115 protein-coding genes and 3 riboswitches (2 of these 118 cut by a window edge) are annotated in these 115,343 nt (G+C 43.7%); of the genes, 92 read left to right on the top strand and 23 right to left on the bottom strand.

Annotated features, from left to right (window positions below):
• From NXZ84_RS10600 to NXZ84_RS10515, 18 genes are all read left to right on the top strand, one after another.
• On the top strand, positions 1–15 hold the 3' portion of the coding sequence (locus NXZ84_RS10600; RefSeq protein ID WP_258840225.1) for a dicarboxylate/amino acid:cation symporter. The gene continues 1,230 nt to the left of window position 1, outside the view; 15 of the gene's 1,245 nt are visible here — the last part of the coding sequence; the start codon falls outside the window, past its left edge; its stop codon occupies positions 13–15.
• A gap of 196 nt (positions 16–211) precedes the next feature.
• Positions 212–313, top strand: a riboswitch (purine riboswitch).
• Between the two features lie 88 nt (positions 314–401).
• Entirely contained in the window at positions 402–893 is a 492-nt protein-coding gene (gene purE, locus NXZ84_RS10595; protein WP_258840224.1) for a 5-(carboxyamino)imidazole ribonucleotide mutase, read from the top strand.
• Positions 890–2,065, top strand: a complete 1,176-nt coding sequence (gene purK, locus NXZ84_RS10590; protein ID WP_258840223.1) for a 5-(carboxyamino)imidazole ribonucleotide synthase — start codon at positions 890–892, stop codon at positions 2,063–2,065. Before purE ends, purK begins: the two co-directional genes overlap by 4 nt.
• Before the next feature lie 53 nt (positions 2,066–2,118).
• Positions 2,119–3,414 carry an adenylosuccinate lyase gene (gene purB, locus NXZ84_RS10585; RefSeq protein ID WP_258840222.1) on the top strand — a complete coding sequence of 432 codons (1,296 nt, stop codon included), beginning with the start codon at positions 2,119–2,121 and terminating at the stop codon, positions 3,412–3,414.
• Positions 3,415–3,451: 37 nt separating this feature from the next.
• The gene (gene purC, locus NXZ84_RS10580; RefSeq protein WP_258840221.1) at positions 3,452–4,162 is read left to right on the top strand and encodes a phosphoribosylaminoimidazolesuccinocarboxamide synthase; all 711 of its coding nucleotides are present in this window, start codon (positions 3,452–3,454) and stop codon (positions 4,160–4,162) included.
• A complete protein-coding gene (gene purS, locus NXZ84_RS10575; protein WP_258840220.1) occupies positions 4,162–4,428 on the top strand; it encodes a phosphoribosylformylglycinamidine synthase subunit PurS in 267 nt (88 codons plus the stop codon). The genes purC and purS overlap by 1 nt, the downstream gene beginning before the upstream one ends.
• Positions 4,413–5,096, top strand: coding sequence for a phosphoribosylformylglycinamidine synthase subunit PurQ (gene purQ / locus NXZ84_RS10570; protein ID WP_258840219.1), 684 nt, complete (start codon positions 4,413–4,415; stop codon positions 5,094–5,096). Before purS ends, purQ begins: the two co-directional genes overlap by 16 nt.
• A gap of 13 nt (positions 5,097–5,109) precedes the next feature.
• A complete protein-coding gene (purL, locus tag NXZ84_RS10565) occupies positions 5,110–7,353 on the top strand; it encodes a phosphoribosylformylglycinamidine synthase subunit PurL (protein WP_258840396.1) in 2,244 nt (747 codons plus the stop codon).
• The gene (gene purF, locus NXZ84_RS10560; protein ID WP_258840218.1) at positions 7,323–8,738 is read left to right on the top strand and encodes an amidophosphoribosyltransferase; all 1,416 of its coding nucleotides are present in this window, start codon (positions 7,323–7,325) and stop codon (positions 8,736–8,738) included. The genes purL and purF overlap by 31 nt, the downstream gene beginning before the upstream one ends.
• On the top strand, positions 8,735–9,760 hold the full coding sequence (gene purM, locus NXZ84_RS10555) for a phosphoribosylformylglycinamidine cyclo-ligase (RefSeq protein ID WP_258840217.1): 1,026 nt from the start codon (positions 8,735–8,737) through the stop codon (positions 9,758–9,760). The genes purF and purM overlap by 4 nt, the downstream gene beginning before the upstream one ends.
• Positions 9,760–10,353 carry a phosphoribosylglycinamide formyltransferase gene (purN, locus tag NXZ84_RS10550; protein WP_258840216.1) on the top strand — a complete coding sequence of 198 codons (594 nt, stop codon included), beginning with the start codon at positions 9,760–9,762 and terminating at the stop codon, positions 10,351–10,353. Before purM ends, purN begins: the two co-directional genes overlap by 1 nt.
• A 76-nt stretch (positions 10,354–10,429) precedes the next feature.
• Complete coding sequence (gene purH / locus NXZ84_RS10545; RefSeq protein ID WP_258840215.1) at positions 10,430–11,989, top strand: bifunctional phosphoribosylaminoimidazolecarboxamide formyltransferase/IMP cyclohydrolase; 1,560 nt, start codon at positions 10,430–10,432, stop codon at positions 11,987–11,989.
• Positions 11,990–12,163: 174 nt separating this feature from the next.
• Positions 12,164–12,382, top strand: coding sequence for a hypothetical protein (locus tag NXZ84_RS10540; protein ID WP_258840214.1), 219 nt, complete (start codon positions 12,164–12,166; stop codon positions 12,380–12,382).
• A gap of 74 nt (positions 12,383–12,456) precedes the next feature.
• Positions 12,457–13,743 carry a phosphoribosylamine--glycine ligase gene (gene purD / locus NXZ84_RS10535; RefSeq protein WP_258840213.1) on the top strand — a complete coding sequence of 429 codons (1,287 nt, stop codon included), beginning with the start codon at positions 12,457–12,459 and terminating at the stop codon, positions 13,741–13,743.
• Between the two features lie 301 nt (positions 13,744–14,044).
• Entirely contained in the window at positions 14,045–15,097 is a 1,053-nt protein-coding gene (locus NXZ84_RS10530) for a glycosyltransferase (RefSeq protein WP_258840212.1), read from the top strand.
• The gene (locus NXZ84_RS10525; protein ID WP_258840211.1) at positions 15,094–15,873 is read left to right on the top strand and encodes a CDP-alcohol phosphatidyltransferase family protein; all 780 of its coding nucleotides are present in this window, start codon (positions 15,094–15,096) and stop codon (positions 15,871–15,873) included. The genes NXZ84_RS10530 and NXZ84_RS10525 overlap by 4 nt, the downstream gene beginning before the upstream one ends.
• 395 nt (positions 15,874–16,268) lie before the next feature.
• A complete protein-coding gene (locus NXZ84_RS10520) occupies positions 16,269–17,105 on the top strand; it encodes an ABC transporter permease (protein WP_258840210.1) in 837 nt (278 codons plus the stop codon).
• A gap of 3 nt (positions 17,106–17,108) precedes the next feature.
• The gene (locus tag NXZ84_RS10515) at positions 17,109–17,858 is read left to right on the top strand and encodes an ABC transporter ATP-binding protein (RefSeq protein ID WP_258840209.1); all 750 of its coding nucleotides are present in this window, start codon (positions 17,109–17,111) and stop codon (positions 17,856–17,858) included.
• A gap of 103 nt (positions 17,859–17,961) precedes the next feature.
• Here the strand turns inward: NXZ84_RS10515 and NXZ84_RS10510 are convergent, their stop codons facing one another.
• The 5 genes from NXZ84_RS10510 to NXZ84_RS10490 form a co-directional block, all read right to left on the bottom strand.
• Positions 17,962–18,171, bottom strand: coding sequence for a hypothetical protein (locus NXZ84_RS10510; protein WP_258840208.1), 210 nt, complete (start codon positions 18,169–18,171; stop codon positions 17,962–17,964).
• 173 nt (positions 18,172–18,344) lie between these two features.
• On the bottom strand, positions 18,345–18,977 hold the full coding sequence (locus NXZ84_RS10505; protein WP_258840207.1) for a CBS domain-containing protein: 633 nt from the start codon (positions 18,975–18,977) through the stop codon (positions 18,345–18,347).
• Positions 18,978–19,145: 168 nt separating this feature from the next.
• Complete coding sequence (locus tag NXZ84_RS10500; RefSeq protein WP_258840206.1) at positions 19,146–19,787, bottom strand: CBS domain-containing protein; 642 nt, start codon at positions 19,785–19,787, stop codon at positions 19,146–19,148.
• A gap of 66 nt (positions 19,788–19,853) precedes the next feature.
• On the bottom strand, positions 19,854–20,012 hold the full coding sequence (locus tag NXZ84_RS10495) for an EYxxD motif small membrane protein (protein WP_258840205.1): 159 nt from the start codon (positions 20,010–20,012) through the stop codon (positions 19,854–19,856).
• Positions 20,009–20,272, bottom strand: coding sequence for a YgaP family membrane protein (locus NXZ84_RS10490; protein WP_258840204.1), 264 nt, complete (start codon positions 20,270–20,272; stop codon positions 20,009–20,011). Before NXZ84_RS10490 ends, NXZ84_RS10495 begins: the two co-directional genes overlap by 4 nt.
• Before the next feature lie 215 nt (positions 20,273–20,487).
• Between NXZ84_RS10490 and NXZ84_RS10485 the strand changes: the two genes are divergently transcribed.
• From NXZ84_RS10485 to ligA, 8 genes are all read left to right on the top strand, one after another.
• Positions 20,488–20,793, top strand: a complete 306-nt coding sequence (locus NXZ84_RS10485) for a YerC/YecD family TrpR-related protein (protein ID WP_258840203.1) — start codon at positions 20,488–20,490, stop codon at positions 20,791–20,793.
• 279 nt (positions 20,794–21,072) lie between these two features.
• The gene (locus NXZ84_RS10480; RefSeq protein ID WP_258840202.1) at positions 21,073–22,134 is read left to right on the top strand and encodes a multicopper oxidase domain-containing protein; all 1,062 of its coding nucleotides are present in this window, start codon (positions 21,073–21,075) and stop codon (positions 22,132–22,134) included.
• A gap of 15 nt (positions 22,135–22,149) precedes the next feature.
• Positions 22,150–23,331, top strand: coding sequence for a ZIP family metal transporter (locus tag NXZ84_RS10475; protein WP_258840201.1), 1,182 nt, complete (start codon positions 22,150–22,152; stop codon positions 23,329–23,331).
• Between the two features lie 21 nt (positions 23,332–23,352).
• Complete coding sequence (locus NXZ84_RS10470) at positions 23,353–23,526, top strand: twin-arginine translocase TatA/TatE family subunit (protein ID WP_258840200.1); 174 nt, start codon at positions 23,353–23,355, stop codon at positions 23,524–23,526.
• On the top strand, positions 23,495–23,671 hold the full coding sequence (locus NXZ84_RS10465) for a hypothetical protein (protein WP_258840199.1): 177 nt from the start codon (positions 23,495–23,497) through the stop codon (positions 23,669–23,671). Before NXZ84_RS10470 ends, NXZ84_RS10465 begins: the two co-directional genes overlap by 32 nt.
• A gap of 91 nt (positions 23,672–23,762) precedes the next feature.
• Positions 23,763–24,524, top strand: coding sequence for a heptaprenylglyceryl phosphate synthase (gene pcrB / locus NXZ84_RS10460; protein WP_258840198.1), 762 nt, complete (start codon positions 23,763–23,765; stop codon positions 24,522–24,524).
• 19 nt (positions 24,525–24,543) lie between these two features.
• Positions 24,544–26,733: a DNA helicase PcrA gene (gene pcrA, locus NXZ84_RS10455; RefSeq protein ID WP_258840197.1), complete on the top strand. Its 2,190-nt coding sequence runs from the start codon at positions 24,544–24,546 to the stop codon at positions 26,731–26,733.
• An 18-nt stretch (positions 26,734–26,751) separates the two neighbouring features.
• On the top strand, positions 26,752–28,764 hold the full coding sequence (ligA, locus tag NXZ84_RS10450) for an NAD-dependent DNA ligase LigA (RefSeq protein ID WP_258840196.1): 2,013 nt from the start codon (positions 26,752–26,754) through the stop codon (positions 28,762–28,764).
• A gap of 69 nt (positions 28,765–28,833) precedes the next feature.
• Here ligA and NXZ84_RS10445 read toward each other — a convergent pair whose 3' ends face one another.
• Positions 28,834–30,168 carry a tetratricopeptide repeat protein gene (locus tag NXZ84_RS10445; RefSeq protein WP_258840395.1) on the bottom strand — a complete coding sequence of 445 codons (1,335 nt, stop codon included), beginning with the start codon at positions 30,166–30,168 and terminating at the stop codon, positions 28,834–28,836.
• 435 nt (positions 30,169–30,603) lie between these two features.
• Here NXZ84_RS10445 and NXZ84_RS10440 point away from each other — a divergent pair, with 435 nt between their 5' ends.
• The 5 genes from NXZ84_RS10440 to NXZ84_RS10420 all read left to right on the top strand — a co-directional run bounded on the left by NXZ84_RS10440 (position 30,604) and on the right by NXZ84_RS10420 (position 35,588).
• Positions 30,604–32,340, top strand: coding sequence for a transglutaminase-like domain-containing protein (locus tag NXZ84_RS10440; protein WP_258840195.1), 1,737 nt, complete (start codon positions 30,604–30,606; stop codon positions 32,338–32,340).
• A 17-nt stretch (positions 32,341–32,357) separates the two neighbouring features.
• A complete protein-coding gene (locus NXZ84_RS10435) occupies positions 32,358–33,260 on the top strand; it encodes an RluA family pseudouridine synthase (RefSeq protein ID WP_258840194.1) in 903 nt (300 codons plus the stop codon).
• Between the two features lie 64 nt (positions 33,261–33,324).
• Positions 33,325–34,278, top strand: coding sequence for an ATP-grasp domain-containing protein (locus NXZ84_RS10430; RefSeq protein ID WP_258840193.1), 954 nt, complete (start codon positions 33,325–33,327; stop codon positions 34,276–34,278).
• A gap of 133 nt (positions 34,279–34,411) precedes the next feature.
• A complete protein-coding gene (locus NXZ84_RS10425; RefSeq protein ID WP_258840192.1) occupies positions 34,412–34,684 on the top strand; it encodes a hypothetical protein in 273 nt (90 codons plus the stop codon).
• Positions 34,685–34,814: 130 nt separating this feature from the next.
• Entirely contained in the window at positions 34,815–35,588 is a 774-nt protein-coding gene (locus NXZ84_RS10420) for an SDR family oxidoreductase (RefSeq protein WP_258840191.1), read from the top strand.
• A gap of 71 nt (positions 35,589–35,659) precedes the next feature.
• Here NXZ84_RS10420 and NXZ84_RS10415 read toward each other — a convergent pair whose 3' ends face one another.
• Entirely contained in the window at positions 35,660–35,827 is a 168-nt protein-coding gene (locus NXZ84_RS10415) for a hypothetical protein (protein ID WP_258840190.1), read from the bottom strand.
• Positions 35,828–35,988: 161 nt separating this feature from the next.
• Here NXZ84_RS10415 and NXZ84_RS10410 point away from each other — a divergent pair, with 161 nt between their 5' ends.
• From NXZ84_RS10410 to NXZ84_RS10370, 9 genes are all read left to right on the top strand, one after another.
• Positions 35,989–38,703, top strand: a complete 2,715-nt coding sequence (locus tag NXZ84_RS10410) for a transglycosylase domain-containing protein (RefSeq protein WP_258840189.1) — start codon at positions 35,989–35,991, stop codon at positions 38,701–38,703.
• Between the two features lie 166 nt (positions 38,704–38,869).
• A complete protein-coding gene (locus tag NXZ84_RS10405) occupies positions 38,870–39,910 on the top strand; it encodes a YkvI family membrane protein (protein WP_258840188.1) in 1,041 nt (346 codons plus the stop codon).
• Positions 39,911–39,928: 18 nt separating this feature from the next.
• On the top strand, positions 39,929–40,492 hold the full coding sequence (locus NXZ84_RS10400; protein WP_258840187.1) for a glycerol-3-phosphate acyltransferase: 564 nt from the start codon (positions 39,929–39,931) through the stop codon (positions 40,490–40,492).
• A gap of 242 nt (positions 40,493–40,734) precedes the next feature.
• A complete protein-coding gene (gene hemE / locus NXZ84_RS10395; protein WP_258840186.1) occupies positions 40,735–41,769 on the top strand; it encodes a uroporphyrinogen decarboxylase in 1,035 nt (344 codons plus the stop codon).
• A gap of 64 nt (positions 41,770–41,833) precedes the next feature.
• Positions 41,834–42,787 (top strand): ferrochelatase, encoded by a 954-nt coding sequence (gene hemH / locus NXZ84_RS10390; protein ID WP_258840185.1) that lies wholly within the window; start codon positions 41,834–41,836, stop codon positions 42,785–42,787.
• Positions 42,784–44,208, top strand: coding sequence for a protoporphyrinogen oxidase (gene hemY / locus NXZ84_RS10385; protein ID WP_258840184.1), 1,425 nt, complete (start codon positions 42,784–42,786; stop codon positions 44,206–44,208). The genes hemH and hemY overlap by 4 nt, the downstream gene beginning before the upstream one ends.
• 400 nt (positions 44,209–44,608) lie before the next feature.
• Positions 44,609–45,310: a winged helix-turn-helix domain-containing protein gene (locus NXZ84_RS10380; RefSeq protein ID WP_258840183.1), complete on the top strand. Its 702-nt coding sequence runs from the start codon at positions 44,609–44,611 to the stop codon at positions 45,308–45,310.
• Between the two features lie 137 nt (positions 45,311–45,447).
• On the top strand, positions 45,448–46,242 hold the full coding sequence (locus NXZ84_RS10375; RefSeq protein WP_258840182.1) for a DUF2797 domain-containing protein: 795 nt from the start codon (positions 45,448–45,450) through the stop codon (positions 46,240–46,242).
• A 4-nt stretch (positions 46,243–46,246) separates the two neighbouring features.
• The gene (locus NXZ84_RS10370) at positions 46,247–46,852 is read left to right on the top strand and encodes a pentapeptide repeat-containing protein (protein ID WP_258840181.1); all 606 of its coding nucleotides are present in this window, start codon (positions 46,247–46,249) and stop codon (positions 46,850–46,852) included.
• 241 nt (positions 46,853–47,093) lie between these two features.
• On the opposite strand, the gene NXZ84_RS10365 is transcribed toward NXZ84_RS10370, so the two are convergent.
• Positions 47,094–47,936, bottom strand: coding sequence for an alpha/beta hydrolase family protein (locus NXZ84_RS10365; RefSeq protein WP_258840179.1), 843 nt, complete (start codon positions 47,934–47,936; stop codon positions 47,094–47,096).
• A gap of 166 nt (positions 47,937–48,102) precedes the next feature.
• Positions 48,103–48,296: riboswitch (cobalamin riboswitch) on the top strand.
• 187 nt (positions 48,297–48,483) lie between these two features.
• Between NXZ84_RS10365 and NXZ84_RS10360 the strand changes: the two genes are divergently transcribed.
• From NXZ84_RS10360 to NXZ84_RS10335, 6 genes are all read left to right on the top strand, one after another.
• Positions 48,484–49,443, top strand: coding sequence for an ABC transporter substrate-binding protein (locus NXZ84_RS10360; RefSeq protein WP_258840178.1), 960 nt, complete (start codon positions 48,484–48,486; stop codon positions 49,441–49,443).
• Between the two features lie 6 nt (positions 49,444–49,449).
• Complete coding sequence (locus NXZ84_RS10355) at positions 49,450–50,496, top strand: FecCD family ABC transporter permease (protein WP_258840177.1); 1,047 nt, start codon at positions 49,450–49,452, stop codon at positions 50,494–50,496.
• 58 nt (positions 50,497–50,554) lie between these two features.
• Positions 50,555–51,376 carry a heme ABC transporter ATP-binding protein gene (locus NXZ84_RS10350; RefSeq protein WP_258840176.1) on the top strand — a complete coding sequence of 274 codons (822 nt, stop codon included), beginning with the start codon at positions 50,555–50,557 and terminating at the stop codon, positions 51,374–51,376.
• Positions 51,377–51,454: 78 nt separating this feature from the next.
• Entirely contained in the window at positions 51,455–52,018 is a 564-nt protein-coding gene (locus tag NXZ84_RS10345) for a cob(I)yrinic acid a,c-diamide adenosyltransferase (protein WP_258840175.1), read from the top strand.
• A 53-nt stretch (positions 52,019–52,071) separates the two neighbouring features.
• Positions 52,072–52,431 carry an arsenate reductase family protein gene (locus NXZ84_RS10340; RefSeq protein ID WP_258840174.1) on the top strand — a complete coding sequence of 120 codons (360 nt, stop codon included), beginning with the start codon at positions 52,072–52,074 and terminating at the stop codon, positions 52,429–52,431.
• 131 nt (positions 52,432–52,562) lie between these two features.
• Complete coding sequence (locus NXZ84_RS10335; protein WP_258840173.1) at positions 52,563–53,090, top strand: DUF6143 family protein; 528 nt, start codon at positions 52,563–52,565, stop codon at positions 53,088–53,090.
• 18 nt (positions 53,091–53,108) lie between these two features.
• On the opposite strand, the gene NXZ84_RS10330 is transcribed toward NXZ84_RS10335, so the two are convergent.
• Positions 53,109–54,182, bottom strand: a complete 1,074-nt coding sequence (locus NXZ84_RS10330; RefSeq protein ID WP_258840394.1) for a MerR family transcriptional regulator — start codon at positions 54,180–54,182, stop codon at positions 53,109–53,111.
• Positions 54,183–54,570: 388 nt separating this feature from the next.
• A complete protein-coding gene (gene ribB, locus NXZ84_RS10325) occupies positions 54,571–55,203 on the bottom strand; it encodes a 3,4-dihydroxy-2-butanone-4-phosphate synthase (protein ID WP_258840172.1) in 633 nt (210 codons plus the stop codon).
• 117 nt (positions 55,204–55,320) lie between these two features.
• A riboswitch (FMN riboswitch) is annotated at positions 55,321–55,464 on the bottom strand.
• A 174-nt stretch (positions 55,465–55,638) separates the two neighbouring features.
• On the opposite strand from ribB, the gene NXZ84_RS10320 reads away from it, so the two are divergent.
• The 4 genes from NXZ84_RS10320 (at position 55,639) to gcvH (ending at position 58,114) form a co-directional block, all read left to right on the top strand.
• Positions 55,639–56,340, top strand: a complete 702-nt coding sequence (locus tag NXZ84_RS10320) for an SOS response-associated peptidase (protein ID WP_258840171.1) — start codon at positions 55,639–55,641, stop codon at positions 56,338–56,340.
• A 268-nt stretch (positions 56,341–56,608) separates the two neighbouring features.
• A complete protein-coding gene (locus NXZ84_RS10315) occupies positions 56,609–57,157 on the top strand; it encodes a peroxiredoxin (protein ID WP_258840170.1) in 549 nt (182 codons plus the stop codon).
• 102 nt (positions 57,158–57,259) lie between these two features.
• Entirely contained in the window at positions 57,260–57,706 is a 447-nt protein-coding gene (locus tag NXZ84_RS10310; protein ID WP_258840393.1) for a redoxin domain-containing protein, read from the top strand.
• Positions 57,707–57,727: 21 nt separating this feature from the next.
• Positions 57,728–58,114 (top strand): glycine cleavage system protein GcvH, encoded by a 387-nt coding sequence (gcvH, locus tag NXZ84_RS10305; RefSeq protein ID WP_258840169.1) that lies wholly within the window; start codon positions 57,728–57,730, stop codon positions 58,112–58,114.
• 165 nt (positions 58,115–58,279) lie between these two features.
• Here gcvH and NXZ84_RS10300 read toward each other — a convergent pair whose 3' ends face one another.
• Positions 58,280–58,600 carry a hypothetical protein gene (locus tag NXZ84_RS10300; protein WP_258840168.1) on the bottom strand — a complete coding sequence of 107 codons (321 nt, stop codon included), beginning with the start codon at positions 58,598–58,600 and terminating at the stop codon, positions 58,280–58,282.
• A 367-nt stretch (positions 58,601–58,967) separates the two neighbouring features.
• On the opposite strand from NXZ84_RS10300, the gene NXZ84_RS10295 reads away from it, so the two are divergent.
• Positions 58,968–59,189 carry a DUF2553 family protein gene (locus NXZ84_RS10295; RefSeq protein WP_258840167.1) on the top strand — a complete coding sequence of 74 codons (222 nt, stop codon included), beginning with the start codon at positions 58,968–58,970 and terminating at the stop codon, positions 59,187–59,189.
• Positions 59,190–59,258: 69 nt separating this feature from the next.
• On the opposite strand, the gene udk is transcribed toward NXZ84_RS10295, so the two are convergent.
• The 3 genes from udk to NXZ84_RS10280 form a co-directional block, all read right to left on the bottom strand.
• Positions 59,259–59,891: a uridine kinase gene (gene udk / locus NXZ84_RS10290; RefSeq protein ID WP_258840392.1), complete on the bottom strand. Its 633-nt coding sequence runs from the start codon at positions 59,889–59,891 to the stop codon at positions 59,259–59,261.
• Positions 59,892–60,066: 175 nt separating this feature from the next.
• Complete coding sequence (gene pckA / locus NXZ84_RS10285; protein ID WP_258840166.1) at positions 60,067–61,662, bottom strand: phosphoenolpyruvate carboxykinase (ATP); 1,596 nt, start codon at positions 61,660–61,662, stop codon at positions 60,067–60,069.
• Positions 61,663–61,975: 313 nt separating this feature from the next.
• A complete protein-coding gene (locus NXZ84_RS10280; protein WP_258840165.1) occupies positions 61,976–62,272 on the bottom strand; it encodes a hypothetical protein in 297 nt (98 codons plus the stop codon).
• Between the two features lie 523 nt (positions 62,273–62,795).
• Between NXZ84_RS10280 and NXZ84_RS10275 the strand changes: the two genes are divergently transcribed.
• From NXZ84_RS10275 to NXZ84_RS10215, 13 genes are all read left to right on the top strand, one after another.
• Positions 62,796–64,229 (top strand): alanine/glycine:cation symporter family protein, encoded by a 1,434-nt coding sequence (locus NXZ84_RS10275; RefSeq protein ID WP_258840164.1) that lies wholly within the window; start codon positions 62,796–62,798, stop codon positions 64,227–64,229.
• Between the two features lie 268 nt (positions 64,230–64,497).
• Positions 64,498–65,949: an alanine/glycine:cation symporter family protein gene (locus tag NXZ84_RS10270; RefSeq protein WP_258840163.1), complete on the top strand. Its 1,452-nt coding sequence runs from the start codon at positions 64,498–64,500 to the stop codon at positions 65,947–65,949.
• Between the two features lie 505 nt (positions 65,950–66,454).
• Positions 66,455–67,495, top strand: a complete 1,041-nt coding sequence (locus NXZ84_RS10265; protein ID WP_258840161.1) for a hypothetical protein — start codon at positions 66,455–66,457, stop codon at positions 67,493–67,495.
• A 4-nt stretch (positions 67,496–67,499) separates the two neighbouring features.
• Entirely contained in the window at positions 67,500–68,723 is a 1,224-nt protein-coding gene (locus tag NXZ84_RS10260; RefSeq protein WP_258840159.1) for a hypothetical protein, read from the top strand.
• A gap of 2 nt (positions 68,724–68,725) precedes the next feature.
• A complete protein-coding gene (locus NXZ84_RS10255; RefSeq protein ID WP_258840158.1) occupies positions 68,726–69,370 on the top strand; it encodes an ABC transporter ATP-binding protein in 645 nt (214 codons plus the stop codon).
• Positions 69,371–69,507: 137 nt separating this feature from the next.
• Entirely contained in the window at positions 69,508–69,975 is a 468-nt protein-coding gene (locus NXZ84_RS10250) for a S1 RNA-binding domain-containing protein (protein ID WP_258840157.1), read from the top strand.
• Positions 69,976–70,077: 102 nt separating this feature from the next.
• Positions 70,078–70,509 (top strand): ferritin-like domain-containing protein, encoded by a 432-nt coding sequence (locus NXZ84_RS10245; RefSeq protein WP_258840391.1) that lies wholly within the window; start codon positions 70,078–70,080, stop codon positions 70,507–70,509.
• A gap of 286 nt (positions 70,510–70,795) precedes the next feature.
• Positions 70,796–71,668 carry a DUF6612 family protein gene (locus NXZ84_RS10240; protein ID WP_258840156.1) on the top strand — a complete coding sequence of 291 codons (873 nt, stop codon included), beginning with the start codon at positions 70,796–70,798 and terminating at the stop codon, positions 71,666–71,668.
• Positions 71,669–72,089: 421 nt separating this feature from the next.
• Positions 72,090–73,175, top strand: a complete 1,086-nt coding sequence (pdhA, locus tag NXZ84_RS10235) for a pyruvate dehydrogenase (acetyl-transferring) E1 component subunit alpha (RefSeq protein ID WP_258840155.1) — start codon at positions 72,090–72,092, stop codon at positions 73,173–73,175.
• Entirely contained in the window at positions 73,175–74,155 is a 981-nt protein-coding gene (locus tag NXZ84_RS10230; protein WP_258840154.1) for an alpha-ketoacid dehydrogenase subunit beta, read from the top strand. Before pdhA ends, NXZ84_RS10230 begins: the two co-directional genes overlap by 1 nt.
• 22 nt (positions 74,156–74,177) lie before the next feature.
• Positions 74,178–75,500 carry a dihydrolipoamide acetyltransferase family protein gene (locus NXZ84_RS10225; protein WP_258840153.1) on the top strand — a complete coding sequence of 441 codons (1,323 nt, stop codon included), beginning with the start codon at positions 74,178–74,180 and terminating at the stop codon, positions 75,498–75,500.
• Positions 75,501–76,919 (top strand): dihydrolipoyl dehydrogenase, encoded by a 1,419-nt coding sequence (gene lpdA, locus NXZ84_RS10220; protein WP_258840152.1) that lies wholly within the window; start codon positions 75,501–75,503, stop codon positions 76,917–76,919.
• Positions 76,920–77,053: 134 nt separating this feature from the next.
• Positions 77,054–77,446, top strand: a complete 393-nt coding sequence (locus tag NXZ84_RS10215; RefSeq protein ID WP_258840151.1) for an acyl-CoA thioesterase — start codon at positions 77,054–77,056, stop codon at positions 77,444–77,446.
• A gap of 37 nt (positions 77,447–77,483) precedes the next feature.
• Here the strand turns inward: NXZ84_RS10215 and NXZ84_RS10210 are convergent, their stop codons facing one another.
• Entirely contained in the window at positions 77,484–77,720 is a 237-nt protein-coding gene (locus NXZ84_RS10210; RefSeq protein WP_258840150.1) for a DUF1128 domain-containing protein, read from the bottom strand.
• 265 nt (positions 77,721–77,985) lie between these two features.
• Here NXZ84_RS10210 and NXZ84_RS10205 point away from each other — a divergent pair, with 265 nt between their 5' ends.
• Genes NXZ84_RS10205 through NXZ84_RS10190 form a run of 4 tightly spaced genes read left to right on the top strand, consistent with a single transcriptional unit; the run spans position 77,986 to position 80,904 of the window.
• On the top strand, positions 77,986–78,423 hold the full coding sequence (locus NXZ84_RS10205; RefSeq protein WP_258840149.1) for a DUF2203 domain-containing protein: 438 nt from the start codon (positions 77,986–77,988) through the stop codon (positions 78,421–78,423).
• Between the two features lie 29 nt (positions 78,424–78,452).
• Positions 78,453–79,847 (top strand): sensor histidine kinase, encoded by a 1,395-nt coding sequence (locus NXZ84_RS10200; RefSeq protein ID WP_258840148.1) that lies wholly within the window; start codon positions 78,453–78,455, stop codon positions 79,845–79,847.
• 18 nt (positions 79,848–79,865) lie between these two features.
• Positions 79,866–80,507, top strand: coding sequence for a response regulator transcription factor (locus NXZ84_RS10195; protein ID WP_258840147.1), 642 nt, complete (start codon positions 79,866–79,868; stop codon positions 80,505–80,507).
• Positions 80,494–80,904, top strand: coding sequence for a thiol-disulfide oxidoreductase DCC family protein (locus NXZ84_RS10190; RefSeq protein ID WP_258840146.1), 411 nt, complete (start codon positions 80,494–80,496; stop codon positions 80,902–80,904). The genes NXZ84_RS10195 and NXZ84_RS10190 overlap by 14 nt, the downstream gene beginning before the upstream one ends.
• A 133-nt stretch (positions 80,905–81,037) precedes the next feature.
• Here NXZ84_RS10190 and NXZ84_RS10185 read toward each other — a convergent pair whose 3' ends face one another.
• On the bottom strand, positions 81,038–82,441 hold the full coding sequence (locus NXZ84_RS10185; RefSeq protein ID WP_258840145.1) for a M28 family metallopeptidase: 1,404 nt from the start codon (positions 82,439–82,441) through the stop codon (positions 81,038–81,040).
• Between the two features lie 269 nt (positions 82,442–82,710).
• Between NXZ84_RS10185 and NXZ84_RS10180 the strand changes: the two genes are divergently transcribed.
• The 4 genes from NXZ84_RS10180 (at position 82,711) to NXZ84_RS10165 (ending at position 86,306) form a co-directional block, all read left to right on the top strand.
• Positions 82,711–83,703: an acrylyl-CoA reductase family protein gene (locus NXZ84_RS10180; protein WP_258840144.1), complete on the top strand. Its 993-nt coding sequence runs from the start codon at positions 82,711–82,713 to the stop codon at positions 83,701–83,703.
• 194 nt (positions 83,704–83,897) lie between these two features.
• On the top strand, positions 83,898–84,836 hold the full coding sequence (locus NXZ84_RS10175; RefSeq protein WP_258840143.1) for a helix-turn-helix transcriptional regulator: 939 nt from the start codon (positions 83,898–83,900) through the stop codon (positions 84,834–84,836).
• 105 nt (positions 84,837–84,941) lie between these two features.
• Positions 84,942–85,685, top strand: a complete 744-nt coding sequence (locus NXZ84_RS10170; RefSeq protein ID WP_258840142.1) for an MBL fold metallo-hydrolase — start codon at positions 84,942–84,944, stop codon at positions 85,683–85,685.
• A 267-nt stretch (positions 85,686–85,952) separates the two neighbouring features.
• Positions 85,953–86,306, top strand: a complete 354-nt coding sequence (locus NXZ84_RS10165; protein WP_258840141.1) for a hypothetical protein — start codon at positions 85,953–85,955, stop codon at positions 86,304–86,306.
• Between the two features lie 140 nt (positions 86,307–86,446).
• On the opposite strand, the gene NXZ84_RS10160 is transcribed toward NXZ84_RS10165, so the two are convergent.
• Positions 86,447–87,094: a hypothetical protein gene (locus tag NXZ84_RS10160; protein WP_258840140.1), complete on the bottom strand. Its 648-nt coding sequence runs from the start codon at positions 87,092–87,094 to the stop codon at positions 86,447–86,449.
• Positions 87,095–87,385: 291 nt separating this feature from the next.
• Here NXZ84_RS10160 and NXZ84_RS10155 point away from each other — a divergent pair, with 291 nt between their 5' ends.
• The 10 genes from NXZ84_RS10155 (at position 87,386) to NXZ84_RS10110 (ending at position 97,068) form a co-directional block, all read left to right on the top strand.
• Positions 87,386–88,213, top strand: coding sequence for a sulfotransferase family protein (locus NXZ84_RS10155; protein ID WP_258840139.1), 828 nt, complete (start codon positions 87,386–87,388; stop codon positions 88,211–88,213).
• 12 nt (positions 88,214–88,225) lie between these two features.
• Entirely contained in the window at positions 88,226–89,752 is a 1,527-nt protein-coding gene (locus tag NXZ84_RS10150; RefSeq protein ID WP_258840138.1) for a glycosyltransferase, read from the top strand.
• Between the two features lie 61 nt (positions 89,753–89,813).
• A complete protein-coding gene (locus tag NXZ84_RS10145; protein ID WP_258840136.1) occupies positions 89,814–89,966 on the top strand; it encodes a hypothetical protein in 153 nt (50 codons plus the stop codon).
• Positions 89,967–90,279: 313 nt separating this feature from the next.
• A complete protein-coding gene (locus NXZ84_RS10140; protein ID WP_258840135.1) occupies positions 90,280–90,426 on the top strand; it encodes a hypothetical protein in 147 nt (48 codons plus the stop codon).
• Between the two features lie 310 nt (positions 90,427–90,736).
• Positions 90,737–92,404: a urocanate hydratase gene (gene hutU / locus NXZ84_RS10135; protein ID WP_258840134.1), complete on the top strand. Its 1,668-nt coding sequence runs from the start codon at positions 90,737–90,739 to the stop codon at positions 92,402–92,404.
• A 24-nt stretch (positions 92,405–92,428) separates the two neighbouring features.
• Positions 92,429–93,727, top strand: coding sequence for an imidazolonepropionase (hutI, locus tag NXZ84_RS10130; protein WP_258840132.1), 1,299 nt, complete (start codon positions 92,429–92,431; stop codon positions 93,725–93,727).
• 123 nt (positions 93,728–93,850) lie between these two features.
• Entirely contained in the window at positions 93,851–94,084 is a 234-nt protein-coding gene (locus tag NXZ84_RS10125; RefSeq protein WP_258840131.1) for a hypothetical protein, read from the top strand.
• A gap of 44 nt (positions 94,085–94,128) precedes the next feature.
• Positions 94,129–95,124: an agmatinase family protein gene (locus NXZ84_RS10120; RefSeq protein WP_258840130.1), complete on the top strand. Its 996-nt coding sequence runs from the start codon at positions 94,129–94,131 to the stop codon at positions 95,122–95,124.
• Positions 95,125–95,294: 170 nt separating this feature from the next.
• On the top strand, positions 95,295–95,993 hold the full coding sequence (locus tag NXZ84_RS10115; RefSeq protein ID WP_258840129.1) for a Crp/Fnr family transcriptional regulator: 699 nt from the start codon (positions 95,295–95,297) through the stop codon (positions 95,991–95,993).
• A 145-nt stretch (positions 95,994–96,138) separates the two neighbouring features.
• The gene (locus tag NXZ84_RS10110) at positions 96,139–97,068 is read left to right on the top strand and encodes an ATP-binding cassette domain-containing protein (protein WP_258840128.1); all 930 of its coding nucleotides are present in this window, start codon (positions 96,139–96,141) and stop codon (positions 97,066–97,068) included.
• A 79-nt stretch (positions 97,069–97,147) separates the two neighbouring features.
• Here NXZ84_RS10110 and NXZ84_RS10105 read toward each other — a convergent pair whose 3' ends face one another.
• The gene (locus tag NXZ84_RS10105; RefSeq protein WP_258840127.1) at positions 97,148–97,513 is read right to left on the bottom strand and encodes a VOC family protein; all 366 of its coding nucleotides are present in this window, start codon (positions 97,511–97,513) and stop codon (positions 97,148–97,150) included.
• A complete protein-coding gene (gene acnA, locus NXZ84_RS10100; protein WP_258840126.1) occupies positions 97,514–100,228 on the bottom strand; it encodes an aconitate hydratase AcnA in 2,715 nt (904 codons plus the stop codon).
• A 277-nt stretch (positions 100,229–100,505) separates the two neighbouring features.
• On the opposite strand from acnA, the gene NXZ84_RS10095 reads away from it, so the two are divergent.
• A complete protein-coding gene (locus tag NXZ84_RS10095) occupies positions 100,506–101,252 on the top strand; it encodes an IclR family transcriptional regulator (RefSeq protein ID WP_258840125.1) in 747 nt (248 codons plus the stop codon).
• Between the two features lie 64 nt (positions 101,253–101,316).
• Positions 101,317–101,760 (top strand): BrxA/BrxB family bacilliredoxin, encoded by a 444-nt coding sequence (locus NXZ84_RS10090; protein ID WP_309495766.1) that lies wholly within the window; start codon positions 101,317–101,319, stop codon positions 101,758–101,760.
• Between the two features lie 1,626 nt (positions 101,761–103,386).
• Here the strand turns inward: NXZ84_RS10090 and NXZ84_RS10085 are convergent.
• On the bottom strand, positions 103,387–103,689 hold the full coding sequence (locus NXZ84_RS10085) for a DUF3817 domain-containing protein (protein WP_258840124.1): 303 nt from the start codon (positions 103,687–103,689) through the stop codon (positions 103,387–103,389).
• Positions 103,690–103,866: 177 nt separating this feature from the next.
• Between NXZ84_RS10085 and NXZ84_RS10080 the strand changes: the two genes are divergently transcribed.
• The 3 genes from NXZ84_RS10080 to NXZ84_RS10070 all read left to right on the top strand — a co-directional run bounded on the left by NXZ84_RS10080 (position 103,867) and on the right by NXZ84_RS10070 (position 106,978).
• Positions 103,867–104,883, top strand: a complete 1,017-nt coding sequence (locus NXZ84_RS10080) for a glycine-rich domain-containing protein (RefSeq protein ID WP_258840123.1) — start codon at positions 103,867–103,869, stop codon at positions 104,881–104,883.
• 126 nt (positions 104,884–105,009) lie between these two features.
• A complete protein-coding gene (gene hmpA, locus NXZ84_RS10075; RefSeq protein ID WP_258840389.1) occupies positions 105,010–106,251 on the top strand; it encodes an NO-inducible flavohemoprotein in 1,242 nt (413 codons plus the stop codon).
• A 64-nt stretch (positions 106,252–106,315) separates the two neighbouring features.
• Positions 106,316–106,978: an AIM24 family protein gene (locus NXZ84_RS10070; RefSeq protein ID WP_258840122.1), complete on the top strand. Its 663-nt coding sequence runs from the start codon at positions 106,316–106,318 to the stop codon at positions 106,976–106,978.
• A gap of 51 nt (positions 106,979–107,029) precedes the next feature.
• On the opposite strand, the gene NXZ84_RS10065 is transcribed toward NXZ84_RS10070, so the two are convergent.
• From NXZ84_RS10065 to NXZ84_RS10055, 3 genes are all read right to left on the bottom strand, one after another.
• The gene (locus NXZ84_RS10065; RefSeq protein ID WP_258840121.1) at positions 107,030–107,482 is read right to left on the bottom strand and encodes an SRPBCC family protein; all 453 of its coding nucleotides are present in this window, start codon (positions 107,480–107,482) and stop codon (positions 107,030–107,032) included.
• A 51-nt stretch (positions 107,483–107,533) separates the two neighbouring features.
• Positions 107,534–108,595 (bottom strand): serine hydrolase domain-containing protein, encoded by a 1,062-nt coding sequence (locus NXZ84_RS10060; protein ID WP_258840120.1) that lies wholly within the window; start codon positions 108,593–108,595, stop codon positions 107,534–107,536.
• Between the two features lie 190 nt (positions 108,596–108,785).
• Positions 108,786–109,511 (bottom strand): alpha/beta hydrolase, encoded by a 726-nt coding sequence (locus NXZ84_RS10055; protein ID WP_258840119.1) that lies wholly within the window; start codon positions 109,509–109,511, stop codon positions 108,786–108,788.
• A 201-nt stretch (positions 109,512–109,712) separates the two neighbouring features.
• Between NXZ84_RS10055 and NXZ84_RS10050 the strand changes: the two genes are divergently transcribed.
• The 5 genes from NXZ84_RS10050 to NXZ84_RS10030 all read left to right on the top strand — a co-directional run.
• Positions 109,713–111,665 (top strand): AMP-binding protein, encoded by a 1,953-nt coding sequence (locus tag NXZ84_RS10050; RefSeq protein ID WP_258840118.1) that lies wholly within the window; start codon positions 109,713–109,715, stop codon positions 111,663–111,665.
• A 599-nt stretch (positions 111,666–112,264) separates the two neighbouring features.
• Entirely contained in the window at positions 112,265–113,041 is a 777-nt protein-coding gene (sigI, locus tag NXZ84_RS10045) for an RNA polymerase sigma-I factor (protein ID WP_258840117.1), read from the top strand.
• Positions 113,023–114,204: an anti-sigma-I factor RsgI family protein gene (locus tag NXZ84_RS10040; protein ID WP_258840116.1), complete on the top strand. Its 1,182-nt coding sequence runs from the start codon at positions 113,023–113,025 to the stop codon at positions 114,202–114,204. Before sigI ends, NXZ84_RS10040 begins: the two co-directional genes overlap by 19 nt.
• Before the next feature lie 80 nt (positions 114,205–114,284).
• Complete coding sequence (locus NXZ84_RS10035; RefSeq protein ID WP_258840115.1) at positions 114,285–114,536, top strand: AbrB/MazE/SpoVT family DNA-binding domain-containing protein; 252 nt, start codon at positions 114,285–114,287, stop codon at positions 114,534–114,536.
• Positions 114,537–114,723: 187 nt separating this feature from the next.
• Positions 114,724–115,343, top strand: partial view of an enoyl-CoA hydratase-related protein gene (locus NXZ84_RS10030; protein ID WP_258840114.1) — the 5' portion only. 154 nt of this gene lie beyond the right edge of the window; only the first 620 of its 774 coding nucleotides appear in the window; its start codon is at positions 114,724–114,726; its stop codon lies off the right edge, out of view.

The following is a 115,343-nucleotide window of genomic DNA, read 5'->3' as shown; positions in this document are numbered from 1 at the left end:
CAAAAAAGCGCTTAGCGGGCTATTGTAAAGAGTAGAGAAAAGATGAGTTTGTAACGATAGGAGATCACTCCCGAATATGGGAGTGATCTCTTTTTACGAACGATTTTAGAATGGATAAATATAATCGTTCGTATTTTATTGACAGCATTAGGGGAGCACGGTACACTGAAGGAGAAGAAGACGGGATCATACAGTATCACCTACTTGAACGAAATATGTGTTTGGTTTTTCTCATATATGCTTAGGGATAGGGCCTAGGCGTTTCTACCAGGTAACCGTAAATTACCGGACTATGAGGAGAGCCTGCCCTTCGGTATGTCCGATTTGCAGGTTTCCTTTCCGGAAATCCTGTAGGTCGGACTTTTTATATAGAAATTATTTGCTGAAAGGTTGGGTGGATAATGACGGAACAGCCACTGGTGGCGGTTGTTATGGGGAGTAAGTCGGATTGGCCAACGATGCAACACGCGTGTGAAGTATTAACAGAACTAGAAATACCCCATCGAAGACAGGTGGTGTCAGCGCATCGCACGCCAGATGAAATGTTCTGCTTTGCAGAAGGAGCGATGGAACAGGGTTTAGAGGTAATTATTGCTGGAGCTGGAGGAGCGGCTCATTTGCCAGGGATGGTTGCTGCTAAGACAGTCTTGCCGGTCATTGGGGTTCCTATTCGTTCATCGCAGCTGAACGGCTTGGATTCACTTCTCTCGATCGTGCAAATGCCCGGAGGCGTCCCAGTTGCGACAACAGCGATCGGGGAAGCGGGAGCTACTAATGCGGGCTTATTAGCGGCGCAAATATTGGGTTTAAAGTTCCCAGAAATACGTCAACGTCTGCAACAAAGGCGAAATGAGATCCGTCAGCAAGTAATAGAAACGAGTGAGCAGGTATGATACTACATCATCAATCAGGTAGGGTTGTTCCGCCAGGGTCGACGGTAGGGATGATTGGCGGTGGACAGTTAGGACGTATGATGATATTAGAAGGGCGGAAAATGGGTTACCGCTTTATCGTGTGGGATCAGGTAGCAGATAGTCCAGCAGCGCAGGTGGCGGATAAGGAGATTGTAGCCGATTATAGTGATCGCAAGGCAGCATCTTCTTTAGCTAAAGCGTGTGATGTGGTAACGTACGAGTTTGAAAATGTGGATCCAGCGTGCTTAAGATTGTTAGAGCAAGAAGGTGTGATGCCTCAACCAACCCATTTATTAGAGTTGACACGCCATCGTGTTTCAGAGAAGAAGGCATTGAAAGCTGCGGGTATTCCAGTAGCCCCATTTCGCATCGTACATCAAAAGCATGAACTAGCAACGGCTCTTAGCGAATTGGGTACCCCTGCTGTACTGAAGACCGCGACGGGTGGCTATGATGGAAAGGGCCAATCTATCTTGCATACAGAAGAAGACGTGTCTGCGGCTTGGTCAGCTGTGGGTCAAGATGGAGAAGCGTTTGTTTTGGAGAAATTTATTCCATTTGCATGTGAGCTGTCAGTTATTATTGCACGGAGTACGAGCGGTGAGGTACGCACGTTTCCTTTAGCTGAAAATGTACACCGCAATCATGTGTTGCATCAAACGATTGTGCCGGCGAGAGTATCGGATGAAGTTGCTCGTGAAGCGGAGCGTGTTGCAAGATTAGTAGTGGAATCGCTACCGGTTATCGGATTAATTGCGGTCGAAATGTTTCTTACCGCCACAGGTGAAATCATCGTAAATGAGCTGGCCCCTCGTCCACATAATTCAGGTCATTTTACTTACGAAGCTTGTGTCACCTCGCAATTTGAGCAACATCTACGAGCGGTATGTGGGCTACCGCTAGGAAGTACGCGTTTGCTCAGTCCAGTGGTGATGGTAAACCTCTTAGGAGATGATTTGCACCTGTTAGAACGACAGCTACCCTACCTTCCCGACAGTGTGAAAGTGCATATCTATGGCAAACATGAGGTGAAAGCGGGACGAAAGATGGGGCACCTTTGTATTGTGGACGAGAGCATAACCCGTGCTCTTGCTCAGGCGGAACGGATTGGAATGTGGGAGCAAAAACAGGTGGAAGCCGCTCCATCGTAAGGTGAAAAAGTAGGGTTTGGTTTGTAACGAGATGCCATAAGGAGTTGGAGTTTATGATCAAGCGTTATACCCGCAAAGAGATGGAGCAAGTTTGGAATGAAGAGAGTCGATTTCAAAGCTGGCTAGAAGTAGAAATTGCAGCATGTGAAGCATGGGCGGAACTAGGTGTGATCCCTCCGGAAGATGTGGAAAAGATTCGTGCTCACGCCCGTTTTGATGTGCAGCGTATTTACGAGATTGAGGAAGAGACACGTCACGATGTGGTCGCTTTCACCCGCGCTGTCGCGGAAAGCTTAGGTGAAGAGTCAAAGTGGGTGCATTATGGTCTTACTTCGACGGATGTGGTGGACACAGCCCTCTCTTTCACCTTAAAGCAAGCGAATGAGATTTTAGCAGATGATATTGCTCATCTTCTGGATGTATTGAAGGAGAAGGCGTTGCTTCATAAAGAGACGGTGATGATGGGGCGTACGCACGGTGTTCATGCAGAGCCGACCACGTTTGGATTGAAGATGGCACTCTGGTATGAAGAGATGAAGAGGCATCAGGAGCGGTTTACACGGGCAGCTGAAACAGTCCGTTTTGGTAAGATTTCTGGTGCAGTAGGAACGTACGCTAACATCGATCCCGCAGTAGAGGTCGCGGTTTGTCGCCGTCTGGGGTTGGAACCGGCACCGATTTCTACACAAACGCTACAACGTGATCGCCACGCAGATTATATGAGTACGTTAGCTTTGATTGCCAGCTCCTTAGAGAAGTTTGCTGTTGAAATACGTGGTTTACAAAAAAGTGAGATGCGTGAGGTGGAAGAGTCATTTAAAAAAGGGCAGAAAGGATCATCGGCGATGCCACATAAGCGCAATCCCGTTGGCTCGGAAAATATAAGCGGGTTGGCGCGTGTGTTGCGAGGGCATATGCTTACGGCTTATGAAAATATCCCTTTATGGCATGAAAGAGATATTTCACACTCCTCGGCGGAGCGTATCATTTTACCCGATGCGACGACATTGCTTAACTATATGCTCCGCCGCTTTGCGGGTATCATTGAGGAGTTGACGGTGTTCCCAGAGAATATGAAGCGCAATATGGAGCGCACGTATGGGTTAATCTATTCTCAGCGGGTGCTCCTCACCTTGATCGACCAGGGAATGAAGCGTGAAGAAGCATATGATCGTGTACAGCGCTTGGCGATGCAGGCGTGGGAAGAGCAAATCCCTTTTCGCACACTTGTTGCAAACGATGAGTTCATTCAACAGAAGCTAACATTGACTCAGATCGAGGAATGTTTTGATTATCGCTATCATTTACAACATGTAGATACGATTTTTAATAAAATCGGATTACGATAAAGATATAGCAAGATTCTGGGGGAGAGGGGAATAACGAATGAAGCGACAGGCGCTCTTATATGAAGGAAAAGCGAAAAAAGTATATGAAACTGACCAGACTGACTTGGTGTGGATTACCTATAAAGATGAGGCCACAGCTTTTAACGGAGAGAAATATGCTCAGCTCCAAGGAAAAGGTGAGTTGACCAATCAGCTTAGCAGTTTTTTCTTTCATCATCTCGCTGAACATGGAATTCCGAACCACTGGGTAGAGATGTTATCACCTACAGAACAGTTGGTGCGTCGTGTAACGATTATCCCGCTTGAAGTGGTGGTGCGCAATCGCGTTGCCGGTTCACTAGCAAGGCGATTGGGAATTTCGGAAGGGACGGAACTTCCGCATCCGGTGGTAGAATTTTATTATAAGAGCGATGAGCTGGGCGATCCCCTGTTAACGGAAGATCATATTGCGGTTATGAGCTTAGCAACCCCACAGCAGGTGGTAGAGATGAGAGAGATGGCTTTGGAAGTGAACCGAGCATTGAGGCGTTTATTCCAGGCTAATCAGTTACAGTTAGTAGATATGAAATTAGAATTTGGAGTAAAAGAGGGTCGATTGTTGCTCGCCGATGAGATCTCACCGGATACTTGTCGATTATGGGATATGAACACAGGCAAGAAGTTAGATAAGGATCGTTTTCGTCAAGATTTAGGAGATGTTCTGGAAGCGTATCGTGAGGTATTTAAGCGTGTAGGGGGAGAGAGCTGATGATGAAAGTAACGATTCATATTCGCCTAAAAGAAAGTGTACTAGACCCACAAGGGAATGCGACCAAAGGAGCGCTGCATTCGCTTGGATTTACCGAAGTACAAGGGGTGCGCATGGGAAAAACGATTGAAGTGTGGCTTGATACCTCCCATCGTACTGAAGCTGAAGCGCAAGCACAATCGATGTGTGAGAAATTGCTTGCCAATCCAGTGATTGAGGAGTATTCATTCCATATTGAGGAGGAAGCTACATGCGTTTTGCCGTAATCGTCTTCCCAGGTTCTAATTGTGATATGGATTGTGTGCATGCGGTAAAAGATGTGACAGGGGATTTAGTAGAGTTGGTTTGGCATCAAGAATCGGATCTGTCGTCTTATGATGCAATCATCCTTCCTGGCGGCTTCTCATATGGAGATTATCTTCGTACAGGTGCGCTCGCACGCTTTTCTCCTGTGATGAAAGCGGTAAGTGAAGCGGCAGAAGCAGGGAAATGGGTTTTAGGAATCTGTAATGGTTTTCAAATATTATTGGAGGCGGGTCTGCTACCAGGGGCGATGCGACTTAATGATCATTTGCAGTTTCGCTGTGATGAAGTTGTGGTGCGGGTAGAAAATAACTCGACCCCGTTCACGCGACTGTATGCTCCATATGAACGTATTCATCTCCCCATCGCACACCGGGAAGGTAATTACTACTGTGATGATAAAGTTTTAGCCTCTTTACTCAAACATGATCAGATTGTTTTCCGCTATGATGAAGAAAATCCTAATGGATCAGTCGCTGATATTGCGGGGATTGTGAATGAACGTGGGAATGTATTAGGTATGATGCCTCATCCAGAGCGCGCGATGCATGAGTGGATGGGCTCTATTGCAGGTAGGAAACTCTTTCAATCTATTATCCAGGAATGGAAGGAGCGTGACGGGGTTGCCTAATACAGTAGACACGATGAATCAGATACCGAGCGCAGAAGAGATCCGTATCCATCGGTTGTATCGGGAATTGGGATTGACCGATGACGAATATCAGCTGGTGATTGGACATATGGACAGACTTCCTAATTGGACGGAAATAAGCGTGTATAGTGTTATGTGGTCAGAGCATTGTAGTTATAAAAACTCGAAGCCCCTTTTGCGACGCTTTCCCACTACAGGTCCACATATTCTGCAAGGCCCAGGTGAGGGTGCAGGTGTGATCGACATCGGTGATGGTGAGGCGGTGGTGTTTAAAATCGAAAGCCATAACCATCCTTCCGCAATTGAACCTTTTCAGGGAGCGGCAACTGGTGTAGGTGGAATTATTCGTGATGTGTTTTCGATGGGCGCGCGTCCCGTGGCTCTACTAAATGCGTTACGTTTTGGAACGATCGATCAGTCGCGAGTACGCTATCTTTTTGAAAATGTAGTTGCAGGGATTGCTCATTATGGCAATGTGATGGGGATTCCGACGGTGGGTGGCGAAACGGTTTTTGATGGTCGCTATGAGGAGAATCCATTGGTAAACGCAATGTGCGTAGGTGTGTTACAGCATGGTGATTTGCAAAAGGGGATAGCGGTGGGAGAAGGTAATCCAGTCATCTATGTGGGAGCGAGTACAGGTCGAGATGGGATTCATGGAGCAACTTTTGCATCAGAAGAATTAAGTGATGCTTCTCAAGAAAAACGTCCCGCTGTTCAAGTGGGTGATCCCTTTATGGAAAAATTACTACTGGAAGCGTGTTTAGAATTGGTAGAAGCAGGAGTCTTATTAGGTATTCAGGATATGGGTGCCGCGGGCTTAACCTGCTCTAGTGCGGAAATGGCGGCGAAGGGCGGAACGGGACTAGAGTTGAACCTGGATGCTGTTCCACAACGAGAGACAGGTATGTTGCCTTACGAGATTTTGCTGTCAGAGTCACAAGAACGGATGTTGTTGGTGGTTGAAAAGGGACAAGAGGAACAAGTAGAACAAGTTTTTTCTAAGTGGGGATTATCTTCAGCAGTAATTGGACGGGTAAGTGGTGATGGTCGCTATCGCATTTTTCATCAGGGCGAAGTGGTTGCGGATATTCCTGTTACGACACTGGTTGACGATGCTCCCGTATATGAGCGCGATGAAACGAAACTAGCTCCATATCCGGTACAAAAAGAAAATACTTGGGCATCGGAACTTTTTCTCACCCCTCCTGAAGTTGCACTTAAAAATTTACTCTCTTCTCCCAATATAGCGAGCAAGGGTTGGGTTTATCGTCAGTACGATCATACAGTGCGTGCTAGTACAGCAGTGAAGCCTGGTTCGGATGCGGCTGTCATTCATCTGCGCGGTAGCAATAAAGCATTAGCGATGAGTACAGATGGAAATGGACGTTATGTTTACCTGGATCCTGTGCAGGGAGGGGCGATTGCTGTAGCGGAAGCGGCACGCAATGTGGTATGCGCCGGTGCACGTCCACTGGGAGTAACTGATTGCCTCAATTTTGGAAATCCGGAAAAGGATATGATCTACCAACAATTATCTCTGGCGATCACAGGGATGAGTGATGCTTGTCGTGTTCTGCAAACACCTGTTATCGGTGGTAATGTAAGCTTATACAATGAAAGTAAGGGGCATGCGATTTACCCTACACCCATTGTGGGAATGGTGGGGCTTATAGAGAATGTGCAACATGTAACGACACTTGCGTTTAAAGAAGAGGGAGAGCTCGTGTTTCTACTGGGCGAAACGTTGGATGAGCTGGGTGGAAGTGAGTGGCAACAGTTGGTACAGGGAGAAGTGAGTGGCCGTCCTCCCCACATTGATTTAGATAACGAGAGACGCTTGCAAGAGACGGTGTACACTGCTATTACAGCAGGTTGGATAACGGCGGCTCATGATCTAGCGGAAGGGGGCTTGGCCGTCGCCTTGGCGGAATGCTGCATGGCAGGAGGATATGGGGTACATGTGAAGATAAAATCTCCCTTGCGCCCCAATAGCTTATTATTTAGTGAAAGTCAATCGAGAGTGTTGGTGAGCATCCCGCAGGAGTACAAAGAGAAGCTGGAGCAATTGGCACTTACACAAGGGGTGCCGCTCGCCTGTCTCGGAGAAGTTACACAGGATAATCTTCAGATTGAAGTAAATGAACAGGAAGTCATTCATGTGAAAGTGTCTGAGTTGACCCACATCTGGGAGGGGGCGATTCCATGCGCGATGAATTCATCTTCGACGAGTTAAATGAGGAGTGCGGCATATTTGGAGTATGGGGACATATAGATGCTGCTCACCTCAGTTATTATGGTTTGCATGCGTTGCAACACCGGGGGCAAGAAAGCGCAGGTATCGTTACAAGTGACCATGGTCAGTTTCGCGTCCATCGCGGTATGGGTTTGGTAACGGAAGTATTTGATGATACGGCCATGGAGGGATTGATCGGTTCGGTCGCGATTGGTCATGTTCGTTATTCAACGACAGGAGAAAGTTCGCTTGCCAATGTACAACCGCTTGTCTTTCGACGTGAAGATGGACCGATTGCCTTGGCGACGAACGGCAATTTGGTTAACGCGGATCGTTTGCGGCGTGAGTTGGAAGGGTCAGGCTCTATCTTTCAAACGACAACAGATACGGAAGTGATTGCTCACCTGATTGCCCGTTCGCGCGAGACGACTTTGGAAGGGCGGGTAAAAGATACACTTAATCGTCTGACGGGTGCTTACGCTATCATCATTATGGCAGGCGAGAAATTAATAGTGGCTCAAGACCCGCATGGATTGCGCCCGTTATCACTTGGATTACTGGGAGATGCCTATGTTTTTGCCTCTGAAACATGTGCGTTTGATACTGTTGGAGCAACGTATGTTCGAGAGGTAGGTCCAGGCGAGATGCTCATTGTGGATAGCACAGGAATTCGCAATGAACGGTTTGCGCCAGCGGCTCGGCGGGCTGTCTGTTCTTTTGAGTATATCTACTTTGCGCGTCCAGATAGCGATATAGAAGGGATTAATGTCCATCTGGCTCGCAAGCGTTTAGGTCGTCAACTAGCTTTGGAAGCAACAGTAGAAGCAGATGTGGTGACGGGGGTGCCTGATTCTAGCACTTCGGCAGCTATTGGCTATGCGGAAGCGACGGGGATTCCGTATGAAATGGGCCTTATCAAAAATCGATATGTTGGTCGCACATTCATACAACCAAGTCAGGAACTGCGAGAACAGGGAGTAAAGATGAAGCTAAGTGCTGTGCGTAAAGTAGTGGAGGGAAAAAGGGTGGTCATGGTAGATGACTCCTTGGTACGGGGAACGACTAGTCGTCGAATCGTAAAAATGTTAAAAGATGCTGGAGCTCGTGAAGTGCATGTACGGATTAGTTCTCCTCCTGTTCGCTATTCTTGTTTTTATGGGATTGACACTGCTGACCGCGAGCAACTTATTGCCGCTAGCCACTCGGTGGAAGAGATTCGTGAGCTGATTGGAGCAGATTCTCTCCAATTCTTAAGTGAAGAGAGTATGATTTCTGCTATTGGACGACAAAGTGAGGAGCCTCACTGTGGTCACTGCTTAGCATGTTTTAATGGTAAGTACCCGACTCAGATCGAATCGGTTTATGCGCTGGAGGGGAAACGATGAGCAAAGCCTACAAAGAAGCAGGGGTAGATATTGAAGCCGGTAATGAGACAGTACAGCGGATTCAAGCTCATGTTCAACGGACTAGACGGACTGAAGTAATGGGTTTGCTCGGTGGATTTGGGGGATTATTTGATCTGGGTGCGGGAGGTTGGCATCACCCCGTGCTGGTTTCTGCCACCGATGGGGTGGGCACAAAGTTAAAGATTGCGCTCACGCTAGATCGGCACGATACCATCGGAATTGATTGTGTGGCTATGTGTGTAAATGACATCGTAGTGCAAGGAGCTGAGCCACTCTTTTTCCTTGACTATATTTCTACTGGAAAGTTAAATCCTGAGCAAGCAGAGCAGATTGTAAAAGGAATCGCAGATGGATGCGAAGAAGCGGGTTGTGCTCTGATAGGGGGAGAAACAGCCGAGATGCCGGGAATGTATCCTTCTGGTGAGTATGATGTCGCTGGGTTTGCTGTTGGAGCGGTGGAAAAAACGAAGCTGGTGACAGGAGATTCGATTAAACCAGGTGATGTGTTGTTAGGATTAGCTTCGGAGGGCTTACACAGCAATGGGTACTCATTGGTGCGCAAAGTGTTGTTGGAACAGGATCCCTCTCGCTTAGAGCGTGATTCTCTACTCGCTGAGGAGCTGTTGCAACCGACACGTATCTATGTACGCTCATTGCTCGGTCTACAACAAGCAGGTTGGTTAAAAGGTGCTGCTCATATTACTGGGGGAGGATTAGTAGAGAATATTCCTCGTATGTTGCCAAATGGTTTGTGTGCAGAACTGGATGGGGTTACATGGAAACTACCCGATATTTTTGATAGAGTACAGCGTGAAGGAAAGATTGCACAGGCAGATATGATTCGCACTTTTAATATGGGAGTAGGTATGGTGATCTGCGTTGCGGCTAATTTAGCTGAAGAAGTGAGTGCCTATTTAGAAGAAAGAGGAGAGAGAGTATATCAGGTAGGTCGGGTGATAGAGGGGGATACGAGGTTTAGTTGGAAAGGAGAGCTGTTGTAATGAGCATTGCTGTATTTGCCTCAGGGAGTGGCTCTAACTTTGAAGCGATTGTACTTCATGCGCGCGCAGAAGGTTGGTTACATGAGGTTTCGCTACTGGTATGTGATCGTCCGCAGGCGGGAGCATTAAAGCGAGCAGAGCAACTAGGAATTAAAAGTTTTGTCTTTGTACCACGCTCATACGAGACAAAAGCGAAGTACGAGCAAGATGTATTAGCGCTACTACAGAAGCATAAGGTGGAATGGGTTGTGCTGGCAGGATATATGCGTCTACTCGGTCCTACGTTACTTCAGCCTTACTGGGGTAAAGTGATTAACATCCATCCCTCCCTTCTTCCTCATTTCCCAGGAAAGGATGCGATCGGGCAGGCGCTAGAAGCGGACGCATCTTTTACTGGAGTAACCGTTCATTTTGTTGATGAAGGGATGGACACGGGTCAAGTTATTCAACAAGAAAGAGTAGAAATAAGAGCAGGTGAGAGCCGCGCAGAGCTGACTGCTAAAATTCAAACAGTGGAGCATCGTCTCTATCCCCAGGTGGTGCGTGATGTGATTGAGGGTAGGGTGTCATTACACCAGAGAGTGAAGCAGTAATCAGGACAGCTTACGTATATTAATACGAGTGATCATAGTTAAACGATAGATTTGATGAGAGGGAGAGAGAATATAGATGGCAAAAGAACAAGCACGTGCCTTAATCAGTGTTTACGATAAAAGTGGAATAATCCAACTTGCTCAATCCTTATTACAACTTGACTATGAAATCGTATCGACAGGTGGCACAAAGAGAGCTTTAGAAGCAGCGGGAATTCCTGTAACTGCCGTCTCGTCTGTTACAGGGTTTCCTGAGGTGTTAGATGGCAGAGTAAAAACACTGCATCCTCACATTCATGCCGGTATTCTTGCGATCCGAGAGTGTGAGAGGCATCAACAGCATTTAGAAGAGCAGAAGATTATGCCAATCGATTTGGTTGTTACCAATCTGTATCCTTTTCAAGCAACGATCGCTCAAGCGGATACGACTTTTGTGGAGGCAATTGAACAAATTGATATTGGCGGCCCAGCTATGGTTCGAGCTGCGGCAAAGAATCATAATGATGTAACGGTGTTAGTTGATGCCACTGACTACGACGAAGTAATTTCGCAACTACAGGAGTTAGGTGAAGTTAAGAGTCGGACGCGGAAACGGTTGGCGGCAAAAGCATTTCAACACACTGCTCAGTATGATGCAATGATTGCTCGTTATCTAAGCGAGCGAGTAAACATTGAGGCAGAAGAAAACACCTCTCCCACTCACTTAACACTCCCGTTCGAGTTGGTCCACTCTTTGCGTTATGGCGAAAACCCTCATCAAGCATCAGCTTTTTATAAAGATCCCCTCGCCGAAAAAGGCTCGATTGCACTGGCAAAGCAGTTACATGGAAAGCGATTATCCTACAACAATATTCAGGATGCTGATGCAGCCCTGATGATTATACAAGAGTATAACCGCCCTACCGTCGTGGCTGTGAAGCATATGAATCCATGCGGAATTGGCCAAGGAGATACGTTGTTACAGGCGTATGAGCGCGCATATGAAGCAGACCCCCTTTCCATTTTTGGGGGAATTGTTGCGTGTAACGGTGAAGTTGATGGGGAGACCGCAAACAAAATGCGGGGTCTATTTTTAGAAATCGTGCTTGCCCCTTCTTTTACATCTGAGGCACTCGCCATCTTACAAGAGAAAAAGAATATTCGCCTCTTACAGGTAGATATGGAGAGGCGCACGGGTAGAAGATGGCATTACAAAAGCGTTAGTGGAGGATTACTTGTACAGGAAAGAGATCAGGAAAAGATTGAGAAAGATGATTGCCGCGTGGTGACAAAGCGGCAACCGTCGGATGTAGAGTGGGAACAGCTTCTATTTGCGTGGAAAGCGGTAAAGCATGTGAAATCTAATGCGATTGTATTGGTAAAGGGCGAGCAGACGATTGGAATTGGTGCAGGACAAATGAATCGCGTCGGAGCAGCCGAGATTGCTATCCGGCAGGCAGGTGAAAAAAGTGAAGGGTCCGTATTGGCCTCTGATGCGTTTTTCCCTATGGGCGATACAGTGGAGGCGACCGCGGCTGCTGGGGTATGTGCCATCATTCAACCAGGTGGTTCCATACGAGATGAGGAATCGATTATGGCAGCCAATCGACATGGAATTGCGATGGTGTTTACAGGCGTACGCCATTTTAAGCATTAAGTAAGGGGTTAGTTTCTTGACTCATGTTCACTTCCTCCTTTTCTCTGTCAGATGGTGTGACCAATCAGCAGGGGATGACGTATATATGAGTAGAAGTGTAACAGGGAGAGATAGACCATGCCCGTTATCCGTTGGACTGTGGGGCTTTTTGTCCTCACACTTTTCTCAAGCTGGATGATGGCAGTGTGGGTGATGGATAGTTCCGCGACGTTTTGGCTGGAGAGTTTACAAGTGATTGGCGCTACGTTTTTTTTCATGGCGCTCTTCCTAGGTGGTATCACTACCTCCCGTCGCCGTCGTCCCCGCCTGGTTGGTTCAAAGAGAATGGACCTGGCGCTCACCCTGCTGCTTGTCACTATCTTACTCTTTTTTATAAATTTTATAGCAACCTGAAGAGATCAGCGGTGAGCTGATTTCTTCAGGTTGGACAAGCCGGAAGCTGTTCATAGTTAGAGGAGGAGAAACGTATGCGCATCTTGGTTATTGGAAGCGGAGGACGAGAACATACACTTGTATGGAAATTAAAACAGAGCCGTGAGGTAGAAGCCTTGTTTTGTGCTCCTGGAAATGCTGGAATAGGGTCGCTGGCCACATGTGTTCCGATTGAATCGACTGATATTGCAGCACTTGTTCAATTTGCAGAAGCAGAAGCGATTGATCTTACAGTGGTTGGACCTGAAATACCTTTGCTTGCTGGGATCGTCGATCGCTTCCAAGAGAAAGGGTTATCTATCTTTGGTCCGACAGAAGCGGCGGCCAGATTGGAAGGAAGTAAGCGTTTTGCAAAAGAAATAATGCAAAAATATGGAATACCGACAGGTAAATTCCGCTCCTTTTCTGACTATAGAAAAGCCCTGCATTATGTTAATGAAGTGGGAGCCCCGATCGTAATTAAAGCGGATGGATTAGCTGCAGGTAAAGGTGTGACCGTAGCGCAGACATTGACGGAAGCAGAAGCGGCGTTAGAGATGATGATGAAAGAGAAAGCATTTGGCAAAGCAGGCCACGAAGTGGTGATTGAGGAGTATTTAGAAGGTGAAGAGGTGTCACTGATGGCGTTGGTAGACGGAACCCATGTCGTGCCACTGGAGCCAGCACAGGATCATAAACCCGCTTTTGATGGTGATCAGGGCCCTAATACTGGAGGAATGGGAGCGTACTCACCTGTTCCTCACCTTTCACATACGATTGTGGATCAGGCGATGACACAGATATTGCAGCCGATCGCACATGCATTGCAACAAGAAGGGATTCATTATCGAGGTATTTTATACGCAGGTTTAATGATTACGAGCACAGGTCCAAAAGTGATTGAGTTTAACGTTCGATTTGGTGATCCGGAAGCTCAGGTGGTTCTCCCTCGTCTCCAGACTGAGCTGGCACCTCTCTTACAGGCAGTTAGTGAGGGAAAGCTATCTGAACAAGCGCTTACGTGGAGAAAAGAGTCGGCTCTTTGTGTCGTCATGGCGGCAAAAGGATATCCCAGCTCTTACGCCAAGGGAATCCAGATTAAAGGAAATTTAGAAATGAGTAAACAGGAAATGGTGTTTCATGCAGGCACTAAAAAAAATGAAACGGGTTTGGTAAGTGACGGGGGGCGCGTCTTGGGTATCACAGCCTTCGGGAGAGATATTGCGCAAGCGAAGCGTAACGCGTATGCTCGTCTCGAACAAATTCAGTTCGCAGGTGCTCACTATCGTACAGATATTGGTGACAAAGCAACGATCGTGGTGGAGCGCGGAGTGGATCGATAAATGTAAAGGGGATCTCGTAAAAGGTGAGGGAACTAAAGATGCTCCACCTTTCATGAGATCCGCATATAATCGGTACTATTCATATTCTTAACAATACATACATATATAAAAAAACAACAACCCCAAATTTTAATTAGGAATATGTGTAAATGAAAATCGCTTACATCGCCATTCTAGCAAGCTCGATCTAGCCATAAATAGTGAAGATAGTTTCCTTTACACATTGTCGATTTCCTATGAACCTGTTATGATAAAGATACCTATTTTGTCACCGTGTGTGACAATGAAAGAGTGATCCAACATGAGTAAAATGCCTCATGATATGATGATTGGCGCGTATCCGATACAGGAACAGCTGATCTTTTCTTTTTTATTAGTCGTTCGTAATGAAGAAGCTCATATTAACTTTTTACTAGAATCTATTTTGAACCAAGATTTCCCAAATTCCAAATATGAGATTATTGTTGTTGATGGTGAGTCAACAGATGCAACACAAGAAATCATTCGTAAATATGTGAAGAAGTTTCCTAATCGTATTCAATACTTGATCAATCCTAAGCGCACACTAGCTACAGGCTGGAACCTAGGAATTCGTGCGGCGCAAGGAGAGTATGTCATCCGTGTGGATGGACACAGTCAGATTCCTCAGGATTTCCTCTCGAAAACATACCAAGTGGCCGAAAGAGTGCCAGAAGCTGCTTGTGTGGGAGGCATTATCGAATCAGTTGGTACGGGATTCTGGGGGAAAGTGAATGCATATGTGTATTCGCATCCTTTTGGTGTGGGAAACTCCAAGTTTCGCACAGCTAAGAGTGGATGGGAAGGGTATGTAGACACGGTTCCTTATGCTGCATATCGACGTGATATATTTACACAGGTAGGTTATTTTGATGAGGATTTACAGCGAAATGAAGATTTAGAGATGCATGCGCGTATTCGAAATACGGGTAAAGGCTTCTACCTGTCCACTGGAATTCGTTCTACCTATTATGTTCGTAACACCATTCGTTCATTCTTAAAAAAGTCATACGGTGACGGTAAATGGACTATGATCGCGAGAAAACGTGGAGCGGGTGTACTTCGTTTTCGCCATCTCGTCCCACTGCTGGCCCTGATCATCGGAGCTTTCTTGCTGGTCGCTTCTTTCTTCTCAACGGTAGCTACAGTTGCACTTACTACAATAATATTCCTTTATGCCGCTTTGCTTATGGGCTCGGCGGTGGGAGTTATCAAGCAAATAGGGGTAAAATATTTACTGCCTTGTATGTTATCGTTCTTTTTATTGCATACGAGTCGTGGAGTCGGCTCTCTTGTTGGGCTAATTAAATCGTTATCATGGAGTGAGTCGAAGTGAATCAGGAGAAAGAGTTGACCTCCGCTGGGGAGAAGATAGATCGCCCCACACTTCCGTTTGATTCGGATGAGATTATCGCATTGCGGAAAGAGTGTCAAAAACCACGGGCTTTAGAAGATATTTGGACATGGTATATATTACGAAGAGTATCGATTTACTGTGCAAAATGGCTGAGCAAGACGGCGATTACGCCGAATGCCATTAGTTGGATGAGTTTGTTTTTCTTTTTTATGACAGGGATGATGATGATTTTCGGTACAGGCGGGGCCTACTTGCTAGCTGCACTCTTTTATAATTTAGGCTATATGGCGGATTGTGTGGATGGAGAAGTAGCGCGTATAAAAGGTATCACGAGTCAGAAGGGTGCGTTTTTAGACACATTGATTCGGGCGATGAGTATTCCGATGTTAACATCGTTTGCTTTACCTTTGAGTAACCTTTTTGGACAGCCGATAACCCTTGAGATGGGAATGTTGATCTATCTTGCTGTGCTCGTTTCTACGATGGCTCTCTTGGTTCCACTCTCTTTTCACCTGGTACAAGCGAAAGCGGCAGAGAGTGATCCCGTTACAGATATGCGTAAAAATTCCTGGCGAAATGAGTGGATTGCTTTTCTTACTGGTTTACCGGGCTTTTTCGCTATGATAGTGTTGGTGGTGGCGGCAGAAGCGATGATTTCCATACCACTTACTTCTTATTTGATCGTGTTCTTCTTGCTGATTTTATTGGCAAAGACGATGGCACGTCTTTACTTTACCATCTCTGCATTAAAGTAAGATAAGGATATGTGAAGATCGTGTCAGGCTTCATTGAAGCTTTGATGTAGATGGGAAAAATTGAATGAGTACTTGTGGGGAAGGAAGCTTAGCTTTGCTTCCCCTCTCTATATTAGAGAGTCGCCAAAGAGACTCTTGCCTTGAAAATCGGTCAATAATCCTTTATGATAAATGAGGTGTTTTATTGGAAATCGTTTATTTTTGAATCCTTCTATATTGCGATTGGAGCTAGCTTCTGTTTTAATATATGATCATTCATTGTTTGCTTTTTAGATTTATCATACAATAATGGACAAGGATGAAAGTGTAGCGTGAAGCGACCCGCAGTAATTTTGATCTATCCTGTTATATGGTGTAGCTACTTTGTTCATTGAAATGAGATAAGGAGTCGCTATATGTTTCGAGAGCTGATAAAATATAAAGAACTGATTTATTTCCTTGTACACAAAGAAATTCGCATACGGTATCGCAATTCTTTTTTTGGTTTTTTCTGGACATTATTAGAACCATTGGGATTAATGATGATTTATGCCTTGGTTTTTTCGGTTATAGGTAGGGGATGGGCTGAACCTTTTGAAGGTAAGTATCCATTGTTTATCTTAGCTGGGATGATGCCTTGGATGTTTTTTAACAATACATTAAAAAGAGGCATGACTTCTCTTTCACGAAATGGTTCGTTATTAAAGAAAATATATTTTCCACGACAGATCTTCCCGCTGACAGATGTGTTAGCTAATATGGTTAATTTTGTTCCAGCGTTATTGTTGGTTATCGTAGCCGCGCTCATTTTTAACCCGAGTGAAATTCAATGGCTCCACTTTCTATACCTACCAGGATTGATTCTTTTACAATCTATCCTTGCTTTTAGCTTTGCCTTGCTCTTGGGAGCAATTAATGTATACTACCGTGATGTTGAATTTATTATTAATCTGGTGTTAAGAGGATGGATGTATCTTACACCTATTATTTATCCGGTGAAGTACTTGATGGATAAAGTGGATGAAGTAAATCTTCCGTTTGGTATGACGACAGAAGTATTTGTTTTCTTATATAATTTGAATCCGATGGTACCTATTATTAATTTGTACCAACAACTCTTTTTCTCAGGGGACGTAACAGGGGCTGTAGACAGGTATGGTATCATATATTGCATACTCTTTGTAACTGTTCTATTTGTAGTCGCTTGGGTAAGTTTTAAACGCTTGAACCGTCGTGTAGGGGAAGTGATCTAAACCATGGATGCGATCGTTGTTGAACATGTCTCAAAACATTTCCGAAAGCCATATGATAAAACGCTTAAGGGTCGCTTCATCACGTTGGCGAAGCGAGAAAAAAAGTATGAAGAGTTTGTGGCTCTAGAGGATGTCTCCTTTAATGTAAAGCAAGGGGAAGGATATGCGATAATCGGGAAGAATGGGGCAGGTAAGAGTACACTATTCAAAGTGTTAAGTGGTATAATTCACCAAGATAATGGGAAGGTAAAGATTAATGGAAAAGTAGCACCTTTAATCGAATTGGGAGCTGGTTTGAGTCGGGATCTTACTGGTGAAGAAAATATTCGTCTCAATTGTGCTATCTTTGGTTTGAGCCGAGAGCGCATGGAAGAAGTAACCCCGATGATTAAAGAGTTCTCCGAACTAGGGGACTTTATCAACACGCCTGTTAAGTTTTACTCTTCCGGGATGAAAGCGCGGTTGGGATTCTCCATTGCTATCCATATTGATGCAGACATTATTCTTGTGGACGAAGTTTTAGCGGTGGGCGATAAGGACTTCCGCAAGAAATGTAATGAAAAGATGCAGGAATTAAGGAGAGAAGGAAAGACGCTAGTAATTGTATCGCACAGCCTCGATCCATTGCGCAAGATTTGTGATCGTGCCTTGATATTAGAAAAAGGCAAGGTAAAAGATGTGGGTGATATTAACGAGATGATTGATAAGTATGAGAAGACGAAACCCAAGAAAAAAGCAAAGGCAAAGTCATAATGATTGAAGCAACACCCCGATTTGAGCGCTAAAGCAGGAAATAGCGCTCAAATCGGGGTGTTGCCATTGTAAATAAAAAACCTCGGTGCAGTAGTACCAAGGTTTAACCGATGGAGAGGGAATCATGCGTGCCCTCAATGCGAACGGCATGAACAGGAATCTCAAACCACCAAGCACCCTTCGCTTTTTTCACTGGCTGGTACCCGGCGCGTTTTAAGGAACGTGCCATATCCCAGCTGGCAGTATACACTTTTGCTTGTTGATTAGCTTCGTCAAATTGAATCACGGTCTCTTTTTCTGCTTGGCTTAACATGTGGAATAACCCCCTTACGATATCGATCATATGTTCTTATGCTATTATTTTATCATGAAGGTATCGATATGACACGTAATGATTTCTCCTACCACTTCTATGTTTACGACTGATCCCCTGCTGATAAGGGTAAAAAATCCACCCTCACAAAATCGTGAGCGTGGATTTTTTAGTTATTTCTCTTTGATGCTTAAGATGCGAAAGCCGCTTTGCTCTAGGTTCTCTTTGATTTTCTCCGTATCTTTTTCTGATTCTACTTTTAAGAGAATACGTCGTGCATTATCGCTTCCTGCATCAAATGTTGCGATGGAAATAATATTGGAGTCTGTGGGCTTAACAGCATCGAGAACATGTTCTAGTACATGAGGTACGTCGTTTAATACACCGAGCAGAAAGCGAGTGCCGGGTACATCATTTCCATAAGTGGAAACGAGTCCTCGCTCAATATCGCTTATTTTCACAATTCCCAAGAAACTGTACCCATCTTCGTCTACAATCGGTACAAATGGATAGCGTACGATGAGAGGGAGGGTATCTTCAAAATCATCGGTGATGAGTAGCGGATTCATTTTGTGAATGATAACTGGCTGATCAAAAGCAGTCTCATCTAGAGCGAGCGAACCCGTGCAGATTTCTTTAAAAATATAAGTATAACCTGTGATGCCGAGAAACGTTCCGTGCTCATCTACGACAGGTAGAGATTCTAATTCAAGTTCAGACAACGTAGTAATCGCTTGACGAATTGTAGTAGATGGTGTGATTGTCTCAATCGAATCTTGAGGCGATAAGCAATTTTTGATAAACATAGATTGAATCACTCCCTTGTATCATATGTTTAGTGTATAATAACTTGCTAGAGGAAGAAAGCTTTTTCAGATAGAGAAGTAGGGAGGGATTGCAATAATCCAGTCTTCTTACATAGAAAAGTTGCTCCCTTCTTCTGTGAAAAAAGGGAGCAACGATTAGTTGTTTGGCTATTGGTGCTTAATATTAAGCACCCGAAATCCTTTTCTCTCCAATGCATGTTCCATTTCTTGTATATGGGGAGTAGACTTCACTTTTAATAAGATACGCCGGATGTAACTTTCTCCAGCATCAAATGAGGCTATTGCGATAATATTGACATCGAAGGGTTTGATAGCATTCATCAGTTGCTCTAATTGATGAGGCATATCAATAAAGACTCCGAGGAGGAAGCGCACTCCCTCAACTTCATGTCCATAGGTGGAGGTGAGTGCCTTTTCAATGTCACCTATCTTCACAATTCCAGCAAAGGTTTCTCCATCTTCCTCCACTACCGGTACGAAAGGATACCGTGTGCAGTAGGGCAATGTGTCTTCAAAGTCGTCCAAAATATGAAGTGGTCGAATCGGATGAAGGGCCGCTGAGATCGGTTGATCCCACTTGTGGTGATCAATGTGAGCATCTTCTTGCTCCAAGAGGTACTTCATGATATATGAATAACCCGTAATTCCTGCGAAAGATTGTGCAGAATCCACTACGGGAATTGTGTCAAGACGCAAGGTGCGGAGATGAGAAATCGCCTTGCGAATACTGCTGTCTACTTCGATCGGTTTAATTTGGCTACAAGGTGTTAAACAATTTTTGATAAACAAAACATATTCCTCCCCCAATTTCATCCATACACAGAATATGCAAGGGGAGGGAGGTTAGAACCAACATTATTTTGCTTTTTGTTTAAGATTGTAAAAAGCAATGCCGACAACGATAAGGGATCCGATAACAGTAAGGATGATATAGCCGTAGTCGGTTAGGGTTTCACTAAACTCAAACCAGCTGTAGAAACCGAAAAGATCGTTCTTACCCAGCATCGTGTTCATGGTAGAGGAATATCCTTTGGTTTACACTCGCTTTGGGATTGCCCTTCATGCTCTGAGCCCAGTGTGCTTTTTCCCATCATAGAGAGCATAGGACAGACACGTACTATCCCTTCTGCAATCTTCATCCCTGAGAGCAGAGCGAGAAGTAATGGAGCAAAATGATGAGGACGAAGAACCATTCGCGAGGTACTCCAAGCAAGACCCGCTGCACCGACTGAAATACGAATAATTGCATCTAAATGACCAATGTTTTTTTGCATGAGATTCTCTCCTTTATCATACTGTCTGCTTGTAGTATTTGCGCACATCGCCCTTCATACACGTACAAAAAGGGAGGAAATGATTCCTTGGGAGTAGGAGATGGAAGAGATGGGAAGAGAGAGGTGAGTATAGAAAAAGTGCAGGGCTTTGACAGACCAATGTCAAATTGTATACAGTAAAGGGTGAAAGTATGGCGGAGGAGGGTAGCGGATATATGCAGTTAAACAAGTTAAATAAAAAAGAGATCGAGCAATTATTTCAAGCGGTACTAAGCTTAGAAAACATGGAAGAATGTTATCAGTTTTTTGATGACCTTTGTACGGTGGGAGAAATGAAATCGCTTTCGCAACGATTAGAAGTAGCCAGGATGTTGCGTGAAGGTTACACATATAATCAGATTGAAGCGGAGACGGGAGCTAGTACAGCTACGATTTCGCGTGTTAAACGGTGCCTTCATTATGGCACGGATGGATATACATTAGCGTTGGACGCCATTAAAAATAAAGAGAAGAACGGTTAGGAATAGAGAGTGTAAAAGGTATAGATCGTTATCAGCACAGGACTGTTCACCATAGGGGACAGTCTTTTTCAGTTGGAGTAAACCGAGAAGTTGCGTTAAAGGATTACAAACAAAAATGAACGACGGTAGTTAAACATTTGTGAAGAGGGGGTTTACACATTATCAAATGACGAATAAAATGTAGCATAGGTCATATATTTTCTTAACGCTATTATTTTGCCCATATCCAACTTGGTGGTGGGCTTACTTTGGGAGTTAAAGTTGGGGGAGGGAAACAAATTGAGTTTAGATAAAAAGAAGGATTACCAAAAAAGAGGATGGTCTCGACGCCACTTTTTGAAAGCTGGTATTGGTGGAGTGTTAGGGACAGCTGGTGCGATGTTACTACCAGGTTTATTAGGAAACGGAAACCGTGTTGAGACGGGTACGAGTCATGCCATGGGTGGTATGTCTCATGGTTCTGGTGATCATAAGATGGACCCAAATAAAATGACGAAAAAGGCATCGAAGGAGTCACTAGACAATGCCCACCGTATTTTAAAAGAGTTTGATTACGGTGAGGTAGAGAAATTAGAGGATGGTCGCACACTACGCAAATATACAATAACGGCGATGGAGAAGGAAGTAGAGATCGCACCCGGCGTTTTTTATCCCGCCTGGACGTATAACGGACAAGTGCCTGGTCCCACATTACGAGCGACAGAAGGGGATTTGCTTCGTATTACCTTCCAGAACTCAGCGTCTCACCCGCACACGATTCACTTTCATGGGATTCACCCAGGTAATATGGATGGTGTGTATGAAATTGTTTACCCAGGAAAGAGTTTTACCTATGAATTTACGGCAGAACCTTTTGGCTGTCATCTGTATCACTGTCACGTGATGCCATTGAAAAAACATATGGAGAAGGGGATGTATGGCGCTTTTATCATTGATCCGAAGGAACCCCGTGAAGAGGCGAATGAGATGGTGATGGTTATGAACGCTTTCGATACAGACTTTGATGAGGAGAATGAGTTTTACACTGTAAATGGATTTGCCAATGCGTATATGGATCGCATGATCGATGTAAAAGTGGGAGAAAAACTTCGTATATACCTTGTAAATGTGACGGAATTTGATCTCATTAATTCTTTCCATATTCATGGGAATCTGTTTAAGCTCTTCCGTACAGGAACACAGCTGGATCATTATGAATTTACGGATACAGTCATGTTGTGTCAAGGTGAGCGCAGTGTGTTGGAGATGTCCTTTAAGTTTCCAGGTAAGTTTATGTTCCATGCACACCAGAGTGAATTTTCCGAGCTGGGTTGGATGGGTGTATTCAACGTAAAGGAATAGGGGTGAAAAATTAAAATGAGCACGTATAAAAAGTGGATATATGGGCTGTTACCGATCGTATTGCTCGCGCTAGTGATTGTCGGTTTATTTTCAGGTATTGAGCGCGTTTTTCAGCCGAGCGATATCCCACAAGAGGAGATTACTTTTGATCGAGTCTGGATGGAAGAGGGAGTAATTAAGGCAAAAGTGACCAATACGGGGGCAGATCCTGTTACCATTACGCAGGTGGTGGTAAATGGGGCAATCTGGGAAGCGCAGATTGAACCACAAGCTCAACTGGATCGTTTAGATGAAGCGGAGCTAACGATCAGTCATCATTGGGTCTATGGCGAACCCTATGAAGTTACAGTGCTTACGGAAGTAGGAACCAAGTTTACCGGCGAGGTGCCGATTGCGATGGAAGCACCCAAAGCTAATGGAGAAAGTCTAATACTGTTTGCGTTGATCGGTCTTTTTGTTGGCGTGATTCCTGTATTACTTGGACTACTGTGGAAGCCGTTCGTCTCGCAATTAAAAGGGAATGCTTATACTTTCATCTTGTCAATAACGGCGGGACTACTTGTTTTCCTTGGAATTGACTCGTTGGTTGAAGCATGGGAGTTAGCAAATGAATTGCCAGATGCATATCAAGGAATAGGCTTATTATTATTTTCTGGGCTGGGCACCTTTTTACTTTTGATGAGTGTGGGAGATTATGGGCAATCTAAGCTTAATCAGAAGAGTGGATTCTCAGGCCCACTCATGATTTCCTACCTGATCGCTTTCGGCATTGGCATTCATAATCTAGGTGAAGGTTTAGCCATTGGTGCTTCATTCTCGCTAGGAGAGGTGGCGCTGGGTGCATTTTTGATTATGGGTTTTACCCTGCATAACATTACAGAAGGCTTAGCAATTGTCGCACCGATTGCTCGTGAGAAGATGAAGCGTTCCCGCTTGATAATGCATTTGATCTTGCTAGGATTGTTAGGCGGAGCACCAGCTATTTTTGGTACGTGGATTGGTGGGTATCTCTATTCCCAAGTGTGGGCGCTTGTCTTCTTGGCAATCGGTTCGGGGGCTATTTTTCAAGTCGTGCTTGAAGTGGTCAAGATGATTCGGGCAGAGCGGAAAGAGAATCTCTTTTCCCCAGCAGGGATTGCTGGTTTGGTGACAGGTATTCTCATTATGTTAGTAACAGCAGTCTTTGTTACAATATAAGGAGAGAAGGAGGGTACGAACATGGCCTCAATTGGAATTCCAGGTTTGTTGCTAATTTTAACTGTGGCGCTTATCGTATTTGGTCCAAGTAAGCTTCCGCAATTGGGAAGAGCAGTTGGACAAACGATGCGTGAGTTTAAACAATCGACAGCAGGGTTACTAGATGATGATAAAAAAGAAGAAGCGAAGAAATAGTTTAGAAGATCCGGTTTTGGTAGACCGTCTGTCCTTGTGGGCAGGCGGTCTTTGTTACGATAGACTGGGTTACGGGTTTGATCAAGGGGATCAGGAGTTGGTAGTAACAACTTTAGGGATGTTTAGATCCAGCTTTATCTTTTGAGGGATGAAAGAGCGGTTACTCATTCTTTCATCTCTGTACACCCGTATTGTATAATGGAGCCTGAGAGATTGATCATAAGGAGGTGCAGTGAATGCTAAGTGAGCGAATAAAAAGATGGCGCCATGTGTTTAAGTTAGATCCCAATCGTCGCTTGTCGGATAAGGCATTAGAATGGATATGCCAATCGGGAACGGATGCGATTATTGTAGGGGGAACGGATGGGGTCACCTACGAAAATACGAATCAGTTGTTAGATCGCTTACGCAATTATTCGGTTGAATGCATTCAAGAAATTTCTACGACAGAGGCAGTCGTACTCGGCTTTGATGGGTACTTGATTCCGATGGTACTAAATACGGACAACCCCTATTGGATTAAAGGTGCTCATTTTGAAGTGATGAAAAAAGTGGGACAATGGATTCCATGGGATCTGTTAGCGGTGGAAGGGTATATCATCTTAAATCCAGACTCCAAAGTAGCGAAGTTGACAGAGAGCCATACGGAAGTGGATGACCCCAGTATGATTGCGTATGGACGGATGACAGAAAAACTCTTTCATTTACCCATTTGTTATGTGGAATACAGCGGGATGTATGGAGATGTGAGTAAGGTAGAAGCGGCAAAAGTAGGGTTGGAGAAGACGCGCCTCTTTTACGGAGGGGGAATATCCAATGAAGAGCAAGCGCGAACGATGGCGCAGCATGCAGATACGGTTGTAGTTGGAAACCTTGTGTACCGCAATATAGAACAGGCCGTTGAAACAGTTAAATGGGTGAAGAAAGAGAGGATGGGCTGGCAGGAGCAACAGCTAGAGTCTCTATTACATCATTTGCGTAAAAACAGAGAAGGATGATTCCAAGGGGGACCCCAACATGATTGAGGCAACAAATTTGATAACAGGACTTAACCCGATGCAAAAAGAAGCGGTGGTAACGACAGACGGTCCGCTCTCTATCGTGGCGGGGGCGGGAAGTGGGAAGACACGCGTTTTAACTCATCGCGTAGCATACTTATTGTTAGAGAAGCGGATTCTGCCTTGGAATATTCTTGCCATCACGTTTACCAATAAAGCGGCACGTGAAATGCGTGAGCGGATCCATCACTTAATCGGTCATGAAGCGGAAGATATTTGGATCTCCACCTTTCATGCGATGTGTGTTCGTATCTTGCGACGCGATATTGACCGGATCGGCTATTCCCGTAACTTTACGATTTTGGATTCGACGGATCAGCGTACAGTTATGAAGCAAGTGTTAAAAAAATTGGATCTGGACCCCAAAAAGTATGAACCACGTAAATTGCTGGCACAGGTGAGTAAAGCAAAAAACGAATTGAAGCGTCCCCAGGACTTGAGGGAGGGGGCACAAAGTTATCTGGATGAAATGACGGCCTCTATCTACGAGTCGTATCAACAGACATTGCGTTCCAATCAGTCACTCGACTTTGATGATCTCTTAGTTGAAACAGTACGTCTCTTTCAGCAAATTCCTGAAGTGCTCGATTATTACCAGCGTAAATTTCAGTTTATCCATGTGGATGAGTACCAAGATACGAACCATGTGCAATATTCCCTAGTGAAGCTACTGGCGGCACGTCACCGCAATATTTGTGTGGTAGGGGACTCCGATCAGTCCATCTATCGTTTTCGCGGTGCTGATATTAGCAATATCTTAAATTTTGAACGAGATTACCCTGATGCGACTGTTATTAAGTTAGAACAAAATTATCGCTCTACCAAGATGATTTTAGAAGCAGCAAATCAGGTGATTAGTCGCAACCGTCAGCGGAAGCCGAAAGAGCTATGGACTGAGAATCAAGAAGGAAAACCGGTTGTCTTGTTTGAGGCTGGCAACGAACACGAAGAGGCATATTTTATCGCTGATACCATTGTGAATCAAGCTAGGAGTACAGGGAAATACAGCAATTTTGCTATCCTATATCGTACTAATGCTCAGTCACGAGTGATTGAGGAAGTATTGGTTAAATCTAATATCCCTTATCAAGTTGTAGGTGGGATTAAGTTTTATGAACGTAAAGAGATTAAAGACTTACTGGCTTATCTGCGTCTAGTTGTAAATCCTGATGATGATATCAGTTTGAACCGGGTGATTAATGTCCCCCGTCGTGGCATTGGTCAAGGAACGATGGAGAAGATTACTATTTATGCTCAAAAGCAAGGTTTATCCCTCTTTCAGGCTTTGAAGCGAGCAGAAGAGATTGGATTGACGGCTCGTTTCCAGAGTGCGATTCACAGTTTTGTCAGCTTGATCAGTCAATTACATGCGACTGCAGAATATTTATCGGCGGTCGAATTGATTGAAGAAGTATTGCAGCGCTCAGGCTATCGAGAAGAATTAAAAAAAGAAGGAACGATTGAAGCAGCAGGTAGACTGGAGAACTTAGAAGAGTTTCTTTCTGTTGGACAAGAGTATGAGCAGAAAAATGAAGATAAATCGTTAATCGGTTTTTTAACTGAATTGGCACTGGTAGCAGATGTAGATACTCTAGATGAAGAAGGGGAAGATAAGGGAGAAAGTGTTACCTTAATGACTTTGCATAGTGCAAAAGGGTTGGAGTTTCCCTATGTTTTTTTGGCAGGAATGGAGGAGAAGCTCTTTCCGCATATACGCTCTTTGGAAGAAGAGGATGAGATGGAAGAAGAACGACGCCTTGCATATGTGGGTATTACGCGAGCTGAGAAACAGCTTTATTTAACAAGGGCGGATTCACGGATGCTTTTTGGACAAACACAGTCTAACTTGCCTTCACGCTTTCTAGCGGAGATTCCAGACATATTGATGGAGCGGGTTAATAAGAGGGGTGCTAGTGCTAGTAAGAGCCCATCCACCACGCGTATGCAAAAACCGCGTCGTCCGCAAAAAAATGAGACGACAAAATGGTATGTAGGAGATAAAGTGAGTCACGGCAAGTGGGGTGAGGGAACAGTCGTAAAAGTACAACCTGATGGGGATGAAGTAGAGTTAAATATCGCCTTTCCCGCTCCAGTGGGAGTGAAGCGTCTGTTAGCGCGCTATGCTCCGATCGAAAAAGTGAATAGCTAAGAAAAGGAGAAGGTGCGCATGCAAAAGGCAGAAGCGAAGAATCGGATAGAAGAGCTGCGCCGCGAGATTGACCAACATAATGTCTACTACCACGAACAGGATGAACCACAGATATCAGATGCGGAATACGATATCTTGATGAGAAAATTGCTAGAGTTGGAGGCCCAGTTTCCTGACTTGATCGTGCCCGAATCTCCGACACAGCGTGTCGGGGGGGAGCCTTTGCCTCATTTTAACAAAGTGGAGCACGAGGTACCGATGCTTAGCCTGAGTAATGCTTTTAATGAGCAAGATTTGCGTGACTTTGATGAACGCATCAAGCGCTTACTGGGGACAACTGAGATGGAGTATGTATGTGAATTAAAAGTAGATGGATTAGCGGTATCCCTTTTATATGAAGAAGGTCGTTTTGTGCGGGGAGCGACTCGTGGGGATGGTCAGATAGGAGAAGATATTACACAAAATCTGAAGACCATTCGCTCTCTCCCGCTTAAGTTAAATAAACCTGTTACTTTAGAAGTGCGTGGCGAAGCATTTATGCCGCGCTCTGCATTTACTCGTCTTAACGAAAAGAAGAGAGAGAAGGGTGAGGCCATCTTTGCCAACCCGCGAAATGCAGCGGCAGGATCGTTGCGCCAACTGGATCCAAAATTGGCGGCAGCGCGCTCGCTCGATCTCTTTTTGTATGGGACAGGCATGGTACAGGAAGAAACACCGCCAACTCACTCTGCCTATCTGGACTGGCTAGCGGAATTAGGGTTTCGAATAAACCCTAAGCGGCGTGTTGCGAGAACGATAGAAGAGGTTGTGGCGTATATTGATGAAATGGAACAGGCGCGCGCCGACCTTGGATATGAGATTGATGGTATTGTGATCAAGGTGAATGAACGTCGTTATTATCATGCTTTGGGCACTACAGCGAAAAGCCCTCGTTGGGCAATCGCTTATAAATTTCCTGCTGAGGAAGCAGTTACAGTGTTACGCGATATTGAGATCAAGGTAGGGCGGACAGGGGCGGTAACACCAACAGCAATTTTAGAGCCTGTTTCGTTAGCAGGTACGACCGTAAGTCGTGCTTCTTTACATAATGAGGAGATCATTCGTGAAAAAGGACTGATGTTGGGCGACCATGTGAAAGTAAAGAAAGCAGGCGACATTATTCCCGAAGTGATCAGCGTGCTAGAAGAGAAACGGACGGGAGCGGAAAGAGAATTTCACATGCCATCTTCTTGTCCAGCTTGTGAGAGTCAGCTGGTGCACCTGGAGGAAGAAGTGGCTCTTCGCTGTATTAATCCCGAATGCCCTGCACAGATTCGGGAAGGAATGATTCATTTTGTTTCACGGGGCGCGATGAATATCGATGGTTTGGGAGAAAAAGTGATCATTCAGCTGTTTGAAGCGGGTCTCATACAATCGGTGGCAGATTTATACACGTTGGAGGAGAAAGACCTACTTCCGCTTGATCGCATGGGGGAAAAATCAGTTAATAATCTCATAGCTGCGATTAAACGCAGCAAGGAAAATTCGATGGAACGGCTTCTTTTTGGTTTAGGTATTCGGTTTGTCGGTGCGAAGGCGGCACAGATTCTTGCGGAACACTTTGGTGATTTGGAGCGCTTACGCCATGCCAGTAGCGAGGAACTGGAAGAAATTGAGGGAATCGGACCGCGGATGGCAGATAGTGTAAGGATGTATTTTGCCAAGCCAGAAGTAGAGCAGATGTTGATGCGCTTACAGCAAGAGGGTGTTAACTTCCGCTATAAAGGATTGACACAGGCAGAAAAAGGGGCTGTCGATAGTCCATTTGCAGATAAGACTGTCGTTATTACGGGTACGATGGAAGCGATGGGACGGAAGGAAGCAAAAGAGAAAATCGAGGCGCTGGGTGGAAAAGTAACAGGAAGTGTTAGTAAAAAGACGGATTATGTGGTTGCAGGCGCGAGTGCAGGTTCCAAATTGGAAAAGGCGAAGGAACTGGGGGTGGACGTAATAGATGAAGCTCGCTTTCTACAGATGTTAGCTGATGATTGAGCAAGATCGAGGCAGAAGAATAAAAAAGCGACCATCAGCATGGGAAGGAGTCCATGCCGATGGTCGCTTTTAAGTAGGGTTATTGTTTTCTATTTGTGTAGGTAAGATGTGATCAAATTCTCCGACAGGAACAAGTTTGGCATAATACTCACAGGCGAGCCGTGACCAATGTGAACTTTTCCCTTCATCCCCTTGATTATGGAAATAAAGTCCGAGTGCGTGTGCCGCACGAGCCACCTTGCTGTAGTTTTCGTGTTCGATGAAAACGGTAATGGCATTCATATATACCTGTTCAAACGAAGAGAATTCACCTTTCGCATAATGAAGGTGACCTAACTGAATCCAACTTTCCGCTAATGAGATATGGTGATTGTCTAAAAGTTGCAGAGCCTTATTTAGATAACGTTCTGCCTGCTCTAACTGTCCTTTTTTAAGATAGGTTTTTGTCATCGACTCAAAGATTTTCCCTACTTCCCAATAAGGCAGAGGGTCATCATCTTCCGATTTAGCCGTCTTTAAGGCAAGGGCAAAGTATTGTAGAGCTTCATCATAGTAATCTAATTGATGTTTGGTGGTGCCCATTTCATGATAAGCACGGGCGGTAAATAAAGGGGATATGCCACTCATCTGTTGCGACATTTTTAACATGCGTTCAAAATATTGTTGGGCTTCATCATGCTCTCCCATATGAACATAACAACAACCCATAATATGATAAACAGCAATCAATTCTTGCCAGCGATCCATCTGTGAAAGGATTGCTATTGCTTTTTCCGAATAGATAACGCCCATTTGCGGTTTGGTGAGCAGAAGGTAACTGCATGCAAGGTTGGTATACAAGTATCCCTTTTCTAGCTCATCTTTCATCTCCGCAAATAGAGGAAGTGCCGTTTGATAATGTTGAATCGCCTTCATGTAATTCCCTTGACAGATTTCAATATTTCCTTTCATGCGTAAATAGGAGACGAATGTGTCTGGGCATGATTGAAAATTAACCCACTTTTGCTCGAACGAATGTAATAACTGCTTGGCGCGCTCTGCTTGTAGTTGTTGGTCCATGACGTTAATTCTGATCAAGTCAATTTTCATCAGCAATTTTTCATCACGGATCAAGGGGGAGAACTCTTCTAGCTTTTGTAAATAGTGTCGGCAATTTTCATGCTCTTCATTAAACATGGAGAAGCGAATTTTCTCTATTAGTAGATGAGCTTCTTTTAGAACGAGAGGATCTGAAATGCCTTGTAGCTCATGTAAGGACATCTTGAGTCGCTGAGCAAGCGGAGAAATCACATCAGCAGGAGGATTGGCACGTTCGTTCTCGATAAGGCTTAGATAAGGAACAGATATAATACCCTCTGCTAGCTCCGATTGAGTCATTTTAAGCTCTTTCCGTCTACGTCGGATGTTATTTCCTAAGCCGATGGGTATCCCCTCCTCTAAATCATATATATGATGTCGCTTTATTGTACCACAAGGTATAAAGAGAGAATATCACTATACAGTAAAATGTATTTTTATGGAATTATAGTAGACGAGGAGGCTGAAATATAGGGGGGCTTATTCCTTTTAAAATATAAAATAGAATTTATTTAACAATAAGAAGTGATTTTTCCTTATTGTACTTGTCTTTTGTTTTAAAACATGTGGAGAAGAAGTGGGGAATTAAGATGGTTTCACTGTCATCACATGTCGAATTCAGTCGAACTTTTAAAAACATCTAGTGATCAAAATAGTGTAGGATTAAGTTAAAGGCAATATTGGTTGATGTTTTGGTCTCGATTATAATGTGAGGTCGCCCTGGAGGTGATCTCTTTTTTTTTGTGCTCTCTTCAGCATATAATGAGAGAAGTGAATGGGGTATGCAGAGAGGGATGGGGGATGGGAATGAAGAAGGGTAGTCGATTTTTTGTAATAATGGTGCTACTTTTTACGATCGTGACAGGGTGTTCGTGGAGTGACCAGACTAGGTCATCAGCTGATCCTTTTGAGCAAAAGATAGATGAAGTTCATGATGGCATCACATTAAAGCCTCTTCAATTACGAGAATATGCTACTGATGCTGGCGTAGAGTTATCTGCTCCTGAGTACGAGAAATTTGCCGTCAATGCAAAAGTGGATATCTCCGGTAAAGTAGCTTCATATAAGAAGTTGAAGTCCAACTATCTGTGGATTGTGGTAGAGAAAGTAGAGGAAGACAACAAGACTGCAAAAGAAAATGTAGGAATAGCGGAACCCTTTGATTATTACGTTCCAATCAAAGAAGGAGTTTTTAAAAAGAGTCTTACATTGTTTGCAGGAAGTGGTACATATCAGGTAACTGTCCGACTCCCCAGCATGGAGAAAAGCGATCAGTACCAAGAAATCACGCAGTTTAAAGTAATTAATGTAAATGAAAAAGTGGAAAGAGATATGGCATTTACTCCTATTGGCTTAGAGTCAGGGGTGACTTTGGCACAACCACAGCAGGGTTATATGAAAGCCGAACGCTCTGTGCAATTGGAAGGCGCTATCAGGAGTATAAAGGATGATATTTCTATTCTGGTACGAATCGAACAGGAAGGAAAGAAGTGGGAGAAAGTGCTCCCCGTACATAAGGGAGTATTTTCTACAGAAGTACCGCTACTTTTTGAGAAAGGAGTTCACCACCTTAGTGTTCTTATTCCGAGTGAAGAGAAAGAGGGGTACTATCAAAAAGCACTCTCTTTTTTAGCAGAGAAGGGTTCCCGTGAACCACTTTCCCCGATTACGTATTATAAGCATTACCAAGAACGTGGGATTCAGCTGCTCACTCCGACGGTGAGCGGGGATCGAGCGGATGATACCTATACGATTGAAGGTAAGATCGATCCAGATGCCCCGTTTGCACGTGAGACAGAACAAGTTATTGTACAAACAGAAAAAGATGGCAAGGAAGCTTCCTATATTATCCCTGTGAAGGATTATCATTTTAAAGGGGAATTTTGGCTACGGTTTGGACCTGGGAAATATGAGGTGATCGTCAATGTTCCTGAAGTGACGAAGGAAAACCGTGACTTTTTTCGTTTTTATGGCGTAGCGCAATTTCAAATAGACAGTTCGGCGCCAATAGGAAAGGAAAATTTGTATCCATCAAGAGGGGTACAATCAAATGATAAGAAGATAAAGGAACTGGCACAGTCGCTGACAAAAGGGGCTGGTGACGAACGAGCACAGGCAAAAAAAATCTACCGCTATGTCTCTCGAACCATTAAGTATGATGTTCCTAAATTTCGTAATGACACGTTTTCGTTAAATGATAGCGCCCTCAAAGCGCTCGCAGAGAAGAAGGGTGTTTGTCAAGATTATGCTTTCTTGGCGGTAGCACTGCTGCGCGCCAACGGGATGGAAGCTCGTTTTGTTGAAGGATATGCCGAGGGTGTTCGTCATGCTTGGGTGGAAGTGAGGATTGGTGGAGAGTGGGTGACGATGGATCCAACGTGGGGTTCAGGTTATATTAATCAGCGAGATGTTTTTGTTCCGAGCTACACAGAAAAATATTTTGATCCGGAACCGACGATGTTTAACCGTACTCATAAGCGGACGGGTATCATATATTGAGGGTATGGTGAACGCAATTGACACAGGAACGCTTATTTAACACTTTTATTGTGACAGCAGCAGAGGATGGCAAGAAACTGCAACAGGTACTAAAAAATCGCTATCATTTTTCACGCCGGTGGCTTCGTCGTTTAAAACAGGGTCAGTATGTGCTGGTCAATGACGAGGCTAGCTATTTGAGTGCACGTATTCATAGCGGCGATGAGATTCGCATCTTTTTGCCAGATGAAATCACACTTAAGATTGAACCAGAGGCCATTCCGCTTCGTATTAGCTATGAGGACGAAGATATTGTTGTAGTAGATAAACCAGCAGGAATCGTTGTCCACCCTACAAAAGGCTATCCTAACGGTACGCTGGCTAACGGTTTGGCTTATCATTTTCTTCAACAGGGACGAGAGCTTCCCATTCGACCAGTAAGTCGACTGGATAAGGATACGTCTGGGTTACTCATGATGGCGAAACATGCTTATACACATGATTTTCTATCTAAAGAGATGAAGAAGAAACGATACCAGCGTCAGTATGTAGCGATCGTACACGGGCAGATAGCGGACGATGTTGGTACGATCAATCGTCCTATTGCCCATGATCCGGTGCGCCCAATTCACCGTTGGGTGAATGAGAACGGGGCACAAGCTATAACCCATTATGAAGTGCTTGAGCGAAAAGAAGGTGCGACGCTAGTAAGCTTGCAGTTGGAAACGGGGAGAACGCATCAAATTCGCGTTCATTTGTCTGACTATGGACACCCTATTATCGGTGATCGTATGTATGCTGAGGGATGGAAAGATTATGGAATAAAGAGGCAAGCGCTGCATGCCACACGACTTTCGTTCATTCACCCTCGCGATGGTAAAGAGTATATGTTTTTCTCGCCCCTATCACAGGATATGAAGGAATTGTGGGCGAAGCTATAAAATGAAGAGACGGTGTTTTGAAATAAAAAGTGTCAGCAGAATGATTATGAGGAGTGGGGTAGCGATGCAGGGATGGATTTTTTACAGAAATAGCTCAGTTAATGAACGACCTGAGTCATACGAGATTGATCGCTTACTGGATGAAGCGGAAAATCAGGGGATATCTTTGCGTGTGTTAGAACCTAACCAAGTTGACCTGATTGTTACCCAAGAAGATCGACGCAGTATTTATGTTGATGGGGAACCGGTTGCGTTGCCTGACTTCGTTTTACCGCGGATGGGAGCGGGGACCACGTACTTTGCTTTAGCGGTGATTCGTCATTTGGAGCGCTTGGGCGTTCCTTGTATCAATTCATCGCTAAGCATTGATACGGTGAAGGATAAGTTATACACGCACCAAATCCTAGCTGAGCAAAACCTACCAGTTCCCAAGACGATGCTAGCTAAATTCCCAGTCGATGTGGATTTGGTGGAGAGACAGATAGGTTTTCCCATCGTGGTAAAAACTTTGTCTGGGACGCAGGGGAAAGGGGTCTTCTTATCGGAGAGCCGTGGCCACTTTGAGGATCTGATGCAGTTGGTGGAGACAACGAACCCTAACTTTAATATGATTTTACAACAGTTAGTGGAGACCAGCTTCGGTCGTGACTTGCGTGTCTTTGTAATCGGAGGGCGAGCAGTGGGCTGTATGGAACGAAACTCCGCTACTGGAGGTTTTAAAGCTAACTTCTCCACAGGTGGTACCACCAAAGAATACGCAATTACACCTGAAATCGAGTGGCTGGCGACGCAGTCGACACGCATCTTGGGTTTGGATGTAGCAGGAGTGGATCTTCTTTTTGATGGGGATCATTTCAAAATTTGCGAAGTGAACTCTTCCCCTGGCTTTGAAGGTCTAGAACCTGCTTGTGGTGTAAATATACCTAAAGAACTTTTTCATTATCTAAAAACACGATTCGGACTTTTTCCATCCAAAGGGAATCAAGTACGTGCGGCAAGTAAAAGTAACGAGGAGTAAAAGGTAGATATAGCCACCCATGTTGGATGAGGCATTATAACATGGGTGGCAAAACGAACGAGAATGGGCTTCGCAGTATGTGAAACCCATTACAAGGATAGACTAGTGACTAAAGTAAAAGGGAGGCGATCCTATGTACCAGTGGGACATGCTCTATTTATGGGAGTGGCAAGCGATGATGCTTCTAACCTTTCTCTCCTCTTTGTGCGCGTGGTGGACACGTAAGCGCATATTTGAATGCGTTGCGCTTGGAGGAATGGCTATTTTACTCATGTCACTAGCGCTATGGGAACCGGTACGACCCTTATCATTAGTTATTGGACTATCGATAGGGGCGCTACTCCTTATATGGATGGCAAAACGGATCTTAGATCCTGGCGAGTCGTTCTCAACTGAATCAGAATAAACCTGCACTCTAAAAGGAGTTGCAGGTTTTTTTATTGACAACAGCGGATAAAAGAATAGAATAGAAACGTATTGCTTCAATCTCAGTTTGAAAATATAAGGAGATAAGGGTGGGGAAAGGAGCGGTACCTTTGAAAACAGAAATGCCCGTTGCCTGGGTAACAGGTGGCGTTAGCGGACTCGGAGTCCAAATCATAAAACTATTAGCGCAAACAGGATATCGTGTCGCTACAAATTATCGCCGAAGTGAGGATAAAGCAGCAACCCTTCAAGATAAGATGAAGGCAGACGGTTACGAGTCTCTTATTGTGCAGGGGGATGTAAGTGAATCAAGGGATGTGGAACGTATGGTAAGCCGTATACGTTCTGAGTGGGGGCGCATTGACGTACTTGTTTGTACAGCGGGTCCCCTCATCTTTGAGCGCACTCCTCTTGCTAACTTCAGGCAAGAACAGTGGCATGAAATGATCGCAGGTAATTTAAGTAGTGTTTTCTACTGCACGCAAGCCGTGCTCCCTGATATGCGAGCGGCGGGCTGGGGACGAATTATCACTTTTGGATTCCCAGATGTTGAACATACCCCTGCTTGGAAAGGGTATGGAGCGTATGCAGCTGCTAAAGCAGGGGTTGCCTCCCTGACAAAAACGTTAGCATTGGAAGAAGGAGAGTACGGTATTACGGCTAACATGGTATGTCCAGGTGATATTCGCCATCCGTATAAAGAGGCGCCCATCAGTGCTGCCCGGGGGAAGAAAGAGAGTAAAAACCCGGTCGGCCGACCAGGGACAGGGGAAGATATCGCCCGTGTGATTCGCTTTCTTACAGAGAGGGAATCGGACTTTATTACGGGCGCGGTTATTGACGTAGGTGGTGGCTTTGATAACCATGACTTTTCTACATCATAAATTGAGAAAAACGCATTCCTGACACCTAACTTGATCTGATTTGCGTTATAATAATATAGGATGGGTGTATACTACCCCCTATCTCTAGATATAAAGTGTGCTAACACAAACCAGAGCATAGACAGTAGGATACCGATAGCGGTACTGCTAAGTCCATAGGTGGTTCCGATTAGTAAGGAAAAAAGAATGCCTATTCCGCCCGTAAAGCGGCAGGCAAAAATGGCAGCTTGCCGATTCATATCAATCACCTCACTACACACTATAGCACAACTGAAGGGAAAGGGAAGCTAAGAGAGATCAGGAGAGAAACGTAGCGAATCGTAGGTTAGAAAAGATAGCTTACTTTGCTGGGTAGATAGCATAGAGCGAAACGTGAGCAACAAGCAGGAGGTTTATACCAATGAGTGATTATAACAACAACGAATGGGAAACGCCCTCACGTGCCCGTGGTGAGCGGCTAAGCTCTCGTACCAGTCGTGTAAGCGAAACACGTGGACAACGTACGCAGGGGAATAAAGGAGATGGAAAGAAAAAAGGATGGCGCCGCTTTTTTAATAAAAAATGGATCTTATTAGTTTTATTTACTTCAATCTTAGTGGCAGTAGGCGGCTGTTCAGCCATCATGATGACGACCAAAACGATCGGATTAGAGAAGATGGGCGAAATTGAATACTCCTCTATCATTCTGGATCAAAAGGGGAATGAGGTTACTAAAATTGGGGCAGTAAAACGTGAGCCCGTAAAACTGGAAAATATCAAATCGGCAAAGCTTATTAAAGACACCTTTGTAGCTGTGGAAGATCGTCGTTTTTATGATCATAACGGCGTCGATTATTTTGGGATGGGTAGAGCAGTTGTTGCCAATATTAAAGAATTTGGTAAGGCTGAAGGGGCAAGTACCATCACGATGCAGGTAGCTGGTAACGTTGTGATGGAAGATCGTTCTAAGACGTATTCTCGTAAATTACAGGAAGTTGTAACTTCTTGGAGTTTGGAACGAGAGTACTCTAAAGATGAGATTCTTGAAGCTTACCTTAATTATATATTTTTTGGTAATAATGCTATGGGCATTCAGATGGCTTCAAAGATCTATTTTGATAAAGACCTAACAAAAGATGAACTTGAGCCACATGAAGCTGCACTATTAGCTGGATTGCCAAAAGCTCCAAGTACCTACAATCCATTCTCTGGAGAAGAAGAAAAACAGAAATTAAGGCGAGACACTGTATTAAAAGTAATGGCAGAAGAGGGTGTCATCACCGAAGCAGAGAAAAAGGAGCAACAAAATAAGGAAATTAAGCGGGATAAGAAGTACCTAGAGAAATATTTAAGTAACTCTGAATACGATGCATACAAAGAAATGGTAGTGAGAGAAGCAATAGATCGTTATGGATTAGATGAGAAAGAGTTGAGTGTGGGTGGGTATAAAATTACCACATACATTAACCCAACTGCACAAAAAGCAATGAATCAAGCGATGAAAGATGATAGCCTCTACCCGGCTGACAGTGTGGGTGTCATTGATGGTGCAGCGACGATGATTGACAATAAAACAGGTGGGCTAGTGGCGATTGCGGGAGGACGAGAGTATAAACCGACCTTTAGTTTGCGTTCGCGCGAACCACATCAGCCAGGGTCCTCCATTAAACCGCTAACCGTTTATTCACCGGCTGTAGACCTAAAAGGGTACAATGAGTACTTCATGATCAATGATGACGAGAGTTGGACTTATAAAGGCTGGAATCCAAATAACTACTCAAAAAAATCTTATGGTAACGTGGAACTAATGGAGGTAGTGGCGCGATCGCTCAATGTTTCTACTGCAAGGCTATTAGTGGAAGAGGTTGGGTTGGAAAATGCTGTGCAGTATGCAGGGCAGTTCGGCATTGAATTAGCCGAGAAGGATAAGTCAAGTGCAGCAGCGTTAGCATTAGGTGGCTTAACAGATGGTGTCTCAACTATTGAAATGGCACAAGCGTATTCGTCATTCCCACGACAAGGTAAAATGACAGAGGCGCATACAATTTTAAAAATTGAGGACACAGCGCTGGGTAGTGGAAATACAGTTAAGGAACCATTGAAGGAAGTCAAGGAGTCCACGGTTTTTCAAAATCCGAAGCAAACCGCATGGTATATGACAAGAATGTTAAAAGAAGTTGTGGAAAACAAGACATATGGTACTGGGCGCGGCATCAATATTCCTAATCATGATATAGCAGGAAAGACAGGAACCTCACAAGAATCGAGAGACTCATGGTTCGCTGGTTACTCTAAGGATTATACGATGGCTGCGACTGTGTATAATGTGAAGGGGCTCGAAATTGTCTTAGATGATAAGTCTTATGGAGCGGAGCTCTTCGAATACATTATGAACAAAACCCTGAAAGGCTCCAGTAAACTTACGAAACCAGAAGGAGTAAAAGACCCAACCGCACCATTCCAGTTGAAGCAAGTTACTGACCTTGCTGCGAGCTATGACCCTGGTAACCGCGTGGTTAATTTGAACTGGACTGATCAGGACGAGGGTAGCCGAGTTGTTTACCGTATCGAAAGAAAAGAAGAAGGTAGCGACTGGCAAGAATTGAAGCAGGTAACCACGGGATCACATAGTGATACCAATATTGAAGTGCCGGAAAGTGGTGGCATTCTCGATGATCTCTTCGGAAACAAGCAGAAAGTATACACCTATCGCGTTATTGCTATTGATACAGAAGCAGATGAAGAGAGTGGAAAGCGCGAAGCGCAACCTTCAAATGAGGCATCGGTCAAAGTGGTTCCGGGTGGAGACGGAGATAATGGAGGGGAGCCGGAAGAACCAGGTCCAAACCTGCCCCTTCAACCACCGAGTGATCTAAATGTGGAGTATAAGGAACGTGCCAATTTAGTGAAAGTAAGGTGGAATGCATCCCCTACACCAGGCGTGGTATACACTGTCGTAAGGGACAATCAACAGATAGCGACGGTAGAAGATACCCGCTATAACGATCAACTCCAACCGGCACTTGCAGGAAGAACCGTGACGTACCAAGTGATTGCCGTCAACCAACAGACAGGAGAACGAGCAGGAACGCAGCAGGTACAGATCAATATTCCGGGCATGGGTGGAGATCAGTAGCTCGGTTTGATTTCAAAGTTTGACTCATTGGAAGTAAAGATTATCAAAACGGAAGTAAAGATCATTAATGGGAGACTAACCGATAAGGTTAGTCTCCTTCTTTCGTTCTACTCTTTCTTATCAATCCATAAACTAGTCCTATGAGGACAAGGGGAGGAGGAACGGGATGAGTCAACGTTGGGCGATGGCAGTTCGAGTCGGATTTACGTACATTGGGACGGTTGTAGGGGCAGGCTTTGCCTCTGGCCAAGAGATAATGCAGTTTTTTACGGTGTATGGAAAGGGAGGGATGTGGGCGATCATTGCTGTTTCTGTTCTCTTTGCCTGGTTGGGAACACGGATGATGATTATGGGTGCGCGCCTTCAGGCAGAATCGTATGAGGAGCTAAATGATCATTTGTTTGGAATGCGATGGGGAAAGTGGATGAGTCGCTTTGTCGGGGTCGTACTCTTTGGCGTGACAACGGCTATGATGTCAGGGACGGGTGCATTGTTTGAAGAGCAGTTGGGACTTTCCTTCCACTTGGGTGTTGGACTTACTTCCATTATGGCTTTTCTTGTTATTGTTCGCGGAATGGAAGGGATTTTGTCGGTCAACACCTTGGTGGTTCCTCTGATGTTCCTCTTTACGGTGTTAGTTGGCATAACGGGGTGGCAAAGTGGTGGGCTTGAGGGTTTATTTCAGTTGCAGGCGGTTGCTGCTGAAGGGCATTGGAGTATATCTGCTCTCACATACGTCGCCTTTAATCTGGCTATGTCACAAGCAGTGTTGGTTCCGTTAGGAAATGAAGTAACAGATGAGAAGGTATTGCGCTTAGGTGGATGGATGGGAGGAATCGTGTTAGGTATCATGCTTCTTACCAGTAACTTTGCGCTTGCGATGCACTCCCCTCAGGTGTATCAGTTGGAAATACCGATTGCGCTTGTAATAGAGGCGTTGGGGGAAGGGATGAAAATCTTCTTTCTCGCTGTCATGTGGGGAGAAATTTTTACCACTTTGATTGGTAATGTGTATGGGCTAGCGGCTAATTTGCATCAAATGACACGCCTACGTATGAATACCCTCATGATGTTGATTTTCATTTTGGGATATGGCTTCTCTTTAATAGGCTTTCCAGCCTTAGTCGGCTATGTGTATCCCTTATTTGGGTATTGTGGCATCGGAGTGTTGCTCCTCCTTATTATTCGTCGCTATCCTGCTCACTAGGTGAGAGGAGGTTAATGAATGAAATTTATTATTATCATGGCACTTTCTTATACCATTGGTGCACTCCCAATCGAATGGATATTGGAGAAGAAACGAGGCTGGACCGAAATATCTGCTCAAGCACATCTGTCTGTTCGAACAGGAATGGTATGGGGTGGATTTGAAATGGTAAAAGGGGGTGTCGCCGCGCTCATAGGTCTCATTCTGGCAGGCTGGCTGGGTGCATGCACTGCAGCAGTATTTGTGGTTATCGGTCACACTTACTCTGTGTTTACCGGCTTCCGCGGAGAACGAGGATTGGCGGTTGCAGCGGGTGCAGTTCTTATCTTAAGTCCACTCCTTATCTTGTGCGGACTCGTGATCTATTTTCTTAGTCTGATTACGACGCAATATCGCAGTTTAGCCACATACATTACGATTGGCTCTGTGATGGTGTTGGCATTATTTTTCCCAATGCATTTTTATGCTCTCTTTGTTGTGGCGACAATAGGTTTATTCTTATTGCTGCGATATCGCTCGTGGTGGGAACGGTTTCGTAAAGGAGCGGAACCGCCCGTTCGTTGGAGTGGGCCTTTTAAATAGAGAAGAAATATATAGAACAAAGAGAAAACATACCCGATTTTGTCACTTATGGTGGCTGAAATTGGGTTTTTCTTTGCTGTTTTAAACAATTTTTTGACCGTTGGTCGGTGACACTATATATCGGTAAGTAAAAACGATATGATGTAAAGAACGAGCTTTCCTTAGTTCTGGTTGGTATAAAATAGTAGGACGAAATGAAGTTATAGATTATATATTATTTAGAGCAAAAGGGGTAAGAGTATATGGAGAAGAAAGTAATGAACGATACATTTTTGCGGGCGTGTCGCAAAGAAGCGACGGATTACACACCTGTTTGGTATATGCGGCAAGCAGGAAGGTATCAACCGGAGTATCGCAAGATACGTGAGCAATATTCGTTCTTTGAAGTAAATGAAAATCCAGAAGTATGCGCGGAAGTAACGCGCTTACCGGTTGAGCAGCTAGGCGTTGACGCGGCTATTTTATTTGCTGATATTATGACACCATTAAAGCCGATCGGCGTAGATGTGGAGATTCGCTCTGGAGTGGGCCCTGTTATCGCTAACCCGATCGAATCGGTGAGTGACGTAAAACGTCTCCTCGATTTGCAACCAGATAAGCATGTGCCGATGATTTTAGAAGCGATTAAGCTACTAAGAGAGCAATTAGAGGTGCCTTTGATTGGCTTTGCGGGAGCACCGTTTACGTTGGCAAGTTATATGATTGAAGGCGGTCCATCTAAGCATTATCACAAGACTAAAGCATTCATGTATGCACAGCCAGCAGCGTGGCAAGCATTGATGGATAAACTAGGAGAGATGACCATCACCTATTTGCACGCTCAAATTGAAGCGGGAGCGTCAGCTGTACAAGTGTTTGATTCATGGGTGGGTGCTTTAAACCAAGAGGATTATGAACGACATATCGCTCCAGTGATGGAGAGCATCTTTTCTTCTCTGCAAAAAACAGATGCTCCTACCATTTACTTTGGTGTAGGTGCCGGTCATCTGCTCTCTAACTGGAATCAGCTTCCTGTTGATGTGCTCGGCTTGGATTGGCGTACCAGCATTACCGAAGCACGCCAGTTAGGTGTAGAAAAAGCGTTACAAGGGAATTTGGATCCATCTCTTTTGCTTGCTTCTTGGGATCAATTAGAAGGGAAAGCAAAAGAGATCGTGGATGAGGGTAGAAAAAAGCCGGGTCATATTTTCAACTTAGGACATGGTGTTTTTCCTGATGCAGACGTAGACACACTACGAAGATTAACGGATATGGTTCACCAATATTCGCGTAAGTAGGTTGTAGATATAGTGGAATAGAAGAATTGGGTAAGATAAGAAACATAATGACGGAGGTGCTCTTATGACTCGGAAAACGATTGGTTTGCTCCTTATGGCATATGGAACACCACGGAGTAAAGAAGAGATTGAACCGTATTATACGCATATTCGCCGTGGTAACAAGCCTTCACCAGAGCTGCTGCAAGATTTGAGTGATCGTTATGAGGCGATTGGAGGATTGTCCCCATTAGCGCGAATTACCGAAGAACAACAGATGGCGTTGGAAGCAGAGTTAAATCGGCGCTCCGACTCGTTGCAATTTCGTGTCTACCTGGGTTTAAAACACATCTCTCCCTTTATTGAAGATGCGGTTCAAGAGATGAAGAAGGATGGTGTGGAAGAGGCGATCAGCTTGGTATTGGCTCCACACTTTTCTACCTTCAGTGTCAAATCATATAACCAACGCGCATTGGAAGAAGCGGAAAAGCTAGGTGGTCCTCATATTACGCCAGTGGATAGTTGGTATACCAATGAAAAGTTCCTTCAATACTGGACAAAACAGTTACAACATACATTTTCACAGCTGTCAGAAGAAGAGCGTGCGCAAAGCGTAGTCATCTTTTCTGCTCACAGTTTGCCTGAAAAAATTTTACAGAATCATGATCCCTATCCAGAACAGCTGAAAGAGACTGCTCAGTTAATTGCTGAGCGGGCAGGTGTATCCAATTATGAAATCGGATGGCAAAGTGCTGGTAATACTCCCGAACCATGGATCGGACCTGATGTACAAGATTTGACAAGGGACTTGTTTGAGAAGAAAGGATACACCACCTTTATCTACTGTCCGGTTGGGTTTGTCGCTGAGCATTTGGAAGTGCTCTATGATAATGATTATGAGTGCAAAGTGGTTACAGATGAAGTAGGGGCGACTTATATGCGTCCACCCATGCCTAATTCGGATGAGCTTTTCATCTCTGGTCTGGCTGATATCGTACTGAAAAAGTGGAACCAGCGCGTTGAGAAGGTAAAGGTATGAAGCGGGTAGCGATCATTGGAGGGGGATTGACCGGTTTAACGACAGCATATTATTTACAGCGATTGCAAACAGAAAGCGGACAACCACCTCTCTCGATTACTTTAATTGAAGCTCGGTCACACTTGGGCGGGAAGATTGAAACCGAATACCATGACGACTTTGTCATTGAGCGAGGGCCAGACTCGTTTTTGGAAAGAAAGCAAGCAGCTGCGGAGCTTGTGACTGAATTAGGTATGGAAAAAGAACTGATACGCAATGAGACCGGACAAGCATATATCCTCAAACGGGGTCGTTTGCACCCGATTCCGGAAGGAGCAGTAATGGGAATTCCAACGAGACTGGCTCCGTTTGTTACTACCAGTCTGATCTCTCCGCTGGGGAAACTACGTGCTGCGGCTGATTTGTTTCTTCCACCCACTAGTAGGGATCATGATATTTCTGTGGGGCAATTTTTTCGTCGGCGATTAGGTGATGATGTTGTGACGCAGGTGATAGAGCCACTATTATCTGGGATTTATGCTGGCGATATGAATCGCCTCAGTTTGACGGCTACTTTCCCCCAGTTTATCGAGATGGAGGCGCAATATCGCAGTTTGATTCTAGGGATGAAAAAAACACGTCCCGAAGCGGGACGGGCGAAGAAAAAAGGACAGTTTCTTACATTGAAGAAAGGGTTATCTTCGCTCGTACAAGCATTGGAAAATAGTTTGCGTGCGACCTGTACCCTTCGTACCCAAACACAGGTAAGACACGTAGTGAAGACAGGACAAGGGTATGAATTAACATTGCGAGATGGCGAAACACTTGCGACCGATGCAGTCGTGATGGCTGTCCCGCATGCTGTAACCCAACGCCTACTGGGAGGAAGTCCATATCTAGATCCGTTGACAAAAGATATAAAACCTACGACAGTGGCAACAGTAGCACTGGGTTATCGTAAAGAAGATGCCCCTCTCCAATTAGAAGGGACAGGATTTGTTGTCCCGAGAACGGAACCGACATCGATTACAGCGTGCACATGGACCCACAAAAAATGGCCACACACTACTCCAGCAAATAAGGCGTTACTGCGCGCCTATGTGGGCCGCTCAGGTAATGAAGAAATTGTTGATTTATCTGATGAAGAGATTGTGTCACTTGTACGAGAGGATATACGTGCTATTCTTTCGATCGATAAAGAGCCACTTTTCTACAAGGTAACCCGATGGCGTGATTCCATGCCTCAATATGAAGTGGGGCATACTGCATGGTTACAAACAGTACGCTCTCACTTGTATGAACATTTCCCACGCCTTTTTGTGGCAGGTGCCTCTTATGATGGGGTCGGTTTACCAGATTGTATCGAGTCGGGCAAACAGGCGGCAGAAAATGTGTTTAAGCAGATTGCGCGAGAATCAAAAAATCATCTACTACTTGGATAGTAGATGATTTTTTATATATATTGCTTATCACTTTCATCATATTCAATTCCGTATTTTCTTAATAAATAATTGAATATTATAATTTATACAAAGGATCGCTTAAGACATTTTGAAGCGAGTGTAGAGGCTATAGCAGGGTATCATGTAAATTTAAGACCTTCAAATACAGTCATTTTTTTTGCAGGGAAAGATTTTTAGTAGGAAAGAGTAAGGTAGAGACGATATGCAAAGCTGATGATTCGTATTAAGTGATTGTGGAAATAGTGGGTTCACGGGAGAAGTAGGGTTGACGATTTTCTATGAAAGCTTACAAAGTGAAAGTTTATTTTTAAGAGAAGGTTTTTTTAATGTAAAAAGGGAATTTTTCATATGGAGTACATGGATAAGCTACTAAAGAATGATGAGAGAGGAGAGGTTACTTATTAGTACCCAATCTAGAAAACTAAGTAGAGAGCAGGGAGAGTGGAGCAAAAATCAAGAAGATATTCTGGCCATGTTGAAAGAAAGCCGTAGCAAAGAGGAGGATGAACAGAACCAATTTAGGGGAAGTTCTCAATTGGAATCAGCAGGTGAGATTGAAGAAGCTGCTGCAGTTTTTAGTGAAAAGGGAATCCAAATCTTTAGCCAAATGATTAGCCATACCTTTAAGGAAGAGTTACGCGCTGAGCTCCCCAAGTTAATTCAAGAGATGGTGCGTGCTGAATTAAAGAAACAGATGATGGAGATGATGAGGGGATTATTGAGAGGGATAGAAGGAGAGATAGAAGCAGTACCTAGGGTAGAAACGACAAGGGATAAAATGAATGCACATGATGATAAAGAGTACTCTCAGGAAGCGAAGCCCATAGAAAAAAAAGAGATAGAGAAGGCACGTACACGCCGAAAGAGACGTACTCCAAGGGAAGAAGTGATTATCGGAGTGCTGCAGGAAAGTGGAAAGCCGATGAAGTTGCGCGAGATTGTTGAGAAAGCGGAAGAACGGGGAATCTCATTAGGAAATAATCCGACCAATGTAGTACGATATATTATGAGTAAAGAACCCAGCTTAAAACGGACGAACCAGCATGGGTATTATCAGTATGTAGAGAATGAAGAGAGATAAAAGAATATAGAGAAATTAAAGAGAAAGCCAAACAAACGACCAAATGAATGCCAACTTTTAATAACTCTAATCTAAGAGTATGATCAATACAGCCACTTTTCCTCCGTGTTACAATATGAAAGAGGGAGGGAAAAAGGATGGAATATAAAGGGATGTTACATGCATTAACGCATGAAGCGACAGAACCAGTTACGTACTATGTTCCCGTGGGAGAGGAACAGGTGCGCTTAAATCAATATATAGGAAAACGGATCGCTATTCATTTTCATGGTGAAATCCATTGTATCGAATGTGGACGTAAGATTAAAAAAACATATAACAGCGGGTATTGTTATCCATGTTTTCGTGATTTAGCGAAAAATGATTTATGCATTGTTAAACCGCACCTATGCCATTATGACGAGGGAACGTGTCGCGACGATTCCTTTGGAGAGCACCATTGTATGCAACCTCATTATGTATATCTGGCTCTCTCTAGTGAGGTGAAAGTAGGGATTACGCGCAAAGGGAATGGTTTTCGTCGATGGGTAGATCAAGGAGCGGTGCGCGCTTTACCTTTGGCTGAAGTTCCCACTCGTAAACGAGCGGGTGAGCTTGAAGTTTATCTCTCGCAATTTCTGAGTGATAAAACTAATTGGCGCAAAATGCTAAAGAATGAAATAACGGAACGAGATTTAATAGAAGTATACCATGAAATGGCTGAGAGAGTGCCAGAAGAGTTTCGTTCATACCTACTAGAACCGGAGAAAGTATACCAATTTCACTATCCTCAGTTGGAGGTTCCGGCAAAGATTACGTCTCTTAATCTGGATAAAACGGCGACGGTTGAAGGAACTTTGATCGGTATAAAGGGACAGTATTTAATGCTCGACACAGGGGTGTTAAACATTCGGAAGTTTTCTGGATATCAAGTGACGATCGCAGGAGAGTGAGCGAATGCACGATCTAGTAGGTAAATATTATGAACAGCGGGATTTTGATGGTAAAGAATGGATGGCTACTAGTTTTGGTGACTGTCGGATGATAGCATGCTCTTTCCAAGGAGCGCGACTAGATGAGTGGGAGACGGAAGGATGCCACTTTATGAATTGTGATTTTCGTGGCTCTTATTTTAATGCGTCGCGACACCTGCGATCTAGCTTTACCAATTGTTTATTTGACTCAACCAATCTATTTGGTGTCGAGTGGAACGAATGTAAATTAGTGGGCTCGGATTTGTCAGGGGCGAAGTTAGAAGGAATGACCGTAATAAGGGGGGATTGGTCCTTTACCAATTTGCGTCATGCGAATTTAGCAAGGCAATCGCTACAAGGGGTGCGATTGGTGGAAGCCGACTTGTATGAAGCCGATCTATGTAACGCGGACTTACGTAATGCAGATATGCGGCGGGCTATATTAGATAAGGTAAAGCTTCAAGGAGCTGATTTGCGAGGAGCACGGGTGGATGGGATCGATTTTACCCATACAGATGTTTGTGGGGTTCGTATGGAATATGCGGAGGCGATTCTTTTTGCCCGTTCATATGGGGTCAAGGTCGAGTAATTTCCTGAGATAGGGAATCCTCTATATTCATTAAAATTTTTTTGTTTGGATGAAACCATTGGGGAGATAGTGTCGTTATATAGGTATGAAAGGCGAGCTCACTGTAGTGGGGGCTGTCTTTTGATAACCATATGAATAGTCCCTGAACCCCCTTAGTTTTTGGACTGTTACCCCCTTAGTTAACCCGGCGATTCAATATCGCCGGGTTTTTTTAGCTCACACTATGAAAGAGGATGGGTGTTTAAATGGATGTGAGCTGCTTTTTCATAAAGGAGGCTGTTTCTGCAATTGCTTCTTCCAACATGGGTGTGCTTCCTTGAAAGGGATGAGAGCAACCAAATACATGATCGGCTCCTGCTATCATGTGTAATGAAGCGTGTGGAGAGACGTTATATAGTTGACGGGCGGCGGTGGCGGGAACAGAGGTATCGTCCTCGCCATGAATGAAGAGTAGAGGATGAGGATAGGATGGCAAACGGGAAAGCAGATCGAAAGATTTTTTATTATAATCTAAATCTTTCAATACTTCTAGGTCAATAGGCATGTCCTGTTTGGTACGTGCATTATAAATTGTGCCAACACCATTACGGTAGATCTCTTCTTTTAATGCGGGTGGGAAGAGATCGAGCTGGGCAATGCTATTCCAGGTGGTTACTGCACGGATACTATCATGGTTTAAAGCGAACAGGAGGGCGTTGCCACCACCTCTGCTATGACCGATGAGTCCGCATTGCGCCAGGTTTAGCCTTTCAGATTCAGGTAGAGTTCCAGCATGAAGGGTTTGCAGCAGAATCTGAAGATCTTCTTGTTCACGACTAAAGGTGTTGCGCGCAAAGCGATCTAATTGGGTGAAGTTGAGCAGATCCTCTCCAACTCCATTCATGGAGAAATTAAAAGTGATGACAGCAAATCTGCTAGAAGCGAGGCTTTCAGCTGCATATGGGAAGAAACCCCAATCTTTAAACCCTTTAAATCCGTGGCAGATAATAATAACAGGCACACGTCCGTTTGATTCAGGTAAAAACAGATCTCCACGTATCAGGCGTTCTTCTGTCCCGACGGGAATCGTAAATGGAATCGGCATATTTTCTCCTCCTTTTCATATGTGTATATCCATACTATCCATGATATGGGTGCTTTCTGTCAAGGTAAGCCTTAAGTCGACTAGGTTCATTTTCAGTTTATTGACACTAGACAGTGTAGAAGTATAATGGAAGGGATAGGTGATCGAAAGAGCTGGATCGAAAGCCTATTGGACATAGAGAAGAGGTCTTTTACTTCATGTGAAAGTGAAAAGGGAAGTCCGGTGAAATTCCGGCGCGGACCCGCCACTGTATTTGGGGAGGTACTCCCAAGGGTGCCACTGTCTCTTTAAAAGAGATGGGAAGGCGAGGAGTAGTGATGATCCATAAGCCAGGAGACCTGCCTTTTCTCCTCATAGTTGTTCTCCTTCGCGGTAAAGGAGGATCGCTAGCAACGTACATACACTATCAAAGTGAGTAGAAATTTCTTAGTGATGAGGACTAAGGTTTTCTATGTGTGGCGTTACGAGCGAACCATCCTTGTGCCGATAAGGTGCAAGTTTTTTTTATCGAAAGGAAAAGAAACATAATAGAGGGGAGCAAGAACAGATGAAACCACGTTGGTGGAAATTTAGTATTTTATTGCTCGCATTAGTAATGGCCTTCAGTGTAGTGGGCTGTAGTGCGGAACCTGAGGCAAATAAGGCGTCGGATCAAGAGACAAAGGTAGAACAAAAAGCAGATGAAGTATCATATCCGGTTACAGTTACGGGTGATGACGGTGAAAAGGTAACGTTGACAGAAGAGCCAAAACGAATCATTTCTCTTATTCCGAGTACGACGGAGATTGCCTTTGCACTGGGTTTAGGCGATCGTGTAGTGGGAGTAACTGCTAATGATGATTATCCGGCAGAGGTTAGTGAGATCGAACAAGTAGGAGATATGAATATTAATGCCGAGAAAGTGATGGAATTAAAACCAGACCTCGTATTGGGAGCTAATATGAACGGTGATGCAATCAAGAAGTTGCGGGGTTTGGGGTTAAATGTGCTGGTGGCTGAGGGACAAAATCTAGAAGGTGTGTATAAGTCGATTGAAAATGTAGGTGAGGCAACAAATCAGGTGGCGGAAGCGAAAAAAGTAGTGGCAGAGATGAAAGATGATGTGGCTAAGGTGGAAAGCGCAGTGGCAGACCTGTCTGAAGATGAGCGTGTTGATGTTTGGTATGAAGTATCTGCAGACCTGTATACAACAGGGAAAAACACCTTCATGAATGAACTAATCACCGTCGCTGGCGGTAATAACGTAGCAGCATCACAAGAGGGGTGGGTACAAGTATCGGCCGAAAAAGTAGTCGAGTGGAACCCTGAAGTAATTATATTTACACATGGTGAAACTGAAAAAGCAGCATCAGCACAAATCTCTGATCGCGCGGGGTGGGGGAAGATTCAGGCAGTGAAAGAAGATCGTCTGCAACAGTTGGATGGAAATCTGGTTAGCCGTCCTGGCCCTCGAATTACCAAAGGTTTGCTTGAAGTGGCAACAGCACTGTATCCCGAGCGGTTCTAATTAAACATGAAGAAGAGAGTAGCATTAGTAAAAATGCCGCTGAGATTGTGGTTGATCATCTTGATGACGGCATTTGTTTTCACGGTTTGCGGCGCTGTTTCCATCGGAAGTGCCGATATTTCGATGGGTCAAGTGTGGCAAATCATATGGCATAAATTATCGTTTTCATCGTTGAGTGCAACCCAAATAGATCCTGTAGTAGAAGCGATCATTTTGGAAATCCGGTTGCCTCGCGTCTTACTGGCAGGTATCGTAGGTGCGGCGTTGGCGGGTTGCGGGGTTATTTTTCAGGGAATCCTGCGCAATCCACTGGCTGATCCGTATATTTTAGGTGTCTCCTCAGGTGCGGCTGTAGGCGCGGTTATTGCCTTATTGACAGGGTGGGGGAGCATTCTATTTGGAATATGGAATGTCCCCTTCTTTTCTTTTTTATTCGCTTTGATCGCGCTCGGTTTGGTTTTGCGACTGTCTCATGTAGGAAGCGGCATGCGCACACATACGCTCATATTAGCGGGGGTCGTGATACAAGCTTTCTTTGGTGCTGTGCTTACATTTATGTTATCGCAGTCGGCTGAGCGTATGATGGAGATTCAGTTCTGGTTGATGGGAAGTGTGGCGCTCCGAGATTGGAGCCATGCGCTTATTATTTTCCCTGTCGTATTGGTAGGTCTTTTTAGCGCGTGGCTTTTTAGTCGAGAATTAGATTTATTTGCGTTGGGGGAGCGCTCTGCTCATTATTTGGGGGTATCGGTTTACCGTATCCGTCTTGTATTATTAATTTTTGCTTCGTTGGTGACGGGAGCAGCTGTAGCTGTATCGGGTACGATTGGGTTCGTCGGTTTAGTAGTCCCGCATATGATGCGGATGATTGCCGGTCCCAATCATCGTCTCTTATTGCCTGTTTCTATTTTGGCAGGAGCTATATTCCTTATTTGGGCAGATACCTTAGCGCGGTTAGTACTGGATCCGAGGGAATTGCCAATCGGTGTGATCACCGCATTTGTAGGTGCTCCATTCTTTGCTTGGTTATTGCGTCGACACAGTAGAGAGTAGGGAGCGATAGTTTGTATGTTGCTTGTTCATCTTCAGTATTATGGGAAGGAGGGAGAGTATGTTACAAGCAGATGGAATTAAGAAACAGATACAGGGGCAGCAGATTTTAAACGGTATTGATGTTGCCGTGGAAAAAGGGGAGATGATTGGGCTACTCGGTCCTAATGGAAGTGGTAAAACGACCCTTCTACGTATCTTAGCGGGGGAAGAGGTTCCCACTGCAGGAAGAGTAACTGTAGCCCAGAAACCGCTGTTAGCTTGGTCGCATCGAGCACGTGCTCGTCAGATCGCCGTATTGCCACAAGAAGGGTTACCATCGCTTCCATACACAGTCGCAGAAGTAGTGGCCATGGGACGCTATCCACACCAGCAGCGATGGTCTGCGCCAACTGAAACAGATGAGAAGGTGGTAGCAGACGCGATGCGGACGATGGAAGTAGATGGTTTACAAGCACGAACAGTAGAACAGTTAAGCGGTGGTGAGCGTCAGCGGGTTGCCCTAGCCAAAGCAATGGTGCAAGCACCGCAGCTGCTTTTATTAGATGAACCTACAACCTACCTGGATATTGGTCATCAAGTAGCTGTCCTTACTCATATCGATCAGTGGCGAAGGCGTGATCAGTTAGCAGTAATTGCTGTTTTTCATGATTTAAATCTGGCAGCACAACATTGTGATCGGCTCATTCTCATTAATAAAGGAGTGGTCGTTCATGCGGGTCATGCTCACGATGTGCTCAACTCAGATGTTATTGAAGCTGTATATGGAGTAAAACCTTACATTCTCCCTCATCCTGCTGACGGAACGCCTCAACTCCTGCTCCCTTCTACTCTCCACTCTAAAAAACAACCGCCTAACTCTGTCCCTCTGTCGTCATGGTAGAAAGAGGATTTGACGTTCTGTAAGGAGAATCACCCCAACATGAGAAAGCATAAAACCTATTTGCTAGGAGGGGTAAGTATGCGTATTTACACACGTACAGGAGATGAAGGGAAAACAAGCGTTGTTGGTGGCAGGGTTGCCAAAGATGATATTCGGGTAGAGGCATACGGAACAGTGGACGAAGCCAATGCCATCGTCGGGGAAGCGATCGCTTACCTGGATGGGCATGAGCAACGCTATACTGATCTCATCAGTGATCTCACAGTTATTCAACATGAACTTTTTGATTGTGGAGGGGACTTAGCTCAGGCGGGGAAAAAGCGGGATTACAAAGTAACGGCCAAACATGTGACCCGGTTGGAAGAGTGGATCGACCGCTACGATCAAGAAACAACAGAGATCAAACGTTTTATCCTTCCGGGTGGTAGTGCAATCTCTGCAAGTTTGCACAAAGCTCGTGTCGTTACCCGTCGTGCTGAACGTCGTGTTGTCACTTTGAGCAGGGAGGAGGAGTCGAATGACGAAGTGAGACGATATTTAAATCGCCTCTCTGATTTTTTCTTTACCGTGGCAAGGGTGGCGAACAAGCGTGAAGGAAGGCTTGATGTCGAATACGAACGTGGTAGTGACGTGTTTCGGTAAACCCGATCCTCGGGTATACTAGGATAGATAAGAGGATGGGAGGTAATCACACCATGAACAAAATCGATATCTACGAATATCCCAAATGCGGAACCTGCCGCAAAGCAAAAAAATACTTAACGAACCACGGGATTGATTTTCAAGATCATCATATAGTAGAAAACCCTCCTACTCGTGACCAATTGGCTCAGTTAGTTGAAAAAAGCGGCTTACCGCTAAAAAAATTTTTTAATACGAGTGGGCAAAAGTATCGTGAGCTGGGGTTGAAAGATAAATTGAAAGAGATGAGCGAGGACGAACAGCTAGACTTGCTCGCTTCAGATGGAATGCTGATGAAGCGACCCATTGTGACAGATGGCCAGAAGGTAACCGTAGGTTTCAAAGAAGAAAGTTTTTCTAAAGAGTGGGTATAGAAGATAAAACAGCAACATCTGAGAGGGGACTCTCAGATGTTGCTGTTTTATGTTAAATAACTATTCCGAATGATAAATGAGATTCATATAATAAGGTGAACAAAAAAGAAGTTTGGTAAAGGAGTGTCTACATGAAACTATTAAATGTAACTTCTCCTCCACCAGTGACCAGCATTACTCCACAGTTTTTGAAAACGATTCAGGACCACTTTTTTGTGGGTCAGACAGGATTATTATCATTTGGAGGATCGATCGTTGCTTGGGGAGGACTCTTTAATCCACTTAACTCAGGTGTAAATGTCGTGATTAATGATACGACACTTTCAGATTTAGGTGTGAATGCTTTTACTGCTGATCTATATTTAGGCTCGGTTCCACCGGGAAGAAAAATTACCTCTTCATTGACTACAGCGACTAATCTATCATTGCCATTAGCAAAGCCGAAGGCTAAATTAAAGTTTAATCCGGCTGTGAGAGGAGTACCACAGGGAGGCACTTTTGCTTTTATAAGACGGGTAGAGACAGATACGACTCAAGTAATCGATGTTTCAGGTCGTATTATCCTTCCCCCAGGGGGTACCTTTTTTGCGCTTTTAAAAACGCAAGTATTTACTCAGTCAAGAATTGGATTTGCTTGGTGGGAAGAGAGGATAAAGTAGTTAGTGATATAATCATAGTTACTTTTTAATGGCATATATGAGATGAAGATAGTCAAGCAATTGTTCCGTTTTCACTTCGTAATGATGATGTCGCAGCCATTGCTCAAGAGAAGAACGATTGGCGTAGTGTTCATCTTCAATCTCACGCACCCAGTGATCCCTTCCCTCCATCTGTAGTTGTGTGAGATAGCGTTGACGATGATCATTGTCAGCAAACATTAAATCAGCTATACAAATTCTCCCCCCAGCCTGGAGGAGACGATCCATCTCCTCTAAGGCAAGTATTTTTTGTTCCTCCGTCAAATGGTGAAGGGCATAGCTGGAGGCGATAAAAGTAAAGCGTTGGTCTAGATAAGGAATAGCCAGGAAATTACCTAACTTAGTCTCTATTTGCGGAAACTTCTTACGACAGATTGAGAGCATCGCTTGGGATTGATCTATTCCATAGAGGTGAACCCCACGATCGAGCAAGCGTGCACTGAGGTTACCAGTTCCAATGCCAATTTCTAAACCAGACTCTCCAGTTTGTAAAGCGAGATGATGTACCACACGCTCGAGTGCTTCCTCGTAACAGGCGTGAATAGGGTATTTATCCTGCTCTCGTTCTTCTTGGCGGTATGGATAAGAGACGATCTCATCATATCGGGGCGCAAGGCGATCGAAATTCCAGCGATCTACCCAACCTTCTCGTTGTTTACGGGCGTGGCGAGAGGTTAGACTAAGTTGGTGTAGTTCATCGAGGGAAAACTCTTTTTCTGTCGCAGTTATGTGGTCGATCACCTCAATCTGCTCTTTGAGTTGAATAAAAGTTTGGAACAGTATAGAACGTTGTGTATCGAGATATTGACGAATCGTATCTTCTTTACTTCCTTCACTTTGATCAAGGGAGAGGAGTAAGGAACGGATCTGTTTGATCGGTAATCCAAGCTCCCGTAGAGCAACAATCATTTGGAGGCGCCATGCATCATGTTCAGTAAAAAGACGGTATTGATTCTGTCCGTCCTTCTGCGGAGTGATCAGCCCCACCTCTTCATAGTAGCGGATTGCTCGGGTGGATAGTTGTAGTTGTGTAGCTAGTTCAGTGATGAGCATCTTTTGCAATTATTCTCATTCCTTTTCGTTGTACATATGTTTATTGTAAAGGTTAACGTAACGAGAAGGTAAAGGGTTTATTTTGAAGCAACTTATGAAAAGATTTCAGGTGAAAGCTATCAGATTGATCTTAATGAAGATTAATAAAAGATATGTAGCACTTGGGGTACTGTGTTTTTTTAAAAAGCAGACCCATGTGAAGGAGAGAAAAGAACGTTGAGAGATCAGCGTTCTTTTTGTATGACGAACTCTGACTGAATTAAGAGTGGAAGGGGGGAGAGGATTTTTCTATATGGAGAAATAAGGTAAGGAATATAAGAGATTTTATTACGACGGGGTTTAAACCCCGTCGTTTGTAATTTATGCTTAAGCCTAATGATAGTTACCGTTACCACGCGAGGAGTTCTTTTTCTAAGCGGTAATCTACTAACTCCTGCACGGTAATAAGGACTAGATCGTGAGTTTTGTTGAACTGCTCTAGTTCTACCCGACGTGCCATTGTACCATCTGGACTCATGATTTCACAGATGACAGCCGCGGGATAGCAGTGCGCAAGCCGCATCAGATCTAGTGAGGCCTCTGTTTGTCCACGACGTTCTAGTACCCCATTGGGTCGTGCCTCCAGGGGAAAAACATGACCAGGACGCACAAAATCATCAGCTGTCCGTTTGGGATCGATCAGTTGGCGGATCGTGTTGGCTCGTTCATAAGCGGATATTCCAGTTGTAATACCTTCTTTGGCATCTACAGATACGGTGAAGGCTGTTCGTAGGCTCTCTTCGTTTTCTGTTACCATCTGTGGAAGGTGAAGATCTTGTAATCGCTCGGCTGTCATGGGAGTGCAGATTAATCCGCGCGCATAATGTGCGATAAAATTTATATCCTCTCCTGTTACATGTTCAGCGGCGATGACCAAATCCCCTTCGTTCTCTCGACTTTGATCATCTTGGATAATAATCATTTTTCCCCGTTGGATCTGGCTAATTGCATCCTCTACTCGCTTACTAGTAATGGTACCCATTCAAAAACCCCTCTTTACGATTTTTGAACGAAAACGCAACCCGGTAAAAGAAAAATGCCCACTTAAGCGGGCATGAGGAAAGAGGCCTCGTCTATCATGTGAAATAGCTGAGGCTGAGTTTCCCTTCTCCCATCCGGACTATACCGTCGGCCTCTGAATTACACAGAGTCAGTCACACACAGAATGAGGGTGTGAGTCGCGGGCTTACACCCTGAGGGTGTCACCGCCGGTCGGGAATTTCACCCTGCCCCGAAGGTTGGTTTTTCAGTTCATCTTTCATATTATCACAGAGGAAAATATATGCATAGAATTGACGGATGACAAGATGCCGGTTTGTCATTCGTTGCTTCGCAACTTCATCATTTCTTACAATTAAACCAGAGTGTTTTTAGAATAATAGAAACAGGGTAGGAGGAGACTAAGGCATGATTATCCATGGAAGAGATGAGGGATGTATGCATGTGTGGACGCTTTAGTCTGGCGGTGGAGCTCTCAGAGGTCATGGAACGCTTTCATGTACGAATCGGTGAGGAGATGAGCTTTCACCCGCGCTATAACGTGGCCCCTACGCAGTTGTTACCGATTATTATCGAGGACGAGAGTTTGCGTACAAGGCGGTTGAAGCAGATGGAGTGGGGGTTGATCCCACGATGGGTGAAGGATGAGTCTACAAGTAAAAGGTTAATCAATGCTCGAAGTGAAACAGTTCTAGAAAAGCCTGCTTTTCGTCGTTCTTTTCGTCGCCATCGTTGTCTCGTTCCAGCGGACGGCTACTTTGAGTGGCAAACACAAGAAGATGGAAGTAAACGACCGCTACATATAGTTAGAAAAGACCGTGAGCTCTTTGCTTTCGCCGGTTTGTGGGATCAGTGGATCTCGTCGGAGGGAAAAGAAAAGAGTACGTTTACGATTATTACGCGAGAGGCAGATGAAGAGTTTCGTCCTATTCACCAACGAATGCCGGTCATGTTAGAACCTGAGGCTGAAGAAACTTGGATTTATCATGGGGTGGGGCAGACGGATACCTTGCTGGCTATTCTCGCAGGTGTTTCTGCAACCGAGCTAGAGGTGCATCCGGTCTCTACAATGGTTAACTCTGTGCACAATGATCAGGCAGAATGTGTTAAGCCGTTGTAACAATGCTCTATCTTGAAAAATGTGATCTTCCCCTTTTGAAATTGAGAGAGAAAAATATATAATGAAAGGGGAAGCAGATCATAAGTGAAAACAATTCCTAGATAATATTGAGTTTAAAATTGTATTGACTGTAAACAAGCAGGATGATAAGGTAGAAACATATGATTGCAAGGGGATTTCTCTGTTTATCCCCCGCTATTTTTATGTGATAGTGGGGGATGGATTTATTTCACTTGCAGAATACTTAACGTACAGGAGGAACGAGATCATGGCGACACGTCTTGTAGGGCTTCCAGCTCCAACTTTTGATATGCCGAGCACAAAAAACCTCGAAACTTTGGATGAGAATGTAAAGCTGTCTGATTACGAAGGGAAATGGGTTATTCTCTTCTTTTATCCAATGGACTTTACTTTTGTATGTCCTACTGAAATTACTGCTTTGAGCGATCGCTATGAGGAATTCCAAGATCTCGATACCGAGATTATTGGTGTGAGTACGGATACTGTCTTTACTCACCGTGCATGGATTAACACTCCACGTGATTCCAATGGCTTGGGTGAGGTAAAATACCCACTCGCTGCAGATCACAATCATAAAGTAAGCCGTGAGTACGGTGTATTGATTGAAGAAGAAGGGATTGCACAACGCGGACTATTCATCATTGACCCAGAAGGCGTACTGCGCTATCAGGTTGTTACTGATGACAATGTAGGGCGTAGTGTAGATGAAACCTTACGTGTATTGCTCGCTCTTCAATCTGGTGGACTATGTCCTTCCGATTGGAAGCCAGGCGACAAGCACTTGGTTAAATCGTAATTTGTATTGATTTGAAGAAACTAGAGGCCTAACGATTTGACGTTAGGCCTTTTCTTCCACGAATAGACGGGAGATTGATTAGAGGAGGATATATTCATGCCAATGCGTTTGCGTACAGAGATGCCTGAGCTAACGGGCGCTACGGAATGGGTAAATAGCGAGATCTCTAAGAGTGACGTTGCCGGTAAGCCAGTATTAGTACACTTTTGGTCCATTAGTTGTGAGATGTGCAAAAAAAGCCTACCTGACATTAATGAGATGCGAGAGAAATTTAAAGAGCAAGAATTGCAGTTGATCGGTATTCATATGCCTCGTTCTGAAAAGGATACAGACGAAGAGGCAGTAAAAGAGACAATCACGAAGTATGAACTAGTACATCCACAAGCGATTGATAACCAGCATAGCATTGTAGAGGCGTTTGAGAATCAATTTGTACCTGCGTTTTACTTGTTTGATCAAGAAGGAAAACTACGTCATCGAGCTGCGGGTGAAAAAGCGCTAAGTATGTTGCAAAATCCATTGCACAGAGTGCTAGGTATTAAAGAATAGAGAGAAGAAAGGGTTGAAACCATGAATTTGCCACAAAACTTGCGATACAGTGATGAACACGAGTGGGTGAAAGATGAAGGTGCAGAAAAAGTAAGGATTGGGATTACTGACTTTGCGCAATCTGAACTAGGTGATATTGTTTTTGTGGAACTGCCTGAAGTAGGCGATGATATAACAGCCAACGAACCGTTTGGTAGTGTAGAGTCTGTAAAAACCGTTTCCGAGCTGTATGCGCCTGTAAGCGGTAAAGTCGTAGAAGTAAATGGTGAGCTCGAAGATTCACCTGAAAACGTGAATGAATCTCCATATGAAAGTGGCTGGATGGTTGTTGTTGAAGTGTCTGATCATGCAGACATGGAGAAGTTACTCAGTGCAGAAAAATACGGGGCGATGGTTGCAGGGGAGTAGTGAATATACACTTTTCCCTAGAAATGAGGCTTTCTGTGTGTTTATCTACAGAAAGCCTCATTTTTAGTTATATAATCTGGAAACAAAAAGGAACTAGTAGGATAAGAATGAAGCTATTACTTTTTGCCTCTCAATTCTAATTTTGTCGATCAGTGCTTCAGGGTATTATTCATAGCTATTTTGTTTAAAAATATAACCATATCCTGTACAACTCCAGTTGTCACCAGCATCAGTACAAGCTGAAATATCTACAGTTCCAGCATATAAACCATCTGAGAAGTACTCTTCATGACTAACGACACGAGGGATGTCTGAGGTTGAAGGATAGATGCATTTACTAAAATACTTCGTTGTAAGTACAATTCTTGCTTGAGATCGATCTTCTTCTGCTTCCATTTCCGATGTAACCTTCGCCTGTGCTATTACTGGGATAGAAAGTTCGAAAGTTAAAAAAAGAACGAGGAAAACGACTAACAATTTTTGCATTCACAAAAACCTCACTTTATTTTTATTTTCAACTTTATTTTATCTTATCTAAAAAATATAGAATAATCAATATTTCAATTAATGAATTATAAAATTTATTCTTTTTAATAGTCCCTTATATAAAACAAGCACGAAGTCTCATCCCCTCTATTTACGGATAAAACTGTCTGTCTAGAACGAATTTAATGCCATTTGTCCCAACCCGGCTAACTTTTACTCTGGGATACCTTTGCTAAAATTTTGGGGAGAAATCTATCCTGCTAGTGAGAAAGACATACTAAATTAATAAATATTAAATAGATCATCCAGTAGCTGGATATGCTATGGGTAAGGTACAACCTTAGAGAGCATGGAAAGAGGGGTTTAGATGTCACAAACAATTAATATAACGAAAAACATAACAGGTAAGATCAGTGGGGGGACGATGGTTCTCTATCACAATGATCATCCAATTGGCAAGATTGATCTGCAGAGTAAGGAGATGAGTTTGGAAGAAGGGTACGAGGCACAAGGAGCAGACATCTATTCTCTACAATCGACGGTCGAGCAGGAGCAGTACGCAGAAGATTGTGATATGGGTTGGTGCTAATTGATCTAGGAAGAGAAAAAAGAGCCTGCTGGAGAATTTTTCTCCAGCGGGCTCTTTTTTCTGCCTGTGTTACACATTTTCTAGGTAGGAGCGAACTTGGTTGACGAGGATACTAATAGCTACTTCATTATACCCACCTTCAGGGATAATGAGGTCCGCGTAACGCTTACTCGGCTCAATAAATTGTAAGTGCATCGGTCGGACAACGCTTAAGTACTGCTCAATGACAGAATCAAGTGTACGTCCCCGTTCATGTACATCGCGTTCCATCCGGCGCAGAATACGAACATCGGCATCGGTATCGACAAACACTTTGACGTCTAATAAGTTACGAAGACGTTCATCTTCAAGAATGAGAATCCCTTCAAGTATAATCACTTCTTTTGGCTCTAGAGGAATCGTTTCCTCCGAACGGGTATGCATTGTATAATCATAAACGGGCTTCTCAATGGAGTGGTATTGCCGAAGTTGAAGGAGCTGTTCGATGAGATAATCATTATCAAACGCCAACGGATGATCATAGTTGGTCTTGATTCGCTCATTCATCGATAAGTGCGACTGATCCCGATAGTAAGCATCCTGTTCGAGCATGACGACTGAATCGGCGAACTGCTCACAGATCTTACGTGCCACCGTCGTTTTTCCAGAACCACTGCCGCCTGCAACTCCGATTACTACTGGTCGGTTCATCGTAAGGTATATTTCCTTTCTACTCTTCTCTCATACTGTCCCTATACTTTCCCTTGATGATAATAGCAATAGACAAGCCATTTTGCAAGTAGTAAAAAGCACCTCGCATGCGAGGTGCTCACTCGTTCATCAGATTGTCGGTATCGCACGGTGGTATAAACACCAAAAGCGAGTAATGAGAGTTTAGTTATCTATGGCGAGTATTATTTAATTTCGGACCAGCGGCGCGAATCCCCTCAGAAAGACCTATAAACTTCTCTGCATTTTGTTGGAAAAGAGAGGCTAGCTCATTAGCTTTTTGATCATAAGCATCTTTATCCGCCCAGGTATTGCGTGGGTTTAAAACGTGTTGCGGCACCTGTGGACAAGATGTGGGGATGGTTAGTCCAAATACTGGATCGATCGCAGTCGCTTGTTCTTCTAAAGACCCATCGATAGCAGCACGTACCATTTCCCGAGTGTAACACAACTTCATGCGCTCGCCCTCTCCATAAGGTCCACCTGTCCAGCCAGTATTGACTAGATAGCAGCGAACGTTGTGCTGAGCGATTTTTTCACCGAGCATATCAGCATAGACTGCTGCTGGACGAGGGAGGAAGGGGGCTCCGAAGCATGCAGAGAAGGTGGCTTCTGGTTCGGTAACACCTCTTTCTGTACCAGCTAGCTTGCTCGTATAACCAGATAAGAAGTGATACATGGCTTGTGCTGGTGACAGTTTTGCAATCGGTGGCAATACTCCAAAAGCATCGGCGGTTAAAAAGATGATCACCTGCGGATTTTCACCTATCCCAGGAATTTGTGCACCGGGAATAAAGTGAATAGGGTATGCGACGCGTGTATTTTCAGTCAGGCTCGTATCCTCGAAGTCGGGAGTGTGGTCTTTGTGCAATACGACATTTTCCAATACAGAACCAAAACGAATCGCATTCCAAATTTGCGGTTCTTTCTCTGCAGATAAGCCGATACACTTGGCATAACAACCACCTTCTACATTGAAGATGCCACGGTCGGACCAACCGTGCTCATCATCGCCGATAAGAAGGCGTTCTGGGTCAGCGGATAAGGTGGTCTTTCCTGTGCCAGATAAGCCGAAGAAGAGGGCAACATCTCCATCATCGCCCCGATTGGCGGAGCAGTGCATGGGAAGAACGTTTTGTTCCGGTAGTAAGAAATTCATCACACTAAAAACTGATTTTTTAATTTCACCAGCATAGTGAGTGCCGCCGATTAAAACCATGCGCCGTTCAAAGCTGACAGCAATAAACGTTTCTGAGTGAGTTCCATCTACTTCGGGATCAGCCTTACATTCTGGAACACTGATTACGGTGAATTGAGGAACATGCTCCAGCAGTTCTTCAGCAGTAGGGCGGACAAATAATTGATGAACAAATAAATTTTGCCAGGCTTTTTCATTGATTACTTGTAGCGGTAGACGGTGCTGTTCTTCTGAACCAGCATATCCTTGAAAAATAAAAACCTCTCGTTTTTCCAAATGGTTTTTCACCTTCTGATAGAGGCGTTCGAAGGTGTCAGGGGACATGGGTTGGTTAACACTTCCCCAGTCTACTTTATCATGAATGGAAGGTTCGTCGACAATATATTTATCCTTTGGAGAACGGCCTGTATACTTCCCGGTGGTAACGTGTAGTGCACCTTGATCCGTCAGGACACTCTCTTCACGTGCAAGGGACTTCTCCACTAAGAGGGAGACTGGGAGGTTACGGTGTACCGGACCCATAAAGTTAATTTCAGTTGGTCTATTTGTTCCAAATTGAGTACTCATCCGTCCATCCTTCCTTTTGAAGATACATTATTTTATGGGATTGTGCATCACTTGTCACTATACTTCGCAAAAAGTATAACACATTTTCCTTTTATGATGGAATAAATAAAACATATTTGTTGCAGATTTGTTATTGTGTAGAGGCACGACCCTCATCACTTAAAAGAAACGTGGTTGCTTAATAAAAGGTTACTTTCATTACTATCTCTTGGAGGAACTAAAAAGGTAATAGGTGCTGGGAAATGAGAGCAAAAGAGCACCAAAATGACGTTATGTAGGTGCAACGACGCGTTGCACCTAAATGGCTGGATGTTTAGAGAGCGGCAATCTGATCGCGGAGAACGGTTCGTAAATTACTTAATGCTGTTTGTGTAGCACTAAAATCATCAGCTGCAACAGCATCGAGCACTGCTTGGATTGCATCCTCTAACTCTTGTAAGTTTGAGGGCGATAAGATACTAAATAGATCTCGAGTGAGAAGATATTGGTAGGCAGCGGTGATTAGCTGACGGGCAAAATCAGTAAAGTTAGCTTCCGTCAACCCAACAAATACAATTGTAGTGAAGCGAAGCAAAGCCCCAAGTATACTTTTTCTTTGTCTGGTGAGCATGTTCTACCTCCTTCGTAAACAAAAGATGTGGAGGAAGAAGAATGCGAGTAGTGGGATGTTCTTTTTATTTCTCTACTCCACATCTACTATATTTATATGTAAATGAGAGAGAAAGGGTTACTATTTTCATAGAATTGGGAGCTATAATCCAGGTACAAATTGCGACTAATTCCATTGGTTAATGCTATTTATAGTTGTTTTTATAAAAAGAGGGTGAGGGGTTCTTAAAAGGAGGGTTTTCATTTAATGGATTAAATCATTTATTAAAGGGTATATATGGATTTTCGGTCACTCTATTATTTCTTGAAAATGTGAGTACCTTTCTAAAGAGAGAGATTATCTCTCATGTTAAACTCATTATCAGTTATATTTATGCAGTTTTAAGTTGTTTGTAATAAACAAGGATATCAAAAATCAATTGAAAATAAAGGTAATTTTTTCTTAGCACATTTGTGACAAAAGTTTGACATAAGTATATTTAAGTAGTATATTTTAGTTAAATGAATAGAGGGAGGTTGGGGAATTGTTAGATTTTTTAACTGCAACAGTAGACTTTTTAAATGAATATCTGTGGTCTTATGTGTTGATTGGTCTTTTACTAGGATTAGGTGTTTATTTTACTATTTTCACCAAGGCAGTACAGATTACGTATCTGAAAGAAATGTTTCGCGTCCTCTTTGATAAAACAGCGATTACGTTAGATGACAAGAAGCAGATCACCTCGATGCAGGCCTTCTTGATCGGAGCGGCAACGAGAATAGGAACGGGTAACCTGGCAGGGGTGGCTACGGCGATCGCGCTCGGGGGACCAGGTGCTGTTTTTTGGATGTGGATCGTTGCATTATTAGGTGGGGCAACTGCTTTTGTAGAAAGTACGCTAGCGCAGATTTATAAGGTAAAAGATAAGGTTGGTTTTAAGGGTGGCCCTGGTTACTATATCAAAAAGCAATTAGGGGCGAGCTGGTTAAGTGCCATTTTTGCTGTGACGATCATTGCTAGCTTCGGCTTAACCTTTAACGCTGTACAAAGTAATACGATCTCAGATGCATTTAGTAACTCATTTAGTTTTGATGCTAGAATCATGGCAGTTGTTCTGGTATTGCTTTCCGGCGTGATCATCTTTGGGGGGATTAAGCGGATTGCTCGCTTCTCAGAGATTGTGGTACCTTTCATGGCTGTTTTTTACATCATCTTGGCACTCTATGTGTTCTTTACAAACTTGGGTGCGGTTCCTGATGCATTTATGCTTATTTTCAAGAGTGCATTTGGTTTGGAACAAGCTCTAGGTGGTGGGATTGGTGCTGCTATCATGATGGGTGTAAAACGTGGTCTCTTCTCCAATGAGGCAGGGATGGGGAGTGCTCCGAATGCCGCAGCGACGGCGACCGTTTCTCACCCAGCAAAACAAGGTTTTATTCAAGCGCTTGGAGTGTTCTTTGATACGATTCTGGTATGTAGCGCGACAGCATTTATTATTATCTTGTCTGGTGTAAAAGGATCAGAGGATGGATTGAATGGAATCGCCTTAACGCAGGCAGCTATGGATTCTCACTTTGGTTCTTGGGCTGGGATTTTCCTTGCCATAGCTATCTTTACCTTCGCCTTTAGCTCCATTATCGGTAGCTATTATTATGGAGAAGCAAACATTGGCTTTATTAGTAAGAGTAATACCGCACTTCTTACCTACCGGGTCATTGCACTGGGTATGATTGCGTTTGGTGCACTGGCGAGCCTGGAAATTGTATGGAAATTGGCAGACTTAGCAATGGCGTTCATGGCGCTAACCAACTTGATAGCTATTGCCCTGCTTGGTAAGATTGCGTTCGCTGCGTTAAAAGATTATGTAGATCAGCGAAAAGCCGGGAAGGATCCTGTCTTCTATGCTGATAGCATTGAGGGTCTAAAAGGTGTAGAAGCGTGGGATCATCGTCCTGTAGAGGAAAAGAAGCAAGCGTAATACGTAGTAATTACTAATATTTGCAAAAAAAGAGCCTTCCGATTAGGGGGCTCTTTTTTGTATTTTTATATTTTAAGGCGAGATAACAAGAAATTATATGAAAATTAGAAGTGAGAAAACAAAGGATAACAACGAAAAATTAGGGATTATCCAATATTAAAGATAATAATGCTAATCATTCCACTAAATATATCATTGATTTTTTGTATAAAAGTATTAAAATAGAAAATATCAAAAAAAGAAGGCTAACCGGAGGTGGCGGATAAAAATGTATGACTTATTTGCAAATAGCATCAATTTCATCAATAATATCTTATGGTCTTATATTTTAATTGGATTATTATTAGGTGCAGGTGTTTATTTCACGATTCGAATGAAATTCGGGCAGATGCGCTACTTTAGGGAAATGATCCGTGTGTTAGCGGAGAAGCCTTCGTTCGATAAAAAAGATAAAAATCAAATTTCCTCTTTGCAAGCTTTTATGATTGGGGCGGCAACCAGAATAGGAACGGGTAACGTCGCTGGTGTTGCTACGGCGATCGCTGCGGGCGGTCCGGGTGCAGTGTTTTGGATGTGGTTAGTAGCGGTGCTAGGAGGTGCGACAGCTTTTGTTGAAAGCACTTTGGCACAGATATATAAGGTGAAAGATGAAGTAGGTTACAGAGGAGGTCCTGCTTACTATATTCAAAAGCAGATTGGTTCTAAATGGATGAGTCGTGCTTTTGCAATTGGGATTATTGTAAGTTTTGGTTTAGTCTTTAACTCTGTACAAAGTAATACGATTGCAGAAGCGTTTACTGGTTCCTTCTCCATTAATCCGATGGTGATTGCGATTGTGCTGACAGTATTGACGGGAGTTATTATCTTTGGTGGGGTCGCACGGATTGCCCGCTTTTCAGAAAAAGTAGTGCCAGTGATGGCGGTTTTCTACATGGTACTAGCTTTATATGTCACCTTTAGTAATTTTACTGAGATTCCAGCGATGCTTCTACTCATCTTCAAAAGTGCATTTGGATTTGAAGAGGTAGTAGGTGGTGGAATGGGAGCTGCTATCTCGATGGGAGTAAAGCGTGGTCTTTTCTCTAACGAAGCAGGGATGGGGAGTGCCCCTAATGCTGCGGCGACAGCGGAAGTATCGCACCCTGTCAAACAAGGATTTATTCAAGCGATGGGTGTCTTTTTCGACACATTGTTGGTATGTACGGCCACAGCTTCGATTATATTGCTCTCAGGAAAGCAGGGCTCTGCAGAATTAACTGGGGTAAACTTAACCCAAGCGGCAATGGGTGAACATTTTGGCTCATGGGCAGGGGGATTCTTAGCGATAGCGATCTTGACCTTTGCCTTTAGCTCCATCGTTGGTAGTTACTATTATGGCGAAGCCAATATTGGCTTTGTGAGTAAAAGGAAAGCGTCACTCTATGTATACCGGATCGCAGCCTTGGGGATGGTTGCTTTTGGAGCACTTGCTAGTCTACAACTAGTATGGAGCTTGGCAGATCTGGCGATGGCTCTGATGGCATTTATCAACCTAGTTGCTATTTTGATTATCGGTAAATACGCCTTTGCAGCGCTGAGGGACTATATGGAACAGCGGAAGCAAGGGAAAGACCCTGTCTTTTATGCGCATAAGATAGAAGGACTTAAAGGTGTCGAGTGTTGGCAAGAGGATCAAGAGGTTGGAGAGCAAATGGGGGCTAATAAAAGAGAGGTAAGTTAAAGGAGAGTACGGGGGCTTAGGAATAAGTTCCCGTACTTTTTTAGTTGTGGGGTATGCTCAAATCAAGAGGAGCGCACCTATCATAACAAAAAAGCAAGTGTCGCATGTGTAATCATGAATTTAAGCATCATGAGTCCACCAACATATAGGCCGGATGCTGAAACGTTGTTAATTGGCTGATCTCTTGAGCCAATGTTATCTTCTTCACTTTCTCTTTGCCATATATCTTAAAAAAGTATATTTTGAGGTTTTATTATAAATGATATAACTCAACAACAAACAAAAAACTAAATAATATAAAAAGTAAGAAAATAACTTGACTCTACTCGCTTGTCGGAATACTATCATAGTAGTTACCTAATTATAACAAAAAATACTATTTAGGAGAGTGATCTAGTAATGACAGGTTTTCTTTCGCGTCAAAACAAGTGGGGGTTGATGGCTCTTTTCATTACATCGTTATCCTTCTTCTATATATCTTTAGCTACAAAGGAGAATGGTGGATTTGAAAAAAGCTATATTCCTCTCTGTGTTGATTAGTCTCTCTTTTTCTGTATGGATCTCTTATCATCAAATGATAAATAATGAAATGATACAACTGGTAAAGCTTGAGTCTAAAATTGCGACTCCTTTCGTAATTCCGGATCAACCAGAGTTATCTAATGCAGATCTCATGTATCCTCTCTTGTTGGAGTCCGCGAAAGAAGAGAATGTAAATCTCTTTCGGCCAGCTCGATATCTTCGACCGGATGAAAAATTAGAGATCATAAAATATGTTTTATTTACTCGTAAAACTCAATTTTATGATCATATTCATGTAGAGAGAGGTCGCGAATTACGCACTGAGGAGAGTCAACAAGAAGGTTTGTTCCTCTCCTCTATGGAGAAGGGAGAGGAGAGTCAGATCGGTCAAATTCAATATTTTGACCCTAGGCAGCTCATTACTATTCAGCCACTAGCGACTTCATACGATCACCTTCCTGTAACAGGACGCTACTTTGTGGAAGCTGAAGACGAAACACATGTTCAGCAATTTCTACAAACGTTGAGTAATAAAATTAATGTTTCTGTTAACAAAGAGAAAGAAGGGGATGAAATCACTTTCTCGCCTTCTAACTTTCAAACAAAAGAAGCCTTTATTGAACCTCAAGAGGAATATTTTAAGATAACAGACCTGTCCTTGATGAAAAAATTACAATATATTATTAATATAATAACAATTTTGCTGTTTCTCTACTATATTTTAAGTTTATCGAAGCCGATCGGAATATTAAAGATTCATGGTATCTCTAACATTTATTTATGGTGGAGAATTGTCGGCCGCTTACTTAGTGTTACTTTTGGAATCTTTGCATGTGGAAGTGCTGTATTCGCGTTTGTTTTGACCTCACCCTGGACATTTATCTCTCTGATGATCTCTCAACTGGTTCAAGCATATCTCCTTCTAGTAGCCTTATCAGTTCTTCTATATGGACAATATTGCTTCTATCAAAGTAAGCCAAATGTTAAAAAACAGAAGAGACACCCGTATTATATTCCTATTTAACATGATGTTAAAAGTCGTGTGTGCTACTGTTTTGGTTTTAACAGGTATGTCATTAATAACCCAGTATACTAACTTACATACTCAAGAAGATCGTATTCTATCTCATAAAAAAGACATGGGAAGATGGGGAAACATGAGGGGCTATGGTATAGCTGAATTTTACGTTGGCCATACAACAGCATATACCATAGAGGAAGAGTTAGAAGAACAATATGAAGTGGGCGATGAGCTATATAGATTATATCCACTGTTTAATAAGATAGGATCAGTCTACATCGATACTAGTCAGTACGAAGAAGATTCGCTGCTGTTAAATGCAAATACGGGAGGGATTTTGTCTGTAACTATAAACATAAATTATTTAAAAGAGTTCCCTGCTTTTGATCTGGAGGGAAACATTGTAGAGGTCACTGAATCCGAGATAGACTGGATTGTGCTTGTCCCTGAAAAATATCGCGATCGAGAAAAAGATATTCGAGAATATTTTTATAAAGATAAGGAAATGAGAGATTTTTATCTTGTAAAAGACGAAGGACAGGAGATGAAAATTATCTGGATGGAAAATGACCAGTATATATTTAGCTTTAATCCGGAAGTTTTCCCATCTCAGTTCAATAAAATCCTTGATCCAATCCTGCATGTAAAGACGGAAAACAACTACTTATTTACCTATAGAAGCGGCATTAAGGGAAAGGGACTATCTGATCCATTAAAACTTAAGTTAATCGATGGGAGTACTTCACTTACCTATGAAGAGCTTGAGTCTGAATTAAAGACATATCATTTGGATGATGAAGTCAAGATATCTTCTCTTCAAGAATATGTAGAAGAAGAAGTGAATTCCTTACAAAAAGAGATTAATATAATCTCTTTATTAATGTTAGGAGTTTTTGGAACGTTCATATTTTTGACTGTACAGAATATGATCATTTTTTTTCATGAGCATCAAAAACGATTGGTAGTTAAACGTATATTCGGTATTGGATTTTATAAAACCTATTGTAGTGCCTTCTCATGGTTAATCTTTACCTCTATACTCTTTATTCTGTTTAGTAGATTGATGGACTTGGCACAGCCTCCTATGCTCCAATCTATTCATGGAGTTATGAACATAAATTTTCTGGTAATCATTCTCATTTTACTAGGTATTGAAGTCGTGGCAACTGTGATTACTCTTGCCGTGATGGAGAATCGAAACAAGATCAATGTAATTAAGGGAGGAAACTAGTGATGAATTTAGTCTGTGAAATTGAACATGTAACCAAACGGTATGGAAATAACACAGTTTTCGATAAAATTTGCTTTGATGTTGTTCAAGGAGACATTATTGCTATCACTGGAGAGAGTGGTTCGGGTAAAACCACCTTACTAAACATCATCGGCATGTTAGAAAACCCAAATGAAGGAATTGTGAAGTTGTTTGGTGAAGAAAGACCATCTATTCGATCACGAAAAGCAAATATCCTTCTTCGCACAAAAATATCTTTTTTATTCCAGAATTACGCTTTAATTGAGCAAGCTACTTTGAACGAAAATCTCACAATTCCGTTGACCTATGTGAGAAAATCAAAAAAAGAAAAAAGAGAGTTAAAAGTGCAGGCTCTTCGTGAAGTAGGGTTAAACCTTTCACTAAAGCAAAAAATACATGAACTATCAGGGGGAGAACAACAACGGGTTGCTATGGCGCGTCTTCTTCTCAAACCCTGTGAGTTGATTTTAGCCGATGAACCAACAGGTTCTCTAGACGAAAGAAACAGAGATGATATATTACAAATTTTAAATAAGTTGAATCAAAAAGGAAAAACCATAATTATCGTTACTCATGATCCTGTGGTGAAAGAAATTTGTAATCGGGAAATTCGATTATCTAAATAGTACTTAATGTCTGTTCCATGCTCAAATCATTAATCTGGTGGAATGGTGTGTATATATTAGGAATAGGGATGAGTAGTGGTAGGGGTAGTTGGTGATGGGAGAGCTTATGGAAGGCTTTCGGAAACAGTGTTTAGCGAGTGTGCCTATTGACTTTCCCTAAGAAAAGTGTTACTTTTATACAGGATGAATATTTTATCGGGAGTGTTAGGATGAGTCAGCTAACGGAAGGATCCGTCATTAGCGGCGAGGTCGTGGCGATCAAGCCCTTCGGAGCATTTGTCAAAATAGAATCCGGTGAGACGGGTCTTGTTCATATTTCGCAGCTCTCTGCAAAATATGTAGAGAAAGTTGAAGATGAGTTATCGGTAGGGGATACGGTTAAAGCTAAAGTGCTGAAAGTGGATCCTTCCGGTAAGATATCACTATCGATCAAAGCCTTGAGTGAAGAGCGTCCGCGCAACAACAACCGTCGCAGTGGCGGTGGTGGTGGCGGAGGGGGTCGTCGTGGTGGCCCTGGGGACTTTGAAGATATGATGAAAAAATGGGCAAAGAGCAGTGAAGAACGGCTGAGCGCTCTTGCCGCTAAACAGAAAAAAGGCCGTTAAGCCCTATCGAAACGCACCTCACAATAAAGAGGTGTGTTTTTGTTTACAAATAAAATGGAGGGGGTATATAAAGAGCAAAGAGATAAGGGGAGTGGACACATCATGGATGCAAAGTTAAAAACATTGATTGATGGGTTAAATGAAGATTTGGGGTATGAATATGCGGCAGTCATTCAATATACAAACAATGCGGCGGTCGTGTCAGGATTAAGTCGCCAAACATTAAAGCCGTTCTTTGAAGCCGAAGCACGAGATGAGATTGGACATGCCTCATATTTGGCTGAAAAGATTGCTACTCTTGGGGGAGACCCAGTAGTAGAACCGAAACCTGTTAAGATGATCAGTGATGTTCGTACGATGCTCCAACATGCGCGCGATGAAGAAGCGGCTACCATTAAACGTTACAAAGAGCGAATGGATCAAGCAGAAGCAGTTGGGGAAATCGCACTCAAGATTCAGTTGGAAGATATGATCGCCGATGAAACCAATCATAAGGAAGAATTGGAGCGACTTTTAAAAGACCCGCGTTTGTAAGTGAAGGGTCCGTATAGAAGATACAACAATAGAAGGGATAGCCCACTCAGGCTATCCCTTCTATTGTTCTTTATGTGGACTTTTCTTTTCTAAATTAGGTGAAGTCTTTCATCTGATTCTTCGGTGTTTCAGTAAAAATCGAGATGAGTTTGATTGCAGTAGTGGATGTAGTGATAAGCTGTAATATGATATTCTGAATACGGTTAGTTGGAATAGTCTGCTTATCTTTGTTGTACAATGATGTGAATGAGAACGAGAATATGGGGAAGGTGAAGGAGGAGTAGAGATGAAGTGGTTAGGTAAAATGATGATGTTGATTTTTATGTTAGCGGTAGGGGTGGGCTGTTCGGCGGATGAGGAAGCAAAGGAGAGCAAAAAAGAACAAGTTACAGAAGTAAAAGAAGATGCTCCGCGTACCTTGGAGGAAGTAGTGAAGCGAGCCAGTGCGGAGATGGCGAAATTGGAGGGTGCCCGGTACAGTGTAGTGGGTGAGCAGATGTTTGATGTGAAAGTGGACGAGCAACAGAAGAAGATTAAGACCATGACGGATATGAAGATGAATTATACGCAAAACCCATTGGCGCTTAGCATGAAGGGTGAAGTGAGTGCAGATGAGAAAAAGATCCCAGTAGAGGCGTATATGGTGGGTGGAGATGTATATCAAAAACAGCCTGAGGGTAAGTGGATGAAAATGAAGGGTGTGGGAACCGAATCGCAGGCCAAAGCGCAAACAGCCTCTGATAGTCTACAACATGTGCAGACAATCTTAGAAGAAATTCAGAAAGAAGAAAGCGAAGCAATCACTATGGAAGAGACTGACCAACATTTTATTATCGATATTTCATTAGCAGGTAGTGAGGATCAATATATGTTGGACTATTTCGAGCGACAAGTGGTAGAAATGCTGGGTCCACAGCTGCGACAAGCACAACTTCCGGTAAAAGATGAAGAGGTCAAATTAGAGAAAGTTAATGAGAGGATTTATATCAATAAAGAGAACTTGCAACAAGAGAAGCTGGACAAGACGATGGAGATAGAGATTAAAAATAAGCAGATACAGTTGTCGGGTAGGCAAAAAATGACGATTACGTATGAAGGAGAATTTGTGGAGGAGATCACAGTTCCACAGAAAGTGAGAGAAGCGACGGAAAACAAATAGATATCTGAATGAGGGTATTAGGAGATGGCTACGGTGGTGGTAGTCATCTTTCTTTCTGTTTTTGAGTAGAGAGCATAACTGATGCATAACAGGAAACAGAGATTAATACAGTTATTTAAAATTGATGATAGATATTGACTGATAATGAGTTATGATTGATAATATAAGTGATATTAGCATGTTAACAGATGTTGAGGATTAACTAATACAGTTTTAGACGAAGCATAAGATATACGCGAATCACGCATGCCGGCGTTTGTCTATAAGGGGATAGGGGAATGGTATGAGAAGAACCTAACCAGTTTCATGCATGAAGTAGTGCTCATTTTGAAAGCATAAGAGGGAATGTGTGTAAAGAACGGCGATATGCGCTCTACCACAGGCGTGGTATGAAAATCATCATAGAGGTGAGGTGACGGGTATGGCTTATACAATTCAGCCAAAACCAGAAGTAGAGATGTTTCAAATCTTAAATCCCGATGGAGAGATTAATAAAGGGAAAGAGCTACCTAACTTATCAAATGAAGAGATGGTAGATCTTTATCGATGGATGCTTACTCTTCGTACCTTTGATGGACGAGCGATTAAGTTAAACCGTCAAGGTCGACTCGGTTTTTACGCCCCTTTGGGTGGGCAAGAGGCTTGTCAGATTGGAGCAGTAGCGGCACTTAACAAAACGGACTGGCTTTATCCCAGCTATCGCGATATGGGTTCGGCTATGTATCATGGTTTACCGATGGAGCAAGTATTTTTATATTCGCGTGGTCAAATAGGTGGAGGAAAGATGCCGGAAGATGTAAATGTGTTCCCCCCACAAATTATTATTGCCGGTCACCTTTTGCATGGGATGGGAACAGCGTGGGCATTTAAACTGCGAGGGGAAGAACACGTGACGATTTCTATGTTTGGAGACGGAGCAACGTCGCAAGGTGACTTCCACGAGGCACTTAATTTTGCAGCTGTTTATGATGCTCCTACCATTTTCTTTTGTCAAAATAACCAGTACGCTATCAGTGTTCCGATTGAAAAACAGATGAAAAGTGAGACGATCGCACAAAAGGCGATCGCTTATGGAATTCCAGGTGTACAAGTAGATGGCAACGACATCTTTGCGGTCTATCAAGCTGTGAAAGAAGCGGCAGAACGGGGACGCAAAGGTGAGGGTCCTACATTGATAGAAGCGGTTACGTATCGGTTTGGTCCGCATACAATGGCGGGCGACGATCCTCGTAAGTACCGTCAGGAAGATGAAGAGAGTACGTGGAAAGAACGCGATCCACTAAAACGGATGCGTCAACACTTGGAGCGGAACGATTTATGGTCGGAAGAGCAAGAAAAAGAGCATGAAGAATCTGTGCTGCAACGCATGTCCGAGGCGATTAAGAAGGTAGAGGGCATGTCTAAGGGAGCGATCGAAGATGTGATTGATGATGTATATGCGGAATCACATGCAGATTTAAGCGCACAGAAAGAAGCGTATGTTCGTTGGAAAGGGGAAAATAAATAATGGCTACGATGACCCTTATTAAAGCGATTACGGATGGAATGCGTGCGGAGATGGAGCAGGATGAGCGCATTATCGTTCTGGGTGAAGATGTAGGTGTAAATGGTGGTGTATTTCGTGCGACCGAAGGGTTACATGAACAGTTTGGCGAAGAACGTGTGTTTGACACTCCATTAGCAGAATCGGGGATTATTGGCGCCGCAGTGGGCATGGCAGCTGCTGGGTTGCTCCCGGTAGCGGAGATCCAATTTTTTGGCTTCGTCTACGAGACGATGGATCAGATCTGTACACAAGCAGCACGTACTCGTTTCCGTTCTAATGGGCGATTTACGGTTCCGCTCGTTGTGCGCTCTCCTTATGGTGGTGGAGTGAAAACACCAGAGATGCACTCGGATAGCTTAGAAGCTCTATTTCTGCACACCCCAGGTGTAAAGGTGGTTATTCCTAGCAATCCATATGATGCGAAAGGGTTGTTAATCGCTGCGATGCGTGATCCTGACCCGGTTATTTATTTGGAGCCGATGAAGTTGTATCGTTCGGTTAAAGGAGAAGTGCCAGAAGAAGCCTATACCGTACCGCTCGGGAAAGCAAATGTTGTGCGGGAAGGGTCAGATGTAACTGTGATCTCCTACGGTGCGATGGTACCGATGGCAGAGAAAGCGGCCGAACAAGCGGAGAAAGAGCGTGGAACGAAGGTAGAAGTGATTGATTTACGTACGATTGCTCCGATGGATATGGAGACGGTACTCGCCTCTGTGAAGAAGACAAACCGTGTGGTGATTGTGCATGAAGCGGTACGCTCTGGTGGTGTAGGGGCAGAGTTGATTGCTCGGATTAACGAAGAGGCAATCCTTCACTTAGAAGCGCCAGCGATGCGCATCACCGGCTTTGACACCCCCTATCCGATTTCTTCTTTGGAAGATGAGTGGTTGCCATCGGTAGATCGGATTGTGGCTGGCATCAATCAAGTGCTCGATTTTTAACCGTTAAAGGAGGAGCAAAACAGTGGCCTATTCATTTAAATTGCCAGATGTCGGCGAAGGCATTCATGAAGGTGAAATCGTTAAGTTGTATGTGAAGGAAGGGGATGACATCAAGGAAGATGATGTTGTTGCTGAGGTACAAACGGATAAAGCCGTTGTAGAAATCCCCTCTCCTGTGACGGGAACAATCAAGAAGATTTATGCCCAAGAAGGAGAAGTATTAGAAGTTGGTTCGGTGATGGTAGATTTCGATACTGAGGATGCGCCAGCTGGCGGGGAGAGCAGTGAAGAGGAAGTTACACAAGCGGAGCCAGAAGAAGAGGAGAAGAGTGTTGATGAATCCTCTTCTACATCTGAGAATAAGGGAGCGGTAGACTCTTCAGATAGTGGGGAGAGTGCTCAAGAGAAGCGAGCCGTTAAAGCGATGCCATCTGTACGGAAAAAGGCGCGCGAGTTGGGCGTCGATATTGCAAAGATAGAAGGAACTGGACGAGACGGTCGAATTCTACTGGAGGATTTGGAGCGAGGCGAAGGAACGCAGGCGGAAAACACATCTGAAAAAGGAACAGAAGCGAAGCCACAAGAGAGCAGTGCTGAAAAAGCGAATACAGAGCAAAAAGCACCGGCGGCTATCTCTGTCGATACGGAAGAACGTATTCCGCTGCGAGGTTTGCGTCGCACCATTGCAAAACGGATGGCGGAGAGCAAATTTACCGCTCCTCATGTTACAATAATGGAGGAATTGGATGCCTCTGAACTGATCGCCCTGCGTAAGTGGGCCAAACCGATGGCGGAAGCGCGTGATATCAAACTAACTTACTTGCCGTTCATCATGAAAGCGGTTCTTGCTTGCTTGAAGGAATTTCCTACGCTTAATGCCTCGATTGATGAGGAAGCGGAAGAGATTGTACTTAAGAAACAGTATCACCTGGGAATGGCGACATCGACGGCCGATGGTTTGATTGTGCCCGTGATTAAAGAGGCGGATCGTAAGTCAATCTTTGATCTTGCGCAAGAAGTAGGAGACCTGGCTGAGCGCACGCGGAATCGCAAAGTAGAAGCACATGAGCTCAAAGGGAGCACCTTTACGATTACCAATATCGGTTCATTTGGAGGTACCTTCTTCACCCCAATCATTAACTATCCTGAGGTAGGGATCTTAGGCGTGGGGAAAATTGCTGATCGACCTGTCGCTATCGACGGAGAAGTGGTCGTACGTCCTGTGATGGCAATTTCACTCAGCGTCGATCATCGCTTAGTGGATGGTGATATCGCGGCTCAATTTGTGACACGCGTGAAGGGGCTGTTAGAGAATCCCAAATTATTAATGATGGAGATGAGCTAAATGGTCGTAGGAGATTTTGCAACAGAAGTAGATGTGCTCGTCATAGGTGGAGGTCCGGGGGGATATACCGCGGCGATCCGTGCAGCACAAATGGGGAAAAGTGTAACCCTTGTGGATAAAGCTGAAGTGGGAGGAGTATGCCTTAATGTAGGGTGTATTCCATCCAAGGCGATGATCAGTGCGGCAGAGCAAGTGGCTCATATAAAGAAAGCTTCCACCATGGGGATTGAAGTGGAAGGCATGTCGATTGATTTTTCCAAGATGATGGATTGGAAAAACTCTGTAGTTAATAAGCTGACAGGTGGTGTGAAAACACTCCTAAAAGGCAATAAAGTAGAGGTTATTCAGGGAGAAGCATACTTTACAGGTAAAGATTCTGTTCGAATCGCGACAGAAAATAATAGCCAAACGTATCAATTTAAAGATTGTGTAATTGCAACAGGTTCACGCCCTCGTGAAATTAAAGCAGTTCCGTTCGATCATAAGCGCATCCTCTCTTCTACAGGGGCACTTTCACTAAAAGAAATTCCGAAACGCTTAGTTGTGGTGGGTGGCGGTTACATTGGTCTTGAGTTGGGAACGGTGTATGGCAAGTTGGGTAGCGATGTTACGATTCTTGAGGGGACAGAGAGCTTGTTACCAGGAACCGACCCTGCTATGGTCCGAATGGTAAAGCGGAACTTGAAGAAAATCGGCGTCAATGTCGTAACCAATGCATTTGTACAGTCTAGTGAAACCAATGGTGACGAGGTAACCGTAACCGCAGAGGTGAAAGGAAAAGAAGAAACCTATCAAGCAGATTATGTGCTTGTTTCTGTAGGGCGCACCCCGAATACTGACGAGCTAGGATTGGATCAAGCAGGAATCAAACTGGATGATAAAGGATTAATTCCTGTAGATAAGCATTGCCGCACAGAAAATGAACACTTGTATGCGATCGGTGATGTGGTCTCAGGTCCTATGTTGGCACATAAAGCCAGCTACGAGGGTAAGGTAGCAGCCGAAACCATCGCGGGCGAACCAAGTGTGATTGACTATCAAGCGATGCCGTATGTTATCTTTAGTGATCCAGAGATCGCATATACTGGATTGACAGAAGCAGAAGCGAAAGAAGAAGGATATGAAACCGTAACCAGTCGCTTCTCTTTTCATGCCAACGGGCGCGCGCTTTCAATGGAAGGTGCAGATGGTTATGCACAAGTAGTGGCGGAGAAAGGGAGCAACCGTTTACTCGGTGTACAGATTGTTGGGCCAGAAGCATCTTCACTCATTGCAGAAGCTGTGTTTGCGATTGAGATGGGAGCAAATGCTGAAGATCTCAGTTTAACAATTCATGCTCATCCTACGCTACCAGAAGCATTGATGGAAGCAGCGGAAGGTATTATGGGACATGCCATCCATATGGTGAACAAAAAATAATAAGTACGTTATCCACCTGAAAATCCCGGCGTAATGTCGGGATTTTCATGCTTACAGAGAGGGTATAAGTAGAATATTGTCGAAAGTAATGAATATGTGAGACGATTGAGATCATGAAGAGGGTGTGTTAGAGGATGGAAAGCGAAATTAAGATTATCGTTCGCCCGACAGAGATCGACGCGATGGGACATGTGAATAATGCCAAATACCTCGAATATATGGAGTGGGGACGAGAAGATTGGTACAATCAAGTGGGGCTCCCCTTTGATTTATTTACAGAGATGGGGATTGGTACAGTTACTGTGCATATTGCGATCAATTATCGGAAAGAGGCTTTGCTCAATCAACATTTAACTATTCGTACTCATGCAGTGAAAGCGGGGCGAACCAGCTTCGTACTACAGCATATCATTGAGAATGAAGCGGGTGAACGGGTAGCAGATGCAGAAGTAACAAGTGTGACGATTGATCTGGAAGCGCGCAAAGGTGTTCCTCTGCCGGAGCAGTTGCGGCAACTTTTCACCTGAGAGTTAAAAAGCCGCCTCTATGGGCGGCACGTCGCAATTATGCATCCGTTATTTTACGCATTGATGCAAGTTCAGCTAAAATTCCTTCTAACTCCATCGTCGTCATCTTTCCTTTTTTCTTTTCCACTAGGCGATAGAGATCGTAAATATCCTCGTATTGATCCAGATTGAAATCTTCGGCCGAGATGATACTGCCATTAACCACACGTAGGTTGGTTTTCATGTTTTCAATCATAAAATGCATATTCTCTTTATTTGGTTCTCCTAGATTCATAGGATCGCTCCTTCTTTTCCAATTCATCCGTCGGTCCTTATTCCATTGTAATGAAATTTAAAGAAAAATGATAGGGCAGTTTCTCTTCTGAAATACGAGTATTCAGATGTACATACATGCTTTATTTATATCAAAGTAGTATTAGGACTAAACACTTATCATGTTTGAAAGAAACATTGTGGTGAAGTAAAGGATGGTCCCGGTATCACATTAATAACAACAAGAGATTTAACAGCTAAAAGAGAAAGATGGGTGGAGATAACGGATGAATAGCGAACAAAAAGTATTTACACGGGATGAAGCTAATCAATTGCTTCCAGAACTGAGTGTGGTCTTGGATCACTTGCGGATGCTGAAACAGCAACAATATTTGAGCTATCTCGAACTGCAGCAACTACAAACGGCGATGCGCGAGATAGTGGAGAGTGAAAAACCACGAGATCCTTATTTTGCTCATGAAGTAGAGTTGGAGTTTCTTCATATCCAGATGAGATCCGGGATAGAAGAGGTGAAAAAAACAGGCGCAATCTTAAAAGATATAGATCACGGTGTGGTTGACTTCCCTGCTTGGATCGATCACGGCGAAGCGTTTTATTGCTGGCAATATGGTGAGAAAGAAGTTACTCACTGGCATCATGTGTGGGAAGGGTTTCATGCTCGTAAAAAAATACCAACAGATAACGAATCATCAGAAGAAGAGTAAGGGTAGAAACGAAGTGCTCTAAATCAACGATGAAAAGATGGTTATCAGTATTAGATATGTTAAAGAACGAAGGGAAGGGGAGTATGCTTTATTATTTTATCGTACTGTTAGTGGTGGCAATTGCTATAGCAGGAGTGCGTCCAGAAAGCATAGTCAATCGATGGGCAGCATTCTTTTTAATAAGCGCTAGTCTAGGTGGGCTCGTTCCTACGATAGAAGAATGGGTTAGAGCAGGTCATGCTCTTCCAGGATGGATAGAATGGGCTAATCAGACATGGACTCCTTTCGGTGTGCTTATGTTTGCGTATGCCTATGCAGGCTGGAAACCAGCTCGGAAAAATGAATATGGATGGTGGTTGTTCCCCGTTATCTGTTCATGGATATTGTATCCGTTCCTACCTCAGGGGAAAGTTGCTGCCTTGTTTCTAATCATGTGGGTGGGCCCCTATTATGTACTCGCTTGTTATGTGTTATTGCGCTCTACACTACGTGAACCGAATCCGCTACAGCGTCGCAAACGCTGGATGATGACGGCGATCGTTGTCCCTACCGTTCTGGGTATCTTGGTATTGATCAATGGTATGAGACTGATTCGACCCAATTTTGATTTTTTTCCATATGTTTCACTTCTCATTGGTTATTCTCTTTTATTGGGGATTATTTCGCTCTTTTTGTACGGAGTACTTGGCATTCGTATCCGGGTGGAAAGAGAACAGCTGGAACGAACCTTGCGTTCAGCAGAGTCTGGGACAAGCTTATTTCATCACACAATTAAGGGGGAGATTGGTAAGATCTCATTGGGAGCAGATAACTTACGGGGTATGTTAAGTGGAGAGGAGAGGGTGGCACGACGTCAATTGGAAATTATCGCTTCGTCCGCGCAACATATGAAGGAGATGGCAGCACGAATGCATTCTCTTACACAAAAGGTAGCATTGTTAGAAGAGTGGGTTGTTATCGATTTGCTCCTTGATGATGTACGCCTTTCTTTTGCAGATCAATGGAAGGAAGCTCGAATGCGAACAGTAGTAGTAGGTGAGAAGCCTTTATTGTTTTATTGTGATCCGGTGCATATGAGAGAAGTACTAACCAACCTAGTGCAGAACGCATTTGAAGCGGCGACCCCGGCAGCTACGCTCGAAATCAGAGTGGAGAGAACAGCGCGTCATGCAGTTCTTACTGTGACTGATACAGGTGCTGGAATCGCTGCGGAGCATATTGAGCGAGCACACGAGCCGTTTTTTACGACGAAGGGAAAAAAGACTAATTATGGTTTGGGCTTGTCTTATGTGTATCAAGTGGTACGTGAAATGAATGGGAAAATAAGTTTGCAGCAACATCAGCCTCAAGGAACAGAGGTGCGTCTGCAATTTTCCCCTGAGAGGCTAATAGCTATGCAACAGGAAGAAAAAATGTCTCTTTAAAGAAAGGAGGGGCGCGTGGTGGAGGGAATTAAGCTATTATTGGTGGAAGATGACCACGATTGGATAGACGGTTTAACCATATATTTGAGTAGAGAAGTAGATTTAAACGTAGTGAAGGCAGTTACTACTAAGGAAGATGCAATTGCGGCCGTTCGAGCGGATTCGTATGACGTGGTGGTGATGGATATCGTGTTAGGAGATGATGAGGGGGCTGGAATCGAAGGGGTAATGGCTATTCAAGCGATACGTCCTACACATGTAGTGATGCTTACTTCATTGGCTGAAGATAAGGCGATCATGGACTCGTTTGCGGCAGGTGCCCTCAACTATGTAGAAAAAGCAGACTATGTCCAGCTTCCGCACGTTATTCGAGCGGTTTTTCGCAATGCCCGTCCTTTAAACATTTTACAGGAGGAATTAGCACGGCTTCGAAGAGAGGAAGCGCTTCACTCGCTTACCCCTGCTGAGCGAGAGATTTTTACCCTGTTAGAATTGGGATATACACAGACGCAGATTATGAAAAAGCTATATAAAGCGGAAAGTACAGTTAAGAATCAAGTGAATCGGATTTTGAAGAAGCTGAGGGTACGCACAAGTCGTGAAGCCGTTGCCAAGATAAATGGAGTGAGGCAAGGAGTGGGTTATGATGATAATCACTGATTCTCATGCTTATATTTTATACGATGGAGAATGCGGTCTCTGCCATGCACTTGTCCAATTTGTGATTCCACGTGATCGTCAAGGAGTATTTCGCTTTATTTCTTTACAATCGGATAGGGGGAGAGCACTATTACGTGCGGGAGGATTAGATGATCGGGATTTTAATACGTTTGTTTTGATTGATCAGGGGAAGTATTATATAAAATCTGAAGCGGCGCTACGAGTAGCTGGTTCTTTACAGGGAATGTGGAAGCTGCTGAGGTTTTTTTACATTGTACCCCGTAGATGGCGTGACAGCGTATACGATGTGATCGCTCGATATCGTCAGCAAATTTTTCCTCAGCCTTCAACATGTAAAACCTATCCGAAGGAATGGCGAGAGCGGATATTGGAATAACTGAGGGTGAGTAAACGTGGTATACTTCTCTGTTACTTTAATTGCAAGATGTAATCTAATTTGGTTTAGTGTTAATGAATAAAATCCCAGGCAACAGTCCTTACTGTCGCCTGGTGGATTTTATTTTTCCCTATTATTTTTTCGCTGCGGGTGCAGGTAGGGGATCTTTGCTGTTTACTTTACCGGGGGTAAAGCCTTCAATCTTCATCGTTGGGGCTTCTTCACGCTCGGGCAGCTTTTTCTGGTTTCCGAGATGATTGATAAGCAGAGCGGTGAGTGTACCCACGCGATAGAGATTGTCCTTATCTATTTTGTCGGGGGTATCTTCATCAGTATGGTAGTAAGGATCTTCCGAGTAATGGAAGAAGGCTACTGGGATACCGGCATCTTCAAATGGTTTGTGATCACTACGAGTAGAGGCACCCCGCTCGTAGTTGTATCCATAGGTAGATACATATTCTTCTGCTAGGTCTGCAACGAAGGAAGAGCTATCTTCAGCGGCGGTCATGATATTGAGTGTATCACCTACCCCCACCATATCGAGGTTGATCATGGCAGCGATATCCTGCTTCTCTTCATCGCTAAGCGATTCGACATATTTTTCGGCACCAATTAAACCAGACTCCTCTGCACCGAAGAAGATGAAGCGAATGTTGTGACGAAATTTCTCTTTGGATAATGCTTTGGCTACTTCGAGCAAGGTAGCGGTACCGGAAGCATTATCATTTGCTCCTGGACCGTCAATGCTGTCATAGTGAGCACCGATGACGATCGTCTTTGCTTTTTTCTTGGCGATTTTCGCTGGAAGCTCAGCGATGACGTTTTGTGAGTAGCTCGGTTTGTATTCGGCATCTGCTTTGATTGTCATGGAGACGGTTTGTCCTTCATCAAGCAATGATTTCACCCATTCACCTTCTTCTTTGTTCATGGCGAGTGCGGGGATATCACTGATTTGAGTGAGCGTACCGCTTATGATACCATCACTATGGTTAAAGATGATGGCACCAATAGCACCTGCAGCAGCAGCGTTTTGTACTTTGTCATAGAAGGAGAGTTCACCGCGTTTGATAAAAGCGATTTTCCCCTCTAGATCTAACCCTTCGAAATCTTCAGGTTTCCCGAGATCGGCATAAACAATATCTGAGGTGATTCCCTCAGCCGGTGTGGCAGGAGTGTATTCGAAGGTATTTGATTCTAGTTGTTTGGACTCGGGGCTGTTGATCGTAATCTCTGAACCACGAGCAATATAGGCGAGTACCGGAAAGATTTGACGGTCAGTTTTCAGTTTGTAGTTCTTAAGTCGCTTCTCTAAGTAGTTGGCGGCTTTATGCTCACCGTCAAAGCCTGTGAGGCGAGGATTATCCGCGTCTGCTAAGCGTTCGATATGTTTTTGAATACGATTCTTGTCGATTTTATCTGCAATGGTTTTTACTTTCTGCATCGGCTGCATCAAAGGTGCCGCACTTACAGAGCTTGAGAACACCAGCAACAAGGATAGAGCAAGTAACACAATAATGCTACTCTTCTTACGTTTCATCCTATAACCTCCCGGAATAATGTGAATGTTTGTTCCGTTATTATTCTATCTAAATAGAAAGGTTATTGTCAATAGAGTGAAATAAATGAAAGGAAAGGGTGGTAAGCAAGTGCAGGATTAGCCACTAGTATTATAATGGGGTTGTGAACGATCTAAACAGTGAGTATGCCGTATATGATAGGAGGCGAAGATATCTGTGTCGAATATAGGTGACGTGGGAATAAAGTTTTTAAGCGTTTGTTTTTCTATGAACAGTGGGGGGAGATCATATGACAACCTTTCGTGCTTTATATGTACATAAGGGTGAAGAGGAGTTTACAAGTGAGATTCGTTCTTTGACATTGGCGGATATAGATGAAGGTGAAGTGATTATCGAGGTTAAGTACTCGAGTATCAACTTTAAAGATGGACTTGCTAGTATTCCTAATGGGCGTATCTTAGAGAAATATCCGATGGTACCTGGAATTGATTTAGCGGGTATCGTGCTTGAATCTCAAGATGATCGTTATCAAGTGGGAGATGAAGTGATTGCGGGGAATGGGGCTTTGGGAGTATCTCATACGGGAGGGTTTAGTGAAGTGGCCCGTATCCCGGCAGAGTGGGTGATTCCCCTCCCACAGGGATTGTCACTAAAGGATGCAATGGCATTGGGAACAGCTGGATTTACCGCCGCGATGTCAATTCAGCGTTTAGAAGAGAATGGATTAAGACCAGGAGGAGAACCTGTACTCGTGACGGGAGCTACTGGTGGGGTGGGTTGTACGGCTATTGCGATGCTTTCGCAACGGGGTTATGATGTGGTAGCAAGTACAGGCAAGGAGAGTGAACACACTTTCTTACGCGAACTAGGGGCAAGTGATGTAATAGGACGAGTAAGCGTAGACGGTGAAGAGAAGGTAGGCCCCCTGTCGAAGCGTACCTGGGCTGGAGCCGTCGATCCTGTCGGTGGTAATACCTTAAGTTATCTCTTACGGACGATGGATTATAGTGGTTCGATCGCTGTGAGCGGACTTACTGGTGGTGCAACGTATTCATCAACGGTATATCCGCTCATCTTACGTGGGGTCAACGTGCTTGGAATTGATACGGCGCATATCTCACGGGAGTATCGGGAGCAAATCTGGAAGCGATTAGCGACTGATCTTAAAATCGAAGATGTAGCGGATAGAATTGCGTTTGAGATTTCCCTTGATCAATTACCGACAACCTTGGAACAAATTTTAGCAGGTAAGATGAGAGGAAGGGCCGTATTAGCGTTGTAATCTAAAAAAGAAAGTAAGTAATTGACAAGGTTTGTGTGAGATGACAGAGGGACGCATAATGAGCAAGTTAGCTGTGAAATTAGCTAGATCTATAAGGTGAGGAAGGGGGTTTGATGGCCCCGTTCCTTATTTTGTGCGGGGTGTGTGCCGCATATAGAAGATTAGAAGGCTATTGGCGGAGGAGAACGAATGGGATGAGGGTAGAAAGACTATTATCTATTATTTTATTACTTCTAAAAAGAGATGTCATGACGGGTAAAGAGCTTGCTGATCAGTTTGAGGTTTCGTTAAGAACCATTTATCGCGATATTGACAAGCTATGTGAAGCAGGTGTTCCTATCGTTGCAGAAGGAGGTCATGGAGGAGGCTTTTCACTCATGGAGCAATATAGGTTGAGTGAGATGTTTTTTAATTCGTCAGAGGTTCAGGTACTCTTGCCGATTATGGCGTCGCTATCTTCATTGGTTGGTAGAAATGAAATTCCAGAAAAAATTCTACATAAGCTAGCGCTTCAGGACCAGAGTCCAAGCAGTGGGGAAAATAATATTCACATTAATATTTCGCAACTCAATATGGAGGAGAAAACAAAATCTTATTTTCGATTGATTAATAAAGCTTTGCAGAATAAACTTTTAATCCAATTTGATTATACAAATAGACGTTTTATAAAGGAGAGACGATGTGTTGAACCAATTCAGATTGATTTCCATCATGGATATTGGTCTGTGATAGCGTTTTGTCACTTGAGAAAAGATTATCGTCGCTTTAAATTGAGCCGCATGCAGAATGTCTCTTTGGGTGAAAAGTTTTATAGCCAACCTATTTCCGCTGAGGCATTGCAAGCAGTATTTGAACAGGGCTACATTCGGAACAGTATAAAAGTGAAACTTAAGTTCTCTATACACATAGGACCACACTTACAGGAGTATTTTCCGCTGACTAGTATCCAGCCAGATGAGGAGGGAGGCTTTATTGTAGAGGAAGATTATCCTTATGAGGAGGGTTTGCTTCGCTTTATATTATCATTTGGGAAAGAGTGTGAAGTGATGGAACCGGCGTTCCTAAGGTTAGAAATGAAAAATTACCTTGAAGAGATGATAAAACATTACGGTTCCTATGAGGAAAAAACATGAGCTAGCTCATGCAGGTTATAAATAATGATTGTTTACAATCTTGGCTGACCACCTGTTGTCAGCCATTTTCAGTTATGATGAGAGAAAAGAAAAGGGGTCCACATCATGCTTAAACAAACGATAGCTGACGGAATCTACTTATATCAATTTGCACCTAATCCAGGAGGACATTTCGGGTTTAATATACTTGCACTTACTCACGAAGATAAGGCACTCTTGATTGATACAGCTTTTGAAGATCATGCGCATCAAGTATTTACTGACTTAATAAAAAACGATCTAAAACTGGACAGCGTTGTGATTAGTCACTTTCATCCTGATCATATAAGTGGTTTGAAAAGCTTGCCTCCTGTACCTCGTTATGGGCATGCGAATGCGCAAATCACGTTAGATAAATGGACAGCAAAAGAAGAGCATCCTCATATTGTTCCTACTTTTGAGATAGGCGAAAAGACGAAAATCCAATTTGGTAACTTTGAGCTAGTGATGATTCCGTTACCTGGGCACTCTATCTGTACGATGATAATAGATATTAATGGTCAATTTGTGCATGTGGCAGACGAAATTATGACCTCTAATGATGGAAGCCCTATTTTGCCGTTCATTACAAATACAGTTCAGAGTCATGTCAAATCGCTTGAAGCATTAAAACATTATTGTGATTACACCATGATTCTCGGCCACGGTATTTTGCTCAAAGGGAGAGAGAAGATTTTAACTGAAATTAATGATCGCCTTTCCTATCTAAATGAACTATTAGCACATGATAGCAAGATTTCGGTGGAGGTTGCTACGGCTAAATGTTCTTGCACCTTTCTTCATTTAGAGTTACATGAAAAGAATGCCTGACTTTTTAATCTGAATGGGGAGCAGTCTATCTAGATCAACTCATTTAGAATTAATAATAATTTACTAAATACGTTTAAAAATGATAGTAGAGAGAAGACGAATGATTTGATCGGATCGTAAGATTAATAGTATGAAATCAAAGATTATATGTTATTTCTAGATGTACGATTCCTTTGATTTATCATAAATTCATATTATTGCCATGATACTTTCGGTTGTGTATATTGTAGTTGAGACCTAAAAATTGATTATTAAGGGGAGATTTTGATGATCAAGAAGACTGCAATAGCTGTGGTTTCATTGGCAATGGCTTTGTCTGTGTTCGTAGGAACTGAAGCGACTTATGCAGATGGGCTATACAAGATTCAGAAGACAGGTTCAGGCTTGGATCTGCGTGCTAGTAGTCCAACAATTAACGGAGCACGATCAGAAACCAATATTCCGGATGGGAATTACCTTTATTTGTATTGTTACGTAAATGGTCAATCTTACTTTGGCAGTACGGTGTGGAACTGGGTGGATGATAATAATTATGGTGGTAATTGGGATTATGGTTACGCTCCCGACTACTTTATCTATACAGGGACAAGCCAGCCTGTAGTTGAGTACTGTAGCTTTTAACTTAGTTTCAATATAAAAACAGCCGCTTCATAAGCGGCTGTTTTTATATTCTTACAAAGAGTAAATATCCAATATAAAGCTATAGATGGTAAGTGATAACCAACAACCAAAGGAAATTAGGATATTAAGGCGTTTAAAGCTTACATTTTAACCTTGAAGGTTTCCGTTTTGTTTGTGTTGTCTTGGATGGACTGGGTTTGTACTTCGGGTATAATCTTCACATAGTTTAACTGATTAGGTTCTTGAGAGAGAAAACATATTAGTGTGAATTCCTCTTTCTCATTTGCTTTTAAGCTCATGATTTTTGGATCTGCATTCATACTTTCTACATCTACTTCTTCTCCATTACTTAGTACAAGTCTCTTTATCGGTCCTTTTTCTAAGTTTAACTGTTGATTTGAGGTGTTCTCTAATGTTGTTGTTAACTGAATGGCGTTCATTTCCTTTGTATTTAGTCCTCTTGTTTTCAGGTTGTACTTGGCGATATCACTTAACTTTGTACTATGTACGATCTTAATTCGTTCTATTTGTATTCGAAGAGAATCTGTTTCCAGTGTTACATTAGGCTCACTTATCTGTTTTAAAACGAACGTTCCTAGGGGATGCTTTGTTTCCTTCCCCACCTGTGTTAGAGGTTCATTGTACTCTCGTGCCTTTGCAGTAGGTTCGCTGGACTTTGTTTGATTCGTATCAGCCTGAATTTCGCTTTCAGATTCTGTTTGATTTGTACAAGCAGACAATAGAAGACAGATCGATATAATTATATAAGGAATATTCTTTTTTTTCATCATGACATCCTCCTTACAAATATAGTAACCCATTTCATCTATCTGATGTGATTATACCATATAGTCATACATAGATTCCCTTAGATTGATAAAATTAACGATGTGATGTTAGATATGCGGGAAGCAAATCTTAGTGTGAAAGGTATCACCAGCCGCACAGAAGTAATACCTTCCTTTCCGTTTATTTATTCCTAATTATAAAATAATCAAGCGTGACCGAGATAGAGTTGTACTATCTGATACCTCGATGGAATGTAATGTACGTAAGAAGGAAGCAAAGGAGAGCTGTTCATGTCTAGCCGTGCGATCTGTATCTTGGGAACGGGGCGTAGTGGAACCTCACTGATGGCACACCTGCTTTGTAATCTGGGAGTATATTGGGGAATAAATTTGTTGCCGGCAGATCGAAATAATGAAGGGGGGTACTGGGAAGATCGTGAGATCATTGGCATGCATCGGTCAATTCGCCAACGTTATGGGAGTCCGCTCCCCTTTCTTCACCCGGAGTGGGTGCAGACACCTTATGGTAAGGAAATCAAAGAGAAGATAACTGCTTACATAAAGTCCGACTTCATTCAGCATCCTCTCTGGGGCTGGAAGGATCCACGTACATCTGAGTATGTGGCCATGTGGAAAGAAATTGCTAAAGAGTTGAACTTTACGTTGCAGTATGTGGTAATGGTTCGCAACCCACTCGATGTGACGTATTCAATGAGGGAGTCGTGGGGAAGTTCAGATGGGGGAGCTCTTTTTTACTGGAAATTGCATGCTTTGTTAGATTTATATATGACTGAAGGTGAGTCCCGATATGTGGTCGAATATGACCGCTTATTGTCTCATCCAGTGGCAGAAGTTAAACGATTATGGGACGCCTTGGATATACCGTCGGAAGGGGATGAGTGGTTGGCTAGGAAAACATCAGAGGTGGTTAATCCTAAGCTACACCATCATCGAACGGGGACGGAACAATGGGAAAAACTAGCATATACTCATCCTGCTATATACAACCTATATTGTTTATATCGACGAGTGGCAGAAGAACCTGCTTTACTTGAGCAAGAAAAGATAAAGAGAGAAGTAGAGTGGATGGTAGAACAGATGAAAATGAAAGGACATTAAGGGGGGATGAAGGTGAAGAAAATTCTTATTGCCAGTATTGTGGGGACGAAAAAAGAAGTAGTAAGTCCATTTCTTCAGTCCGTGGAGAAACTGGTTACATTAAGTTGTACGATTGATTACTTTTTTTACGATTACCAGCTTCATGAGGATAGTAAGAAAGAGTTGGCTTTATTTGCAGAGCAATATGAGAATACGATCCTGCGTATGTCTAATAACGATGATCGTGCTGATGAGGGGCAAGTCCATGAGTGGAAAATGGCACGGCTAAAAAATATTATTCTCGACTATGCGCGCGATCATCATTATGATCATCTCCTCTTGGTAGATGCTGACGTGGTACTTCATCCTTACACTGTAGAACAACTGCTTTGTAACGATCAAGATATTGTATGTACGTTGTGCTGGACACGGTGGCAAGAAGGGGAGTGTGAGCGTCCGCAAGTATGGTTAGAGGATGATGGAAGGCAGTATCAGTTAGACCAAGGGAGTATGCCTACGAGAGAGAAACAGGCTCACTTGACTCAATCCTTTATGGAGCAAATGAAAAAACCGGGGGTTTACGAGGTGGGGGGAGTGGCGAAGTGCACGTTGCTGAGTCGTAAGGTACTTCTATCAGAGGTGCGTTACACAAAAATTCCCTCCCTTTCTTTTAGAGATCCAGAGCGCCATTTTGCTATCAGAGCAGTAGTGCACAACTTTAAGCTCTATGCGGATACTCACTTTCCCGTCTTTCATTTATATAATCAGTTGAAGATCGCTGATTTGTCTCGCTATCTGGAGTGGTGTCAGCGAACGGTAGAGAATCTGAGCCCTGTTAAACAGATACAGGTGCGGCGGAAGATACGGGATAATCGCTTGATAGCAGTGATGCAAGTGCGGAACGAAGCGGATCGCTATCTGGAACAAGTATTACACAGTATAACTCCAGTGGTAGATGAGATTGTAATTGTTGACGATGCTAGTACTGACGACACAGTTTCGATATGCCGCTCTTTTGACAAAGTGAAGAAAGTAGTGGAACTATCCACTTCTTCTTTTCAGGAAGAATGGAAATTGCGCCAATTGGTATGGGAAACGGCGTGTGATTGTAAGCCAGATTGGATTTTAGTTATTGATGCGGATGAGATTTATGAGGAGCAAGCGCTTCACAAGTTACGTGAATTGATAAACCAGGGGGAGTATGATTGGTACGGGTTTCAGTTTTATGATTTTTGGGATGGGTATACTCATTATCGCCAAGACCACTTGTGGCGTTCTCCACACGTGAAAGTGACATTGGTGCGCTACATACCAGAGCTCGCTTATACCTTCCCGCAGATGAATCACCATGTGCCCAAAATACCGCTCATCTATCAGCAGTTGCCGGGTAAGGTAACTGATTTAAGAGTGAAGCACTTGGGGTGGGCGGGAGATGAGAAGGAGCGTTATCAGAAGTATTTACGCTATCTAGAAATGGATCCTGAAGGGAAATATGGTAGTATGGCTCAATATCAGTCTATCCTAGATAAAAATCCACGATTAGTAGAATGGAAAGAATAGGACATAGAGAAAGGGGATTGGTTGAATAGAGCAGAATGGTAGAAAAGAGAAGGAAATGATAATGCGGGGGGAAACCGTGGTGGGCTTCGGAACAGTGGAGATCGCTCTCTTGATCTTCGGGATGATTGGGCTCATTGTTGTAGTTGACATGGCGGTAAATCGATGGGTGCGCTACAACAGGGCTCGTCAGGAACAGTCACCTGTAAGGAAGTAAGTGTGAATAAAAGGCTTTCATGATATGACAGCGAGATCTCTGTGCGAACGATGAACGCAGGTTCAAAGTTGCTCTTAGAGATCTTGTTTTCTTATTATACGATATAATTGATGGTGAGCAGCTCGAGTTCGTGTTATTTTGCATTTTGATTGTTTCTTTAATAGGGTTAGCTGAGAGGATAAATATGGTAGTGAAGAGGTGGATTCGTTATTATATCGATGATAGGTCAAGGAAGATGATGAGGATTAATGGTGATTAATGACGATTCCATCTATCTGTTGGGAAAACAAGTGCACGGATCCGCCTGAGTGGAATGGGTAGTACTAACAAATTTGAAAGTGATATGGATGAAGGGAGGAATTGTGGTGGTGAGTATTCATTGGCCAGGGATCATTATGTCGATTCTGTTATTAGTAGGTATAGTCGTGGGAGTAAATCTGGTAGTGAAGAGCTGGATTAGATATTATATCGACTATAAGCTAAGGAAGAGTAAAGAATCTCAATCAAGGAATCGATAGATGTTGCAGTTACCCCTATATATTACATGCTTATTGACCATAAATAGTGGCATGATATCTAAATTAAAGATTGGTTCCATTCATATTGAGTATCCCTCGCCCAAGTTCATGAAGAAGGTGGGTGTGAGGGGCTTTTTTTATGTTTAGAGTGTTTTAGTTCTTTAAAGTCTTAATGTCCGTGCTTGAATGAGAAGAAGTGCTCCGTTACGCTAAGGAAGATGAAATATCTAATGGGAGAAATGAGGGATTGGAATGAGTAGGTCGTCAATGGTACGTGCAAGAAGAGGAACGGAAAAGGAGTGTAAAGGGTGGGTGCAAGAGGCTGCACTGCGCATGTTGATGAATAATTTAGATCCAGAAGTAGCAGAACGCCCAGAAGAGCTTGTGGTTTATGGAGGTATTGGAAAAGCGGCTCGGAACTGGGAGAGCTTTGATGCCATCGTGGATACATTGAAAAATCTAGAAAATAATGAAACCCTGCTGGTACAATCGGGGAAGCCTGTAGCGGTATTTCGTTCACATGAAGACGCACCACGAGTTTTATTGGCTAATTCGCTCTTGGTTCCCGCATGGGCTAATTGGGAGACGTTCCGTGAACTTGAGGAAAAAGGACTGATGATGTACGGGCAGATGACAGCGGGAAGCTGGATATACATTGGTACACAGGGGATACTGCAAGGCACATATGAAACTTTCGCCGAAGCGGCGCGCCAGCACTTTTCAGGGTCCTTGCGGGGAACGATTACCGTAACAGCAGGATTGGGTGGCATGGGTGGTGCGCAACCGCTAGCAGTGACGATGAATGATGGTGTGGTGATCGCGATTGAATGCGACCAGACTCGTATTCAGCGCCGCTTAGATACGCGCTATGTTGACGTAAAAGCGGATACCTTGGAAGAAGCGTTACAGTTGGCAAAGAAAGCGAAGGAAGAGGGAAGAGGCTTGTCCATCGCTCTGTTGGGAAATGCAGCTGAGATTTTACCTCAGATGGTACGAAGCGGTGAAATCCCTGACCTAGTAACGGATCAAACATCCGCACATGATCCGCTTCATGGTTATTTACCTGTAGGTCTTTCGCTTGAAGAAGGGAAAGAGCTGCGAGAGAGTAAACCTGAGGAGTATATGAGGCGGGCAAAGGAGAGCATGGCACAACATGTGCAGGCGATGCTAGCGATGCAGAAACAAGGGGCAATCGCTTTTGACTACGGGAACAACATTCGTCAAGTTGCTTTAGATGAAGGGATAGAAGATGCTTTTAACTTCCCGGGGTTCGTACCTGCTTTTATTCGTCCACAGTTTTGTGAAGGGAAGGGGCCATTCCGCTGGGTGGCGCTATCTGGTGATCCGGAGGATATTTATAAGACGGATGAAGTGATTTTACGTGAGTTTGCTGATAATAAGCATTTGGTGCGTTGGATTAAGTTGGCACAGGAGCGAGTACAATTTCAAGGATTGCCGTCACGCATTTGTTGGCTTGGTTATGGTGAACGGGCGAAGTTTGGACGAATTATTAATGAAATGGTAAAAAACGGAGAATTATCTGCCCCGATTGTGATAGGACGCGATCATTTGGACTGTGGTTCAGTTGCTTCTCCTAATCGCGAAACAGAAGGAATGAAAGATGGGAGTGATGCGGTTGCGGATTGGCCTATTCTCAACGCGATGATCAATGCTGTCAATGGTGCAAGCTGGGTGTCTGTTCATCATGGTGGCGGTGTAGGTATGGGATACTCTATACATGCAGGTATGGTAGTCGTAGCTGATGGAACTGAGGCAGCAGGTAAACGTTTAGAGCGTGTTCTTACTTCTGATCCAGGCATGGGTGTCGTTCGTCATGTGGACGCAGGTTACGATCTAGCGGAAAAAGTAGCGGAAGAAAAAGGGATTCATATTCCTCTGGCAGGCCAGAAGAAAAACTGAAACGATAGAAATGGAGTGACAAAAATGGCACAAAAGCGAGTTGTGATTAAACGAGCAGGTCAATTACTTACGTTGGCAGGAGCAAGTAAGGCGCCTAAGAGAAAAGAAGAGATGAATGAATTAGGATTGATCGAAAATGGGGCTGTTGCGATTGAAGGTGGACGTATCCTAGCTGTAGGAACACAAGCAGATGTCGAGGGGGTGCTGGATCAACAGTGGGGAAGCCAGTGGCACACAGATGAGGAGATTGAACAGATCGATGCGGATGGTCGCTTAGTAATGCCAGGATTGGTCGACCCACATACGCACTTAGTTTTTGGTGGAACGCGTGAATATGAACTAGAGATGCGATTAAACGGTGCTAAGTACTTAGACATTTTGGCAGCAGGAGGAGGGATTCTAGCAAGTACCCGTATGACACGCGCGGCGAGCGAAGAAGATCTAATAGAACAATCGACGAAGCGATTAGATCAATTTCTTAAGCACGGAGTAACTACCGTGGAAGCGAAAAGTGGATATGGGTTAACTCTTGAAGATGAGCTGAAGCAGTTACGAGTAGCAAAAAGATTGGGTGAACAACATCCAGTCGATGTTATATCCACTTTTATGGGTGCTCACGCTATTCCTCCAGAGTATAAAGGAAGGTCTAATGATTATGTGGACCTGGTGATAGAGGAGATGCTACCTATTGTAGCAGGAGAAAATTTAGCTTCATTTTGTGATGTGTTCTGTGAAGAAGGAGTGTTTACGATTGAGCAGAGTGAGCGCATCTTGGAAGCAGGAAAGAAGGTAGGGCTTACTCCTAAGGTTCATGCTGATGAAATAGTAGCACTTGGGGGTGCGGAGTTGGCGGCACGTGTGGGTGCCATTTCGGCCGATCATCTTTTGCGCAGCTCAGATGAAGGAATTGTAGCGATGGCTGAAGCGGGTGTCATCGCTGTGTTGCTTCCAGGTACCGCCTTTTTCCTTATGGCGGAGTATGCACGTGCACGCGATATGATCGAAGCCGGAGTTCCGGTAGCGTTGTCGACGGATCGTAATCCGGGTTCGTCCCCAACAGAATCACTGTGGACGATTATGAATTTAGCTTGTCTCAATATGAGGATGACCCCTGCTGAGGTTATTACAGCAGCGACCATTAATGCGGCTCATGCAATTGGGAAAGCAGAGGAAGTGGGTAGTCTCGAAGTAGGCAAGAAAGCAGATTTGTTGATGATGGATGCCCCCAACTATCCATACCTTCAGTACAATTTTGGAGTAAATCTTGTTGATACAGTTGTGAAAAATGGACAGGTGTTCATTCGTGGTGGACAACGTGTATAATATATAGGTATATGGTCCCTGCGGGGACCTCCCCTGTACAATATAAACACATGTGGTCTAAAAATGAGAGCGTGTTCCGAATATAAGGGTAAGGGGATGTTGTTTAAAGAGGAGGGGAGTCGAGTGAAGCTGAGAAATAGAGAATGGGAAGCGTTTATAGAAGAGAAAGTAAAGCTGCAAGGCTTGCGACGTCGGCTCAGTCAAGATCAAGATCGTGATGGGTATACGCTACACTCTTTGGATTCTGCCAAGAGAAATGTAGAAAATAGGAAACGTGAAGTAGATGAAGCGATGAAAGAGATTGAGTCCATTCTTGCACGTAGATTAGTGAAACGTGAGCAAGAGGATGACTCTTAATTTTATCGTAACAACCGTTAGTTGATGTAGGAGGTATATTTAATATGAAGTCTCCATTTGTAAATATTGTTCCACCTGCTCTTGTCAATCGAGCAAGTGGAGATCGACTCGATCATAAAGTGAGTGAGTGGATACAACCATGGGATTATCAAGAGAGTTTACATGCCGGTTTTATAGGGTTACCTTTGTCACGATCGTCGATTAGCGCTTCAGCTGCAAGTGAAACTCCTAATGCTCTTCGTGCTAGTTGGAAGTCTTTTGCTACTTATGATGCTGATCACGATGTGGATCTATCTTCTCTGTGTGTGCGGGATATCGGTGATATACGTATGCATACCACGGATATTAAACAGTGTCATCGTAACATTGCAGAGGGATTGTATGAGTTGTATCAGCAGACCAAGCATTTTCCTCACTTTATGCCTTTGATCATAGGGGGCGACCATTCGATTACGCGCCCATCCTTTAATGCTTTTGTGCGTGCCAACAATGACAAAAAGGTAGGACTTATCCAGTTTGATACTCATTTTGATGTACGGGTGCTCGATCAAGGCGCCAGCAATGGTACCCCTATTCGAGGATTGATCGAGGAAGATGGTGTGATTGAAGGGAAGCATATTTATCAACTGGGTATTCATAGTTTTGCCAACTCGGCAGCTTACAAAGAGTATGTTGTAGAAAAGGGCATTACATTTTATACGATGAATCAGGTACGCAGAAGAGGTTTACAGAACATTTTGTCTAGTTGTATTGAAGAACTGAAGCAAGAAGTAGACCTTATTTATGTCACTGTTGATATTGATGTGCTTGATCTTTCTTTTATGCCAGGCTCACCAGGACCGTCACCAGGTGGGATGGTGTCTTGGGATCTGTTTGAAGCTGTTTATACGCTGGGGTTAGAAGAAAAGGTGGGGGCATTTGACTTGGTTTGTTTAGACCCTTTCCGCGACGTCGGGCAGTTGTCAGTGAAAACGGGCACCCATACGATGCTCTCGTTCCTAGCTGGCTATACGGAACGACTGCAAGGGGTAGAGAGATGAGGGAAGGAGATTTATCGTCCCCTGTGCTATTTTCGTAAGGAACTCTAACGACACCCTGAGGAAAAGGTAGGGCTTCATGAGATCGCTTCATTTTAATTTCATTTGGCACTAAGCGTCTATGTTTGAAACGGTAGCCACATAATGATGTGTGAGAGAAAGGTGAATTTATCTTGGCCTCAATTCTTCCCATTTTACGCTCACTTCCCTTTTTTGCAACACTGACAGAACGGGAGCTTCAATCTTTATCTGGATTAGCATTAATGAAAGAATATCATAAACGAGAAGTTATTTTTAATGAGGGCGGGGAACGCGCCTTCATCTATTTTTTATATGAGGGGTTTGTTAAAGCGTTTAAGACGGATGCAAATGGACACGAGCAAGTGATGTCATTTATTAAGGCGGGGGAAATGTTCCCCCATATCGGCTTTTTTGATTCCGCTCCTTATCCGGGAACGGCAATCGCCTTAGAGAAAAGCCGACTATTTGTGATTCCTATGCACGATTTTGAAGCTCTTCTCACACAATCTCCTACCATTGCGATTAAGGTGATGCGAGTGATGGGAAAAAAATTGCAAGATCTTCAGCGTGCGTTGCGCGATCAATCTCATCATAGCAGCTCCTACCGTGTAGCTCGCGCGTTATTACAATTGGTAGAGGGAATGGAAATGGAGGAAGGTGGAAGTGTAAATATCCATTTCCCCATCACCCACCAAGATTTGGCCGATGTAGCGGGGGTATCCCGTGAAGGAGTGACTCGGTTAATAAAGCAGTATAAAAAGCGGGGAATTATCATTACAGGACGGGGGTGGATTTGTATTGCTAATGTAGAAGGATTAGCTCATGAAGTACAGAAAGAAAAGGGGGATTAGAGTATAAAAGTAATAATTAGTATATGAGTAAGATGTGAAGTTAAGGTATGAATGGCACCTTAACTTCTTGTTGATGAGAGGCACTTGTTTAAAAATAGATTGAAGGAATAAATGGTAATTGACAATCCTGCCTGCATAGTATAGAGTGAAAAATAAGAATGTTAGTGGAGGATTTTGTCGGAGATCAATATATGTAATAGATCAAATTGAAAGATTATTAGCATGTGAAAATATAGTGGGAGAGTGGGGGACTGGGTTGCGAATTGACTGGCTACATATTAATAAAGTGTATAAAGTAGATGAGAAGAACAGAAGAATACAGAGGCCTCATTCAAAACGCAATATCCAGGCGATCGGTCTGTTAGATTTTAATAGTTCAGTAGGTCAAGGGGTTACGGTAGTCTTAGGACCAAAAGGTGCGGGAAAGAGTACACTGCTTCGTCTTACGGCTACACGGTTAGCGCCTGATGATGGGCGAATGATGATCCAAACCGATCGGGGAGAAGTATGTGCCTGGTCGCGCTCACATGCGATAAATGGGTCTAGCAATTTAGAGGTGTTACGTGGTCGTGTGGGTTATGTGACACAAGGGCTCCGTTTTGAAGGTGGCATCACCTTAGGGGAAGCGATGCATTACTTGGCACAACGAAGACAAGTTCCCGGTGCGAAAGCAAAGGTGATGGAATTGATCGCCAGGTGGGGGTTGGGGGGAAAGCGTCACACTTTATTGGCTGATCTAAACCAAGGGGAGCTGGCAAGGTACCGAATTGCGCAAAGTTTATTAGTAGACCCATTGATCTGGGTATTAGATGATCCAACGGTAGGCTTAGATCAAGTGGGACGAGAAATTTTATGGGAAGAACTGAATGATCGACCAGAGCGGCGCATTACATTGATGGCAACGCATGACTTTCCATTGGCGGAATGTGCAGAAAATTTATTGCTGATGGAATCAGGATCGTGCCGGCGTATTGGGAAGCGCAAGTGGTTGAGCGCTAGTGTATCGGATGGAAAAGTCGTATCATGGTATCAAACGATGCAGCGATTTTCACCACAGGAACGAGAATCGAAATAAAAAACAAAGGGGTGCCTTCAACTGAAGGCACCCCTTTGTGTAAGGTAAACCGTTTATATGAAAATCCACTGATGACATATTAAATCGATTGTATCATTTCGATACGGTTACCAAAGGGATCACGAAACTCAAAACGGGCAAACCCGGGGATGGGTACACTCTCTATTATTTCAACTTGATGTTGCTTTAAGTGAGTATGCCAAGTTTTAAGATCATCTACCTCGTAGGCGATATGTGCTTTGGTAGCGAGACGATTTACATGGGCTTCAGTACCGATATGAATTTGCTGAGGGCCTAATTGGAGCCAGAATCCCCCGCGTCCTTGAAGGGACGCGGGTTTTATTACTTCTGGTAAACCAAGAATTTCACAGTAAAAATGTTTTCCTAACGACTCATTCCCTTGTGGTATGGTGATCTGCACATGGTGTAGTCGATTGATATTCATTTACGCTTCTTTTGATTCGTTGAAGATTTGACGAAGAACGGTTTGAAGAATACCTCCATTACGGTAGTACTCGATGTCCACTTGGCTGTCTAACCGTACAATCACTTCGAACTCGGTAGATTTGCCGTCACGTGTAGCAAGGACCTTTAGTGTTTGTTGTGGTTGGATGTTGTTATCAAGACCGATGATGTCAAATGTTTCTTCACCATTTAAACCTAGAGATTTCCAACTTTCTCCGTTTGCAAATTGGAGCGGCAATACTCCCATGCCTACGAGGTTGCTACGGTGAATTCGCTCAAAGCTCTCTGCAATAACTGCTTTCACACCGAGAAGAAGTGTTCCTTTAGCCGCCCAGTCACGGGAACTACCGGTACCGTATTCTTTACCGGCAAGCACGATCAATGGAGTGTTCTCTTCCTTGTATTTTTGCGCTGCATCGAAGATGGCCATCGTTTCACCTGATGGGATGTGTTTGGTTACCCCACCTTCTGTGCCAGGAACCATTTGATTACGGATGCGGATATTGGCAAAGGTTCCACGTGTCATCACTAGGTCGTTTCCGCGGCGAGAACCGTATGAGTTAAAGTCTTTTAGTTCTACACCCCGTTCTTGCAAGAAGCGTCCCGCTGGGCTGTTTTTGGCAATCGCACCTGCAGGTGAGATATGGTCAGTTGTAACCGAGTCAGCCAACATGGCGAGGGGACGAGCGCCTTTAATTTCACTGATATTCTCCATATCCGGTGCCATATCCACGAAGAATGGTGGCTCGTGAATGTAGGTGGAGGATTCATCCCAGTCGTACATGGTGCCGGTAGGGGTCTCCATTTGGTTCCAACGCTCGTTTTCATCAAAGACACGTGCGTATTTTTCCTTAAATTGCTCTGCGCTAACAGCATGTTCCATCGTTTCTTGTACTTCTTTGGTGGTTGGCCACAGATCTTTGAAATAGACGGGCTGATCATTATGACCGTATCCGATCGGATCTTTCTCCAAGTCAATATCGACTGTACCAGCTAGGGCATAGATAACAACCAATGGTGGTGAAGCTAGGTAGTTTGCTTTCACTTCTGGGTGAATACGTCCTTCGAAGTTACGGTTACCACTCAAGACGGATGCCACAGTCAGGTCACCTTCGTTGATAGCATCGCTTACATCTTGTGGAAGTGGACCGCTGTTACCGATACATGTAGCACAACCATAACCGGCAAGGTTAAATCCAAGCTCTTCTAGGGCTTCTAAACAACCGGATTTCTCAAGGTAGTCTGTAACTACTTTGGAACCGGGAGTTAAGCTGGATTTTACATAAGGAGCACGCTTAATTCCGAGTTCGACAGCTTTTTTCGCAACCAGACCCGCCCCTAGCATAACCGAAGGGTTGGAGGTATTGGTACAGCTAGTGATAGCAGCAATTACGACAGAGCCGTTGTTAAGCTCGTACTCTTCGCCATCACGGTTGATCCCTTTCGCACTCTTCTTGAGATCTTCAGGGGTGAGCTCAAAACCACCTTCACTGAGTGGTTTGGTAATGATTTCGTTCCAGTGCTCTTTCATATGGGTGAGCTCAATGCGATCTTGTGGACGGCGTGGTCCTGCCAAGCTAGGTGTAACATCGCCCAAGTCAAGTTCCAGTGTGTCTGTGAAGGTAGGTTCTGGAGCTTCTGGGGTGTGGAACATACCTTGTGCTTCATAATAAGCTTTGATTAATTCGATTTGCTCTTCTTCGCGACCGGTCATACGTAAGTAGTTGAGGGATTCCTCATCTACAGGGAAGAAGCCGATGGTAGCCCCGTACTCAGGGGACATGTTGGAAACGGTGGCGCGGTCGGCGAGGGTTAAGCTATTTAGTCCTGGACCGTAGAACTCGACGAACTTCCCAACTACACCTTTTTGGCGCAGCTTTTCGGTAACCGTAAGCGCTAGGTCAGTGGCGGTTGCCCCTTCTGCCAACTTACCGGTCAATTTAAAGCCGATTACTTCAGGGGTAAGGAAGTAGAGAGGCTGTCCGAGCATGCCCGCTTCTGCTTCAATTCCGCCTACGCCCCAACCAACAACACCTAAACCATTGATCATGGTGGTGTGGGAGTCTGTTCCGACGAGAGAATCAGGGAACACTTCAAGTTCACCGTCTACCTCACGGGTAGCAGCTACAGAAGCCAAGTATTCCAAGTTTACTTGGTGAACAATTCCAGTTGCTGGCGGAACAGCACGGAAGTTATTAAAAGCTTCTTTTGCCCAACGCAATAAACGATAACGTTCTGCATTCCGTTCGAATTCAATATTCATATTGTATTCGAGCGCATCGTCGGTACCGAAGCGATCTACCATAACGGAATGGTCGATAACCAAGTCTACAGGGATAAGTGGATTGATTCGTTCTGGATCTCCACCTACACGTTCCATCGCAGAACGGAGAGCAGCAAGGTCAACTACTGCGGGCACACCTGTAAAGTCTTGTAATACGATCCGTGCTGGTTTGAAAGCGATCTCTTTTGTATCTTTTGAATCGGACCAGTTAAGTAAGCGCGCAACATGTTCTTTGGTTACGGTGGTACCGTCGTATTGACGAATTGCCGCTTCCAAGAGAACGCGGATAGAGTAAGGAAGTTGGGTTACATTGGACAAACCTTGTTTTTCAAGTTCAGGTAGGCTGTAATAGGTATACTTTTTACCGCCAACTTCTAATGAAGAGCGAATGCCATAAGCATCTTTGTTCATGAGGATATCCTCCTTGTTTTTGAATTCACACTACATCCCGATAAGTTTCATTAGATGAAACGATGTTTCTTTTCCAGTAATATTATATCGCTGTGATTTCATTTTGTATAGACCCTAAATGGGAATGAAGGCTACTTTTTTATTGAGAAAAGCCTTGATTTCAATGAGAATGATTATCATTTTTCATTAGTACCCTCTTTTATAATAGAGCGTTGAGGCGTATAATGAGAGGAGAAAACGAATTTCACAGAGTGAAACACAAGGAGGGTTCCTTGTTTTGGAAGATAACAAATTGACGGTTCGAGCGGCTGAGCGGGCCTTGGACATATTATGTTGCTTTATTGATGAGTCCGAATTAAGTTTGACAGCGATTGCGAGAAAAACAGGGCTAAACAAGAGTACCGTGTACCGCTTACTGACAACGTTGGAGAAAAAGGGCTTTCTTATTCGGAATCAAGAGAATGAACGGTATCGACTCGGTTTCCGACTATGGGAGCTTTCCTCCAATTTGACACAAGCTCATGACCCGGCTGTTTTATTCTTACCCGAAATGGAGCGTTTAAGAGATACTTTGGACGAAACGGTCAGTTTATATGTACGGGATGGAATTGAACGTATTCGAGTACAAGCGGTGGAAAGCAAGCAGACGATTCGTCGTGTTGCACCAGTAGGTGAACGAATGCCACTATCGGTTGGTGCATCCAGTAAAGTGTTGCTCACCTATGCAGATAAACCGACACAAGATATGATTTTACAGCGGATTGAGTGGGCAAATGAGGGTGAGAAGGAATTGTTTTTGCTTCAGTTAAAGGATATCCGAAAAACGGGATATGCAACCAGTGTAGCTGAACGGGAGGCAGGAGCATCAGCGATCGCGGTACCCATCTGCAACCGTTCAGGGCATATTATTGCGGCTTTAGCCGTATCAGGTCCGGTTAGCCGTTTAACAGTGGATAGAATGAAGGAAATCTCGACTGAGGTGACCGAAGCCGCTAAGCGTATGGAGAAGATGGCGGTCAGGTAAGTGGCAGGTAGACGTTGGCTATGGGAATGGATACAATAAGAGAGAAGAAGGAGGAGGGATAACGATGGCGCAAAACTTTTATATTCAACAAATGCAAATGATGGTTCAGCCGATGCGGGATGAATTAACACGTATAGGCTTTACAGAATTAACGACCGCAGAAGAGGTAACGACAGCACTGGAAGGAGAAGGTGCAAAAGGTACCGCCCTGATCGTGGTTAACTCAGTATGTGGTTGTGCGGCAGGCTTAGCCCGTCCAGCGATTGCCCATTCACTTCAACATGAAAAAACACCGGACCATTTGTTCACGGTGTTTGCTGGTCAAGATAAAGAGGCGACAGCAAAGGCGCGTGAATACTTTGTTGATATGCCCCCATCATCACCTTCATTTGTGTTGATGAAAGATGGGAAATTGGTTCATATGATTCATCGTCTTGAGATCGAAAATCGTGACTTAGAGGCGATAGCTAGTGACTTGACAGCTGCGTATGACAAGTACTGCGGTTAAGGATATAAAGTGAATAAAAGACAAGTACAGGTATGGCTGAACTTACCTTTGCAAAGTAGACTGTAAGAACAAAAGAGACTAAGCAACCCCAGTTCGATCACAATCGAACTGAGGTTGCTTAATTGCTTCTGAAAAGGGGTTGGTGGTTATAAAAATTATAGCATAAATTGGTAAACATAAAGCAGAGTGGGTTAGGTGCTTTGTCAAGAGGGATAAAGGAAGCATATCTTACAAACGACCTAATCCTAGGATAATCTGGTTTTTTGCAGGAATGGTAGTAGTGCTCCTGGAACGATTATTCTCATATCTTCCATTAAGTACAATGGTTTCTAATTCCATTGGTTTATAGGGAATGGTTTCTTTTAATTCATCATTTATCTCTACACCACACTATTTATTGTTTTCTAATTATTTTCTGGGGACCCGCCTTTTTGAATGGATACTGCATGTTATATATTTATTTAGTAGGATTTATTTTGTTATCGATATACGTATTATCTTTGGGTATCTATATGTTGTTACCATTTCTATGTTTTTCGAATAAACCATCATCACTCTCAAAATCATTCCATTGGAAGTGTTTTATCACTTTGAAAATGGTAGTTATTCTACTCTCTGTTAATTTTGTAGTTAAAACTTGATCATTATGATAAGTGATTGATCCTTCAGGTGACCAATCCTGAATCCTAATTATAGTATATTTTATTTTACAAAATTACATTATTCTACTGAGGAGTAATCAGATTAACTTATTATTAAGGAAAATAATTACTGGATCTATATTAATGTTTTTTGTTCTATGTTGCTACCTCGTGTTAGGTGGATTTATGTTTTTTTCTTCTTTTCACGAAATCATACTCGTAGTGTGTGGCGTTTTGCTTCCGATCTTTATTATATATGGGGGATTGGGATCGTATTTTGCTGAAAGAATAACTAAGGAAAAAACTTTACCAACTTTCGTGCTACATATAGTTGGAGGTATTCATCTTCCATTTACTTTTGTCACTTTTAAAGAATATTTTGAAGAGACATTAGTAATCTTATCAATCTATCTACTGGTAGTAATAATTTTGATACTAATTAAGATGATTCCTAAGGGGAGATGGTGGATTTTTTTTCTTATTCCATATTTGCTTGTTATCTTTATAGGACTTCTAACAAAAGATTCATATGGATTTTACACTATGATGATATATAATCCGATTTATATTTTCTTCATTTTTTTTGCAATGGTGTTTTGGTTAGTAGACTATATACTCATGCGAATTTTGAAAAAAACTAAGCCGATTGATGAGTGTTATGATTGAAATCATTGTGAAACTTGATCGATATAGCTTAATATTCTTTTTGAGCGGCTATTCATGAAAATGAGTGACTTACTTCATAAGTAATTGTAAGCAGAAAGGAAAGAACCACTATCGTTTAGAGGCATAATAGCGCACGTACCCGAATGTGGTTCTTCAGTATTCTTTCTTCAAAAAATGCAGGTTGTCCTAATATTCTGGTCGGTGATCATATTAATGTGCAATAAAAAAGTAGCTATGAATATTGATGGACTAGTCGCTTTGTTCCTTGTCTCTTTTCATAGGGATGGGGAGCACTCTGGTTTTTAGAGCGCTACTAGATCTAAGAACGTAAATCCCCCTCGTTCTTTGCTATGCGAGCATTAAAGATAAATGTTCCAAATGGGAGAACCGATGCGACCCCAGCAAGAAAGAGACGGATTAATGACCATCGTTCGGTAAACCAAACATGTGCAAGTGCCATAAAATAAAGGATGAACAGAACGCCGTGCGCCCAGCCAACGACAGTGACACCATACGGCCAGTCGGCGATATATTTTAAGGGCATTGCGATCCCTAGTAATAATAAGAATGATATCCCTTCTAATGTACTGATGAAACGAAAGCGATTTAAGGGTGAACTCATGCTATCGCACCTCCTGTTCTCACTATATCACGATGTAGAGAGTAGAGGTTATGACGGTTATTTGAAAACAGACGAAGAAACATGAATTATAGCAGCAAAAGAGGATTTACCTAGTTTTATAGAAAAACAGTATGAATAGATAGAAAGAACAAATGGTATTATGAGAGGATGTAAAAGATGGAATGGATGATGATGCTTGTATTCGTTATTTTCTTTATGATCATTGTGGTTATCAGTGTGGTCAAATATATATCTGATGAGCGTGCTCGACGCGAGGGGGCTATACTAGCTGAACGGGCTCGTTTATACACTATGGAGAATCTGGGTATTCAACAGCATAGTATTAAATTTTACGATGAGATGTATGCGATAGTTACTCGACTGGAAAATTCCTTGGATGAAGAATACATAGCGAAGGTGCGTAAGCGCGTTCAAGCTGAGCAGAAGTGGACAGATAGCGAATGGGAAAACTTTTGGTTTGAGACGAAGCGTTTTTTTGTCATGACAGCTGTACTACGCTCGGTTGAAATGTATAGTGCTGATGTTGATAAAATCTGGCATGAGATGTTGATGTTTACCCGTGAATACGAAAAATTTACACATGCCTTTCTCGGTACATATCTCCACCACGAACCCCATGCGAAAGGGGAGGCATCTACTCCTGAACAGCGACTCTGTTTTGATTTGGTTTATTGTTATCTCTATTTCCCCACTAAGTTTAGTAATAAGACATGGGGGAAGTTTTTTGCCATTCCTATGCCTGAGGAGTGGTTAGCTGGGTTCGCTCATAACAATACAGGGGTTGTTCCTATAGCTTGGCGTTCATCAGAAGGTGTAGTAGATACAAGAGTGCTGGCCGAAGAAATGGGTCGTTACCAGATAAAAGTATACGAAGATATGAAAGTGAGGGTGGAACAAAGTGGTATTAACCCGAAACAATATCATTCTACGCTCCCCGTGACAGAAGGAGTGATCGGCACACTTTCAATGTGTCTCTTCCTCTCCTTACATCATGCGAATCAGTATAACAGTATATACAACACTGTGTATGCGCTGGGTGGTTATTCACCCCGATCGGACTCTGGATTGAACTCGACGAGCGGATGCGGTAGTAGTTGTAGTGGTGTTGACTGTGGAGATAGTGGCAGTAGTTGTGGTAGTAGCTGCGGTGGAGGAGGATGTGGTAGCAGTTGAGTCACTGTCACTATTTCGTCACCTGCTATGTGATTCTCATCACATAGGAAAGTGAATCGCTCTCGTACAATATAGGAAAGCAGGGAATACAATCCTTGCCAACCAGTATGAATGGGGCGATCAATGATGTTACAAGCACATACGATTGAGTTGATTAAGGCGACTGCACCGGTACTAAAAAAGCATGGCACAACGATTTCTAAAAATTTTTATGAACGCATGTTTACAGAACACCCAGAGCTTCTTAATATTTTTAATCATGCTAATCAAAAGCGGGGAAGACAGCCAGAGGCGTTAGCCAATATGGTGTACAATGCCGCTCTTCATATAGACCGACTAGAAGAGGTGTTGCCACAAGTGATGGTTGCGGCGCAAAAGCACCGTAGTTTAGGGGTAAAGCCAGAGCAATATCCGATTGTAGGGAAATATTTACTCCTTGCCATCAAAGAAGCATTACAAGAGGATGCTACACCAGAGATTATGGAAGCATGGGAAGAAGCGTACGGAGTGATCGCTGGAGTGTTTATTCAGGTAGAGCAAGAATTATACCAGCAAGCGGAAACGCAGACCGGGGGATGGGAAGGGTTTAAGCCTTTTACAGTAGAAAAAAAGGTGAGTGAAAGTGAAACCACTACTTCGTTTTATCTTCGTCCAGTAGACGGGGCGGAACTGGCTACGTTCCAACCTGGGCAATATATTAGTGTTAAGATGGAGATACCGGGTCAGAAGAATACCCATATTCGCCAGTATAGCTTATCTGACGCTCCCGGGAGAAAGTACTACCGCATTACTGTTAAGAAGGAAGGGGAGACGGAACAAACGCCAGCAGGTCAGGTTTCTCATTATCTGCACGAACAGGTCGGCGAAGGAGATACTTTGCTGTTAAGCGCACCGGCAGGGGAGTTTGTGCTTAATATGGAAATAGAGAAACCGGTTGTGCTCATTAGTGGTGGTGTCGGTCTTACGCCGATGATGGCTATGCTAAATACGGTGATCGAAAAGCAGCCTCACCGTCAAGTTACTTTTATTCACGCCACTCAAAATGGACAAAGCCATGTTTTTCGTAAGGAAGTGAAAGAACTAGCAGATGAGCATTCGCAAGTGAGTTCTTTTACATGGTATGAGGTTCCAGTGGGGGATGATGAATGGGAACATTGCCAGTTCGTCGGACGGGTGAAGGAAGAGCAGCTCCGAAGTATTTGGCCAGGTCGGGAAGTGGAAGTATATTTCTGTGGGCCTGTGCCTTTCATGAAGGCGATATATAGAATGCTTCTTCAGATGGGGGTCAAGGAAGAGCATCTACATTATGAATTCTTTGGTCCAGCAGGAATCCTACTTGAAGAAGAAGAAAGTGTTCATACATCTTGAGGAGGATCGCTCCCTCTGTGAAGAATAAAGTTTGCCAGGGGTGAATGAATAAAGGAGGAATACGATGCCTCAATCACTAGATCATTTACTACAGGAAGCGGAAGAAGTAGAAGCACAAGAATCATTTGTATTACAAAACGGAAAAGCACTTAAAATTTGTGTGAAGGATTCGGTTTTTTGTCGAGCGGGAAGCATGATCGCTTATCAAGGGGACATTCGCTTTGAAAGTACGTCAGGCGGCTTTAGTAAGTGGATTAAGAAGAAAATGACCGGTGAAGGTGTGCCGCTGATGAAAGCAGAAGGGGAGGGTGATCTCTTTCTCGCGGATGACGCTGCAGAAATTACGATCTTAAAGTTAAATAACGAAACATTGTTTGTGGAAGGAAGACATCTACTCGCATTTGAGAAGACGATCGAATGGGATATATCGATGATAAAAGGAGCAGGGATGGCTTCAGGAGGATTATTTACTTGTCGACTTTTTGGCACAGGGTATGTGGCGATTAGCTCTCATGGTGAGCCGATCGCGCTAGATACACCAGTTGTGGTTGATCCTAATGCAGTGATTGGATGGACGGCTGGGGTATCCCCGAAAGCAAAAGCAGACATAAACCTTAAAACCTTGATGGGGCGCTCGTCAGGGGAAACCTTTCAACTTCACTGCCAAGGAAAAGGAAAAGTATTGGTTCAGCCGGCAGAGTTGGTCTCTTTTGGAGAGAGTAGATAAGAAAACTGACCCACTTTTACTCGGGAACGAGTGTAAGGTGGGTCAGTTTTTTTATGATCTCTCTGATTCAGCTACATTTTTTACACGCTCAACAAATTGGACAACGACTCGTTTATTGGCAAAAAGAAGAAAGAGACGTGCTAGCCAGGTGAGTGGTTTATTGGTAGCGGTATAACGAAAGCGAGTATGCTGATCATCTAAGCGAAACAGCTCATATTCGGCAGTGATGCTAAACATCTTGGCTATCGTAAAACCCACCTTCATCTTTTTATATTCCTCTTTTTCTTTCCAAGATAGGATTTCAACTTCGTATTCCATTACTCGTTTTCCCTCGCGATACTTTTGCAAGTAGGTACTGCCTTCTATATCAGGAGTAATGGATTTGGGTTGGTTGTCTACAACTTGAGGCATAATCTTTTGCATGTTTTCGATGGAACCATCAAAAAGTGTCCACACTTGTGTGATAGGAGCATTAATTTTGATTTCTTCCGTCCACGATTTCATTTTTTCCTCCTCATAGTACGGTGTATTAAAGGGATTTAAGCGTAAAAGGTATCAATTTTTATCAATCACATGCTGCTTTAGATGACGCAGAAGTTCCAGTGGGAGAGTTTGTGAGAACATCGGGCGGATATTGGAAAAGAAGACAAGGCACACGTTGTGTTGGGGGAAAACAGCATTCATGCTATACGTCCCTCCCAATTCGCCTGAGTGGCGCCAATACGAGTGATCGGCTGCTAAGATCCGTCCATACCCGTAACGGCCTTCTGGGAGCTGGCTATAGTGGGACTGATATTTAGCGTTGATGAGCGAGATAGTAGATGGTTTCACGAGTGTGTGCCAACGTTGATTAAACTTTAGCATATCGGTCGCAGTGGAGTACATGCTGGCCGCTGACTTTAATTTGAAGCGGTCCTCATGAATAGGGACGAGCATAGGTCCTACTTGGACATATTCTTCTGCTTTACCGTTTATCCTTCTCATGGAATCACTAAATCCAGTTCTGTGTAGTTTGAGGGGAAGGATCAGTTGTTTCCGAATAAAAGATTCATAGGATAGGCCAGTCACTTTCTCGATGAGTGAACCAAGGAGTAGGTAGTTTGAATTGCTGTACTCATACTTACTTCCAGGCTTTGCAATGAAACCTAACTTCTGAATAGGATGATAATTAGGGTTGCGCGCTAATCCAGAAGTATTGGTTAACAAGTGATGAATGGTCACTTGGCTGCGGTAGGGAGAGGGGGGGAGTCCATGTGGGAGATATTTATCAACAGGGTCCGTAACTTTTAATAGTTTTTGTTCATGGAGAAGGGCGATTGCAATACCGGTAAAGATCTTGGTGTTAGAAGCTAGACGGAATATGGTGTGAGCAGAAAAGGGGAGTGATTTTTTATAATCACGCATTCCATATGTTTTAATGAGTGGGGAACGGGTGTGTGAAAGGGAGCTAAGAAGAATAACACCACTAAATCGACTGGGATGGCGGACACCGGCTTTGATTTGTCCGGTGGATTGTTGTGTTCGTGGAATAAAATCTTTTTCGACTAAGCTGGTAAGCGGTCGAATATAGGGTTTCATGGCGACTTCTAGTCGTTGTTTCCACAAAGAGCGGCTCAAAAGAGGTTTCTCCTTTCTCTATACGTGTTTTTCGTAATTTCTGTTATGTAATAGAGTATGTGCTTCCACTAGAATAGTGAATTGCAAATGATAGAGGATGAATACCTTTTTTGTGGTTGTTAAAAGGGGTGAAGCAAAAGTGTAATCTTTCGCTTCACCCCCCATTAATTGAATCCATTAAGTAGAGAAGTTACCCGAAGAAATACCGAAGAGCATCAGGAATATCTTTTTGCCAGAATCCCCAAGTATGATCCCCCTCTTTTTCTTCATAATAGAGGTGACATCCTTTGTCTTGTAGCAGACGGCTTACTTCACGGTTGCGGTTTAAAATATCGAACGTGCCTTGGTGAGTAGAGACGGCTGTCTCAGACATTCCCACCGTTTGATATATCGTTACGTCCGATAGCGAATGTTGTTGTGATATGGCATCTATCGTCGGCTCCCAGAAGGCACCCGATTGAGACAAAACGTGCCGTAAGAGATGGGGGTGCTCTAATGTCAAGTGTAAAGATACGGTTCCACCTAAGGAAGAGCCGCCTACAACCCGTCCTGAGGGGGTCGCATCAATAGCAAATTCCCCTTCTACTGCGGGCAATAATTCATGGGCGAAGAACTGCTGGTAAGCGTGATTGCGCTCGTGTACCGGTGCATACTCTTCGGTGCGGACTGATTTGTCTACCGGGATGGCGACCATAATAATCGGCTCAATTTCATCATCGATGATCATCTTATTCGCTTGAGTCGCTATGCGACCTAAGTTGAAGTAATCATCTCCATCATGAAGATATAAAACAGGGTAGGTACTGTTATCATCATATCCAGGTGGAAGGTAGATCTGGATGGTGCGGGAATTAGGTAGGTATTGGCTGTTTACTTCACGCTTTACTATGGTTCGTTTCAAGTATTCTTTTTCCATAACACTTCACTCACTTTATGATCGGATATTATTATCATACCCGTCTATTCTAATCAATGTATCTTTTATTTCAATAGTGGAGGTGCACTACTTAAGAAAAGATTTTGACCTGAGCCAGTTTGATGGCTAAGATTAAGGAGAGAAGGGTAGTAGGGTGTAATGATTTAGCTATAAATAATCACTTAAGTGGAGGCGAGCAGGGTGAATATATCGAAAGCTGCATGGAAACCGAGTGAAGAACAAAAAAAGAAGACGAAATTATTTAGCTTTATGAAAAAGAATGGCTATGAAGATTATGGTGAATTTTATCAGCGCTCTGTTGAGGATATCTCATGGTATTGGGGAGCTGTAGCAGAAGATATGGAGCTGCGGTGGAAAAAACCGTATCAGCAGGTGCTGGATCGCTCCGGCGGCCCGATGTGGCCGCGGTGGTTTATTGGTGGGAGCCTTAATATCAGTGAATCTTGTTTAGATAAGTGGGTAGATGATCCTGCGATGCGTCAGCGTCCCGCTCTGGTGTGGGAAGCCGATGATGGTCAAGTTCAGACATGGACTTATAACGAACTGTGGCGCGAAGTGACGCGCGTGGCAACAGGACTATCGTCATTAGGAGTAGAACGAGGAGATCGGGTGGCAATTTATTTGCCCATGATTGCAGAGAATGTGATTGCCATGCTTGCCATCGCAAGGATTGGAGCGATATTTACCCCCTGTTTCTCGGGGTATGGTGCAGAAGCTGTTGCTGTTCGGATACAGGATTGTGAAGCGAAAATGGTCATTACTGCTGATGGGTTTTTGCGACGGGGAAAAGTGATTCCCTTAAAAGAAGAGGCGGATAAAGCAGTGCACCAGTCTTCATCTATTGAGCATGTAGTGGTAGTACGTCGTTTGGGACGAGAAATTCCCTGGCAGGAAGGTACTGATATAGAGTGGGATCAAGTGAGAAGAGAAATGAAACCGCTTCCAGCTGTGGAGATGGATGCGTCCGATCCCTTTATGATTATATACACTTCCGGAACGACAGGAAAACCAAAAGGAACGGTTCATACACATACTGGCTTCCCCATTAAGGCAGCAAGTGATGCTATGTATGGGATGGATGTAGGTAAAGGGGACGTATTGTTCTGGATGACAGATATGGGTTGGATGATGGGGCCGTGGATGGTGTTTTCTGCACTTCTGGCCGGTAGTGCGATGCTAATTTATGAAGGTACACCTGATTATCCGCAACCTGACCGACTGTGGGGATTGGTGGAAAGGCATCAGGTTACTCATCTTGGGATCTCACCTACTGTGATTCGCTCCTTGATGAAGTATGAGTTAACATGGGCAACGGATCATGATCTTTCATATTTGCGTTTGATTGGGTCTACAGGGGAGCCTTGGAATCCAGAACCTTGGTGGTGGTTGTTTGCTGAGGTTGGCAAACATAACATCCCTATCTATAATTACTCGGGCGGAACAGAGATAGCAGGGGGAATCCTGGGAGGAAATCTGTTAAAGCCGTTATATCCGTGTAGCTTTTCTGGACCACTTCCGGGAATGGATGCTGATGTGATTAACATGGCGGGGGATTCGGTTCGTGGTGAGGTAGGGGAGTTGGTGTTGCGACAACCATGGGTAGGCATGACAAAGGGATTTTGGCGAGATCCGAAGCGATACGAGCAGACTTATTGGAAGTCAGAAACTGGAATATGGGTACACGGTGATTGGGTGGAAATTGGTGACGAGGGGGAATGGATGATCAGCGGACGTTCTGATGACACATTGAAGATTGCGGGGAAGCGATTAGGACCGGCCGAAGTGGAGTCGATTCTGGTAGATCACCTTGCAGTGTTGGAAGCGGCTACGATAGGCGTGCCAGATCCGATTAAAGGGGAGAGTGCGGTCTGCTTTGTTGTACTACGAACGAAGGTTGCAGACACGGAAAAGGTGAAAGCTGAACTGATGACTCTTGTATCGGACCGCCTCGGGAAAGCGTTGAAACCACAGAAGGTGATGTTGGTTTCTGAACTACCTAAGACACGTAACGGAAAGATTTTACGCCGTTTGATCCGCTCTGCTTATCTAGGTGAGAAGCTGGGAGATGTATCTTCGCTGGAAAATGAACAGGCGTTGGTAGAGATTCAACAGTTAAAGTTAAAAAATAGCTGAAATCCTGAGAAGTAGCGAGGAGGATCAATTTTATTATACAAAGCGGTTGATGGTTTTCTCCAGTCTACTTTTGTTGGTAAGACCGTGGTATGAGAGCAAAAGCACGTGAAAACTCCGAAGTCGATTAGGTCTGGTCTAGTCGGCTTCGGAGTTTTATGGAGACTAGTTGTCCGCCTCTTAGCCCATGTATATGTGAACGATACGAGTGTTCAACGAGAGCTTTTGGAATGGGATGGCGTATATATTCCCGCCCAATACAAGGGATGTAATATAAAGAGGCTGAGGGGAAGGCACAGGAGAAAGGTATTGGTATATGGAGCTGTAGTGAATATGTTCGGGATGATTGGTTTTCATCCAGCAAAGTGTATCGGGTAAAAGATGAAAGAAAGGAGTCGCCTGGAATGATTAATATAATCCGTGTGCGGCTCTTTTGCATACATATATGAATATAAATTGGGATATTTATTTGGTGAATTTTTAAATAATACCTTCAAATAGTTGATATAGGATGAATCTTAAGGATGTGTTAGAATAAAAGAAAAAAGGACTAAAAAAACGGGGCCGTTACGAATAACTGAGTAGGAAGAGGTGTCAGTGTATTGCTCATTCCTGAGGGAGAGGGGTATAGTGGTCAGTTAGATGGGATCGAAAGTGCAGTCATCGAGGCCCAAACTAAAGATTCACCTTATTTGAGGGAAGAGTTACTTCGCTTGAATAAAAGTTATATTTTGCGCGTCGCATCTCGGATCTGTAGTCGGTCAATCACTCAGACAGATGATGAGTATTCGATTGCACTAACCGGATTCGATGAAGCGATAACGAATTATACCAGAGATCAAAATAGCTCGTTTCAAACATTTTCTTATATGGTTATTCGTCGGCGCTTAATCGACTATTATCGCTCGGAACAAAAACATCGACAACAAGTTCACTTTACAGAAGGTCATATGGAAGACGATGGTGATCCTAAGGAGATTGCGAAACAATCGATGCAGAATTTCCAGAAGGAAGAAGAGTCCTTCATGCGCCGTCTGGAAATTGAACAGTACAGCGAGCAGCTGTCGCGGTATGGCATTGCTATGAAAGACCTGGTTAAAATATCACCGAAACATCGAGATACGCGAGCAACATTATTTCAGTATGCTGAGCGTATTGTAAAGGATAAGAGATATTTGAAGGTTTTATTGGAAAAGAAACGTCCCGCAAAAGAATTAGCGCCCTTTTTGGATTGTCATCGTCGAACGATTTCGCGACATCGGAAGTATCTAGTAGCTTTAACGATTATTTTAACTGAAGATTTACCTATGATGCGAGATTACCTGGGTTTTAAATTAGATTCTGAAGGGGGGTGGCAACAATGCGAAAAGGGATCGTGATGGAAGTTCGTCAAAAATCAATCATCGTGATGACCGCTACGGGTGAATTTAAGGAAGTTCGTCGCGGAGATTTACAGGCGCAGCTAGGTGAAGAGATTAACCTTCCACCGGTACAGCTACGATTTCGTTTCTCTTCTTTCCGTCCACTAGTAGCTGTAGGAGGGACAGCTTGTCTAGCTCTGCTATTATTCCTTTACTCTTTCATGGGAGATGTCCCTAGGGCATATGCTGAACGCTACATCTACATTGATATTGAAGACGGCATTGAGCTAGGTTTGGATAAGAAGGAACAAGTTGTAGAGGTACGACCTCTTACCTCATCTGCGGAACGGATTGTGGAAGAAATCTCGTGGGAAGAAAAAGATGCAGGAGAAGTCGTGCTGGAGTACTTGCGCAAAGCGCAAGAGGGCGGTGTATTACACGCCAAGGAGAAAGTAGTCGTCTCTGGTGTAGCTAATCGTGAATCTGAAATAGTGAATGAAGAGACGCTTTCAGAAATCCAAGAGCATATTAAAAAGGATGATGAATTATCTCAGTCAGGCGTGTTTATCTACACGGTGGCATTACCTGAGGTCGTTCAAGTGGAAGCGAAAAAGAATGCTCTTTCACCTGGAAAGTATGCCATGTGGCTGGTGGCCAATAGGACCGGATTAATGCTTGCCCTAGACGATGTAGAACATTTTTCGATGGATGAACTGATTGCCAAAGTGGAAGAGTCCGACCCCGAGATCCTACGCAATCCGCCACCTGAAGAAGTCTGGATAAAATGGATTAACGAAGCTAAATTAATGCAGACCCAATCAGTAAACGGAAAAGAAGCTAGTGGTAAAGGTGGTAGCCCAGGAAAAGATGCTGATGCTGAGAAATTGAGTAATTCATCTTCTGCAACCAAAGAGGGTCAGCAAGATGGGCAAGGAAATCACGATAGTGTGGATAAGGATGCAGAGAATCTTTCCCAGCCCCCATCAACGGATGAAAGAGTGACTGAAGGAAGCGATGAGGGCAATCAAGGTAATGAAGAACCGCGTCCACCAAATAATGATGTTGATGAATCAGACCCGCCTCAATCTGAAATCAACACGGAACAAAAGGAAAAAGACCAAAAGGAAGACTCTTCTGCTCTGCCGGTGACGACAGAAGAGTCACCTCCCATCACAAAATAAATTTAACGAACTAGCTCCTTTCCTTGGCAAACGCCTACATTGAACCTCTTCCAAGTTTAATGTTGAGAGGGGAACCAAGCATGAAAGGTGTCGGTATTGTTCGCAAGGTTGATCATTTAGGAAGAGTGGTTTTACCAAAGGAGTTACGTAGAAGTATGAACATCTCTGCCCATGACGGTTTTGAAGTGTTCATTAAGGGTGACGAGGCGATTGTGTTGCAAAAGTACAGTCCAAGTTGTGTGTTTTGTGAAGGCATGGAAGAGGTTATCTTTTATCGTGATCGTCTCGTTTGTAAATCTTGCATACAAGAAGCGAAAAACGAAGTATCGTAGCTGAGTAAAATGTGAGAGGGGGGAGGTTGAAATGACCGCTCCCCTCTCACATTTGCATTGCATCTTTACCCCTTTAAAGTGATCGACTGCGTAAGGGGATAAGATTTGCTAAAATGAACATATAGTCTGAATTGAAAACGCTCTCACGTGGTAATCACTGTAGGGCGACTTGTGTAAGGAGGGTATCATGGCCTACCAGCACATATTAGTAACGAAAATCAAGGGTGTGGGGCGGATTCAACTGGATCGTCCCGATGTGTTAAATGCTCTCAACCTGGCTTTGATGGATGAATTGGTACATGCATTAAACGAGATGGAACGAGATGACGAGGTAGGCTGTATCCTTCTCTGCGGTAATGAACACGCCTTTGCCGCTGGGGCAGATATTTTTGAAATGTTAGACGCGACAACGACAGATCTGTTAGTGCAGGATCAATTCTCTGCCTGGGATCGTCTGAGCGAAGTAAAGAAACCAATGATTGCTGCGGTGAGTGGGATGGCATTGGGAGGCGGTTGTGAACTGGCGATGGCATGCGATCTCATCCTAGCGGCAGAAGGGTCTTCGTTTGGACAACCTGAGATTAATTTGGGTGTGATGCCTGGAGCAGGAGGAACTCAAAGGCTTGTTCGTAGTGTAGGTAAAGCGAAGGCGATGGAGATGGTATTGTTAGGCAGACCCATTACTGCTCAGGAAGCTTATCGATTAGGGTTGATCAATGAAGTTGTTCCCGCTCATCAGTTAGAAGAAGAGGCGATGAAGTGGGCACAACGCTTAGCTAATAAAGCGCCTTTAGCAGTACGGTTAGC

Source organism: Mechercharimyces sp. CAU 1602 (genome assembly GCF_024753565.1).
Lineage (GTDB): Bacteria > Bacillota > Bacilli > Thermoactinomycetales > JANTPT01 > Mechercharimyces.
The sequence above is the reverse complement of the archived record's forward strand: the minus strand, read 5'-3'. Positions and strand labels throughout refer to the sequence as shown.

Excerpts from the sequence above, each read along its gene's own strand:
- purE (WP_258840224.1), top strand. The coding sequence starts at position 402 with ATGACGGAACAGCCACTGGTGGCGGTTGTTATGGGGAGTAAGTCGGAT.
- purK (WP_258840223.1), top strand. The coding sequence starts at position 890 with ATGATACTACATCATCAATCAGGTAGGGTTGTTCCGCCAGGGTCGACG.
- purB (WP_258840222.1), top strand. The coding sequence starts at position 2,119 with ATGATCAAGCGTTATACCCGCAAAGAGATGGAGCAAGTTTGGAATGAA.
- purC (WP_258840221.1), top strand. The coding sequence starts at position 3,452 with ATGAAGCGACAGGCGCTCTTATATGAAGGAAAAGCGAAAAAAGTATAT.
- purS (WP_258840220.1), top strand. The coding sequence starts at position 4,162 with ATGATGAAAGTAACGATTCATATTCGCCTAAAAGAAAGTGTACTAGAC.
- purQ (WP_258840219.1), top strand. The coding sequence starts at position 4,413 with ATGCGTTTTGCCGTAATCGTCTTCCCAGGTTCTAATTGTGATATGGAT.
- purL (WP_258840396.1), top strand. The coding sequence starts at position 5,110 with ATGAATCAGATACCGAGCGCAGAAGAGATCCGTATCCATCGGTTGTAT.
- purF (WP_258840218.1), top strand. The coding sequence starts at position 7,323 with ATGCGCGATGAATTCATCTTCGACGAGTTAAATGAGGAGTGCGGCATA.
- purM (WP_258840217.1), top strand. The coding sequence starts at position 8,735 with ATGAGCAAAGCCTACAAAGAAGCAGGGGTAGATATTGAAGCCGGTAAT.
- purN (WP_258840216.1), top strand. The coding sequence starts at position 9,760 with ATGAGCATTGCTGTATTTGCCTCAGGGAGTGGCTCTAACTTTGAAGCG.
- purH (WP_258840215.1), top strand. The coding sequence starts at position 10,430 with ATGGCAAAAGAACAAGCACGTGCCTTAATCAGTGTTTACGATAAAAGT.
- NXZ84_RS10540 (WP_258840214.1), top strand. The coding sequence starts at position 12,164 with ATGATGGCAGTGTGGGTGATGGATAGTTCCGCGACGTTTTGGCTGGAG.
- purD (WP_258840213.1), top strand. The coding sequence starts at position 12,457 with ATGCGCATCTTGGTTATTGGAAGCGGAGGACGAGAACATACACTTGTA.
- NXZ84_RS10530 (WP_258840212.1), top strand. The coding sequence starts at position 14,045 with ATGAGTAAAATGCCTCATGATATGATGATTGGCGCGTATCCGATACAG.
- NXZ84_RS10520 (WP_258840210.1), top strand. The coding sequence starts at position 16,269 with ATGTTTCGAGAGCTGATAAAATATAAAGAACTGATTTATTTCCTTGTA.
- NXZ84_RS10515 (WP_258840209.1), top strand. The coding sequence starts at position 17,109 with ATGGATGCGATCGTTGTTGAACATGTCTCAAAACATTTCCGAAAGCCA.
- NXZ84_RS10510 (WP_258840208.1), bottom strand. The coding sequence starts at position 18,171 with ATGTTAAGCCAAGCAGAAAAAGAGACCGTGATTCAATTTGACGAAGCT.
- NXZ84_RS10505 (WP_258840207.1), bottom strand. The coding sequence starts at position 18,977 with ATGTTTATCAAAAATTGCTTATCGCCTCAAGATTCGATTGAGACAATC.
- NXZ84_RS10495 (WP_258840205.1), bottom strand. The coding sequence starts at position 20,012 with ATGAACACGATGCTGGGTAAGAACGATCTTTTCGGTTTCTACAGCTGG.
- NXZ84_RS10490 (WP_258840204.1), bottom strand. The coding sequence starts at position 20,272 with ATGCAAAAAAACATTGGTCATTTAGATGCAATTATTCGTATTTCAGTC.
- NXZ84_RS10485 (WP_258840203.1), top strand. The coding sequence starts at position 20,488 with ATGCAGTTAAACAAGTTAAATAAAAAAGAGATCGAGCAATTATTTCAA.
- NXZ84_RS10475 (WP_258840201.1), top strand. The coding sequence starts at position 22,150 with ATGAGCACGTATAAAAAGTGGATATATGGGCTGTTACCGATCGTATTG.
- NXZ84_RS10470 (WP_258840200.1), top strand. The coding sequence starts at position 23,353 with ATGGCCTCAATTGGAATTCCAGGTTTGTTGCTAATTTTAACTGTGGCG.
- NXZ84_RS10465 (WP_258840199.1), top strand. The coding sequence starts at position 23,495 with ATGATGATAAAAAAGAAGAAGCGAAGAAATAGTTTAGAAGATCCGGTT.
- pcrB (WP_258840198.1), top strand. The coding sequence starts at position 23,763 with ATGCTAAGTGAGCGAATAAAAAGATGGCGCCATGTGTTTAAGTTAGAT.
- pcrA (WP_258840197.1), top strand. The coding sequence starts at position 24,544 with ATGATTGAGGCAACAAATTTGATAACAGGACTTAACCCGATGCAAAAA.
- ligA (WP_258840196.1), top strand. The coding sequence starts at position 26,752 with ATGCAAAAGGCAGAAGCGAAGAATCGGATAGAAGAGCTGCGCCGCGAG.
- NXZ84_RS10440 (WP_258840195.1), top strand. The coding sequence starts at position 30,604 with ATGAGAGAAGTGAATGGGGTATGCAGAGAGGGATGGGGGATGGGAATG.
- NXZ84_RS10430 (WP_258840193.1), top strand. The coding sequence starts at position 33,325 with ATGCAGGGATGGATTTTTTACAGAAATAGCTCAGTTAATGAACGACCT.
- NXZ84_RS10425 (WP_258840192.1), top strand. The coding sequence starts at position 34,412 with ATGTACCAGTGGGACATGCTCTATTTATGGGAGTGGCAAGCGATGATG.
- NXZ84_RS10415 (WP_258840190.1), bottom strand. The coding sequence starts at position 35,827 with ATGAATCGGCAAGCTGCCATTTTTGCCTGCCGCTTTACGGGCGGAATA.
- NXZ84_RS10410 (WP_258840189.1), top strand. The coding sequence starts at position 35,989 with ATGAGTGATTATAACAACAACGAATGGGAAACGCCCTCACGTGCCCGT.
- NXZ84_RS10405 (WP_258840188.1), top strand. The coding sequence starts at position 38,870 with ATGAGTCAACGTTGGGCGATGGCAGTTCGAGTCGGATTTACGTACATT.
- NXZ84_RS10400 (WP_258840187.1), top strand. The coding sequence starts at position 39,929 with ATGAAATTTATTATTATCATGGCACTTTCTTATACCATTGGTGCACTC.
- hemE (WP_258840186.1), top strand. The coding sequence starts at position 40,735 with ATGGAGAAGAAAGTAATGAACGATACATTTTTGCGGGCGTGTCGCAAA.
- hemH (WP_258840185.1), top strand. The coding sequence starts at position 41,834 with ATGACTCGGAAAACGATTGGTTTGCTCCTTATGGCATATGGAACACCA.
- hemY (WP_258840184.1), top strand. The coding sequence starts at position 42,784 with ATGAAGCGGGTAGCGATCATTGGAGGGGGATTGACCGGTTTAACGACA.
- NXZ84_RS10380 (WP_258840183.1), top strand. The coding sequence starts at position 44,609 with ATGAGAGAGGAGAGGTTACTTATTAGTACCCAATCTAGAAAACTAAGT.
- NXZ84_RS10375 (WP_258840182.1), top strand. The coding sequence starts at position 45,448 with ATGGAATATAAAGGGATGTTACATGCATTAACGCATGAAGCGACAGAA.
- NXZ84_RS10370 (WP_258840181.1), top strand. The coding sequence starts at position 46,247 with ATGCACGATCTAGTAGGTAAATATTATGAACAGCGGGATTTTGATGGT.
- NXZ84_RS10365 (WP_258840179.1), bottom strand. The coding sequence starts at position 47,936 with ATGCCGATTCCATTTACGATTCCCGTCGGGACAGAAGAACGCCTGATA.
- NXZ84_RS10360 (WP_258840178.1), top strand. The coding sequence starts at position 48,484 with ATGAAACCACGTTGGTGGAAATTTAGTATTTTATTGCTCGCATTAGTA.
- NXZ84_RS10355 (WP_258840177.1), top strand. The coding sequence starts at position 49,450 with ATGAAGAAGAGAGTAGCATTAGTAAAAATGCCGCTGAGATTGTGGTTG.
- NXZ84_RS10350 (WP_258840176.1), top strand. The coding sequence starts at position 50,555 with ATGTTACAAGCAGATGGAATTAAGAAACAGATACAGGGGCAGCAGATT.
- NXZ84_RS10345 (WP_258840175.1), top strand. The coding sequence starts at position 51,455 with ATGCGTATTTACACACGTACAGGAGATGAAGGGAAAACAAGCGTTGTT.
- NXZ84_RS10340 (WP_258840174.1), top strand. The coding sequence starts at position 52,072 with ATGAACAAAATCGATATCTACGAATATCCCAAATGCGGAACCTGCCGC.
- NXZ84_RS10335 (WP_258840173.1), top strand. The coding sequence starts at position 52,563 with ATGAAACTATTAAATGTAACTTCTCCTCCACCAGTGACCAGCATTACT.
- NXZ84_RS10330 (WP_258840394.1), bottom strand. The coding sequence starts at position 54,182 with ATGCTCATCACTGAACTAGCTACACAACTACAACTATCCACCCGAGCA.
- ribB (WP_258840172.1), bottom strand. The coding sequence starts at position 55,203 with ATGGGTACCATTACTAGTAAGCGAGTAGAGGATGCAATTAGCCAGATC.
- NXZ84_RS10320 (WP_258840171.1), top strand. The coding sequence starts at position 55,639 with ATGGAAGAGATGAGGGATGTATGCATGTGTGGACGCTTTAGTCTGGCG.
- NXZ84_RS10315 (WP_258840170.1), top strand. The coding sequence starts at position 56,609 with ATGGCGACACGTCTTGTAGGGCTTCCAGCTCCAACTTTTGATATGCCG.
- NXZ84_RS10310 (WP_258840393.1), top strand. The coding sequence starts at position 57,260 with ATGCGTTTGCGTACAGAGATGCCTGAGCTAACGGGCGCTACGGAATGG.
- gcvH (WP_258840169.1), top strand. The coding sequence starts at position 57,728 with ATGAATTTGCCACAAAACTTGCGATACAGTGATGAACACGAGTGGGTG.
- NXZ84_RS10300 (WP_258840168.1), bottom strand. The coding sequence starts at position 58,600 with ATGCAAAAATTGTTAGTCGTTTTCCTCGTTCTTTTTTTAACTTTCGAA.
- NXZ84_RS10295 (WP_258840167.1), top strand. The coding sequence starts at position 58,968 with ATGTCACAAACAATTAATATAACGAAAAACATAACAGGTAAGATCAGT.
- pckA (WP_258840166.1), bottom strand. The coding sequence starts at position 61,662 with ATGAGTACTCAATTTGGAACAAATAGACCAACTGAAATTAACTTTATG.
- NXZ84_RS10280 (WP_258840165.1), bottom strand. The coding sequence starts at position 62,272 with ATGCTCACCAGACAAAGAAAAAGTATACTTGGGGCTTTGCTTCGCTTC.
- NXZ84_RS10270 (WP_258840163.1), top strand. The coding sequence starts at position 64,498 with ATGTATGACTTATTTGCAAATAGCATCAATTTCATCAATAATATCTTA.
- NXZ84_RS10260 (WP_258840159.1), top strand. The coding sequence starts at position 67,500 with ATGTTAAAAGTCGTGTGTGCTACTGTTTTGGTTTTAACAGGTATGTCA.
- NXZ84_RS10255 (WP_258840158.1), top strand. The coding sequence starts at position 68,726 with ATGAATTTAGTCTGTGAAATTGAACATGTAACCAAACGGTATGGAAAT.
- NXZ84_RS10245 (WP_258840391.1), top strand. The coding sequence starts at position 70,078 with ATGGATGCAAAGTTAAAAACATTGATTGATGGGTTAAATGAAGATTTG.
- NXZ84_RS10240 (WP_258840156.1), top strand. The coding sequence starts at position 70,796 with ATGAAGTGGTTAGGTAAAATGATGATGTTGATTTTTATGTTAGCGGTA.
- pdhA (WP_258840155.1), top strand. The coding sequence starts at position 72,090 with ATGGCTTATACAATTCAGCCAAAACCAGAAGTAGAGATGTTTCAAATC.
- NXZ84_RS10230 (WP_258840154.1), top strand. The coding sequence starts at position 73,175 with ATGGCTACGATGACCCTTATTAAAGCGATTACGGATGGAATGCGTGCG.
- lpdA (WP_258840152.1), top strand. The coding sequence starts at position 75,501 with ATGGTCGTAGGAGATTTTGCAACAGAAGTAGATGTGCTCGTCATAGGT.
- NXZ84_RS10215 (WP_258840151.1), top strand. The coding sequence starts at position 77,054 with ATGGAAAGCGAAATTAAGATTATCGTTCGCCCGACAGAGATCGACGCG.
- NXZ84_RS10210 (WP_258840150.1), bottom strand. The coding sequence starts at position 77,720 with ATGAATCTAGGAGAACCAAATAAAGAGAATATGCATTTTATGATTGAA.
- NXZ84_RS10205 (WP_258840149.1), top strand. The coding sequence starts at position 77,986 with ATGAATAGCGAACAAAAAGTATTTACACGGGATGAAGCTAATCAATTG.
- NXZ84_RS10200 (WP_258840148.1), top strand. The coding sequence starts at position 78,453 with ATGAAAAGATGGTTATCAGTATTAGATATGTTAAAGAACGAAGGGAAG.
- NXZ84_RS10190 (WP_258840146.1), top strand. The coding sequence starts at position 80,494 with ATGATAATCACTGATTCTCATGCTTATATTTTATACGATGGAGAATGC.
- NXZ84_RS10185 (WP_258840145.1), bottom strand. The coding sequence starts at position 82,441 with ATGAAACGTAAGAAGAGTAGCATTATTGTGTTACTTGCTCTATCCTTG.
- NXZ84_RS10180 (WP_258840144.1), top strand. The coding sequence starts at position 82,711 with ATGACAACCTTTCGTGCTTTATATGTACATAAGGGTGAAGAGGAGTTT.
- NXZ84_RS10175 (WP_258840143.1), top strand. The coding sequence starts at position 83,898 with ATGAGGGTAGAAAGACTATTATCTATTATTTTATTACTTCTAAAAAGA.
- NXZ84_RS10170 (WP_258840142.1), top strand. The coding sequence starts at position 84,942 with ATGCTTAAACAAACGATAGCTGACGGAATCTACTTATATCAATTTGCA.
- NXZ84_RS10165 (WP_258840141.1), top strand. The coding sequence starts at position 85,953 with ATGATCAAGAAGACTGCAATAGCTGTGGTTTCATTGGCAATGGCTTTG.
- NXZ84_RS10160 (WP_258840140.1), bottom strand. The coding sequence starts at position 87,094 with ATGAAAAAAAAGAATATTCCTTATATAATTATATCGATCTGTCTTCTA.
- NXZ84_RS10155 (WP_258840139.1), top strand. The coding sequence starts at position 87,386 with ATGTCTAGCCGTGCGATCTGTATCTTGGGAACGGGGCGTAGTGGAACC.
- NXZ84_RS10145 (WP_258840136.1), top strand. The coding sequence starts at position 89,814 with ATGCGGGGGGAAACCGTGGTGGGCTTCGGAACAGTGGAGATCGCTCTC.
- NXZ84_RS10140 (WP_258840135.1), top strand. The coding sequence starts at position 90,280 with ATGGGTAGTACTAACAAATTTGAAAGTGATATGGATGAAGGGAGGAAT.
- hutU (WP_258840134.1), top strand. The coding sequence starts at position 90,737 with ATGAGTAGGTCGTCAATGGTACGTGCAAGAAGAGGAACGGAAAAGGAG.
- hutI (WP_258840132.1), top strand. The coding sequence starts at position 92,429 with ATGGCACAAAAGCGAGTTGTGATTAAACGAGCAGGTCAATTACTTACG.
- NXZ84_RS10120 (WP_258840130.1), top strand. The coding sequence starts at position 94,129 with ATGAAGTCTCCATTTGTAAATATTGTTCCACCTGCTCTTGTCAATCGA.
- NXZ84_RS10105 (WP_258840127.1), bottom strand. The coding sequence starts at position 97,513 with ATGAATATCAATCGACTACACCATGTGCAGATCACCATACCACAAGGG.
- acnA (WP_258840126.1), bottom strand. The coding sequence starts at position 100,228 with ATGAACAAAGATGCTTATGGCATTCGCTCTTCATTAGAAGTTGGCGGT.
- NXZ84_RS10090 (WP_309495766.1), top strand. The coding sequence starts at position 101,317 with ATGGCGCAAAACTTTTATATTCAACAAATGCAAATGATGGTTCAGCCG.
- NXZ84_RS10085 (WP_258840124.1), bottom strand. The coding sequence starts at position 103,689 with ATGAGTTCACCCTTAAATCGCTTTCGTTTCATCAGTACATTAGAAGGG.
- NXZ84_RS10080 (WP_258840123.1), top strand. The coding sequence starts at position 103,867 with ATGGAATGGATGATGATGCTTGTATTCGTTATTTTCTTTATGATCATT.
- hmpA (WP_258840389.1), top strand. The coding sequence starts at position 105,010 with ATGTTACAAGCACATACGATTGAGTTGATTAAGGCGACTGCACCGGTA.
- NXZ84_RS10070 (WP_258840122.1), top strand. The coding sequence starts at position 106,316 with ATGCCTCAATCACTAGATCATTTACTACAGGAAGCGGAAGAAGTAGAA.
- NXZ84_RS10065 (WP_258840121.1), bottom strand. The coding sequence starts at position 107,482 with ATGAAATCGTGGACGGAAGAAATCAAAATTAATGCTCCTATCACACAA.
- NXZ84_RS10055 (WP_258840119.1), bottom strand. The coding sequence starts at position 109,511 with ATGGAAAAAGAATACTTGAAACGAACCATAGTAAAGCGTGAAGTAAAC.
- NXZ84_RS10040 (WP_258840116.1), top strand. The coding sequence starts at position 113,023 with ATGCGAAAAGGGATCGTGATGGAAGTTCGTCAAAAATCAATCATCGTG.
- NXZ84_RS10035 (WP_258840115.1), top strand. The coding sequence starts at position 114,285 with ATGAAAGGTGTCGGTATTGTTCGCAAGGTTGATCATTTAGGAAGAGTG.